This window comes from Mycobacterium paraffinicum, assembly GCF_025822865.1.
GTDB classification, from domain to species: Bacteria; Actinomycetota; Actinomycetes; order Mycobacteriales; family Mycobacteriaceae; genus Mycobacterium; species Mycobacterium paraffinicum.
Genome location: NZ_JACKUR010000023.1, coordinates 112223 through 227255, shown reverse-complemented (window position 1 = coordinate 227255; position 115033 = coordinate 112223). Strand labels below are relative to the sequence as shown.

The following is a 115033-nucleotide window of genomic DNA, read 5'->3' as shown; positions in this document are numbered from 1 at the left end:
GGTGTCCAACTCGCTGCAATCTGCCGTCGGGCAGTGGCTGCAGGTCGATTTCGACCATCCGGTGACTAACGCGGCGATCACCCTGACGCCCAGCGCGACGGCCGTCGGCGCGCAGGTGCGCCGCATCATGATCGAAACCGCGACCGGCAGCACCACCCTGCGGTTCGACGAGCCCGGCAAGCCGCTCGCCGCCGCGCTGCCCTACGGCGAGACGCCGTGGGTGCGGATCACCGCCGCGGGCACCGACGACGGGTCCCCCGGCGTGCAGTTCGGCATCACCGACCTGGCGATCACCCAGTACGACGCGTCCGGATTCGCGCACCCGCTCGACCTGCGGCACACCGTGCGGGTTCCCGGGCCACCACCCGGCGCGGCGGTCGCGGGCTGGGACCTGGGTTCCGAATTGCTCGCCAGGCCGGGCTGCGCGTCGACGCCGGACGGCGTGCGCTGCGCGCCGTCAATGGCCCTGGCTCCGGAGGAGCCGGTGAATCTGAGCCGGACGCTGACCGTTCCGGCACCGATGTCGGTGACCCCGCTGGTGTGGGTGCGGCCACGACAGGGACCCAAACTGGCCGACCTGATCGCCGAGCCGAACACCACCCGGGCGCGGGGTGACTCCGACCTGGTGGACGTCCTCGGCTCCGCGTATGCGGCGACCGACGGCGACCCGTCCACGGCATGGACGGCGCCGCAGCGGGTGGTGCAACACAAGACCCCGCCCACGCTGACGCTCACCCTGCCGCGGCCCACCGAAGTCGCCGCGCTGCGGCTGGCGCCGAGCCGATCGGCGTTGCCCGCGCACCCGACGATGGTGGCGGTCAACCTGGGCGACGGCCCGCAGGTGCGCGCGTTGAAACCCGGTGAACCACAGACACTCCCGCTGCATCCCCGGGTCACCGACAGCGTCACCGTCAGCCTGCTGGACTGGGAAGACGTCATCGACCGCAACGCGCTGGGTTTCGACCAGCTCAAGCCGCCGGGGCTGGCCGAGCTGGCGGTGCTCGGCGCCGACGGCAAGCCGATCGCGGCCGCCGAAGCCGCCCGTGATCGCACGCGCGAGATCGCCGTCGACTGCGACCACGGCCCGGTCATCGCGGTCGCGGGCCGGTTCGTGCACACGTCGATCCGCACCACCGTCGGCGCCCTGCTCGACGACGAACCGGTTGCGGCGCGGGCGTGCGACCGCGACCCGATCGCCCTGCCGGCGGGCCAGCAGGAGCTGCTGATCAGCCCGGGAGCCCAGTTCGTCGTCGACGGTGTCGACCTGTCCCCGCCGGCCGCGGCCGCCGCGACGCCCGGCCCCGTCGGGGTTCCGGTGTGGCGGGCGTGGGGTCCGGACCGTCGCGAGGTGCAGGCTCCGCCGTCGACCACGTCGCGGGTGCTGGTCATCCCGGAAAGCATCAACCCCGGTTGGGTGGCGCGCACCGGCACCGGGGCCCGGCTGACCCCGGTCGCCGTCAACGGGTGGCAGCAGGGCTGGGTGGTGCCGCCGGGAGACCCCGGCACCATCACGCTGACCTTCCCGTCCAACGCGCCGTACCGGCTGGGTCTGGGGCTGGGGCTGGCCTTGCTGCCGCTGCTGGCCATGCTCGCGCTGTGGCGCACCCGAAGCGGGCGCGCCGACGGCGCTCCCGCCCAGCCGTGGCAGCCGGGACCATGGGCGGCGGCCGCCGTGCTGGCCTGCGGGGCGGTGATCGCCGGTGTGGTCGGGGTCGTGGTGGTCGGCGGAGCCCTGGGCCTGCGCTACGCGTTGCGCCGGCGGCGCATGGACGACGCCACGATGGTCCTGAGCGCGGGTGGGCTCATCCTGGCGGGCGCGGTGTTGTCACGGCATCCCTGGCGGTCGGTCGACGGCTACGCGGGCCATTCCGCGAATGTTCAGCTGCTGGCGCTGATTTCGCTCGCGGTGGTCGCCGCTTCGGTGGTGACGATGGGCGATGCGGCGGGCCGGTCCCGGGACGAATAGCGGTCGAGGGTATTGGCTGGCGGTTTACCGGCTGCTTGACTGGATATGTGGGTCTGTGTGACCGCCACCGTCCAAGGAGTTACGGCCATGGGCTGGTTTTCAGCTCCCGAATATTGGCTCGGCAGACTGGTGCTCGAGCGGGGCGCCGCGGCGGTCTACCTGCTCGCGTTCGTCGCGGCCGCGGCGCAGTTCCGCGCGCTCATCGGGGAGCACGGGCTACAGCCCATTCCACGGTTCTTGGCCGGGCAGTCGTTTTGGCGGACGCCCAGCCTGTTTCATCTGCGCTATTCCGATCGGCTGTTCTCGATGGTCTCCTGGTTCGGCGCGGCACTGTCGGCGGCGATCGTCGCCGGCGCGGCCGACGCGGTGCCGGTCTGGGCGGCCATGCTGATGTGGCTAGCGCTGTGGGTGCTCTACCTCTCGATCGTCAACGTCGGGCAGACCTGGTATGCGTTCGGGTGGGAATCGCTGCTGCTCGAGACCGGATTCTTGATGATCTTCCTCGGCAACGACCAGGTGGCGCCGCCGGCGCTGACCTTGTGGATAGCCCGATTGCTGTTGTTCCGAGTGGAATTCGGCGCCGGGCTGATCAAGATGCGGGGCGATCCGTGCTGGCGCGACCTGACGTGTCTGTACTACCACCACGAAACGCAGCCCATGCCCGGGCCGTTGAGCTGGTTCTTCCACCACCTGCCCAAGCCGCTGCATCGAATCGAGGTGGCGGGCAACCACTTCTCGCAGCTGGTCGTGCCGTTCGGGTTGTTCGCGCCACAACCGGTGGCCAGCATCGCCGCCGCGATCATCGTCGTCACCCAGCTGTGGCTGGTGGCGTCGGGTAACTTCGCCTGGCTCAATTGGGTGACGATCCTGTTGGCGTGCAGCGCCATCGACGACTCGTCGGTCGCCCGGGTGCTCGGTTCGCACGCCCACCCCGCGCCGCCGGAGTCGCCGCTGTGGTTCGCCGCGCTGGTGATCGCGTTCGCGGCGGCGGTGTTGTTCATGAGTTACTGGCCGGTGCGCAACATGCTGTCCTCGAGTCAGCGAATGAACATGTCGTTCAACTCTTTTCACCTCGTCAACACCTACGGCGCGTTCGGCAGCATCGGGCGCATCCGCCGCGAGGTGGTGATCGAAGGCACCGAGGACACCCGGCTCAGCGACCAGACGGTGTGGAAAGAATACGAATTCAAGGGCAAACCCGGCGCCGTGGGCCGGCTTCCGCGGCAGTGGGCGCCCTACCATCTGCGCCTGGACTGGCTGATGTGGTTCGCCGCCATCTCACCCGGCTACGCCCAGCCGTGGCTGACACCGTTTCTGCAGCGGCTGCTGCGCAACGACCGGAACACGCTGCGCCTGTTGCGGCACAACCCATTTCCGGATGCGCCGCCGCGTTACGTGCGCGCGCAGCTCTACGAGTATCGCTTCACGACGCCCGCGGAGCTGCGCCGCGAGCGGGCCTGGTGGCATCGGACACTGATCGGTGGCTACGTCCGGCCGATGGCACTAAAGGCAGATTCCGGAACGGGCCGGGGCTAACCGGGCGCGGGCCGGTCAAGCAATTGAAGACGCGCGTCGAGTAGACGTGGGTAGTACCAGTAGTAGCCCGCGAGATAAGCGAAGGCCACCGCCAACAATAGACTGCGCAAGGTGAAATGTTTTGCGTCACCAATGAAGCCGAACACTTGCACCGCCACGAGGATCCAACAAGCGGTGATCATCAGTTTGGCGGAACCCACGATGGAGTCGCGTGCGCGCTCGATCAGTTGCCTCGCTGCCCGGCGCGTTGCCGGATCATCGGGAGGGAGCCCGAACGCATCGCCTTGGACATTTGACGACATTCAGCGAATGACAGTGTTCTGAGCGACGGGCGCAGCCCCGCCATGCGGCGCACCGAGCCGAGCGCCGTGGCCAGGCCGATCACCAGTGCGACGACCGCGTCGGTGATCCACCACGGTGCGCTGGTCCAGTGCGACGAGGGCGGCCCGCTGGGGTAGTCGCCGATCATCACCAGCGGTGTCAGGCCCAGCATCATCACCAGGGCGTACAGCGGCCACTGCAGCCACCAGGGTCTCAAAGACAACCACAACGACACAGACGAAACCTTATCGAAGCGCGGCCCAGCTATGCCGCGTCATCGTCGTCATCCTCACGGCGGAGCAGTTTTTCGGGGTGGTGGAAGGTGTTGGTACGGGGTTGGCCGCGGTCTAGGTGTGGGGGTGGGATCCATTCGGTGTGGCCTTTGGTGTTTTTGCGGGTAATCCAGCCGCCGGGTTTGAGCAGGCGGTGATGGGGTCCGCAGGCGAAGGTGAGGTCGTTGATGTCGGTGCGCCGGGTTTTGGCGTAGTCGGTGACGTGGTGGACCTCGGAGAGGTAGCCGGGCACGGTGCAGCCCGGGGCGCTGCAGCCGCGGTCGTGGGCGTAGAGGACGATGCGTTGTCCGGCGGTGGCCAGCCGTTTGGCGTGGTAGAGGGCCAGGGGTTTGGCGTTGTCGAAGACGGCCAGGTAGTGGTGGGCGTGGCGGGCCAGGCGGATCACATCGCTGATCGGCAATCGGGTGCCCCCGCCGGTGCGGCCGGCGCCGGCGGCGGCCTGCAGCTCGGCAAGGGTGGTGGTGATGACGATGGAGGCGGGTAACCCGTTGTGTTGGCCGAGTTTTCCCGAGGCCAACAACGCGCGTAGGGCGGCGTTGAGTGCGTCGTGGTTGCGTTGGGCGGTGCTGCGGGCGTCGCGGTCGATGGCGTCTTGGCTGGGGGCGCCGTCCACGCACGGGGTGTCATCGAAGGGGTTGCACATGCCGGGTGCGGCCAGTTTGGCCAGCACCGCCTCCACGGTGGCGCGCAGTTCGGGGGTGAGCAGGCCCCGTAACTCGGACATGCCGTCGGGGCCCTGCCGGCCCAGGGTCAAGCCGCGGCGGCGCGCGCGCTCAGCGTCCGTGTAGCTGCCATCGGGGTTCAGGCAGTCGGCCACGTGCTCGGCCAGTGCGGCCAATTGCTCGGGACGGTAGTGCGTCCCGTGGGTGGCCAGGTCAGCCTCCACGGCGGCACGGGTCGCTGCATCGACCCACCCGGGCAGGCGGTGAAAGAATTTGCGGATCACCGCCACCTGCCCGCCGCCCAGTGTGCCGGCGCGCTGAGCGGCCGCGGTGGCCGGCAGGATCGGCTCCAAGGGCTCACCGGTCAGCCCGTGCCGCGGGCCCAAATCCACCGCTTCTTTCACCCGCCGCGACGCCTCGGCGCGGCTGATCAAGGTGGCCTCGGCGATCGCGTGCGGCAGCGTGCCACCCAATTCTTCGGGGGTGGCCTGGTGGCCAAGGGAGTTGATCACCGGATGTTCGAGCGCCGGCAACTGGCGACGCACCTGCTCGCAGCGCTCCAACATCGCCAGCTGCTGCTGAACAGTCATCGCCTCCACCGGCAACGCGCGGGCACGGGCCAACACCGAATCCAGGTCGTCAAACATCGCCTCGGCGTCGGGATGACCACTTGGACCCATACCGCCAAACTAGCTACCCCCACCGACAAACAAGCCCCAGAAATCGCCACAGATGCACACTCGCGCAAAAACTTTGGAAAATTCATGCCGCCCGGCCGATGGCGCTGCCGGCGGCGACGTCACAGCACGGCTGAGCTAGGCCGCGTCGTCGTCGTGGAAGTTTGCCAAATGCCCAGCAAACCGAACGTCTTCGGTGTATAGCGGTCACTGTGAGCTACGTGCTTATTAGCTCAGCAGGAGGATGAGATCATGGCTATGACACGGGTGATCGCCGCAGCCGCCATCTTCGCCGGTTTAGCTGTCGGTACGGCTAGTGCAGCGTGGGCCGACACGACGTTGAGCGGCCACTACACCTGGACTTCGACAACCCCTCGGGGGTCGGCGATGTCCGGCGACTACTACTTCACACCCTGCGGCGACGGATGCGCTTCGGTAGCAACCACACCCGGTGGCCAGGCCGTGGCCCTGGCGCGGCTGATCAACGGGCAGTGGACGATGGAAGGCACCTGGGCCATCCGCTGTGCCGACGGTAGCCCCGGTCCCAATGAGCCCTACCACGACACGTGGGATCCGAACACCCTGGAAGGCACGAGCACCTTGATGTACAACGTGCCGGCCTGCGGCCACCCACCGGGATATCAACAGACGAATCACCTGCAACTCAGGCAAGCGCCCTGACGCGTAACTGCCTGTCGCGACTGCGACTCAGCCGCCAACCAAGGAGCCGAGCATGAGAACAGCACTCGTAGGGTTGGCCACGGTGCTGGCCCTCTCCGGCTTCATGTGGACGGTGGATCTGATGCTGGGGACGGGAACCGCCCTTGCCGCCTGCTCGACGAACAACGGCGGTAACCAGCCGCCGGAATGCGCACCGCCCGAGGGACCCCCGGGCTGCTACACCTCACACATCTGCAGCCAGATGTGGTGCCCGAACGTGGGCCAGATGCGGCGCATGCCGGACTGGGACATGAACGTCTGCCATACCTATTACTTCGCTCCGGACTCCGGTCTGCCCGCGCTGATCGTGCCAGGACAGCCGCCCGGCCTGCGGCTGCCGCCGAATACCGGTGTCTGCCCACCCTTTGCCTGGATGTGTCCGTGAATTACAGCGTCTCGTCCAGCTCGCCGAGCCGGTCGGTCAGCCGCAGATTCTCCGAGTAGTCGACCGGGCAGGAGATCACCGACACCCCGTCGTCATCGAGTGCGGCCCGCAGTGTCGGCAAGAGTTCCTCCGCGCTGTTGATCCGATACCCCTTGGCGCCGAAGCTTTCCGCGTAGGTCACCACATCGGGGTTGGAAAACTTCACGTAGTAGTGCGCGCCGAGTTCGAGGTCCATTTTCCACTCGATCAGGCCATAACCGCCGTCGTCCCAGATCAGCACGACCAGCGGTATCCGCTCACGGACCGCGGTCTCGATTTCCTGCGAGTTCATCAGGAACGCGCCGTCGCCGACGACCGCCAGCACCTTGGACTCGGGACGCGCCAGCTTGACACCCAGCGCACCGGGTAGCGCAAAACCCATGGTGGACAAGCCGTTTGACACCAGGCAGGTGTTGCACTCATACGTCGGGTAGAGCCGCGCCATCCACATCTTGGTGGCGCCGGTGTCCACCAGGACGACGTCGCTGCGGCCCAGCGCGGCGCGGGTATCGGCGACCACCCGCGCCGGAGCGAGCGGATAACGCGAATCCTCTTGCCCCCGAGCGAATTCCTCGGCCAGCAGGCCGTGGCCGGGTACCTCCGGATCGGCCTCGTAGGCGTGGCCGTCGAGCGCGTCCGTCAATGCGTTCAAAGAGGCGCTGATGTCGCCGATGATCCCGACTTCCACCGAATAGTGCGCGTCGACCTCGGCCGGGAAACGGTGGATGTGGATGATCTTCTTGTCGGCCTGCGGGTTGATCCGGACCGGGTCGAACTCCTGCAGCTCGTACCCGACGGCGATTACCACGTCGGCGTTGTCGAAGCCGAAGTTGACGTAGTCGTGGCGCATGAACCCGAGGGTCCCGATGCTGTTGGGATGGTCGTCGGGCATCACTCCCTTGCCGTGGAAGGTGTTGGCGACCGGGATACCGAATTCCTCGGAGAACCGGACCAAGGCGGCGGTGGCGTTGCCGCGGGCGGCGCCGTGACCGGCGAGCACCACCGGCCGCTTCGCCTTGCGCAGGATGTCGACCGCGCGCTCCACCTGACCGGGCGCGGGCGCATCGGGGCGGACGACGTTGCGCGGCAACGGCGTCAGGTCATAGTCGGTCTCGTCGGCATCGATGTGCTCCGGCACCGCGAGATAGACCGCCGCCGGGCGTTCGGTCTCGGCCACCTTGAACGCCTTGCGGAACATCTCGGGTATGGCGCGCGCGGTGGGGACTCCGGCCGCCCACCGGGTGATGGGCGCGAACATCGACACCAGGTCGACGTACTGGTGCGACTCCTTGAATTCCCGGTCGTGGCCGACCTGCGCGGAGATCGCGACCAACGGGGTGCTGTTGGTAGTGGCGTCGGCCACGCCGAGTTGCATGTTGATCGCGCCCGGTCCCAGGGTGCTCGAGACCACCGCGGCGCGGCCGGTCACCCGGCCGTACATCTCGGCCATGAAGGCCGCGCCCTGCTCGTGCCGGGTGAGCACATAGCGGATGCTCGACGACGCCAGCGCCTGCACAAAGCGGATGTTCTCCTCACCCGGCAGACCGAAGACCACGGAAACACCCTCGTTTTCCAGGCACTTGACCATCAGCTCGGCGGCTTTACTCATCCGGCACCTCCCTCGGGGGAACGATAGTGGCAGGCTGGGTGTTGGACCTTTTACCAACCCCGAAGCGAAGGATGTCAGCGTGCCCATCGCCACCATCAACCCGGCTACCGGCGAGACAGTAAAAACCTTCACCCCGGCAACCGACGAAGAAGTCGACGCGGCCATCGCCGCCGCCTACGCCCGGTTCCAGGACTACCGCCATAACACCACCTTTGCCCAGCGCGCCGGGTGGGCAAACGCCACCGCCGATCTGTTGGAAAAAGAGGCCGACGACGTCGCCGCGATGATGACCCTGGAAATGGGCAAGACCTTGAAGTCGGCCAAGGCCGAAGTACTCAAGTGCGCCAAGGGCTTTCGCTACTACGCTGAGAACGCCGAAAAGCTGCTGGCCGACGAGCCGGCCGACGCGGGCAAGGTCGGCGCGTCCAAGGCCTACATCCGCTACCAGCCGCTCGGCGTGGTCCTGGCCGTGATGCCGTGGAACTTCCCGCTCTGGCAGGCCGTGCGGTTCGCGGCGCCGGCGCTGATGGCCGGCAACGTGGGCATTCTCAAGCACGCCTCGAACGTCCCGCAGACCGCGCTCTACCTCGCCGACGTCATCGCGCGCGGCGGCTTCCCGGACGGTTGCTTCCAGACGCTGCTCGTCTCGTCCAGCGCCGTCGAGCGCATCCTGCGTGACCCCCGCGTCGCCGCGGCGACCCTGACCGGCAGCGAACCCGCCGGCCAGTCGGTCGCCGCCATCGCCGGGGACGAGATCAAACCCACCGTGCTCGAGCTCGGCGGCAGCGACCCGTTCATCGTGATGCCGTCGGCGGACCTCGACGAGGCGGTCAAGACCGCGGTCACCGCCCGGGTGCAGAACAACGGCCAATCCTGCATCGCCGCCAAGCGATTCATCATCCACACCGACATCTACGACGCGTTCGTCGACAAGTTCGTCGAGCGGATGGCTGCGCTCAAGGTCGGCGACCCGACCGACCCCGACACCGACGTCGGCCCGCTGGCCACCGAGTCGGGACGCGACGACATCGTCAAGCAGGTCGACGACGCGGTGGCGGCGGGCGCGAAGCTGCGCACCGGCGGCAAGCCGCTCGACGGGCCGGGCTGGTTCTACCCGCCGACCGTAATCACCGACATCACCAAGGACATGGCGCTCTACACCGAAGAGGTCTTCGGCCCCGTCGCGTCGATGTACCGCGCCGAGGGCATCGACGAGGCGATCGAGATCGCCAACGGCACCACCTTCGGGCTGGGCTCCAACGCCTGGACTCGCGACGAGGCCGAGCAGCAGCGCTTCATCGACGACATCGAGGCCGGCCAGGTCTTCATCAACGGGATGACGGTGTCCTACCCGGAGCTGGGCTTCGGCGGCGTCAAGCGGTCCGGATACGGCCGCGAACTCGCGGGCCACGGGATCCGCGAGTTCTGCAACGCCAAGACCGTCTGGGTCGGGTAGTGGCGATCGCAAGCGCGGCGTAGCCGCGCGCTGGGGCATCCCCGCTTGCGGCGGACGGGTCGCCACCATCAGGGCCGCCGAGGACGGGGCCGCCGCGGGCGACAAGAAGGTCGAGTAGCGGCTCAGGCCGACGCGGCGGCCAGGGCCTTCTCGTCCTCGTCGGCGAAGGTGTCCTCCAGGTGCAGCGGCGAGTAGTCGAGGTCGATCTCCTCGAGTGGCCGGCCGCGGGCGCTGGAGATCGTGCCGAAGCGCCGCATGCCCTTGTCGGACGCGTAGGCCATGAACTCGTCCACCGAAAGGCCGAAGGGCATCGGATCGTAAAGGGAGAAGCCCTCTTCGATGAGGCGCAGCCCCAGCGGCATGAGCTCGTTCATGCGGGTTTCGAAGACGCCCCAGTTGGCGTCGTCGGCGGCGACGTGGCGGCGGCAGGTGAAGGTGCCCCACGCCATGTGGCGGCGCTCGTCGTCGCCGATGCGCCGGACCAACTCCTGCATGCCGGGGAGGATGCCGCGCTCCACGCAGATCTTGTGCCAGCCGAAGTAGCCCGTGAGCGCCAGCATGCCTTCGACCATGTGGTTGTAGGTGACCGACGCCCGCACCTGGGCGGCCGGAGACGGGTCGACCGACAAGGCGTTGAGGCAGTCCGGCAATTCCTCGTAGAAGATCGTCCGGTAGGTGGGGATGTCGTCGAGGTACTCGTGCAGGTCATCCGTGACACCGACAGCGTCGAGCCACATGCGGAACACCTGAACGTGCTTGGCTTCCTCGAACGCGAACTGCGTCAGGTACATCTCGTCGCCCAGCCGGCCCTCGACCCGCATCGCGGACATGAACGGCTGAATGTCCTCGGTGACCGCCTCCTCGCCGGCGATGAATTCCGCGCACAGCCGGATGGCGTAGTGACGTTCGTCTTCCGAGAGCTGCTCCCAGTCGGCGCGGTCGCGGGAGAAGTCGATGTCGGCCGGGTCCCAGAACTTCGCGTTGCCGCCGGCGAACAGCCGCAACGGCAGGCTGTCCCAGTTGAGTCCCCCTCGAACCATCGAGTTCGTATGCGTGCGTGTCATGAGACCTCCTCGGATTGTTGTGGGGCTGACTGGACGGGCGGGCGCGGGGCCGCCGCGAAGGCGGCCGCCAGTACGCCGACGAGCCTTCGCACCGCCAGCGCCGGCTGCTCCGGGGTGGGTTCGTCGAGCCCGAGGATCGGATCCAAACCCCGCATGTAGGGCGCCAGGGCCAGGTGCGGAAATATCAAGAGCAGCAACGACAACAGCGCGTCGGTGTCCGAATCGGCACGCAGGTCGCCGCGCACCTTCGCCTCGCGGACGAGCGGCCGCATCACCTCCAGGTAGTGCCGGTGGATGACGTTCTGGACGCTGATGCGGGCTTCGGTGTCGACCTCGAGGGTCGCCGCGGCGTGCAGCGCGCGCTCGTGCGGGTGGTCGGCGAAGTAGGCCACCCACGCGTCGAGCCAGTCCGTCAGAAAGTCGAAGAACGGCCGGCTCGGGTCAAGCTCGCGGATGCGGTCTTCCATGTAGGCACGCACCCGCTGGCTGGCGATGTCGGCGATGAACGCGAACAGGTCGCGCTTGTCCGCGAAGTACTGGAACAGGCTGCCCTTCGCGACACCGGCCCGCCGCGCGATGACGTTGAGGCTGCCCCGGGAGAACCCGTGCGCCCCGAACTCCTGTTCCGCCGCCTCGATGATGGCGGCGCGACGGGCGGGGTCGACCCGCGCCCAAGTCACCGTTGGCAAATGCGGCCTCCTAGCGTCGATGACCACTGGTCATATTACGGTGAGCTGTGTCACAGTCAAGGGTAGGCGCGTCAATCCGGGGCGCCCAGCGTCACGCTGGCGCGACGATCGACATGGGGTGCCACGCTGGCGTGACGCTCGGCGAATGGCCTGCTCTACGGCCGCATCTGGTACGCGCCGTTGAGGGGAAGGATGTGTTCCTTCCAGATCTGCGCGTAGCGGGCGGGGTCGTGGACGGGGCGACGGATCATCCGCGTCGCGAAGCGGGCCTGGTCGTCGGTGGTCGCGGGCTTGTCGCTCAACTCCACGGCGTAGCCGTTGAAGTCGCGGACCAGCACGGCGAAGATCGCGTCGATCAACGTCTCGTCGACATCCGACAGCGCGGCCTCCTCGAGGATGAGCTGCGCATAGGGAACCGTCGCGAACAACTGACCAACGGCGAACGCGAAATCGACGTCCTTCTGTTGCGCGGCGTCGGGCGTCGCGCTGGCCAGCATGTCGGCGAGCACGTCGATCTGCTTGCGCAGTAACGCCACGTTGGGCAGGTGCCCGAAGCCCTCGAACGGCGCGCGCCAGTCGTGGAAGCGCACCTTGCCCAGGCCCCCGGTCGGGCCCTGCGCGAACAGGAACGCGTCGTCGGCCGCGTCGTCGCGCCGGCCGATGATCGGCAGCTCGGCGTTGGGGGCGAACAGGAAGTTGGGCATGAACTTGGCGAGCAGCCCGATGTTGATGTGCACAGTGCCCTCGAGCCTTGGCAACAAACCGATCTCGCGGGTGACGGCCTCGAAGAAGGTGTCCTTCTCCACCCCCTTCGCGGCGATCACATCCCACAGTGCGATGACGACCCGCTCCCCTTCGCTGGTGATCTTCGCCTTGGTGAGCGGGCTGTACAGCAGGTAGCGCCGGTCGTCCGCCGAGGCGCCGCGCATGTAGTCGCAGGCGCGGGTGGCGACCAGCCGCATCGCGACCAGCCGCAGGTAGGCGTCGGTGAGCAGCCGCCGCACGTGGCTGAAGTCGGTGACGACGGTCCCGTACAGGACGCGGTTGGAGGCGTGGGTGACCGCCTCGTACATCGCGTGCGTGCACATGCCGACCGCGCCCCAGCCCAGGTTGTACTTGCAGACGTTGACGGTGTTGAGTGCGGCGTGGAAGGCCCCGGGACCGCGGTGCAGGATGTCGGCCTCGGTGACGGGGTAGTCGCGCAGCGCGTAGTTGGCGACGTAGTTCTGCGAGTTCACCACGTTCTTGATCAGGTCATAACGGTCGTGCTGGGAGTCGGCGGCGAAGAACACGTATTCGTCGGAGCCGGCGATCTTGCCGAAGGTGGAGACCATCCGCGCCACGTTGGCGTTGCCGATGTAGTACTTCTCGCCATTGGCGACCCAGCCGTTCTCGGACGGCGTCAGGATCATGTCGGTCTGATAGACGTCGGCGCCGTGGGTCTGCTCCGACAGGCCGAAGGCGAACACCTCGCCGGCCTCGAGTTGGGCGGCGGCCTTGCGCTTGGCGTCGGTGTTGTCGCTCATCCAGATCGGGCCCAGGCCCAGCGCGGTGACCTGGAAGGGGTACCAGTAGCTCAGCCCGTAGAAGCCCACGATCTCGGCGAACTCGCTGATCCGGTAGGTATCCCAGCGACAATCGTCGGCGCCGTACTCCGACGGCGTCAGCAGGGACGCGAAGATGCGCTCGCGTCCGATGTGGTCCAAAAACTCTGAGTACCACACCCGTTCGTGATCGTCGGACTTCAGCCGCGCCTTGCCGCGCGATTCGAAGAAGTCCACCGTCGCGGCCATGATCTCCGCAGAACGCCGGTCTGGGTATTTGCGTTGCAGGTGGTTGGGATTGAGCAACATGACGCGACTCCCGCGGGTTCCGGTTGGGACGAGGGTGACGGTACTGCACGTTAGGGCGCGCCGGAATAAATCGGCACTGTTCTCCGACCACCGGGTCGACCTAGCATCAGTCACGTGTCAGAACTCAATACCGCCCGCGGCCCCATCGATACCGCCGACCTCGGCGTGACGCTCATGCACGAGCACGTGTTCATCATGACCACCGAGATCGCGCTGAACTATCCCGAGGCGTGGGGTGACGAGGAACGGCGGGTGGCCGATGCCATCGATCGGCTCAACGAGCTGAAGTCCCGCGGCGTCGACACCATCGTGGACCTCACCGTGATCGGGCTGGGCCGCTACATCCCGCGCATCGCCCGCGTCGCGGCGGCCACCGAGCTGAATATCGTTGTGGCAACCGGGCTTTACACCTACAACGACATCCCGTTCCGGTTCCACTACGAAGGCCCCGGAGGGATGCTGGACGGCCCCGAGATCATGACCGAGATGTTCGTCCGCGACATTGAGCAGGGCATCGCCGACACCGGCATCAAGGCGGGCATCCTCAAGTGCGCCACCGACGAACCCGGCCTCACCCCCGGCGTCGAACGGGTACTGCGCGCGGTGGCGCAGGCGCACAAGCGCACCGGCGTGCCGATCTCCACGCACACCCATGCCGGCCTGCGGCGCGGCCTGGAACAGCAGCGCATCTTCGAGGAGGAAGGTGTCGACCTGAGCCGGGTGGTCATCGGCCACTCCGGCGACAGCACCGATGTCGGCTACCTCGAAGAGCTCATCGCCGCCGGCTCCTACCTCGGCATGGACCGCTTCGGCCTCGACGTGATCTCTCCGTTCGAGGAGCGGGTCAAGATCGTGGCGCAGATGTGCGAGCGCGGGCACGCCGACAAGATGGTGCTCTCGCACGATGCCAACTGTTATTTCGACGCGCTCCCCGAAGACCTGGTGCCGCAGATGGCGCCGAATTGGCATTACCTGCACATCCACAACGACGTCATCCCCGCCCTCAAGGAGCGCGGCGTCACCGACGAGCAGCTGCACACCATGCTGGTCGACAACCCCCGCCGCATCTTCGAGCGGCAGGGCGCGTATGAGTGAGCCGATCCCGCCGATCGGCACCCAGATCTCGGCGCTGGCCGAACTCGCCCCCGACGAGCCGGCGGTCACCTGTGATGGAGTGACCATCACCCGCGCCGAACTCGACCGTTCGACGAACTGGCTGGCCCGCGCCTACGCCGAGCGCGGTGTGGGGGTCGGCGACTACGTGACGATGGTGCTGCCCAACTCGATCGAATGGATCCAGGCCGCGGTGGCGTGCTGGAAGCTGGGCGCGGTGCCGCAGCCGCTGTCGGCGCGGTTGCCGGACGCGGAACTGCAGGGCCTGCTGGAGTTGCGCCCACCCACCTTGTTGGTGGGCCGCGATCATCCCGGAATACCAAGCGTGCCAGCTGGTTTCACGCCGGGACCGCATTGCTCGGACGCGGAGCTGCCGGAGGCGGTGTCGCCGGTGTGGAAGGCGATGGGGTCCGGCGGCAGCACCGGCCGCCCCAAGCTGATCGAATCCGGCGGCGACAGCCGGATCCCGGCCGCCATCGGCTATCCGCTGGGCGCGCAGGAGGGCGATGTCACCCTGATGCCGGTGCCGCTGTCGCACAACACCGGCTTCACCGCAGCGACCATGGCACTGTTGATGCGCCATCACCTGGTGCTGATGAGCCGGTTCGAGCCGCAGCAATTCCTCCGGCTGATCACCGACCATAAAGTCACCTTTTTGACGACGGTGCCGACGATCATGCAGCGGACGCTGCCGGTCTATCACGCCGATCCGGGCGCCTACGACCTGTCGTCGATCCGCCGCTTCTGGCATCTGGCGGCGCCGTGCCCGCCCGCCGTCAAGCAGGCGTGGATCGATCTGCTGGGTCCGGAAAAAGTGTGGGAACTCTACGGCGGCACCGAATTACAGGCGCTGACCTTCATCTCCGGCGACCAGTGGCTGACCCACCCCGGCTCGGTCGGGGTGGTGGTCGCCGGCGAGATGAAGGTGCTCGACGACGACGGAAACCCCTGTCCGCCCGGCGTGGAGGGCGAGATTTACATGCGGCCCGCGCCGGGCAGCGCGCCCACCTACCGCTACGTCGGCGCGACGGCGAAGAGCCGCGACGGCTGGGACTCGTTGGGCGACCTCGGCTATTTCGACGCCGACGGATTTCTGTATCTGTCGGACCGCAGGGTGGACATGTTCACCGTCGGCGGCCGCAACGCGTACCCGGCCGAGATCGAGAATGCGCTGTCGGCACACCCGGACGTGTTGTCCTGCCTCGTGGTCGGCGTCCCCGACCCGAACTCCGGCGATCTCGGGCAGGTGCCCTACGCCCTGGTGCACACGGCCGACGACGCGACGCTGGACGCCGCCGGGGTGCGGGAGTTTCTACGCGAACACCTTGCGGCGTACAAGGTGCCGCCCACCCCGGACTTCGTAGAATTCGTCGACGCCCCCCTGCGTGACGACGCCGGGAAGGCGCGGCGGTCGGCGGTGCGCGCCGAGATCGTGGAGCGCTTGGCGGCCGTCGGGCCGGCCTGACGCGCACCAAGAATCCTCCAAGTCGGCGGGCCCATCATCGGGCAATGCAGATCGAACCGCTGAGCACGGAGTTGATCGACCGTTACCTGCGATCGCGTGAGTTGCGCTTCTTCCGCAGCGATGACGGCGAGGAGTTCATGATGCTGCCCAGCTACGAGCGCGGCGAGCTGCACGTGAACCTGCGGATCAACGGTTTGCGGCGCGACGTTTTCGAGATCTCCATCAGCCCCGCCGGGCACTACCCCGCTACCGAGCGGCCGCGGCTGATGGAACTGGTCAACGACTGGAATCGCGAAACCCATTGGCCCAAGGCGTTTGTGCGCGAGACCGCCCGGCCGAGCCACGTCAGCGTGGTCGGTGAGAACGCTTACCTGCTGACCGACGGCATCCACCTCGAGGCGCTGGGCAATCTCATCCGATCGACCGTCGAGTACGGCGCCGATCTGTTCCAGAAGATCGAGCGCGCCATCTGCCTGCCGTCCGCCGAGACGCTGGAAGAGTGGATGGACCGCACCGGCTAGGGCGCGATCGCGTCCGCCTCGGCGTCCACCACGTCTGCGGTTTCGGCCGGCCTTTCGCGTCTCTCCCAGTGCCGCAACGCTTCCCGGCAGGGCGCCTCCACCAGCCCGTAGCTGACCGCGGCGATCGCCCAGCCGAAGATCAGCGTCAGCGTCAGCACGGCGGGCATGCGGCCGGTGAACGCGAACGTCCCGAGCACCGGGAACACCATGGCCAGCGCGGCCAGGTGCCACACGAACAGGCCGTAGGACCACCGGCCCAGCGTCACCATGCCGGTGCTACCCAGCAGCCGGTGAGAGGTGTCGACCCGGTCCAGCACCAGCGGGGCGACGAGTGCGAACGCCACCAGTGAGCCCGCCGCCGTCTTGACCGCGAACTGGGTCGCCGTGCCGGGAATCAGCCCCTCCGGGCCCGCCAGCGGGGAGGCCGCAAGCAGGTAGGCCAGCACGGCGACGACGGCCATCGGCACCCGCCGGCGTGCCCACCGGTGCGGCAGGGCGACCGGGCTGTGGACCCATTCGGCCAGCAGCATGCCCGCGGCGAACCAGGAGAAGAACGCGGGCGGCAAGTTGAGCGGGTTGGTGCCGGCGCCGGAATGAATGGGCACCCAACCCCAGGCCCAGCTCAGCGCCGCCAGCGCGGCGATCGTCGGCACCCGCGCGCCGACCGGCAGCCGCCGGGCCAGCAACGCCAGAATCGGCAACGCCAGGTAGAAGCTGACCTCGACCGAGAGGCTCCACATCTGGGTCAGCCCGCCGGTCAGGGTGAGCGGCACATAGATCTGGGTGAGGGTGAGGTTGGCCAGCCACACGGTCGGGCTGGCGTGATCCGCGTCGGGCAGCAGCGACAGGATCACGACGACCGCCACCACATAGGCGGGCATGATGCGCACCACCCGCGACCGCAGGTAGTGGCCGGTGCGGGGACGCGGTCCCAGGCCGCGTGCCGCCGCGGCGTGGCCGCGCCACAACAGGAAGCCCGACAACGCGAAGAACACCGCGACGGCCAGATCGAAGCGGCCGAAGAGCCGGCCGGTGACACCGCTGGAGTGCCCGGTCTGGAAAGCGACGTGCGTGACGACCACTCCCATGGCCGCGCAGGCGCGCATCCCCTCTACGGCGGGCAGGAAGCTGCGCGTCCCGCCCACCTGCCGGCCATCGGTCACCCCCACAGTCTGCATCCGATGGGTAATGGGTACACCCGAAGCACCCGCGCGCGATAGCGACAGGTTCGTAAGCCGGGGCCTTACGTTCTGCTGTTAGGGTCAAACGGGTTTGCGGCTGACGGCGCAAGAGAGCACTAGGAGGGCACAGCAACGTGAACCGAGCAGTCATGTTGCGGTTCGCCGCATGCGGGATCATCGGTCTCGGGGCCGCCCTGCTGATCGCCGCGCTGCTGTTATCGACGTACACCACCAGCAGGATCACCAAGGTCCCGCTCAACATCGACAGCACGCTCATCAGCGACGGCACGGGAACCGCGCTGGACTCCGCATCCCTGTCGACCGATCACGTCGTCGTCAACCAGAACGTCCCCCTGGTCTCCCAGCAGCAGGTCAGCGTCGAGTCGCCCGCCAATGCCGACGTGGTCACGTTGCAGGTCGGAACGTCGGTGCGGCGCACCGACAAGCAGAAGGACAGCGGGCTGCTGCTGGCGATCGTCGACACCGTCACCCTCAACCGCAAGACCGCGATGGCGGTCTCCGACGACACCCACGCCGGCGGCTCGGTCCAGAAGCCGCGCGCCGTCAACGACGAGAACCCGCCCACGGCCATGCCCCTGCGGCACGACGGGTTGTCCTACCGGTTCCCCTTCCACACCGAGAAGAAGACTTACCCCTACTTCGATCCGATCGCGCAGAAGCCGTTCGACGTCAACTACGACAGCCAAGAAGACGTCAACGGCCTGACCACCTACAAGTTCACCCAGAACATCGGCTACAACGCCGACGGCAAGCTGGTGGCGCCCGTGGCGTACCCGTCGCTGTTGGCCGGCAACGAGGACGCCAAGCAGACCACCTCCGCGTCGATGTGGGGCGTGCAGGGCGGCGATCCGAACGAGCAGATCACCATGACGCGCTACTACGCGGCGCAGCGGACCTTCTGGGTGGACCCGGTGTCGGGCACCATCGTCAAAGAGACCGAGCACGCCAACCACTACTTCGCCCGCGACCCGCTCAAGCCGGAGCTGACGCTGGCCGACTATAAGGTCACCTCCAACCAGGACACCGTCGAATCGCAGGTCAACGCGGCCCGCGACGAGCGCGACCGGCTGTCGCTGTGGTCGCGGGTGCTGCCGATCACCTTCACGGCGGTCGGTTTGATCGCGCTGGTCGGTGGCGGCCTGCTCGCCTCGTTCAGCCTGCGGACCGAGAGCGCGTTGACCGATCCCGGCCTGGACCGGGGTGACCAGGACTTCTTCGGCCGCACCGGGCTCGAGGAGCCGGTGCCCGGCGCCGAGGCCGAGACCGAGAAGCTGCCCACGCAGCGCCCCGGCTCGCGCGACGATCCCGGCGCGGACGCGCCCACCCTCGGCTCCGATGAGCCGCCCGAGTCGGGGCCGCCCGAGCCCGCCAGTCCACCCGAACGGGAATAGCCCGCCACGTGCGCTGGACCCGACCCGGGTACGCGTTGGTCTTGGCGCTGCTGGTGGTCGGGCCGCTGCTCAAGCCCGGTTACCTGCTGCTGCGCGACGCGGTGTCCACGCCGCGCTCGTATGTGTCCGACACCGCGCTGGGCTTGACGTCGGCGCCGCGGGCGACGCCGCAAGACTTCGCGGTGGCCCTGGCCTCTCACGTGCTGGACGGCGGCGTCGTGGTGAAGGCGCTGCTCGTTCTGGGGCTCTGGCTCGCGGGATGGGGCGCGGCCCAACTGGTCGCGACGGCGCTGCCCGACGCGGGCGTGGCCAGCCAGCTCGTCGCCACCACGCTCGCGATCTGGAACCCGTATGTCGCCGAGCGGCTACTCCAGGGCCATTGGAGCCTGCTGGTCGGCTACGGCTGCCTGCCCTGGGTTGCGGCGGGCATGCTCAGGCTGCGGACGGCCTCCGGTTCGTTCTTCGGGTTGGCGTTCTGGATCGCGCTGGCCGGGCTGACGCCGACCGGTCTGCTGCTCGCCGCGACGGTCGGGCTGGTGTGCGTGGCCGTGCCCGGCGGGGGGCGGTCGCGCCGGGTGTGTGCCGCGGTGACGCTGGGCGCCGCGCTGGTGGCGGCGCTGCCCTGGCTGACCGCGTCCGCGCTGGGCTCGTCGTTAACCTCCCACACGGCGGCGAACACGTTGGGGGTGACCGCGTTCGCGCCGCGCGCCGAGCCGGGTCTCGGCACGCTCGCCAGCCTGGCCAGCCTGGGCGGGATCTGGAACGGCGAGGCGGTGCCGATCTCGCGGACCACCCTGTTCGCGGTGGCCTCGGCCATGGTGTTGCTGGGCGTGCTGGCGGTCGGGGTGCCGACGGTGGCGCGCCGCCCCGCGGGGCGAACGCTGCTCGTGTTGGCGGCGGTGGCGGTGCTGGTTCCGGCCGGGCTGGCGACCGGCCCGGGACTGCACCTCTTGGGTGCGCTGGTTGACGCCGCGCCCGGATTCGGCGTGCTGCGCGACGGGCAGAAGTGGGTGGCGCTGGCCGTGCCCGGCTACGCGCTGGCGGGCGCCGGCGCGGTGGTGGCGCTGAGCCGGTGGGTGTGGCCGGCCCTGACAGCACCGGTTTGCTGCCTCGCGCTGATCTTCGCGCTGCCCGACCTGGCCTGGGGGGTATGGGGCCAGGTGTCGCCGGTGCAGTACCCGCGTGGGTGGCCGGCGGTGGCCGCCGCGATCAACGGCCAGCCCGCGGCGGTGGCGGTGTTGCCGGCCGGCACCATGCGGCTGTACTCCTGGTCGGGTCGGGCTCCGGTGCTGGATCCGCTGCCCCGCTGGGTGCGCGCCGACGTCCTGAGCACGGGCGACCTGGTCATCTCGGGGACCGTCATCCCGGGCGAGGGCGCCCGGGCCCGCGCGGTGCAGCAATTGCTGCTCGCCGGGCCCGATCCGTCCGCCCTGGCCCCGGCCGGGGTGGGCTGGCTGGTCGTGGAGTCGGACACCGCCGGCGACATGGGGGCGTCCGCCCGCACCCTCGATGCGCTGACGCCGGTCTACCGCGACGACAACCTTGCGCTCTATCGCATCGGCGGCCACACCGCCGGGGTGTCAGCCACCGCCCGCACGACGACGCTGATCGCGCATCTGGCGTGGCTGGCGGCGCTGGTGGTCGGCGGCGCCGGCGCGGCTGTCGCCGCGTGGCGGCGCCGGCCGGCTACACCACGCCGCTGACCGGGTGGCCGGTCCGCACGGCCTCCAGGACCGCGCGCATGGCGTCGGCGCTTTGCCGCCAAGAGAATTCACCGCTTCGGGTGTGTGCCTTGGCGCCGAGTTGGTCGCGCAAGACGGGGTCGGAGAGCACCTCTTCGAGACGATCCACCAGTTCGGCGTGGGTGTCCACCAAGATCCCGGTCACCTCGTCGACGATCGAATCCGACAGGCCGCCCGAGGACCGGTAGCCGATGGTCGGCACCCGATGCTGGGCCGCCTCGACGACCGCCAGGCCCCAGCCCTCCTTGCGCGAGGGCAGCAGCTGCACCCAAGCGCCTTGCAGCACATGGTGTTTGGTCACATCGTCGACGTGGCCGTGGAACGTCACCGCGTCGGAGATGCCGAGCCGGTGGACGTGGTCGACGAGCCGGCGCCGCCACCAGCCATCGCCGACGATGTCGAGGTGCAGACCCGGCATGCGCGGCCGGAGCCGCGCGACGGCCTCGAGAGCGTCTTCGATCTGCTTGTGCGGCACCAGCCGCGACAACACCACCACCCGGGGCGCGGCGGCGCGCTGGCCGGACAGCGTGCGCGCCGGAGCTTCGTCGAGGCCGTTGCGCACCACCGCGATCTGCGCGTGGTCGACGCCGAGCGCCACCAGGTCGCGCGCCGACGGCAGCGACACCGTCACGTACTGGTTGCGCCGGTTCAGCCATGGCGACAACGTCGACTCGACGAACCAGCCGAGCCGCCCGAGCACCGGGCCGGCCACCGGCCACTGCTCGCGGTGGCAGTGGTGCACCAGGACGACGACCCGCCGCCCGTACACCAGCCGGGCGAGGAACGGCAGGCCGTTCTGGGTGTCGACGACCACGTCGGGCCGCACCCGCCGCAGCGGTCCGAGGCCCAGCCGCGCCGCCGCCATCGCGAGTAGGGCCCAGACGTAGACGGAATACCGGCCGCCGGCGCGGTCGATGCGCACGCCGTCGACCACTTCGCGGCGAGGGGCCCCGGGGTAGCGGGCGGTGCGCAGCGTGACCTCGATGCCGGACGCGGTAAGCTGCGCGCCGATGCGCTGCAAGTAGGCTTCGCTGCCGCCGCCCTGCGGGTGTCCGGTATCGCGCCAGCACAGCAGGAGCACCGAGCGCAGACCAGACATCACCGGTCAGCCTATCCCGGTGACGACGCCCAACAACGATGCGCGTCGTGGGCGGCCGCCATTCCGTCACTTGCACCACACTGGCCTCCGCCGCGGAAGGACCGCTCGAAATGCCCACCTCACAGCGACAACGCCCCATGATGGGAGCGGGCCACCGATTTGTCGCTGTGAGGCGGGCACATCCGGTGCCGCCCGATCCAGGGACGGGTGTGACGCGAGTGACTAGAAACCGCCCGGCGGCGACGTGCGTCCGCGCTGCGTAGGGTTGGCCGGTGGCCGTGACTGACGTCTTCGCGCGGCGGGCGACCCTGGCCCGGGCGCTGCGGCTGCTGTCCGAATTCCGCTTCGAGCAGTCGGAGCCGGCCCGGTTCTACGGCGCGCTGGCGGCGGATACCGCGGCGATGGTGGGTGACCTGTGGCTGGCCGCGACCGGCGACACCCCGGCCGGCCGTACCCTGCTCGACGTCGGCGGCGGTCCCGGCTACTTCTCGGCCGCGTTCGCCGACGCCGGGATCCGCTACGTCGGCGTCGAACCCGACCCGAGCGAGATGCACGCCGCGGGACCCACGCCCGCAAGCGGCGACGGGAACTTCGTCCGCGCCTCTGGCCTGGCGCTGCCGTTCGCCGACGACTCGGTGGACATCTGCCTGTCGTCCAACGTCGCCGAACACGTGCCGCGGCCGTGGCAGCTGGGCGCCGAGATGCTGCGGGTGACCAGGCCGGGCGGGCTGGCCGTGCTCTCCTACACCGTCTGGCTGGGCCCGTTCGGGGGGCACGAAATGGGCCTGAGCCATTACCTCGGGGGCGCCCGGGCCGCCGCCCGCTACGCCCGCAAACACGGGCATCCGGCGAAAAACAACTACGGGTCGTCGTTGTTCGCGGTGTCGGCGGCCGACGGCCTGGAATGGGCGGCCGGCACCGGGGCGGCGGTGGCGGCATTTCCCCGCTACCACCCCCGATGGGCGTGGTGGATGACCTCGGTGCCGCTGCTACGGGAGTTCGCAGTCAGCAATCTGGTGCTGGTGCTGCGGCCCCGATAATGAAACATGTTCTCGTTTTGCGTCGGCTTGGGTAGGGTGGCGCCATGCGCGCCGGCGACGATGCGGCGCGAAGCAATGAGGAGGAGCGGCGCAGATGCCCGAGAGCCAAACGACGGAATACGACAAGCTTTTCATCGGCGGCAAGTGGACTGAGCCGTCGACCGACGAGGTGATCGAGGTGCGCTGCCCGGCCACCGGCGAATATGTCGGCAAGGTGCCGATGGCGGCGCCCGCCGACGTCGACGCCGCGGTGGCCGCGGCCCGCGCCGCCTTCGACAACGGACCCTGGCCCACGACGCCGCCCAAGGAGCGCGCGGCCGTGATCGCCAACGCGCTCAAGTTGATGGAGGAACGCAAGGACCTGTTCACCCAGCTGCTGGCGGCCGAGACCGGCCAGCCGCCGATGGGCGTCGAAACGATGCACTGGATGAGCTCCATCGGGGCGCTGAACTTCTTCGCCGGCCCCGCTGCCGACCAGGTCAAGTGGAAAGAGGTCCGCACCGGCGGCTACGGGCAGAGCATCGTCTACCGCGAGCCCATCGGCGTGGTGGGCGCGATCGTCGCCTGGAACGTGCCGCTGTTCCTGGCGGTCAACAAGCTCGGCCCGGCGCTGCTGGCCGGATGCACCGTGGTGCTCAAGCCGGCCGCCGAAACCCCGCTGAGCGCAAACGCTTTGGCGGAGGCCTTCGCCGAGGCGGGGCTGCCCGAGGGAGTGCTGTCGGTGGTGCCCGGCGGGATCGAGACCGGCCAGGCGCTGACGTCCAACCCGGGAGTCGACCTGTTCTCCTTCACCGGCAGCTCGGCCGTCGGCAAGGAGATCGGCCGGCGCGCCGCGGACATGCTCAAGCCGTGCACCCTGGAACTCGGCGGCAAGTCCGCGGCCATCGTCCTCGAGGACGTCGACCTGGCGGCCGCGGTCCCGATGCTGGTGTTCTCCGGAATCATGAACACCGGACAGGCCTGCGTGGCCCAGACCCGGATCCTCGCCCCGCGCTCCCGCTACGACGAAATCGTCAACGCGGTAAGCGCTTTCGTGCAGGCGCTGCCGGTGGGCCTGCCGTCGGACCCGGCCGCCCAGATCGGTTCGCTGATCTCGGAGAAGCAACGCGCGCGGGTCGAGGGCTACATCGCCAAGGGCATCGAGGAGGGCGCGCGGCTGGTGTGCGGCGGCGGCCGCCCCGAGGGCCTGGACAGCGGCTTCTTCGTGCAGCCCACGGTCTTCGCCGACGTCGACAACAAGATGACGATCGCCCAGGAGGAGATCTTCGGGCCCGTGCTGAGCATTATCCCCTACGACACCGAGGAGGACGCGATCAAGATCGCCAACGACTCGGTGTACGGCCTGGCCGGCAGCGTGTGGACCAGCGACGTGGAACGCGGCATCGCGGTCTCGGAGAAGATCCGCACCGGCACCTACGCGATCAACTGGTATGCGTTCGACCCCTGTTGCCCGTTCGGGGGTTACAAGAACTCCGGCATCGGCCGCGAGAACGGCCCGGAGGGTGTGGAGCACTTCACCCAGCAGAAGAGCGTGCTCATGCCGATGGGCCACACGATCGAGGGCTGACCCCGGGACGCACCGAGCGTGCACTCGCCGCGATAAATCAGGACCAACCTCGCGGTGGGTGCACGTTCGGCGTTTCAGGCCGTCGGCGAAGGTGCCTGCGCGGCGCCACAGCCCCCAGATTATGCAAAAGAGCATAGAAACCTGGTTGTTACACCCCCGTCAGTCACGGTTCACAACGACGCGCAGCGCCGTTTCCCGTGGTTCAGCGCTTACATAGGGAATAGATTTGCTTACTGGACCGCTGTCTTATATGCTTCTAAGCATAATCATGGGCTGCACTTAGGCCGGGAGAGAATCATGTGGATCATCGAGGTGAACATCGGCGGCTATCAATTCACCCGCGAAATGCCCGACCTCAAGCGCCGGAATTTCCGCTTCAGCCCCCGCAGCATGCATTGGCCGGTACTGCGGCAATCGCACGCTGCATGACGTTAGCCACGGGAGACACGAGAGTGGCGACCACGAGCGAAACAGTGCAGGACCTCACCCCGACGAAGCGCGGCGGCACGCGCAGGAGAATGCTCGCCAGCGCCGCCGAGGTGATGCGTGAACGAGGCGCAGCGGGAGTGACCATCGATGCGGTGCTCGCCCGCAGCGGTGCGCCGCGCGGATCGGTTTACTACCACTTCCCCGACGGCCGCAATCAGATTCTGATCGAGGCGCTGCGGTATTCCGGTGATTCCATCACCGCGATGATCGACGACGCCGCCGAGCAGGGCGCCCGGGTGCTGCTGGGCAAGTTCGTCGAGTTCTGGGAGCGACTGCTGACCGAGGGCGGCTTCAACGCCGGCTGCCCGGTGGTGGCCGCGGCGATCGGCTCGGACGACGACGACGCCCAGCTTTCCGCCGAGGCCGGCGCCATCCTGGGCCGCTGGTGCGCGTCGCTGACCCGGGCGTTCACCCACGACGGCTTCGACGAGCCATGCGCCGCCTCGCTGGCGGTGATGTCGGTCGCCGCGCTGGAGGGCGCCATCGTGCTGTCCCGCTCGACCGGCAGCATCGACCCGCTGCGTCAGGTCGGCGACCAGCTCGAATTCCTGATCAAGGCAAGGGAATTCGTGCTCCGCAATAATATCGGGGAGTAACTCCTCAGTCGCTGGCCGGCAGCGGCTTGACCTCTTTGAGCTGCAGCGCGGTTGCGCCCACGCTCAGGCTGCCGGCCCCGGGCTTGGTCACCAGCACCTCGGCACCGGTCTCGTCGACGTAGCGCTTGCCCATCACGGTGCCGTCGGCAAAAGCCGGGTCCAATTCGCCCGAACGCTCGGCGCCAATCGGCACCATAGGCGCACCGCCACAACGCAAGTCGTCGAGGCTGTCGGCGCTCCTGACGACGATCACCTGCGTGTCACACACCTGGCTGGCCAAGCGGGTTCCGTTCTTGATCATGCCTTCAGCCCTTCTAACATCTCGATGATCTCCCGGCGAAGCACCTTGCCGGTGGGGGTCGTGGGCAGCTCGTCGCGAAACACTACCCGGTCCGGGGTTCGTGACCCGCGCAAGCTTTTCCGGACATGCTCGCGCAATTCCTCGGGGTCCGGATCCGCACCGGGGCGGGGCACCACCACCGCGACGATCGCCTGGCCCCACTGCGGATCCTCGACACCGACGACGGCGACGTCCCGCACGTGCGGGTGCTCCACCAACACCTCTTCGAGCTCGGCGGGCGCGATGTTCTCACCACCGCGGATGATGGTGTCGTCGCTGCGGCCGCCGATGAACAGGTAGCCGTCCTCGTCCAGCATGGCGATGTCTTTGGTTGGGAACCAGCCGTTTTCGTCGAGTACCGAACCGATCCCGGTGTAGCGGCCGGAGACCTGCTCGCCGCGGACGAACAGCTCGCCGGTTTCGCCCGGCCCGAGCACGTTGCCGTCCTCGTCGCGAATCTCGATCTCGATGCCGGGCACCGGCTGCCCGACCGACGCCAGCCGCCTGGCGACCTCGGGTGCCTCCGCGGCCTGCGCCGCCCGGTGGTCGTCCGGGGTGAGCACCGCGATGGTCGAGCTCGTCTCGGTGAGGCCGTAAGCGTTGACGAAGCCCACGCCCGGCAGAAGTTCGAGGGCCCGCCGGACGAGCGGGAGCCCCACCTTGGACCCGCCGTAGGCCAGGTTGCGCAGCGACGGCAGCGCGTGGCCCTCGGCCTCCAGCGCGGCAACGATGCGGTCCAGCATGGTGGGCACCACGGTCGCGGTGGTCACGTTCTCGGCGTTGATCAGCCGAACCCATTCCTGCGCATCGAAATTCGGCAGGTAGACCATCTTGCGCCCGGCATACAGGTTCGACAGCGCGGCGCCCACCCCGGCGATGTGATAGGGCGGCACGCAGATCAGCGCGGCGTCGCTCTCGGCGGCCGACTCGAATTCGACCGTGCCGGTCACGTAGCTGGTCAGGTTGTTGTGCGACAGTTCGACGGCCTTGGGCTGCGACGTGGTGCCCGAGGTGAACAGCACGATCGCGACCGAGTCCGGATCGGGAAACTCCGCGGCCGGCTCGTTGTCGCGGGCGGCCGCCAGGAATTCGTCGGTGGTCATCAGCCGCGCCGTGGTCTCGCCGACCATGTCCCGGTAGCGGCTGTCGACGATCACCAGGGGCTCGGGCAGGCGCTCGATGAGCGCCTGGATGCCGTCGGCGGAGAGCCGGTAATTGATCGGCGTGAACGGCAACCCCGCGCGCGCGGCGGCGAAGATCAGCACCGGCAGCATCGCGCCGCCGGTGCCCACGTAGGCGACGTGTCGGGCATTCGATCCAGCGATCACCCCGGCGCCACCGTCGGCGAGATCGCTGAGCTGCTGCGTCGTCAGGCGCGTGTCCCCGGAGACCACCGCAGTCCGATCGGGATTGCTCGACGCGGCCATCTCCAGAAGCAAAGAAATGCTCATCCTCGGTCTTCCTGGATCTCCACGCCTTTACAAAACTTGGTCACAGTGTAACCCGTCCGGCCGAACGTCAGCTGCCCGTCCAGCGCGGCGGGCGCTTTTCGGCGAAGGCGATGGCGCCCTCTTTGGCGTCGTTGGAAGCGAACACCGGCGCCAGCAGCTTGTTCTGCTCGGCGAACATGTTCTCGGGGCTCCACCCGCGCGACTCGACGATGATCCGCTTGGTGGCGGCCACCGCGAGCGGCCCGTTGGCGGCGATCTTCTCGGCCAGCGCGATGGCCTCGTCAAGCGCCTTGCCCGGCTCGGCCAACACGTTGACCAGCCCCAGCTTGTGGGCGCGCTCGGCCGGCAGGTTGTCGCCGGTGAGCGCGAGCTCCATGGCGATGGCGGACGGGATGCGCTGCGGCAGCCGGAGCAGACCGCCGCCACCGGCGACCAGCCCGCGCTTGACCTCGGGGATGCCGAAGGCCGAATCCTTGGACGCGACGATCAGGTCGGTGGCCAACGCCAACTCGGTTCCGCCGGCCAGGGCATAGCCCTCGACCGCCGCGATGAGCGGTTTGACGGGCGGGCGTTCGGTGAAGCCCATGCCGCGCCCCTGGACGATGGGGAGTTCGCCGCGCGCGAAGGCCTTGAGGTCCATGCCCGCGCAGAACGATCCGCCGGCGCCGGTGAGGATGCCCACCGAAAGACCCGGGTCGCCGTCGAGGCGGTCGACGGCCTCGGCCAGGCCGTTGGCCACCGCGGCGTTGACCGCGTTCTTGGCCTTAGGCCGGTTGATCGTGATGATCAGGATCCGATCCCGCTGTTCGACCAGGACTTCGGGTTCGCTGGCTTCTTCGCTCACGGTGCTCACGTGCCGCACAGCTCCTTAAGGGTAGGGATGGCTGCTTATCCGACCGATGGTAACGGTCGACGGAAATGGCATTGGCACCAGCCGAGAGTCCCGTTTCCGGGACAGCCCTCAGGCCGGCGCCATCGCGGCTTCGATGACGGTGAGCTCCTCGGAAAGTCCCGCGGCCCTTCGTATTTCGATGAAGTCGGCGACCATGGCCTCGGTCACCTCGTGCGGGTCCTTGAGCGTGGCGCCGTCGGACAGCACCGAGATGTTGAGCTGGTCGACGTAGCTCCACACGGTGATGTTGAGGCCGCTACCGGCGGTCAGCGGGCCCACCGAGTAAATCTCGGTGACCAGCGCCCCGCCGACCCGCCCGCGTTTGCGTGGGCCGGGCACGTTGGAGATGTTCAGGTTGAGGATCTTGTTGTGCCCGTCGCGGCCGGACGCCCAGCGGAAGAAGGCCTGGGTGGGCGCGGGCGGCATGTAGGCCGCCCAGCGGCTGACCAGCTCGGGGCCCATCAGCTGATTGCTTTCCTTGGCGGCGATGGCGTTCTCGTGGGTGCACCGCACCCGCTCCAGCGGATCGTCGGAGTCGGTCGGCAGGCCCACCAGCACGCCGGTGAAGCGATTGCCGGAGATCCGCTCGGGCGAGAAGTCGAAACTCATCGGCACCGACGCCAGCAGGGGCACGGCGGTGCCGTCGTAGCGCAGCAACAGGGTGCGCAGGGCACCGGTGGCCATGGCCAGGACCATGTCGTTGATCGTCGCCCCGAGCCGCTTGCCGGTCTCCTTGACGTCGGCCAGCGACAGGGTGGCGGTGGCGAACCGGCGCTCCGCGGTGATCTTGTGGTTCATGAAAGTCGGCGGCGGTTCGAACGGGCGGCTCAGCTCCGGCGACAACTTGCGCGAGCTGCGCCGGACCCGGCCCAGCCCCTGCGCGGTGTAGCGGACCGTCGCGGGGATTCGCCCGACGTGCCGCAGGTGATCCGCGAACGCCGAACCCATCAGCTGCCGGGCGGTGGGCGCCGGGTCGGACACGTACGGGCCGCCCTCCGGCCCGGGCTGCAGGTCCATGCCGCGGGCCATCAGGTTGGCCGAGGCGACGCCGTCGGCGAGCGCGTGGTGGATCTTGCCGACCACGGCGATCCGGTTGTTCGCCAGCCCTTCGATGAAGTACATCTCCCAGAGCGGGCGACTGCGGTCCAACGGCGTGCTGGCGATGCGCCCGATGGCCTCGTCCAGCTCGCGCCGGCCGCCGGGCGCGGGCAACCGCATCGGGCGAATGTGGTAGTCGAGGTCGAGCTCACAATGCTCCCGCCACATCGGGTGGTGAAGCTGGAAGGGAATCTCGACCAACTGGTAGCAGAATGGCTCGAGCTTGCCCAGCCGGCCGCGGATGACTTCGCGAAACGCCTCGACGCCGAAGTCAAACCGATCTGAATCGAGTTCGATCACAGCGGCTTTGATGGTGTGCATGTGCACGTTCGGCGTTTCACTGTAAAGCAGAACCGCGTCCCACCCGCTCAGCCGTTTCACCGCTGCCCCTTACCCATAAAGGGACCATACTCAGCAGCGGCAGTTCAGATAACCTCTTTGGCCGCGTTTGTCTTGGTGCGATAGACCTGGTTGAGGAACAGCGAAGTCGCGTGCGCCGCCGCTCCCGCGCGCTCCCCGTCGATGAGGTCGTACCCGTGGCCCGCGCCGGGCAACTCCAGGTAGCCCACCATCGAATGCGAGACCGCCCGCATCCGTTCGACGAAGCTGCGCGCCTGTTCGACGGGGATGACGCTGTCCTTGCTGCCGTGAATCACCAAGAACGGCGGGGCATTTCGGTGCACCCTCGCCATCGGCGACGCGTCGCGGAACACCTCGGGGTGGCGGTCGATCCTGCGCTTGACCACCACCCGCTCCAAGAAGTCGACGAACCGGTCCCGCTCGGGGGTCGAGCGGTCCTCCCAGTCATAGCGGCCGTAGATGCCGACCACCGCGTCCACCGAGCTGTTGGCGCCTTCGGGCAGCTTTGCATGGTACTTCGGATCGTCGGGGGTGAGGCCGGCCAGTGCGGACAGGTGCCCGCCGGCCGAACAACCCGCCACCGCGACGAAATCGCGGTCGCCGCCGAACTTGTCGACGTTGGCGCGCGCCCACGCGATGGCCGTCTTGACGTCGATGATGTGCCGCGGCCACCGGTGATGCGGGGCGACGCGGTAGTTGATCGCCAGGCAGACCCAGCCCTGCTCGGCCAGCCGGGACATCAGCGCGGAGCCCTGCCCCATGCACCTGCCGTGCACCCAGGCGCCGCCCGGGACGAAGATCAGCACCGGCGCGGGCTGGCCGGTCAGGTCCTTGCGGCGCCAGACGTCGAGCACCTGCGCTGGGTGGTCCCCGTAGTGGACCGCGCGACGGTGGAGGTAGCGGCGCTGGCGCATCGCGTCCCAAATCGGCGGGGTTCGTAGCGCCGCGGGCCATTCCAGCTCGAGGTCGGCCGCGGACACGATTCCCCGGAGGGCCGCCAGTGACACGTCCCGAGTGCTCTCCCGATCCCGGCGGCGAATCTCGTCACTGTCCGAAGGCTGCCGGGGCTTGGTCATGCCGGAAAAGAAGTCCGGGGCGTGCCGTGCGCCCCAAATGCCCATCGCGGTGAGGCCACCCAGCGGTTCGAGGTGCTTGCCGACCACCGGCAGCGAAGCACCCGCGACGCTCAAGGCCAGCGCGTAGTCGCCCGGACGAGCCCGCAGCAACTTTTTCGCGCACGATGTCATAGTCGGCCTCCTTGCCGTCGTGTTAGGGCAGCGTACCCCCGGCCCCCGGTCCGAAACTGACGTTTGCGTCGACGCAACATCCGACATCTGAAAGACACCTGGCGGGCGATTGCCCTGCGCAAATACGGGCTGCTATCGGTCGCCGTGGCGTTTGCTATAGGCGTGGGCGGGGGCCCGTCGCGACACGCTCACACCGCCGCCAGGCAGGCGATCACCCGCCCGCCGATCAGGCGGACACCGGTCAGCGTCAGACCGACCTGCGCGGCGAGCGCGGCGGCGCTGTCCACGCCGACCGACGCCCACCGAAACCAGGGCCCGATCTCGCATGCGGACTCCAGCCGCACCCAGCGCGCACGGATGCCGATGTTGTCGGCGTCGAACTCGGCAACGCAGTGCCCACCGCGGGCCAGCAGCTCGGCGGCCCGCCCCAGAATGCGGCGCGGGTCGCCGCCGAGGCCGACGTTGCCGTCGACCAGCAATACCGTCTGCCACAGACCCATCGCGGGCAGCGGGTCGAACACGTCGCCCAGCAGGACGGGCGCCCCGCCGCGGCCCGCCAACCGGATCGCGGCCACCGAGCGATCGATGCCCAGGGCCGGTATCCCCCGCTGAATCAGCCGGGCCACCAACCGGCCGGGCCCGCATCCCAATTCGATGGTCGGCCCGGTGCACATCTGCGTGACGGCTTCGTCGAAGACTTCGTCGAAGGCGTCACCAGATCCATCACCGGGACACACGTCATCGGGACATCGCACACCCAGCCAGCGGTGGGCCGGGAGCGGTCGCAGCTCCCCGTCGTCATGGCGAATCCAACATCGCTCGCCGCCGAGTGCCCGATCGTAGAGATGCCCCAGCATTCACGTCCCTCGCGTCCTGCCCGGCCGGGCGGTCCACGCTCGGTCCCGGTGAGGGACGTTGCGACGACGAAACGCTGGCGCGTTCCGCCCTCGCCAGCATTCCACCGATACCCCGATATTTGTTCGGCTAATCCACCGCCCTCTGAGTACGCGCCCGGCCGCGGAATGGTTCATTCCCGGTCGCTTCGCAGAAGCCCGGTCTCCCACGGTTTCTCACGGCTCACCGGGCAGTACCGAACAAGAAGGCGTCCAGTACGCCGTTCACCCTGGCGGGGTCTTCCAGCGCCGCGAGATGCGCGATCCCGTCGAGCACGGTGAAGGACGCGTCGGGGATGGACTCCGCCATGGCCCGGGTCTCCGCCGCCGGGAAGGTGGCGTCTTCCGCGCCGGCGACCACCAGAACCGGGGCCGCGATGGTTCCCAGCAGGGCGTGCTGGTCCGGCCGGGCGGGCACCACGCTGCGGACCGCCCAGCGTGCCGAATCGATGTTGACCGCCCGCAGGCTCGCGCGCACGGTCTGCACCACGTCCGGACGGGTGCGCAGCGTCGTCGGCCCAAGGAAGGCGCGCAGCGCCGACCGGGTCAGCGGCGGCCGGATGCCGCCCAGCACCGCCGCAACCCGCAACATGGCCGCGTACTTGGCCTTCTGAGCTGACCCGGCCTTCGAGGCCGTGCAGTTCATCAGCACGGCGCGGTCGACGCGGTCGGGATAGCGGGCCGCGAACGTGGCGCCGATCATGCCGCCCCAGGAATTGCCGACGAAGTGGGCTTTGGCGATGCCGAGCCCGTTCAACAGGTCGACGACGCAGCGGGCGCAGTCGGCGAACGTGAAAGCCGACCGGAGCCGCTCGCTTCCGCCATGGCCGGGCGGATCGATCAGCACCAGGCGGTGGCTCGCACCGAATCGGGCTGCCTGGCCGGCCCAGAGGTCCCCGGTCATCAACAGGCTGGGCCACAGCAGCACGGCGGGCCCGGTGCCGGGGCTGACCTGGACGCGGATCTTGCCGAGCACGGTATCGATGTACCGCGCAGCGTTTGCGGTCACGCTGCCTCCCGAAGTCTGAATCACCGCATCTCACTGATACCAGGCCCCTCGAGCGTTCCGCGTCGGTGATACTGATGCGGTGCCGAACACCGATGTTCACCCTGACCTGCAGCGGATCGCCCGTTTCACCCCGCGCCGCCTCGTCGGCCCCCGGACCCTGCGGCTCATGCGGGCGGCGACGACCTTGCGCGGGCGCCTTGGTAAGCCAGCCCGCGACGTCGAGGTGATCACGCTCGGTTCTGGGGCCGGCGTCCGGCTGTTCCGGCCGGTCGGCGTCGCCGAGCCGACCCCCGCGCTGCTGTGGATCCATGGCGGCGGTTACGTGATCGGCACCGCCCAGCAGGACGACCGGCTCTGCAGAGCATTCAGCCGGCGGCTCGGCGCCACCGTCGCGTCGGTGGAATACCGCCTGGCGCCCGAACATCCGTATCCCGCCCCGCTGGAAGACTGCTATTCGGCGTTGACGTGGCTGGCCGGCTTGCCGTCCGTGGACCGGTACCGGGTGGCCATCGGCGGCGCGAGCGCCGGTGGCGGCCTGGCCGCGTCCCTGGCGCTGCTGGCCCGCGACCGCGCCGAGGTGAGCCCGGCGTTTCAGCTGCTGAGCTATCCCATGCTCGACGACCGCAGCTCGGCCACCGCCCGCAAGTCCCACTATCGGCTCTGGGACAACCGCAGCAACGAGTTCGGTTGGGCGGCGTACCTCGGCGACGCCGACCCGCAGGTGGCCGTGCCGGGGCGCCGCGATGACATGGGCGGGCTGCCGCCGGCCTGGATCGGGGTCGGCACGCACGACCTGTTCCACGACGAGGACCTGGCCTACGCCGAGCGCCTCACGGCCGCCGGGGTGCCGTGCCACGTCGAGACCGTTCCAGGCGCCTTCCACGGCTTCGACCTGGCCGTACCGAAAGCGCAAGTATCGCAGCGGTTTTTCGACAGCCAGTGCGGCATTCTGCGTTCCGCGCTCGCCGCGGCGCCGTGATCGCCGGTCACATCGCGAAGTAAACGAGTTCGCCGCCGATGACGGTGGCCGCCACCATGCCGGCGTCCAGCTCGGCCAACGCCGTCGCCGGCGGCTCGCTCAGCACACAGAGGTCGGCCAACTGTCCGACCGCGACGGTCCGCGCCCGCCCCGGTCGCTCCGGCTCCCCCAGGAACATCGTCAAAGCCTCTCGGGCAGAGACACATTCGTTGGAGTTCAGGACGGTGCCGCTCAGGGTCGTGCGGTAGACCGCGGCGCGCATCGCCGTCCAGGGGTCGCCGTGACCGAAGGGCATGTCGGTGGAGAGTGCCACCGGCACCGTCGCCTCCACCAGGGAGGCGACCCGCCAGAGCTGAGGATGCTCGGCGGCGGGGACGTCGGCGAGGTAGTGATCACCGCGCTCGGCGACGAAGTTGGGCTGGGTGACCACCGTGACCCCCAGCTCGGCCAGGTCGGCCAGGTTGTCGTCGGGCACGACGGCCGCGTGCTCGATGCGATCCCTCGGATGGCTGCCGGCCGCCCGCAGGGCCGCGACGGTGACGACGAGTTGGGCCGCGGTCACGCAGTGCACGGCGACCGGCCGGCCCGCGTCGTGCTGACCGGCGATCCAGTCCGTCAGCGCGTCCAGATCGAGGCGGTCGTCGTGCAGGATCTTCTTGCCCGGGCACAGGAAGCTCGGCCGTGGCCGGAACTCGCCGCGCCGGTGCGCCACCATCAGCGACACCATGTCATCGGCGTCGAGGTCCGGGGTGGCGTCGGTGACGCCGGTGACGCCGGTCGCGGTGATTCGCCGGCTCAGTTCCGCGAGGTCGCTTTCGCGCCGCTGCAGCAGGTCCGACCAGCCGTGGTCCGCGCTGCGCAGGCGCCCGTCGGGATGTTCGGCCAGCCCGACCCGGCCCAGCGCCTCGGAGTTGAGGATCCATAGCGCCCCACTGCGGTGCTGGATGCGCACCGGGACGCTGCGAACCATCGCGTCGAGGGCGGTCCGGTCCAGGTCGCCCGCCACCGACTCGTGGTAGCCGACGGCGCGAATCCAGCCGTCGGGACCCGGCGTCGCATTCGACAGCAGTTGTGTCAGTTCGGCTTTGGTGCTGACCCCGGACGGCCCGACGAAGAACGAATCCAGCGCGGAGGCCGCCGATCGCAGGTGCACGTGATGGTCGTGCAGGCCGGGCAGCACGGTTCCGCCGCCGGCGTAGAGCACGCCCTCGCCGCGCTCGGCAACCAGGCCATCGCCCATTTCGTCGATCCGCTCGCCAACCCGGATGTCGGTCGTCGTCCCGTCCAGGAGCGTGGCCCTCCGAATCAGCATGGCGTGCCGCGTCTTTCGGTCACAATTCTGCGCACCGCCCGGTTGTCCGCGCCCAGCCTTACCGCCGGCCGGCCGGGCGGCGGAGCCGGTGGGGGCGGCGCGGGCAGGTCCGAGAGCGATGCTCGGGTCGGCAGCGCCGCGTAGCTGGCGGCGACGGCGGCCATCGAGACCTCGACGAGCTCGCCGCCACCGCGGCCCAGCGATTCGGCGACCGCCCGCGCAGCCTCCAGCCCCGTCAGCGGATCGGCGATGGCGTCACCGCAGAACACCGGTCCGTCGGGGGCGACGCCGACGAGGCCGCCGCCCACCGCCGCGTCATCGCCGAACGCCGGCCTGCCGTCGTCATATCCGTTGATACGCAACCAGATTCGACCTCTTAGCGGCTCGACATCGTCCGGCCCGAGTCCGCGCCGCGTCAGCGCCGCGGGGCGCGAGCCCTCGATCACCACGTCGGCGGCGGTGAGCAGCTCGCGCAACTCGTCGGCTTGGCTGCCGAAATCGACACAGTACGAGAGCTTTTGGCCGTTCATCCAGTCGAAGAACGCGCGGTTGCCGCCGCGGGTGCCGTCCGGACGGTCCGGGCTCTCGACCTTCACGACGGTCGCCCCGGCGCGTGCCAGTAGCTGTCCACACAGCGGGCCCGCCCACATCGAGGACAGGTCGGCGACCAGCAGCCCCGCGAGGTCGCGCGCCGGTCCGCGGCCACCCCGTGGCCGCGTCCGCGGCGCCGCGGCCGCGGCTTCGCCCAGGCCCGCCGCGGGGATATCGAGCAGCGTCGCGCGCTCGACGATCGCGCAGCGGGGTTGAGTTGCGGCCCAGCGCCGCAACGTCGGCCAGGGGTCGCAGGCCGCCTCATCGGTCTGCACCAGCGCGGGAACGGCGGCGACGTCGTCCGGGCGCGACAGCGTGATCGCACACCAGCCGTCGGCGGCGCACAGCAACCGGGAGCCGCCCCCGGCGGACACCCGGCCGCCGCGGGTCAGGCCCAGCAGGGCGGCCCGCCCGGCCAGCAGACCGGCGGCATCGACGGTGATGCCCAAGCGCTCGGCCACGGCCGCGGCCACCCGCCCGGCGTGGGCCAGCACGTTCGCGCGGGAGAAGTCGGGCGGCCCGTCCGGCAGGCCGGTCAGATAGGCCAGCCCGCTGCTCCCCCACTTCGACGTAGCCGAGCTCACGTTCCCCATTGTGCTCGTGGTGCGCGCCTAAAACTGCAGGGCGCTGAATCGCCAGTCCAGCACCGCGCGGTCGGGTTCGCCCGCGACGTCACTCACGGCGTAGACCAGCGACCGCAGCCCCAGCACGCCCCCGTGGCCGGTCGGCTCGGCGGACTCGACGTGCAACTCGCTATAGAGGGTGTCGCCCTCGTGGACGGGCCCGGTGTGATCGCACGACTCCCAGCCCAGCACCGTCGCGAGGTTGGGCAGCAGCCTGTTCGCCTGCGCGAGGGCCAGCCCGATGGTATGGCCGCCGTAGACCAGCCGGTGCCCGCTGGTCCGCGAATCATGGTGGGTGGCAGCGATGTTCAGGGTCAGCCGGGCCAGTTCGGGCGCGCTGGTCACCACGTCGGCCGTGCTGCGCAGCACCGCGCCGGCCAGGCCGGGGTGAAAGTGCGGCCCAGGCACCTTGTTCCGGAACAACTCGCCGTCCCAGTGCGCGGCGGGGTCGGTGGCCGGGCCGGGCGCGCCGGCGCCGATTCCGGACAGGTCGTCGCTGGGCGCACCCTGGGGATTCCAGTCCGGGCCGGCGGGCAGCATGGCGCACCGGTAGAAGTCGAGGACCAATCGATCGGCCTGGTCGATCGTGATCATCCGAAGCGCCGCCAGCCCCGTCGGTGCCCGGCCCGGCTTCGGCGAATTGGCCCGTAGCCCAACGACTTCGGTGCGGGTGTAGATGGTGTCGCCGATGACGGGGAATCGGTGAAACGTAAGGCCACGGTAGAACAGGTTGGCCTTGACCCGCTGGGTGGCCAGTGTCGACTGGCCGATTGCGACGTCGCACACCAGCGCCGGGTGCGCCAGCGGTCCCGGCACGCCGGTCACGGCGGTGCACAACACGGCATCGCATGCCAGGCGCAGCCGGTCGCCCACGATCGCCTGGTGGGCCGCCGCCAGCCCCGAGGACAGCGTGACCGCGGGCGCCCAGTCGAAAACCTGGCCGACCGCGAGGTCGTCGAAGTACGGCCCGCCGGGGCGGATCCCCGCATACCCGTCACTAGTCACAACGCCACATGCTGGCAGGGTGTGGAATCGAGGGTCAACTGCGTGGCGATCGCGAGCGCGGCGAAGCCGGGCGAAGCGGGTCGCCACCATCAACGCTGGTGGCGATCGCGAGCGCGGCGAAGCCGGGCGAAGCGGGTCGCCACCATCAACGCTGGTGGCGATCGCGAGCGCGGCGAAGCCGGGCGAAGCGGGTCGCCACCATCAACGCTGGAGGGCGATCGCAGGTGAGTGACGAAGAGGACATGCTGGTGGCCACGGTGCGGGCGTTCATCGACCGCGACGTCAAGCCGACCGTCCGCGAGGTCGAGCACGCCAATACCTATCCCGAGGCGTGGATCGAGCAGATGAAGCGGATCGGCATCTACGGCCTGGCCATTCCCGAAGAATACGGCGGGTCGCCGGTGTCCATGCCGTGCTACGTGAGGGTCACCGAGGAGCTGGCCCGCGGCTGGATGAGCCTGGCCGGCGCGATGGGCGGGCACACCGTGGTGGCCAAGCTGCTGGTCCTGTTCGGGACCGAGGAGCAGAAGCGGGCCTACCTGCCGGCGATGGCGTCCGGCGAGCTGCGGGCCACGATGGCGTTGACGGAACCGGGCGGCGGGTCGGACCTGCAGAACATGACGACGACGGCCTTGCCTGTTGAGGGCGCGGACGGCGCCCCTGGCGGCCTGCGGATCAACGGCTCCAAGACCTGGATCAGCAATGCGCGGCGGTCCGGGCTGATCGCGCTGCTGTGCAAGACCGATCCGAATGCCACGCCCCGCCACCGGGGCATCTCGATCTTGCTCGTCCGGCACGGGCCCGGCCTCACGGTGTCGCGGGACCTGCCCAAGCTGGGCTACAAGGGCGTCGAGTCCTGCGAGCTGTCCTTCGACAACTTCGCGGTACCCGAGTCGGCGGTGCTGGGCGGCCGGATGGGCGAAGGCTTTTCGCAGATGATGAAGGGGCTCGAGACGGGCCGCATCCAGGTGGCCGCCCGGGCGCTGGGTGTCGGCACGGCGGCGCTCGAGGACGCGCTGGCCTATGCGCAGCAACGGGAGAGCTTCGGACGGCCCATCTGGAAGCACCAGTCGGTGGGCAATTACCTGGCCGACATGGCGACCAAACTGACCGCCGCCCGCCAGCTCACCCGCTACGCCGCCGAGCGCTACGACAGCGGCGAGCGCTGCGACATGGAAGCCGGAATGGCCAAACTGTTCGCCTCCGAAGTGGCGATGGAGATCGCCCTGAACGCCGTGCGGATTCACGGCGGCTACGGCTACTCATGCGAATACGACGTGGAACGCTACTTCCGCGACGCTCCCCTGATGATCGTCGGCGAGGGCACCAACGAGATTCAGCGCAATGTGATCGCCGCACAGTTGGTGGCGCGGGGCGGTATCTGAGCGCGAGTCCGAATGTGCGGGCTTGACGTCGGGGCGTGCTGTATCCTTGCCTGACTTCTCAGCAAAGCTGCGCGGAATTAAAGTTACTGCAACGAAAGAAAGTCGGCTGCCATGAGTTATCCCCCAGGGCCCTACGAAGGCTCCCCGGAATGGCAGGGCCAGCAACCGGAATGGCAGGGACAGCCGCCGCCTTGGCAGGGCCAGCAACCGGGTTGGCCGGGCCAGCAACCGGGTTGGCAGCCGTCGCAGCCGGGCTGGCAGGGTCAGCCGGAGCCGGAGAACTACCTCGTCTGGGCGATCCTGTGCACCGTGCTGTGCTGCCTGCCGATCGGGATCGTGTCGATCGTGTACTCCACCAAGGTGTCCGGGCTATGGGCCCAGGGGCGTTACGCCGAGGCGCAGGAGGCGGCCAACAACGCCAAGAAGTGGGCCATCATCGGCGCGGTCGTCGGCGCGGTGTTCGCGGTGATCATGGTGATCCTGTACGTCGCCATCGGCGTGATCGCCGTCTCGAACCTGCCGTCGACCACGACCACCACGTATTCAGGCTTCTGACAACGTTTTAGGCCTCAACAGCGTCGACCAGGCCCCAGGCCAGCGCGGTGCCGGCGTCGATGGTGCGGCCGGACAGCACGAGATAGGCGGTGCGCCACCGGCCGATCCGGCGGGTGACGCTCAGCGTCCCGCCGGCGCCGGGGATCAGCCCCAGCTGAAGTTCGGGTAGCCCGAACACCGAATCGTCGCGCGCGGTCACCCATCCGCAGAACGCCGCCATCTCCAGCCCGCTGCCCAGCACCCGGCCGTGCACCTCCGCCCTGCAGGCGCGGCCGAGCCGGGCGGTCAGCGCATCGAGCGCCAGGGCGGGGCTGTGCCGGGTGCGGGCCAGGTGCGCGCTCGCCGGGTCGGCGAAGGTGCCGAATTCGGCGAGGTCGCCACCGCTGCAGAACGATGGTCCGTTGCCGCTCAACACGATCCCGGTCACCGACGGGTCAAGTTGCGCGACGGTCAGCGCCTCCAGCAACGCGGCCCGGGCGTCGGTGGAGAAAGCGTTGTGGCGTTGCGGGCGGTTGAACGCGATGCGCAGCGTGTCGCCGTCGCGGTGGGTCCGTACCGGCTCGGCGATGTCGGGCAGCCGGGCCGGACCGCGTGCTTGCAGCCAACGCGCAAACTCGGGACCCGCCTGCAAGGTCGAATAGGCCAGCGACTCGGTCACCACCGCCGACAGGGCGGGCCCACCCGGGTCGACTCCGCGCAACACGTCGTCACAGACACCGCTGGCCTGCGGCCAGTTGTGGCAGCGCGCGGTCAACTCGGCCAGCGCGCCGGGCACCGAATCGACGGTGACCACCCGGCGATCGTCGCAAGGGTCTTCGGTCAACGTGAAAGTCGCCGCCTCCAAACATGATTCGTGGCGGGCGAGGTCGGCGCCCGCGCCGTAGGCCAGGATCACCCCCGGCGGCGCCGCGGTGCCGGGTTCGGGGCCGGCAGCCGGCGGGCTCGACAGGTCCAGCACCCGGAGCATGGGTCACACCGAATATTTCTCGATCAGCCCGTTCTTGTAGAGCTTGCCGGTGTCGGTGCGTGGCAGCTGCGCCTCGAATGCGATCGAGCGCGGACACTTGTAGTGCGCCAGGCGATCTCGCAACCACGTCAGCAGCTCGTCGGCGAACTCGTCGGTGGCGTCCGCCGGGTCGACGGTTTGCACGGCCGCCAGCACGCGTTGCCCCATCTCGTCGTCGGGAACGCCGAACACGGCCGCGTCCAACACCTTCGGATGGGTAACCAGCAGGTTCTCGGTTTCCTGCGGGTAGATGTTCACCCCACCCGAGATGATCATGTGGTGGCGCCGGTCGGTGAGGTAGAGGTAGCCTTCGTCGTCGACGTAACCGATGTCGCCGACCGTCGTCCACCCGCGGTTGTCCCGGGACGCAGCGGTTTTCGCGTCGTCGTTGAGGTACTCGAAGCTGTAGCCGCCCGCGAAGTAGATCTCGCCGGGCTGGCCCGGCGGCAGTTCGTTCCCGTTCTCGTCCAGAATGTGGATCTCGCACGCCATCGGCTTGCCGACCGAGCCCGGATGCGCCAGCCACTCCTCGGCGCTGATCAGGGTCGACCCGATCGCCTCGGAGGAGGCGTAGTACTCGTCGATGATCGGCCCCCACCAGTCCATCATCTGCTTCTTGATCTCCACCGGGCACGGCGCCGCCGCGTGCATCACCCGCTGCAGGCTGGACAGGTCGTACGAATTACGCACCGCCTCAGGAAGTTTCAGCATCCGGGTGAACATTGCCGGGACGAACTGGCCGTGCGTGACACGGTGACGCTGGATGGCGTCGAGGCAGCCTTCGGGATCGAATTTCTCCAGCACCACCGTGGTGACCCCGCCGGCCTGCGCGCTCATCGACCACACCGACGGCGCGGTGTGATAGAGCGGCGCCGGGCTCAGATAGATCGAATCCGGGTTCATCCAGAAGCTGACCAGGGCCGACATCATGCCGGGCGCCTCGGACGGTGGCACGTGCGGCAGTTCGCGTTTGATGCCCTTGGGCCGGCCGGTGGTGCCCGACGAATACTGCAGCAGGTCGCCTTCGCGTTCGTCGTCGATGGGGGTGTCCGGCTCGCCCGCAACGCATTCGGGGTAGCGCCGCCAGCCCTCGAGATCGTCGTCCGCGATCAGCAGCAACCCGGGCAGGCCGCCGGGCAAATGCTCGGCCAGGTTCTCGCACGTCTTGCGCAGCGCCGCCGACCCGATGATCGCCTTGGCGGCGCTGTTGTCAACGATGTAGGCGGCCTCGGCGGCGGTCAGGTGGGTGTTGATCGGGACGTAGTAAAGACCGCTGCGGCGCGCCGCCCACATGACCGCGTGCATGTGTTCGTTGTTCTCCATCAGGATCGCGACGGCGTCGCCCTCGACGAGGCCTGCGCGCCGGAAATAGTGCGCCAGCCGGTTGGCCCGCGCCTCCAGCTCATCGAAGGTGATGACCGTCCCGGACGGGTGAAGAATGACGGCGGGCTTACCGGCGCCGAGGTACTCGCGAATCTGCATGCGCAGACTGTACCGCCGAAAAACTTGACGGGTGTCAAGTGGTCGCGCTACTCCCCGGCAAGCGGGCGGTGCTTCCCCGGGAGCAGGAGGGCGCTGTCGCCGAATTCATGCCAGAGATAGCCGTGTATGAGGGCTTCCCGGTAGGCGGCACCGACAAGTTCCGAGCCCGCGACCGCCTCGAGCAGCAGCAGGTGCGAGGCGCCGGCATCATGCCACCCGGTGATCAGGCCGTCGACCACCCGGCAGGGCCGGCCGGGGCCGAGCACCAGATCGGTCCAGCCGGCCGCCTGCCGTACCACTCCGCCGGCGGTGGCCGCCGACTCCAGGGCGCGGGTCGCGGTGGTGCCGACGGCGATCACCCGGCTGCCGGCCTCGTGCGTCGAGTTGACCAGCCGCGCGGTGGCCGACGGCACGTCGAACCATTCGGGGGTCGGGGGTTCGCCCGCCTCCGCCGACGACACACCCGCGTGCAGCGTGATCGGCGCGATCCCGATTCCAGCCGAGACTAGACCGGTCACCAGCTCCACACTAAATGGCCTTGCCGCGCTTGGCATTTCGGCGCTACCGGGGTGCCGGGCGAAGACGGTCTGATAGTAGCGCAGCGGCCACTGTCGCGGCACATACGAATACCTGATCGGCCGCCCGCGCCGGGCGAGGTACGACCCGACCCCGCTCGCGGGGCCTTCGATGACCACCCGCGCGGTCCACAACCTGGCGCCCTCGACCCCGGCTTCCGGATAGGACGAGCCGATGACGAGCGCTGCGCCACCGGGCATCTCGATGCGTTCACCGGGCCGGATGTCGGTGAGATGTCCGGTCGCCTGCGCCGCGGGCCGCAGCTCCACCACCCAGCTATGCGTTGCGCGCGCCATCGAGAAGTGCACGGCGATGGCCCGCCCGGCACGGTGGGCATCGACGGCAGCGGGCATGGTGGCGGAGTTGTTCACCACCAGGAGATCCCCGGGCCGCAGGTGATCGCCGAGGTCGGCAAAGCGGGCGTGGCTGACCCCGCCCGGCCGGGCGACCAGCAGTTTGACCGCGTCGCGGGCGACGCCGTGCGCCTCCGGCGGCTCGACGGCGTCGGTGCCGGGGGGACGGCGGAACCGGGTGGTGGGCGTCGCGAGAGTCATCGCAGAACCCCGGACGGTGCCAGGTCCGCGGATCGGTAACGGCCCGAGGGGGGCCGCGTGTCCAGCAGGCGCAGTAAGGCCGGCACGACGGACTCCGGTTCGGCCCGGTCGGAGATGTCCTCACCGGGGAATGCGGCCTGGTGCATCTCGGTGCGCATGTCGCCCGGATCGAAGGCGTAAACCGGGACCTCCGGGGTCGCCGACACCTCCGTGGCCAGGACCGCCGACAGCTGATCCAGCGCGGCCTTCGACGAGCCGTACCCGCCCCACCCCGGGTAAGCCTCGACGGCGGCGTCGGACGTCAGATTGACGATCGCCCCCGCATTGTCGCGAAGGACCGGCAGCACCGCCTGAATCAGCGCGAGCGGGGCGAACACGTTGGCCGCATAGACCGCCCATAGCTCGCGGAGCGGGTAGTCGGCGAGTGCCGGTTGCGGGCTGGGCCCGAGACGGCTGGCGTTGTTCACCAGAAGCCGAAGAGGTCCAGCCCCGATTGCGGCGGCGACCAGTGCGCCACGGTGCGAGGCGTCGGTGACGTCACCGGGCAGCGCGATCAATCCGGCTGAATTCAGTTCTGTAACGGTGCGTTTCAGGTCAGTGCTGCGGCGGGCATCGGCGACGACGGTCCACCCCCGGTCGAGCAGGGCGGCGGTCACCGCCCTACCGAACCCGCGCGAGGCGCCCGTGACGATGGCTACGGGACGGGATTGAGATTGAGTCATACGGCAATACTGATAGTTGAAGTAAACTTTAAGTCAAGTCTTCGGATCGAGGGAGCCACATGGACAAGCGGGATCTGTTCACCGTCAGCGAGATCGCCCGCCGCAGCGGCTTCGCCCCCTCGGCGATCCGCTTCTACGAGGGCCAGGGCCTCATCGCGGCGACTCGGACGGCCGGCGGCCAGCGCCGGTTCGAGCGACAGATGTTGCGCCGCTTGGCTTTTATCCGCGCCGCTCGAAACGTCGGCTTGACCCTGGACGAGATCGCCGACGCCCTGGCGACGCTTCCCGACGGCCGCACCCCCACCAGGACCGACTGGACGCGGCTATCCAAGACTTGGCGCACCCGCCTCGATGACCAGATCGCCGGGCTGATCGCGCTGCGCGACAATCTCGACTCGTGCATCGGCTGCGGATGCCTGTCGCTGAAGCGCTGCGCCATCTCCAATCCGGGCGACTCGGCAGCGGTCGCCGGCGCGGGTGCGGTGTATCTGCCGAAGTCGCTGCGACGGCAGGCGATCAGCGGCTAGCGCCGAGGCCTAGTCGGCGTCGGCCAGACGCTGCTTGAGCGCCTCGAACTCGTCCTTGACGCCCGTGGGCAGCTTGTCGCCGACGAACTCGAACCACTCTTCGATCAGCGGAAGCTCCTGGCGCCACTCGTCGGCGTTGACCGCGAGCGCCTTCTCGACGTCCCCGGCCTCGACGTCGAGGCCGTCCAGGTCCAGGTCCGCCGCGGCCGGCACGACGCCGATCGGGGTGTCCTGGCCGCCGGCCTGGTGCTCGATGCGGTCGACGATCCACTTCAGGACGCGGCTGTTCTCGCCGAAGCCCGGCCACAGGAACTCGCCCTGGTCGCCGCGGCGGAACCAGTTGACGAAGAACACCTTCGGCATCTTGGACTCGTCGGAGTTCTTGCCGAGGTCGAGCCAGTGCTGGAAGTAGTCACCGACGTGGTAGCCCAGGAACGGCAGCATGGCCATCGGGTCGCGGCGCACCGTGCCGACCTTGCCTTCGGCCGCGGCGGTCTGCTCACTGCCCATGGTGGCGCCCATGAACACGCCGTGCTGCCAGTCGCGGGCCTGCGTCACCAACGGCACCGTGGTCTTGCGGCGGGCGCCGAACAGGATGCCCGAGATCGGCACGCCCTGCGGGTCGTCCCACTCCGGCGCCAGGATGGGGCACTGCGACATCGGCGTGCAGTAACGCGAGTTCGGGTGCGCCGCTTTGGTTTCCGTCTCGCGGATGTACCAGTCGTTGCCCTTCCAGTCGATCAGGTGATCCGGCTCGCCCTCCAGGCCTTCCCACCACACCTCGTCGTCGTCGGTGAGCGCGACGTTGGTGAAGACGGTGTTCCCCGCGGCGATGGTGCGCATGGCGTTGGGGTTGGACTTCCAGTTGGTGCCCGGCGCGACCCCGAAGAAACCGAACTCGGGGTTGACCGCGTAGAGCCGGCCGTCCTTGCCGAACCGCATCCAGGCGATGTCGTCGCCCAGGGTCTCGGCGCGCCAGCCCGGGATGGTGGGCTGCAGCATCGCGAGGTTGGTCTTGCCGCAGGCCGACGGGAAGGCCGCGGCGAAGTAGTACGCCTTGTTCTCGGGGGAGATCAGCTTGAGGATCAGCATGTGCTCGGCCAGCCAGCCCTCGTCGTGGGCCATCGCCGACGCGATGCGCAGCGAGTAGCACTTCTTACCCAGTAGCGCGTTGCCGCCGTAGCCGGAGCCGTAGCTCCAGATCTCGCGGGTCTCCGGGAAGTGGGTGATGTACTTGGTGTCGTTGCAGGGCCACGGCACGTCCTGCTGGCCGGGCTCCAGCGGGGCGCCCACCGAGTGCAGCGCCTTGACGAAGAACCCGTCGTCGCCCATCTTTTCCAGGGCTGCCTTGCCCATCCGGGTCATCGTGCGCATGGACACGACGACGTACTCGGAGTCGGTGATCTCCACGCCCAGCTTGGGGTCGTCCGCGCCGAGCGGGCCCATGCAGAACGGCACCACGTACATGGTGCGGCCGCGCATGCAGCCGCGGTACAGGTCGGTCATCAGGCCCCGCATCTCGGCCGGTTCCATCCAGTTGTTGGTGGGGCCGGCGTCGATCTCGCGCTCGGAGCAGATGAAGGTCCGCGACTCCACCCGCGCCACGTCGGACGGGTCGGACAACGCCAGGTAGGAGTTGGGGTGCTTCTTCTCGTTCAGCTTCGTGAACGTGCCCGCCTCGACCAGCTGACCGGCGAGCCGATCGAACTCTTCGGCGGAGCCGTCGGTGAACACCACGCGCTCGGGCTGCGTGAGCTCGGCGACCTCCCGTACCCACGACAGCAGCCCCTGATGCTTCGTGGGCGCGGTGTCCAATCCGGGGATGGTCGCTGAGGTCATCGAAGTCTCCTGAATTCTTCTGCGTACTCGGGCTTCTTTTGGGTGCCTAACGCATATGCGGTCGCCCACACAACGGTTGACATGGTGGCGTTAACTACAGGTTATCGTGAGCACCTTGTCGGGGAAGTCTCGGGCAGGTATAAGCCTTCTCACAACAACGATTCAGAAGATCCGCCAGAATCTCCATCGCCGCTCCTAGAAGCCGGTTTTTCGGTTGCCTCGATTTCTCCGTCCAATTTGCCGTCGGACGCTTCATCGGTGGCCGAAGATATACCCGCTTCACCCAGTTCCGCACGAACGGCGTCCAGGGCCGCCAGCACCGTCGGCAGCTCCCGCTCCCGCGCGGCGGCGGCCCGCGACGCGGCCATGGCATGGGCGCGCAGCTCGCGGTCGATGGCGCTGACCTGGTCGCTCACCTCGGCGTTCTCCACCTCGTCCTGGGCCAGCACCGCTTTGCTGAGCACCGACTCGGCCACCAGGACGCGGGTGGCCACCAGCTCCTCCGCCACCGATCGCAGCGAGGAGGTCACATCGCCCGCCCAGCGGTCCAGGAGCGCCCGGTCGCGCAGCAGGCTACGGATATTGACCACCAGGAGGGTGACCGCCAGCCCGATCGCCACGCACGTCACCGCCGCGACGACGGACAGCGCGGGACTGAGCCGAGCGGCCGGCCCGCTCATCAGCCGGCTCAGGGTCAGCGCCACGCCCAGGCCGAACCCGGCGCCCAGCAGCATCATCAGCCAGGTCTCGTGCCGCCGCGATTTCAGCGGGGGCGGAGGGACGTCGACCGTCGGCAGCTCCTCGACTGCCGGCAGCGTCGTCGCGACCCCCACCACCTGCGCGACATCCGCAAGGTGGCTGGCGGTGCCCTCGTTCACTTCGGCGACCAACTCGTCGAGCCGGCCACGCGTGTGCGCCTCGAAGCCGGGCATGTGGCGCCGGGACAATCCCGCGGCGTCTTCCTGCAGCTCGCTACGCACCGACGAGCAACGATTGCGGGCGAAGTGGGACAGCTGGACCCGCGCCTGCTGAATCTGACCGCGCAACGTGATGGTGCGTTCGGTCTTCGCCTCGCGCCTCTGCCGCAGCGCCGTGCTGCGCTCGTCGCGCAGCGCGTCGACCCGAGCCCGCCGCCCGGCGCCGTCGGCGTCGCGGTCGAACCGCTGCGCCACGGTCCTGAGCCGGAACTCCCACGCCCGCAGCCGGTTTCGGCGCGCGGCCTCGGAGTCGGCCAACCGCGTCGACAGCGTCTGCACCAAATCGTCGACGTCCTGCTCGCCGAGGTCGGGCATGGCGGCCGCCCCCACCCAGGGCACGCCGCGGTAACGCGGCGCGTGCGCGGCCAGCGTCTCGCGGTTGGCGGCCAGCACGTCGCGCCAGGCGCGATGCACGTCGATCTTGGACACCACTGGAACCACCACATCGGTGTGCGCGGCGGCGGAGTCCAGCAGCGCGCAGTCCGACTGCGTGAGGTGGGCCGCCGCCGAGACGACGAACACCACCGCCGTCGGCGCCTCGCCCGGGCCCAGGTCCGCCGACTCGACGAACTTGTGCTCCGGCAGCCGCTCGCGCAGCGCCGCGGCCACCGCGGTCACCCCGGCCATCCACGGCCCGGTCACCAGCACCACGTCACGGCGGTGGATGGCGGGCGCATCCAGCTCCGGACCGATGCTTGTCACCAGCGCGTCGACGCGGGCGACCGGATCGTCGTGCTGGTCGGCGCTCATCGCCAGTCCCCCAGCGGGTCGCCGGGCAGCGACCCGCAGGCCCGCGACCACAGCCGCATCGAGCCCCTGGCGATGTCGGCCCCGCAGGCGCGGTGCAGCTCGCTCGCCGACACCCGGCTGTAACGCTGCCACCGCACCGCGCGCGGCAGGTGCGCGGACGGGTCGCGGTCCCGATCAGCCGGTTCCCCGTGGTCCGGGTCCAGCCCGGCCGCCTCCGCCAGGTCGACGGCGGCCGCCATCCGGGCGACCACCGTGTCGTCGTGGGACAGGAATCCGCTGATCGTCGCCGCCGATTCCCCCAAGCCGACCGCCAGGGCCTCCAACTCCGCGACGGCGTCCAGCACCCGCTGGTAGCGCACTTCGGCGCCGGCGATCGCAATGTGGGACAGCACGGCGTCGAGACCGCTCGTCCGGCGCAGCAGCGCCCGCACCTGCGCGGCCGTCCTGCCCTGCCGGACGGCGGCGACCCCGATCGCGATGCCGAACAGGTCCAGGGTGTTCAGCAGGCGCAGCCGCACGTCGGCCGGCACCGGATTGTCCGCCGACATGAACCCGGCGAACGAGCCGTCGAGGGAGGCGGCCACCCCGGGGTGTGCGGCCAGCGTCCGCAGCGCCGCCCACAGCGGGGCGTCCAGGTCGTCGACCGCGGCGACGGCGAGCAGGCCGGCCATCGGCACCGTGGGCACGCCCGCCAGTTCGGCAAGCTCCGCGCAACGCGTTCGCGCCACCGCGATCGGCCCGTCCCCGCCGGCGAGGGAACCGGCCAGGTCGGCCTTGTTCAGCACCGCCACCACCGGACGTGCGGCGGCGGCGATCGCGTCGATGTCTTCGGGCTTGACCACCTCGGTGGTCACGTGCACGACGACGTCGACTTCGCGGCCGCCGGCGGTCGTCACCGAGATCCCCGCGGGGGCTCCGGCGCGGTCAAGCGCCCGCGCCACCGTGGCGCACCCCACGCCGCGGCGTCCCCGGACCAGCACGCGCAAGGGCGCGGCCGTTCGCTCGGCGATGGCCGTCACGCGCGGGTCGGCGTGGCCGGCGGCGAACCGCGCCAGCTCGTCGACGAAATCCTGGTGTCCTTGTCCGCTCATCGTCCCCTCATGATCTGCGTTCGGTTCGTTGGATCCGACCCGGGGGCCGGTCGGGTCCCCCCGAATGGTGGCACTTGCGTCACTTTGATGCGAGCCACCGATTGACTGTTACCAGCTGAAGGCAACTGTTGGGTATCAATCTGGACCAGGGGCGGCTACATCACTCGGTTATGGGCCACCATGGACAAATGCATGCGCAACCCCGGGCGGGAGCGTTCCCCGACGCGCCTGAGGAGGAGTCGGACGACCGTCGCGGCCAGCGCTACCTTCCGGCATCGAGCTTTCGCTCCCGACGATCCGCCCTTTCCGACGCCCAGCGGCAGACCTGGGAGCGGCGGTGGCCGGAGCTGGGCCTGTCCCTGGACGCCGCGGCCGGCGAAGGCGACGGCGCCGGACAGGCGCCGCTGGACACCCGCGCATGGTTTGGCCGCCAGGCGCCGCTGGTGCTCGAAATCGGTTGCGGCAGCGGCATATCCACGCTGGCGATGGCTAAGGATGAGCCCGATGTCGATGTGATCGCGGTGGAAATCTACAAGCGCGGGCTGGCGCAGCTGCTGTGCGCGATCGACCGCGAGGGGGTCGGCAACATCCGCTTGATCCGCGGCAACGGGGTCGAGGTGCTGCAGCGGCTGATCCCGTCCGGTTCGCTGACCGGGGTGCGGGTGTTCTTTCCCGATCCCTGGCCCAAGGCCCGTCATCACAAGCGCCGGTTTCTGCAACCGGGCACGATTGGCCTCATCGCCGACCGGTTACTCCCTGGTGGTGTCCTGCACGCCGCGACGGACCACCCCGGGTACGCCGAACACATCGGCGAGGTCGGCGACGCCGAGCCGCGGCTGCGTCGCGTCGATGCCGCCAGCCGGCTGCCGATCTCGGTGGTGCGGCCCACCACCAAATACGAGACGAAGGCCCACGAGGCGGGCAGCGCCGTGACCGAATTCATCTGGCTACGACATGAGTAGGCGATGACTATGAGCCTGGCGGAAGAACAGACCACGGCAGCTGAACCTTTGCCGGCGTTGCCCGACGACGCGCTCGGCAGCTTCTCGCCGCCGGGCGGGCGCGTATTGCTGGTGTGGGACGCGCCCAACCTCGACATGGGGCTCGGGTCGATCCTGGGGCGACGCCCCACCGCCCTGGAGCGTCCGCGGTTCGACGCCCTGGGGCGCTGGTTGCTGGCGCGCACGGCCGAGATCAGTGCCGGCCGGCCGGGCGTCATCGTCGAACCCGAGGCCACCGTCTTCACCAACATCGCGCCCGGCAGCGCCGACGTGGTCCGCCCCTGGGTGGACGCCCTTCGTAACGTGGGATTCGCGGTCTTCGCCAAACCGAAGATCGACGAGGACAGTGACGTCGACCGCGACATGCTCGCCCACATCGAACTGCGACGCAGCGAAGGGCTGGCGGCGCTGGTGGTGGCGTCGGCCGACGGCCAGGCGTTTCGCCAACCGCTCGAGGAGATAGCACGCTCCGGGGTCACCGTTCAAGTCATCGGATTTCGCGAACATGCGAGTTGGGCGCTAGCGTCGGATACCTTGGACTTTGTCGACCTGGAAGACATCAGCGGTGTGTTCCGGGAGCCCTTGCCGCGGATCGGCCTAGATTCGCTGCCTGACCAGGGAGCATGGCTGCAGCCGTTCCGGCCGCTGTCCGCTCTGTTGACCGCGCGTGTGTGACACTGGAAAACCGATGCGCGGGTCGTTGACGATCCAGTAAGGAGCTTGCGTGTTCGCCTGGTGGGGTCGAACTGTGTACTGCTACCGGTACATCGTTATCGGGGTCACGGTAGCTCTGTGCCTTCTCGGCGGCGTCTTCGGGGTCAGCCTCGGCAAGCATGTCACCCAGAGCGGTTTCTACGACGACGGCAGTCAGTCCGTCAAGGCCTCGGTGCTGGGCGACCAGACCTACGGCCGCGACCGCACCAGCCACGTCGTGGCCACGTTCACGGCTCCCAGCGGACAGACCGTCGATGACGCCGCGTGGCGGGACAAGATCGTCGGCGAGCTCAACAAGTTCAAGACCGACCATCCCGACCAGGTCGTCGGCTGGGCCGGGTGGCTGGCGGCACCGGAGAGCACGAATCCCCTGATCAAGGGGATGGTCAGCGAGGACAAGAAACACACGTTCGTGTCCATCCCGCTGAAGGGCGACGACGACGACAGCATCCTCAACAACTACAAGGCCATCGCGCCGGCGCTGCAGAAGCTCGACGGCGGCACGGTGCAGCTCGCCGGCCTCGAGCCGATCGCCAACGCCCTGACCGGCACCATCGCCACGGACCAGCGCCGCATGGAGGTGCTGGCGCTACCACTGGTCACGGTGGTGCTGTTCCTGGTGTTCGGCGGCGCGATCGCCGCCGGCCTGCCGGCCATCGTGGGCGGCCTCAGCATCGCCGGAGCCCTGGGCATCCTGCGGCTCGTCGCGGTATTCGGGCCGGTGCACTTCTTCGCCCAGCCGGTGGTCTCGCTGATCGGGCTCGGCATCGCCATCGACTACGGGCTATTCGTGGTCAGCCGGTTCCGGGAGGAGATCGCCGAGGGCTACGACACCGAGGCCGCCGTGCGACGCACCGTCATGACGGCCGGTCGCACGGTGACGTTCTCGGCGGTGCTGATCATCGCCTCGAGCGCCAGCCTGCTGGTGTTGCCGCAGGGCTTCGTGCATTCGCTGACCTACGCGATCTTCGCGGCGGTGGGGCTGGCGGCGCTGCTGTCGATCACATTCCTGCCGGCGTGCCTGGGCATCCTGGGCCGCCACGTCGACGCGCTGGGCGTGCGGACGGCGTTCCGGGTGCCGTTCCTGCGGAACTGGAAGTACTCGCGGGCCTACCTCAACTGGCTGGCGGACCGGCTGCAGAAGACCAAGACGCGCGAGGAGGTCGAGGCCGGTTTCTGGGGCAAGCTCGTCAACTGGGTGATGAAGCGCCCGCTGGCCTTCGCCATCCCGATCGCCGTCGGCATGATCCTGCTGGTCATCCCGCTGGGCAACCTGTCGTTCGGCGGCATGAGCGAGAAGTACCTGCCGCCCAACAACCCCGTGCGCCTGGCGCAGGAACACTTCGACAAGCAATTCCCCGGATACCGCACCGAACAGCTGACGGTCGTGATCGAGAGCACCAACCACAGCAAGGTGACCGACCAGCAGGTGGCCGACATCCGCAGCCGGATCAGTTCCATCTCCGGGTTCACCGACAAGACCTGGGAGGAGCGGCCCTGCCCGACCATCGCCGGGAACCCCTGCGTCGCCGGACCGAACGGGACGACGGTGCCCAAGGACGGCTCGGTGCGGGTGATCCAGAACGGCCTGCTCAATAAGAGCGACGCCGCCAAGAAGATCAGCGAACTGCGGGCGGTGAGCCCGCCGAAGGGCCTCGCCCTGCTGGTCGGTGGCACACCGGCGCTGGAGCAGGACAGCATCCACAGCCTGGCCGCGAAGGGCCCACTGATGCTGGTGCTGCTGCTCAGCGCCACGCTTCTGTTGATGTTCCTGGCGTTCGGCTCGGTGGTGTTGCCGATCAAGGCGGTGCTGATGAGCGCGCTGACGCTGGGATCCACCCTGGGCATCCTGACCTGGATCTTCGTCGACGGGCACCTATCGCATTTGCTGAATTTCACGCCGACTTCACTGATGGTGGTGCTCATCGCGCTGGTCGTGGCGGTCGGTTTCGGCCTGGCCACCGACTACGAGGTGTTCCTGGTCTCCCGCATGGTCGAGGCACGCGAACGCGGCATGTCGACCGCCGAGGCCATCCGGATCGGCACCGCGACCACCGGGCGCTTGATCACGGCCGCCGCGCTCGTACTCGCCGTGGTCGCCGGTTCGTTCGTGTTCTCCGACCTGGTGTTGATGAAATACCTGGCGTTCGGCCTGATGGCGGCCCTGCTGCTGGACGCCACCGTGGTCCGCATGTTCCTGGTGCCTTCGGTGATGAAGCTGCTCGGCGACGACTGCTGGTGGGCCCCGCGCTGGGCGAGGCGCCTGCAGAACAAGATCGGGCTGGGCGAGATCGACCTGCCCGACGAGCGCAAGCGGCCGACCCTCAACGGGCGGCCCGCGCGGCCCCCGGTGGCGGCCAGCCTGGTCGCCGCCGGGCCGCGCCCGCCGCACGACCCCACGCACCCCGCGGCCCTCGAGCCGTCGCGGGCGACCCGTCCGGGGCCGGCCGAACCCAAGCCCGGCACGGAAGTGCCAGCGGGCGCGGCGATGCGCTCCGCGCCGCCCGCGGCCGACGCCGCCGACACCACGCGTCTGCAGACCCGGCCGGGTCAGCCGACCGAGGCCAAGACGACGCGCCTCTCGGTGCCCAACGCCGCCCCCGCCGGCCCGGCGCACCACCCCGCCCACGAGCGGCCGGCCAATGCCGCCCCGCCCGCACCGGCGCGACCTTCCGCGCCTGGGCCCGCCGCGCCGCCGGCACCACCGTCCGGCGGCGAAACCCGGGCGATCCCGGTGCCCCCCAACCGTTCTGACGACAAGGGCGACGCCGTGGAACCCACCACCGCCATCCCGTCCGTGCGGCCGGAGGGCAACGACCCCGACGCCGCCACGGAGAAGCTGAACCCGCGCGGACAGGCCGATAACGGCGACGCGCGCCAGCGCCGGCGTTCGGGCGGTGGTTTGTCCGCCCAGGATTTGCTGCGCCGCGAAGGTCGGCTGTAGGGCCTCAGTCGGCCTTCGCTTTGGGTTCGTCCGGTTCGGCCTGCATGATGCTGCCCTCGTCGGCCTCTTCGGTCTGCTTCTCGGCTTCGGCCTCCGGATCCGGGGCTAGCAGCACCTGCATCGCGTTGTTGAGGAACGCGACCGTCGGCACGGCCAGCAGCGCGCCGACGATCCCGGCGAGTACGCCGCCGGTGGAGATGGCGAGCACCACCGCGAGCGGGTGAATCGAGACCGCGCGACCCATCACCAGCGGCTGCAGCACGTGGGCCTCCAGCTGGTTCACCGCGATCAGCAAACCGAGCGTGATCAGTGCGTACACAATGCCTTTGGCCAACAGGGCGACCACCACGGCCACCAGCCCCGAGATCAGGGCACCGACGAGCGGGATGAAGGCGCCCAGGAACACCAGGGAGGCCAGCGGCAGCGCCAGCGGGATGCCCATGATCGCCAGGCCCGTGCCCACCCCGGCGGCGTCGGTCAGGGCCACCAGGAAGGTGGCGCGCACGTATCCGGTCAACGACCCGTAGCCGGCCCGGCCCGCCTCGCTCACCCGGTCGCGGACGTCGGCCGGGAAGACCTTGGACACGTAAGCCCAGATGTTGCGGCCGCCGTAGAGGAAGAAGATGAGCGTGAACAGCACCAGCACCGCGGCCGTGACCAGCTCGGTGATGGTGGCCGCGGTGGACAGGGCGCCGCTTTCCAGCTTCGCCTGATTGTTGCGCAGCGCCTCGATGGCGGCGTTGCCCGCGTTGTCGATCTGTTCGCGGCGCAAATGCGCCGGCCCGTGGATCAGCCAGCGCCGGGTGGACTCGATGCTGCGGGTCACCTGCTCGGTGAGGCCCGGCAGACCGTCGATGAACTGGATGACGACGAACGCGAGGATGCCGCCCAGGATCGCGAACCCACCCAGCAGCACCATCGCCACCGCCCCGCCGCGGGGCAGGCCGCGCCGGTCGAGCCAGTCGACCACCGGCAACAGCAGGGCGCTGAGCAGCAGCGCCACCAGCACCGGGACGATGATGATCTCGAGCCTCTTCACCACCCACAGCAGGGCGAGCAGCGCGGCGAGGATGACCAGCAAACGCCAGGCCCAGGCTGCGGTCTTGCGGACGAGGGGTTCGACCGAAGCGTCGTCGGTGTTTGCCGGCATTGGGTGAGCCTATCCGGCGCGGGGCACCGCCAAACGTGCGCGGATGCGTCCGCACGCCGGCCGGCCACGGCCAGCCCGGCACGATCCGGTTACGACCCCGGAACTTCCGAGACACGGTCGGCGACGCGCGACGATCCCCGCGCCACCTGCACCGTTACCCTAAATCACGTGTCGCACGACGCACCCGCCCGCAATCTCGAATTCCCGCGCGAAGAGGCCCCGCGCGGGAAGTACTGGTGGCTGCGGTGGGTGATCCTCGGGATCGTCGCCATCGTGCTTGCCGTGGAGGTCGCCCTGGGCTGGCATCAGCTGGCCAAGGCCTGGATGAGCGTGTACGAGGCGAACTGGTGGTGGCTGCTGGCGTCGGTGGTGGCATCGGCCGCGTCGATGCACAGCTTCGCGCAAATCCAGCGCACGCTGCTGCGGTCGGCCGGCGTACACGTCAAACAATTGCGATCCGAAGCCGCCATCTATGCCGCCAACTCGCTGAGCACCACGCTGCCCGGGGGACCGGTGCTTTCCGCCACGTTTTTGCTTCGGCAGCAACGGCTTTGGGGCGCCTCGACGGTGGTCGCGTCGTGGCAGCTGGTGATGGGGGGCGTCCTGCAGGCCGTCGGCCTGGCGCTGCTGGGGCTGGGCGGCGCGTTCTTCCTCGGTGCGAAGAACAACCCCTTTTCGTTGCTGTTCACCCTCGGCGGCTTCGTCGCGTTGCTCATTCTCGCCCAGGCCGTCGCTTCACGGCCCGAGCTGATCGACGGCATCGGCGGCCGGGTGTTGTCCTGGGTCAACTCCGTCCGCGGGCGGCCCGCCGACACCGGCCTGGACAGGTGGCGCCAAACCCTGATGCAGCTGGAATCGGTGAGCCTGGGCCGGCGCGACATGGGGGTGGCGTTCGGTTGGTCGATGTTCAACTGGGTCGCCGACGTGGCGTGCCTCGGCTTCGCGGCGTACGCCGCCGGGGACCACGCGTCGGTCGCCGGGCTGACGGTGGCCTACGCGGCCGCCCGCGCCGTCGGCACCATACCGCTGATGCCGGGCGGGTTGTTGGTGGTGGAGGCGGTGCTGGTGCCCGGGCTGGTGTCCAGCGGCATGTCGCTGCCCAACGCGATCTCGGCGATGCTGATCTACCGGCTGATCAGCTGGTTGCTGATGTCCGCCATCGGCTGGGTGGTGTTCTTCTTCGTGTTCCGCACGGAGAACGTCGCCGTCCCGGACGAGGAGGAGCCCCTGCCCGACACCGAACCGACCGCGCAGCAGAACCAGCCCGCCAACGATCCGACCGAGACCGCCCTACAGGGCCCGTTACCGCCCGACCGCAGCGCGGAAACCGAGAACTAGCCGGCGGTGTTGCCGCGCGACGGGCCCGACAGCGGGTTGGCCGGCGCCGGTGCGACGGGGCCGGTGGCGGCCGGCGTGCCGGCCAGCGGTGACGCCCCTGCCGCATTACCCGGCAGGGCGGGTAGCCCACCGGCGGCGCCCTGCGCCTGCTGCATCATGCCCATCGCCTGGGCGGGCGAGATCGGCAACTTGCACTGCAGCGACAGGTTGGTCAGGGGCTGGGCAATCGACGTCATGTCGCCGGCCACCTTGGGGTTGGCCTCGAAGTAGGACTTCAGCCCGGTCATCGACTGCGGGCCCGCCTGCTGCTGCAGCATCGACGTCATCGTCTGGTTGGTCTCGGGATGCGAGTCCAGGTAGTCCCCCATCGACTTGGATACCGAACCGATCGTCCGGGCGACTTCGCTGGCCGAGCACGGGTCGGTAGCGCCCGTGGCCGGCGGCCCCGCCAGGACGGCGAGGGCGGCGCACGGCAGGGTGGCGGCGATCAAGCCGGCGAAGATTCTGCGGCGCCCGGTCGCGGTGCCTCTCGTCATGGAAACTCCTTCGTGTTTGCGACGTCGCACCCAGCACCGACGCCTCGCAAACGGCTGCAATAGACGGCCTCTTCGATAGCGGAGCTCCCCAGGGCTCAGCGGGCCATCCGACATCCTGCCATCGCCGCCGGCACCCCTGCCAGCCCGAGCGAGGCCCTGTGAGGAAAGTCCCGCCGGTCACCGGCTCACAACGGCTTGGCAGCGTCTTGGCAACAACGCCGTCGTTGCAGCTCAGGAACTAGAAAGCTCACATCATCCACAGGTCGCTGCGGTATTCTCGCCAACACGCGTTACGCGATACACGGGGAGTGACGAAATCCAGCAGTTAATGATGCGCCTCAGCCGCAGCCTGCGTAAGTACCGCTGGTTGGTCTTCACCGGCTGGTTGCTGGCTTTGGTTCCGGCGGTCTATCTCGCCCTGACGCAGTCGGGGAACCTGACCGGCGGCGGTTTCGACGTGGCCGGTTCGCAGTCGCTGCTCGTCCACGACCAGCTCGAGGAGCTCTACCACGACCAGGGGTCGTCCTCGCTGGCCCTGGTGGCCGCGCCCCGCCCCGATGCCAGTTACGCCGACATCAACGACGCGGTCGCGCAACTGAGGCGGACCGCCGCCGAGGTCCCCGGCGTCTCGGAGGTGCCGAACCCCACCCAGCGTCCGCCCCAACCCGACCGGCCGTACGTGCTGTCGCTGCGCCTGGACTCCCGCAACACCAGCGACGTCGCCAAGCAGCTGCGCACCAAGGTCGGCATCAAGGGCGACCAGCCCGGCCAGACCGCCAACGGCCGGGTGCGGCTGTACGTGATCGGCCAGGGCGCGCTGTCCGCCGCCGCGGCGCAGAACACCAAGCACGACATCGCCGCCGCCGAGCGCTGGAACCTGCCGGTGATCCTCATCGTCCTGCTCGCCGTGTTCGGCTCGCTGGCGGCCGCGGCGATCCCGCTTGCCCTCGGCGTCTGCACGGTCGTGGTCACCATGGGCCTGGTCTACCTGCTGTCCGCCTACACGACCATGTCGGTGTTCGTGACCTCGACGGTCTCCATGTTCGGGATCGCCCTCGCCGTCGACTATTCGCTGTTTATCTTGATGCGCTTCCGCGAGGAGCTGCGCTCTGGCCGCGAGCCGCGGGAGGCCGTCGACGCCGCGATGGCCACCTCGGGGCTGGCGGTGGTGCTGTCCGGGATGACCGTCGTCGCCTCGCTCACCGGGATCTACGTGATCAACACCCCGGCGCTGAAATCGATGGCCACCGGGGCGATCCTGGCCGTCGCGGTCGCGATGCTGACCTCGACCACACTGACCCCCGCGGCGCTGGCGACGTTCGGCCGCTCGGCAGCCAAGCGATCGGCATTCCTGCATTGGTCGCGCGGGCCGGAGGGTGGCCAATCGCGGTTCTGGAACCGCTGGATCGGCTGGGTGATGCGCCGGCCGTGGATCTCGGCGCTGGCCGCCTCGCTGGTCCTGCTCGTCATGGCCGCGCCGGCCTCCTCGATGGTGCTCGGCAACAGCCTGTTGCGCCAGTTCGACTCGTCGCACGAAATCCGCGCCGGCGTCGGCGCCGCGGCCCAGGCCCTCGGCCCCGGCGCGCTCGGCCCGATTCGGGTGCTGGTCACCTTCCCGGACGGCGGCGCCGCCTCGCCCGAACACAGCCAGACCATCAGCGCGATCCGGCAGCGGATGACGCAGGCCCCGAACATCGTCTCGGTGGCGCCGCCGCAATTCGCCGAGGACAACGGCAGCACCCTGCTGTCCGCGGTGTTGTCGGTCGACCCCGAGGACATGCGCGCCCGCGAGACGGTCGGCTGGATGCGCGCACAGCTGCCCAAGGTGCCCGACCGGGGAACCGCACGAGTGGACGTCGGCGGCCCGACCGCGCTGATCAAGGACTTCGACGACCAGGTGTCCAAGACCGAGCCGCTGGTGCTGGCCATCGTGGCGCTGATCGCGTTCGTGATGCTGCTGCTCTCGGTCCACTCGGTGTTCCTGGCGCTCAAGGGCGTGCTGATGACCCTGCTGTCGGTCGCGGCCGCCTACGGCAGCCTGGTGATGGTGTTCCAGTGGGGCTGGCTGAAGGACCTCGGGTTCGCCCAGATCAGCTCGATCGACAGCACGGTCCCCCCGCTGGTGCTCGCGATGACCTTCGGGTTGTCGATGGACTACGAGATCTTCCTGCTGACCCGCATCAGGGAACGCTTCCTGCATTCCGGCAACACCCGCGACGCCGTCGCGTACGGCGTGAGCACCAGCGCCCGCACCATCACCAGCGCGGCGCTGATCATGATCGCCGTCTTCATCGGCTTCGCGTTCGCCGGCATGCCGCTGGTGGCCGAGATCGGTGTGGCGTGCGCGGTGGCGATCGCCGTGGACGCGACCGTGGTGCGGCTGGTCTTGGTACCGGCGCTGATGGCGATGTTTGCGCAGTGGAACTGGTGGATCCCGCCATGGCTGTCGCGCGTGCTGCCGTCGGTCGACTTCGACCGGCCGCTGCCGGAGGTCGACCTCGGCGACGTCGTGGTCATTCCCGACGACATATCGGCGCTGACGGCGCCCAACGCCGACCTGCGGATGGTGCTCAAGTCGGCGGCCAAGCTCAAGCACCTGGCGCCCGACGCCATCTGCGTGACCGATCCGCTGGCGTTCACCGGCTGCGGGCGCAGCGGCAAGGAGAGGCAGGGCGCGCAGCTGCGGGGGCCGGACCAGGATCGCGGCCGTGACCCCGGTCAGATTCCCCATCAGGTCAACATCGACGACGAGAAGGCGGGCGTCGCGGTGGGCACCGCCGACCGCAGGACCGGCAGCAACGGTCACACCAACGGCACGGCCAAGAAGTTGGTCGGTGGCCTGACGTCACGCAACGGCATCGCCAAGGCGATCGTGGGGTCGGACCGGCCCGTCCACCCGGTCACGTTGTGGCGGGGGCGGCTCTCGGTCGCCATCGACGCGCTGGAGAGCGAGACCGACACCGCGGACCGGCCGGTCTACGAACGCCGCAGCCCCGTCGAAACCACCCACGTTCAGCTGCCCACCGGCGACCGGCTGCTGGTCCCGACCGGCGCCGAGACGCTGCGGCTGAAGGGCTACCTCATCATGTGCCGTAACAGTCGCCGCGATTACGCCGACTTTGCCGATATGGTTGAAACGTTGGAGCCCGAGACCGCCGCTGTGGTGCTGGCCGGCATGGACAGGTACTACTGTTGTCAGTCGCCCAGGCGGGAATGGATCGCCACCCAGTTGGTCCGTCGACTCGCTGATCCGGATCCCTGTGATTTGAACGACGAGCAGGGGTCGTCCGAGGCCGACGCCCACCCCGACTGGGAAGAGATCAGGCAGCGCTGCCTGTCGGTGGCCGTAGCGATGCTGGAGGAGGCGAGGTGACGTTGGCACCTGACCGACGCTCCACACTGCCGTCCCACCGGCCGGCCACCGACCCGCACATGCGCGAGGGCGCCCCCGGCGGTGAATCGCGCAGTGGACCTGTTCAAGACCCCGACCAGCCGGTGGAGTTCTGGCCGACGTCCGCCATTCGCGCCGCGCTGCAGGGCGGCGACATCGCCACCTGGAAGCGCATCGCGGCGGCCTTGAAGCGCGATCCGTACGGGCGGACCGCCCGCCAGGTCGAAGAGGTGCTCGAAGGCACCCGCCCCTACGGCATCTCCAAGGCGCTGTGGGAGGTGCTGGAACGCGCCCGCACCCACCTGGAGGCCAACGAACGGGCCGAGGTGGCCCGCCACGTGCGGCTGCTCATCGACCGATCGGGCCTGGCCGAAGGGGAATTCGCCTCCCGCATCGGGGTGACCGCCGAGGAGCTCATCGCCTACCTGGACGGCAGCACCAGCCCGTCGGCCGCGCTGATGATCCGGATGCGCCGACTGTCGGATCGGTTCGTCAAGGTGAAGTCGACGCGCTCGGCCGACTCCAACTGATCACCTGATCGGCAGCACGTCCGATACCAGCCACGCGTCGCCGTGCTTGGTCAGCGCCACCCGCAGCGCTGGCGCCGACCGGCTGGTGGGCTGGCCCGGTGCGTTCTGGGTGACCCGCAGGATCACCGCCACACTGGCCGCCGACGGACCGAGGGCCTCGACCCCGGCAGCCAGCGTCGCGGCCTGAGCGGTGACGTTGTGCTGGGCCAGCTCGGCGCTGGTCTTCGTGTACTGCTCTTTGAACGCGGCGGCGTGGTCGGGGACGATCAGCGCCGTGGCGCGGTCGATGGAGCTGTCCGGGGCGCCCGGGGTGAACGACGCCATCGCCTCCGCCATGCCCGTGGCGACCCGAACCACGTCGCGGGAGTCGTCCTTGAACTCGCGGTCCGAGCGCGTCCAGTGCGTGTATCCGGTGACCACCGCGGCCACCAGCGCGGCCGTGCAAAGCAAGACCACGGCCAATCGCAGGCCCGGCGCGTCGTCATCGGTACCGACGCTGACCGAGTCACGGCGCAGCAGCCAGAAATTGACCCCGACGCCCTCGACGATCAACAGCACCAGCACCGAGCACGCCGAAACCCACCACAGCGGCCAGCCCAGAATCAGGCCGATCGCCAACAGCCCCGCGATCGCGGCCACCGGGGCCAGGATGTCGAACGCGAGCAGGCGCCACAAATTTCTCATCGGATGGATTCCAGTCCCGAGATCATCAGCTTGCCGTCCACGCTGACGACGTCGAGCCGCAGGTTCCAGTGCACCGTCTGCGGTTTGGCGCCGGCGTTCTCGCTGACCGACGTCGCGACCAGCATGACCGAATCCAGGCGGCTCGCGAAGGGCGGCAACTTCGTGGTGACCACGGGTCGGGAAACGCCGGGCTGGGTGTCCAGGTCGTGGCGCACGGTCTCGACCGCAACCGCGTCGATGCGCCCGGCGCTCTTGGACTGCAGCTTCTCCACCACCTGCCGGTAGGGCTGCATGGCGGCGTCGAAGTCGGTGTTGAGTTCGCCGACCGTCCCGTCGTGCAGCCGTTGCAGGCTGGAGTCGACGTTGCCGCTGTTCATGTTGATCAGCACGCCCGTCCAGTCTGCGGCGGTTTGCATGACGCGGGTGAGGTAGCGGCGTTCGGCCGTGTCGTCGCGATGCCCGGACCAGAGGAAGAACCCGAACACGATCGCGGCCACCGACAGCACGCCGAGGACGGCCGACGCGATGCCGTACGGGGAGAACATCGGGCCGTCGGCGACCTCGGATTCGTCGTCAAGGGCTTCGCCGGGTTCGGCGAGTTCTGCCTCTTCCGTTTCCTGGGTTGCTGGCTCGGTGCGCTCGCCGTCGGACATGGCCCGATCGTCGCACCCGACAAAGATGGAAGGATGGCGGGGTGACTGTAGAGGCCATTCGCTCGGGGATCGACCTGAGCCATGTCGACGCCAACACCCGCCCCCAAGACGACCTGTTCGGTCACGTCAACGGCCGCTGGCTGGCCGAATACGAGATCCCGGCGGACCGGGCGACCGACGGTGCGTTCCGCCACCTTTACGACCGCGCCGAAGAACAGGTGCGCGACCTGATCATCGAGGCCAGCGAGACCGGCGCGCCCCCGGGCACCGATCAGCAACGCATCGGCGACCTCTACGCCAGCTTCCTCGACGAGGAGACCGTCGGGCGCCGCGGCCTGCAACCACTGCTCGACGAGCTGGCCACCATCGACGACGCCGCGGACCCGGACGCGTTGGCCGCGGCGGTGGGTGCGCTGCAGCGCACGGGAGTGGGCGGCGGCGTCGCGCTGTATATCGATACCGACGCCAAGAACTCGGCCCGGTACCTGGTGCACGTCACCCAGTCCGGCATCGGATTGCCCGACGAGTCCTACTTCCGCGAGGAGCGGCACGCCGAGGTGCTGGCGGCTTACCCCGGTCACATCGCGCGGATGTTCGGCCTGGTGTACGGCGGGACCCCGGACGCGCACGCCGACACCGCGGCCCGCATCGTGGCGCTGGAGGGCAAGCTGGCCGCCGCGCACTGGGATGTGGTCAAGCGGCGGGACGCCGAGCTCAGCTACAACCTGCGCACCTTCGCCGATCTGCAGACCGAAGGGAAGGGCTTCGACTGGACCGGCTGGGTGAGCGCGCTGGGCGCGACACCGCAGTATTTCGCGGAAACCATTGTGCGGCAACCCGATTACCTCACCGCCTTCGCCGCCCTGTGGTCCGGGGCCGACCTGGCGGACTGGAAGGATTGGGCCCGTTGGCGGGTGATCCGCGCCCGCGCGTCCTGGCTGACCGACGAGCTGGTCGCCGCGGATTTCGACTTCTACGGCCGCCTGCTCACCGGGGCCGAGCAGATCCGGGAACGCTGGAAGCGGGCGGTGTCGCTGGTGGAGAGCCTGATGGGCGATGCCGTCGGAAAGCTCTACGTGCAACGGTATTTCCCGCCCGACGCCAAGGTCCGCATCGACGCGCTGGTGGAGAACTTGAAGGCGGCCTATCGGCTGTCCATCAACGAGCTGGACTGGATGACGCCGCAAACCCGGGAGCGTGCGCTGGCCAAGCTGGACAAGTTCGTCGCCAAGGTCGGCTACCCGGCGAAGTGGCGGGACTACTCCAAGGTCGTGATCGACCGCACCGACCTCTACGGCAACTTCCAGCGCGGATACGCGGTCAACCACGACCGCGAACTGGCCAAGCTGGGCGGCCCGGTCGACAAAGACGAGTGGTTCATGACGCCTCAGACGGTCAACGCCTATTACAACCCGGGGATGAACGAAATCGTCTTCCCGGCAGCCATTTTGCAGCCACCGTTCTTCGACGCCGAGGCCGACGACGCCGCCAATTACGGCGGGATCGGCTCGGTGATCGGGCACGAGATCGGACACGGCTTCGACGACCAGGGCGCCAAGTACGACGGCGACGGCAACCTGGTGGACTGGTGGACCGACGCCGACCGCGCCGAATTCGGCGCCCGCACCAAAGCGCTGATCGAGCAGTACGAGGCGTACACGCCGCGCGGGCTGGACGCCGGCCACCACGTGAACGGCGCGTTCACCGTCGGCGAGAACATCGGCGACCTGGGCGGGTTGTCGATCGCTCTGCTGGCCTACCAGCTGTCGCTGAACGGCCGGCCCGCCCCGGTCATCGACGGTCTCACCGGCGTGCAACGGGTGTTTTACGGCTGGGCCCAGGTCTGGCGCACCAAATCCCGTCAGGCGGAAGCGATCCGGCGGTTGGCAACCGATCCGCACTCGCCACCGGAGTTCCGCTGCAACGGCGTCATCCGCAACATGGACGCGTTCTACGACGCCTTCGAGGTCTCCGAGGACGACGCCTTGTTCCTCGACCCGCAGCGCCGGGTCAGGATCTGGAACTGACGGGCACTCCCGCCGGTTCGATCCGGGCGGGCACGTGCTTGTGCCATGGAGTGCCGGCGTAGGGGTCGCGCCATTGGGTCGAGGTGAGCGCGTTCGGGGCGACCCCCGGGATCAAGGTATGCCCGTCGCCGTCGACGTAGTCGAGCCCAAACCCGTTGGGCAGGGCCGCATGTCCGGCCAGCATGGTCTCGGTGATCTCGACGGTGGCCTCGGCGCTGCCGGCCGCGGTGCTGACGCGGGCACGGCATCCGTCCACGAGCCCGAGTGCCAGGGCGTCCTCGACGCTGACGCGCAACGCCCCGTCCGCATCGCGTTTGCGCCAGGAGGGGTCGCGAAAGATGTCGTTGGCGGTGTAGGCGCGGCGCTCGCCCACCGACAGCACGATCGGGAAATCCGGTGAGGTCAGCCGCGGCGGTGCTGCGGTCAGCGCCCGCAAATCGTCAAGCATCGCAGGGACTTCCAGCGCGATCTTGTGGTCGGCGTGACTGATCAGGGCGAAGTCGTCCTCGTAGTTGTGGACGGTGAACGTCACCCCGGACGGGGTGTCGAGGATCGCGTCGAACAACGCGTTGCCGTCGGCGTGACCCGCGCGGCGCACCGCCTCGGGATAGGTCAGCGCGGCCTTCTGGGCGAGCCCCCACAGCGCGGCCGCGCCGCGCAGACCGTCCGGCAGCGTCGGCCCGAGCGTCTCGTAGAGGACGTAGGGAAGCAGCTTGGCGACGGTCGGGTTGGTTGCGGTCGCGGTGAGGAAGGCTTCGGTGTAGGCCTGTCGCCCGCGCCGGGCGGCTTCGGACAGTGGCCGCAGATCCGCGTCGTCGACCACACCCAGGGCGCGCACCAGCCGCGCCCAGATCTCCGGCTCTGGCAGCGTCCCCGGCAACGGTTCGAGCAACGGACGGCGCAGCTGAAAAGCGTTGTGCGGGAACTCCAGATTGAAGAACGTGGCTTCCGGCTTCTCGAACTGGGATGCCGCGGGCAGCACGTAGTGCGCGAGCCGGGCGGTCTCGGTCATCGCGACGTCGATGACGACCATCAGTTCCAGCGCCTGAAAGGCCTCCCGGCACGCGGCCGAGTTGGCCAGCGAATGCGCGGGATTGCTGCTCTCCACGATCATGGCCCGGAACCGGTCCGGGTGATCGGTCAGGATCTCTTCGGGAACGACGTTGCTGGGCACCAACCCGGAGATGATGGGGGCACCGGTCACCGGCGTGCGCCCGGAGAACTGACCGAACAGCGGACCGAACGCCGAATGTAAATGCTGGCCACCCTTTTTCGCGAAATTGCCGGTGAATATCCACAGCAGCTTGTTCAGGTACGAGCAGAGCGTGCTGTTGGGCGCCTGCTGCACACCGAGATCCTCGAACACCGAGACGCTGGCCGCCGCGCCGATGCGCCGCGCCGCCGCGCGCAACAACTCCTCGTCCACGCCGCACCGTTGTGCGTACTCGGCCACCGGAACCTTGCGCAGCTCGGCGCGGACGGCGTCGTCGCCGCGCACGTGTTCGGCCAGAAACTTTTCGTCACAGAGGTTTTCCTGGACGAGGACGGCCGCCAGCGCGGCCAGGCACCACGCATCGGTGCCGGGTTGCACCCGGAGATGGAAGTCGGCCATCTTGGCGGTGTCGGTGACGACCGGATCGATGACGATCATCGACCGCTTCGGGTCCTTGGCGATCTCGTTGAGCACCACCCGGGCGCGGGGAAAGCTCTGTGACATCCACGGGTTCTTCCCGATGAATACCGACACTTCGGCGTGCTCGAATTCGCCTCGCGTGTGACCGCCGTACAGCTGACCGTCGATCCAGGCTTCACCGGTCTTCTCCTGCGCCAAGGCATTCGACCGGTAGCGCGAACCGAGGGCTTTGAGGAACGCGCCGCTGTAGGCCCCGCCCAGGTGATTGCCCTGCCCGCCGCCGCCGTAGTAGAAGATCTTGTCCCCGCCGTAGGCGTCGCGGATGCGCTTGAAACCCTCGGCGATCTCGACAATCGCGGTGTCCCAGTCGATCTCCTCGAAGGAGCCGTCGGCGCGCCGGCGCAGCGGAGAGGTCAATCGGGCGCCGCTGTTCTGATAGTGGTCCAGCCGCAAGGCCTTGTTGCAGGTGTAACCCTGCGACGCCGGGTGAGCCTTGTCGCCCCTGATGCGGGCCAGCCGGCGATCTTCGACCTGGACGACGATGCCGCAGTTGCACTCGCACAGGATGCACGCCGTGGACTTCCATTCACCGGTCATCGCGGGACGTCCTTTCTGTTCGCCTCGGCCGACAGCAGTTCGCGTAGCTGGCGGTGCACGACGTCGAGGGGGGTGAGGTCGCGGCGCACCCGGGCCAACACGATCGCGCCCTCCAGCGCGGTGGTGGCCAGGATGGCCAGGTCGCCGGCCCGTGCGCGCGGTATCCCGTCGGCGATGAAGCGCTGCGCGATCAGGTCGGTCCAGCGGCCGAACGCCGACGCCGCTCGATCGACGACGGGCGCCATGCGCTCTTCCTCGCCGGCCTCCACGGAAACCGCGACCACGGGGCAGCCTGCGCGGAAGTCGCTGTCGAGCAGTTGGCGGCGATACTTCTCGATCAGGGTGTCCATCAGCTCAGGCCCGTTCTCGGCGCCGGCGATGATCGCGGCGACGTGCTCACCGGCGTAATCCACGGCCTCGCAGAGCAGTTGGGTCCGCCCGCCCGGGAAGTAGTGATATGCCGATCCGCGCGGTGCGCCGCTGTGCTCGAGGACGTCCGAGATCGCGGTGGCGTGCGCCCCCCGCTCCCTGATCAACAGCGCGGCGGAGATCACCATCCGCTCGCGTGGACTGCGCATCGCCGCTCCTTCGGGCCTGCTTATGTATGATGCTATACATAATCGCCAGCCCGGCGAAAGCCCCAGACGGTCGCATTGCCGAACAGACGCAAAATCGCCCAATTCCGCGTCGGAATGGGCGATTTTGCGTCTGCTGGGCTGAAGGCTAGTTGATCCAGTCGGCCGAGCCGTCGTTCTTCTTGTAGTTTCCGCCGCTGGAGTTCTTCACGATGATGGGATCGCCCGGGCCGAAGTTGTCGAAGAACCACTTGGCGTTGGTGGGGCTGATGTTGATGCAGCCGTGGCTGACGTCGCGCTTGCCCTGATCGTCCACCGACCACGGCGCGCTGTGCACGTAGTCGCCGACGTTGTCGAAGCGGACCGCGTCCTCCACCGTCACCTTGTAGCCGTAGGTCGAGTTGACCGGAACCCCGTAGGTCGAGGAGTCCATCACCACCGACGCCTTCTTGTCCTGCACGTAGTAGGTGCCGTTGGGGGTCTGGTGATTGCCGGACGTCATGCCCATCGACATCGGGAAGGTCTTCTCCACGGTGCCGTTGCGCGTGATGGTCAGCTGGTGGGTGGCGTCGTCGGCCGTGGCGATCAGCGTGTCGCCGGTCTGGAAGTTGGTCACGGTGCCGCCGGCGTCGACGGTCACCGCGGTGTGCGTTGGCCAGAAGCTCAGCGGGCGCCAGCGCAGCTGGGTCGGGGTCATCCAGTAGAACTTGCCCGACACCGGCGGCACGGACGAGACGTGCACGGCGTTGATGGCCGCGCCCGCGTCCTCAACCGGTCCGGGGAAGTTGATGATGATCGGCTGGGCCACACCCACCGTCGAGCCGGTTTTCGGGACGAACGAGGGCGGCCCGAACGGCGGCGTGCCGGTGAACGGGGTGGGATTCTGCCCGTCGGCCGAGGCCGCGGCCGGTTGCGCCGCCGGGGGCATCCACGGCGGTGGCGGCGCGGCCGGTGGCGGCGGTGGCGCCGGCGCGTCGGGGGGAGGCGGCGGCGCGAACGGGTCGGGCGGCGGCGCGGGCGGGCCGGGCGGGGCCGCCACAACGCCCGGATCGCCGGGGGCCGGGTCCGGATCCGCCAGCGCCGGAGCGGCGCTCAAGACCAGTGCCAAACCCATGACTGAAGCCAATCCGGCTGCGTTCAGGGTGGCCCAAAGCCTCCCTCGCGTCCAGCCCGACATATGCATTCCTCCACGCTCGAGTTCCTGACACAGTGTGGCATAGGGCGCACTCCAGCTAACGTATTCCGGGGTGCCGGGCGCCCCGTTCTTGCCGCATTTGCGCCGTTGAGCTGGCCAGCTATGAATCGCGTGAGCTTGTCGGCGCAACGTCGAGCGCCTGGCGGTTGGCCGCCGCACCGACCAGCGCGGCAGCCATCAAACCGGCCGAGGCGGCCAGCATCAGGACAACGCTGCGCTCGTACAGCAAGCCGCCCGCCAGCGCGCCCGCCATGATGCCCACCTGGAACGCCGTCACGTACAGCCCCGACGCCCCGTCTGGATCGTCGGCCCCACTGCGCATCGCCGCGGACTGCATCATCGGCGATACGGCGGTCGCCATCGCCCCCCAGAGCACGATCGCCGCCGTTCCGATCAGCGCTGCCGCCGCGGCGGGCCGGCCGCCCAGCGCCAGCGCGGTCAGCACGACGAGCGCGGCCGTCAGGCCGGCCATGCAACCGATGATCGCCCCTTTGGGCCGGCGGTCGAGCGGCCGCGCCACCATGCCCACGGCGACCACCCCGGCGGCGCCATAGGCGGCCAGCACCCACGCGAGGTTCGGCCCGCGCACACCGACGACTTCGCGGATGATCTCCACGATGTAGGTGTACGCGACGAAATGCCCGGTCACGCCGATCATGGTGATGACGCTGACGATGATCAGCCGACGGTTGCGGTGGTGGCGGGCCCGGGGGCCCACGCACTTGAGCTGGTCCGCGGTGAGCACCATCTCTGGCAACATCACCCGGGCGGCCACCGTGACGATGGCGGCGGCCACGGTCACGCACACCACCGCCAGGCGCCAGCCCCACATCAGACTCATCGCCGCGGTCAGCGGACTGCCGACGACGAGCGCGAGGCTGGTCCCGATGTAGATCGACATCGTCGCGCGGCCGGCGTGACTGGGCGGCACCAGCCGGGTCGCGATCGGCGCAATGACCGACCAGAGCAGGCCATGGGTGAGCGCGCAGAGCACGCGACCGGCGGCCAGCACCGCGAAGGTGGGTGCCAGCGCGGAGATCACCTGGGAGACGGTGAGGCAGGTCAGGCTGAGCAGCAACACCCGGCGGCGCGGCATGTGCGCGGTCCAGCGCACCAGCGGGATCGTCGTCAGGGCCGCCACCAGGGCGTACCACGACAGCAGGGTGCCCACCAGCACCAGGCTGACGTGCAGGTTGCGGGCGATGGCCGGCAGCGCGCCGACGGGCAGGATCTCGGCGGTGACATAGATGAAGGCCGCCGCGGCCAGCACAACGAGCTGGGCGGCGATCCGTGGGGTCCACGTTCGCGCGGCAGCATTGGGTTCGGCAGTCATGGCGTCGGTATCGGCCGGGCTACCCAGGTCCTGGGTTGTCGCGCCTAATGCGATCACACTGCCTTACCGTACGGACCGCAACTACGGCTCCCCCCTTGTCAGGGCCGGAGCTCGGGTCTCAACTCGATCACCAATCAGGAACGAACCAGACGCGCGATGGCGGCGGAGGCCTCGGCGAGCTTTTGATCGGCATCGTCGCCGCCTTCGGCCACGGCCCGGGTGACGCAGTGGTTGAGGTGCTCGTCAAGCAGGTTCAGCGCGACGGAGCGCAGCGCGCTGTTCACGGCGCTGATCTGGGTGAGGACGTCGATGCAGTACTTGTCTTCCTCGATCATCCGGGCGATGCCTCGCACCTGACCCTCGATGCGCCGCAGCCGCTTGGCGTAGTTGTCCTTCTGCTGCGAATATCCGTGCGCGTTCGTCATCGCCTGCCTCACCTCTGTCACTACGCGCCCGTCCGGCGCCACGAAACCACTTTATACCCCGCCCGGGTATGACCCGCGGATTTGCCGTCCGGCCAGTTCACGCATACTTGCAGGATGGCCACAACACGCGATGCGACTGGAGTCACCGACATCAAACCGCGCAGTCGTGACGTAACCGACGGCCTGGAGAAGGCCGCCGCCCGCGGCATGCTGCGGGCGGTCGGCATGGGTGACGAGGACTTCGCCAAGCCGCAGATCGGGGTGGCGTCGTCGTGGAACGAGATCACACCGTGCAACCTCTCGCTGGACCGCCTCGCCAAGGCGGTCAAGGAGGGCGTGTTCGCGGCCGGCGGCTACCCGCTCGAGTTCGGGACGATCTCGGTTTCCGACGGGATCTCGATGGGCCACGAGGGGATGCACTTCTCGCTGGTGTCGCGCGAGGTGATCGCCGACAGCGTCGAGACCGTGATGCAGGCCGAGCGCCTCGACGGGTCGGTGCTCCTGGCCGGCTGCGACAAGTCGCTGCCCGGGATGCTGATGGCCGCCGCGCGCCTGGATCTGGCGGCGGTCTTCCTGTACGCGGGCTCCATCCTGCCCGGACGGGCCAAGCTGTCCGACGGCACCGAACGCGAGGTCACCATCATCGACGCGTTCGAGGCCGTGGGCGCGTGCGCCCGCGGCTTGATGTCCCGGGAGGACGTCGACGCCATCGAGCGCGCGATCTGTCCCAGCGAGGGCGCGTGCGGCGGCATGTACACCGCCAACACGATGGCCAGCGCCGCGGAGGCCCTCGGCATGTCGTTGCCCGGCAGCGCGGCGCCGCCGGCCACCGATTACCGCCGCGACGGGTTCGCCCGCCGCACCGGCCAGGCCGTCGTGGAGTTGCTGCGCCGCGGCATCACCGCCCGCGACATCCTGACCAAAGAGGCGTTCGAAAACGCCATCGCGGTGGTGATGGCGTTCGGCGGGTCGACCAACGCCGTGCTGCACCTGCTGGCGATCGCGCACGAGGCCGACGTCGAGCTGTCGCTCGACGACTTCAGCCGCATCGGTTCGAAGGTGCCGCACCTGGCCGACGTCAAACCGTTCGGCCGCCACGTCATGTCGCACGTCGACCAGATCGGCGGCGTGCCGGTGGCGATGAAAGCGCTGCTGGATGCTGGTCTGCTGCACGGTGATTGCCTGACGGTGACGGGTGGGACCGTCGCCGAGAACCTGGCCGCGATCGACCCGCCCGACCCGGACGGCAAGGTGCTGCGGGCCCTGGACAATCCCATCCACCCGACCGGCGGCATCACGATCCTGCGCGGATCGCTGGCGCCCGAGGGCGCGGTGGTCAAGTCGGCCGGTTTCGACTCACAGGTGTTCGAGGGCACGGCAAGGGTTTTCGACGGCGAGCGCGCCGCGCTGGACGCCCTCGAGGACGGGACGATCACCAAGGGCGACGCCGTGGTGATCCGCTACGAGGGCCCCAAGGGCGGGCCCGGGATGCGGGAAATGCTCGCGATCACCGGCGCGATCAAGGGTGCCGGACTGGGTAAGGACGTATTGCTGCTGACCGACGGCCGCTTCTCCGGCGGCACGACCGGCCTGTGCGTGGGCCATATCGCACCCGAGGCGGTCGACGCCGGGCCGATCGCCTTTTTGCGCGATGGCGACCCGATCCGCCTGGACGTCGCCAACCGGGTCCTCGACGTCCTGGTCGATCCGGCCGAATTCGATTCCCGGCGAGAGGGTTTCGCTCCCCCCCCGCCGCGCTACCAGACCGGCGTACTGGCCAAGTACGTCAAGCTGGTGAGCTCGGCGGCGATCGGCGCGGTCTGCGGCTAGATCCGATCGTCGCTTCGCTCAACGGGTTTGGAAACTATGCGTGGGTGGCCGCCTCGCGCGTACGCCTGCCGAAGTACGTGGCGTTGAGGCCCAACAGCGTCAGCAGCGCACCGGCGATGATGTTCGACCACATCATGCCGGCCGTCAGCACGACGCCCGGCAGAATCCACAGCGAGACGATGGCCCACGCACCGAGCACCGGCATCGTCCAGGTCATGCCGTGGGCGCGGTCGAGCGCCGTCGCGAACCCGTACGCCAAGAACGCCGCCGCGATTCCGGCAACCAGGTTCGACGTGGCGAGCGACCCCGTCGCGCTGAAACCCACCATCCACGGTGACGCGGCCACATACAGGCCGGTCAGCAACGCCAGCCCGAAGGTGACGTGCGCACTCATCGACTCGGCGACGCGGTCATAGCTCGCGCGCAGAGCCAACAAATCCGGGTGGTAATCGATTGATGAATGGACTGTACTCATTTTGTGACCTTTCTGTTATGCAGCAAGCCTTTTGGGCCGACTGCACCCATCCATCTGCCGTCAAGATTACGCTCGATCGCGGCGCGCCAGCAACGAAATCAAGCCCGCCAGAATCCGGGTTGACCTGGCGCGTAGCGTCGTAACACATGGACATCGCGGACCGGCTGCGCCTGGACGTTCCGGTCGCGCAGGCGGGCATGGGCGGTGGCCTGGCGGGCGGGGCGCTGGCGGCCGCGGTCGCCCAAGCGGGCGGCCTCGGCACCCTGGGCCTGGCCACCCCGCGCCAGCTCCGGGCGGCCATCGATGAGGTGCGCGAGCGGGCGCCGGGCCGCGCTGTCGCGGTGAACTTGTTGATGCCCTTTGCGCATCGCTCGCACGTCGCGGCCTGCGTCGACGCCGGGGTTGACGTCGTCGTGCTGGCGTTCGGCGAAAAGCGGGGACTCGTGCAGCACCTTCGCGATGCCGGCATCTTCGTCTTCGTGATGGTCGGTACCGCGGCACAGGCCGGCGCCGCTATCGGTTGGGGCGCCGACGGTTTGATCGCGCAGGGCCGCGAGGCCGGTGGCCACCTCGTCGGCACCATGCCGGCACTGCAGTTCCTGCCGCAGGCGCTGGCCGCGGCCGGCGCTCGCCCGGTGTTTCTCGCCGGCGGTATCGCCACCGGCGAGGACACCCGGGCCGCCCTGTCGGCGGGAGCCAGCGGCGTCGTCGCCGGAACGCGATTCCTGATGACGCACGAGGCCAACGCCAACCGGGAGTATCAGCGGCGAGTAGCCCAGGCGGACAAGACGATCGAAACCAACTTGTTCGGCCTGAGCTGGCCGCTGCGGCATCGCGTCGTACCCAACGCCGCAACGCGGCGCTGGTGCCGCGACGACGGCTGGGCAAAAGCTTTGCCGGCGTCCATCAACGCGGCGAGCCGCTCGATGGCCGCGTTGGGCTACTTCGACGCCGGCGCACTGATGCGCCTGCAGTCGGCGGGCCGCCCGCTGTTCACGCCGCTCGCGCCGCTCGCCACGATGCCCGATGTCTGGGTGGACCGTGCGGCGCTGTATGCCGGTGAAACCGCGCTGCGCATCGGCGAACTCACCTCCGCCGCCCAGGCCGTTGCCGAGCTCAGCCCGCGCTGATCGCCGCTACCGCACCAACGCGAGCGCAAAGCCATCCCAGCACTTGGCTCCCACTGTTTGGATCACCGCCGTGTCGAGTCGCGGGTGCCTACCCATCAGCTCCAACGTCTCGCGCACGGCCCGCGCCTGGGCGTTGTCCTGCGGGTCCAGGACCTGTCCTTCTCGAATGACGTTGTCCGCCAAGATGAGTGCGCCGGGACGGGCCAGCCGGATCGCCCACTGAAGGTACGCGACGTAGTTCTCTTTGTCGGCGTCGATGAACACCAGGTCGAATGGGCCGCCGTTCAATGTCGGCAGCGTGTCCAGCGCGGCGCCCACGATCACCTCCACCCGGTCGGCGAGACCCGCCCGCTCCAGGTTGGCCCGCGCGACCTCGGCGCGTCTGGGCTCGTATTCCAGCGTCATCACCCGGCCCTGCGGGCCGGCGCCACGGGCCAGCCAGATGGTGCTGAAGCCGCCCAGCGTGCCGATCTCGAGGATGCGGTGCGCCTGGATGGCCCCGGCCAACAGGCTCAGAAACTTGCCCTGCTGGGCCGACACGGCGATCTGCGGTAACCCGGCGGCGTCGCTGGCCTGCAGCGCCGCGCTCAGCGCCGGATCGTCACCGATCACGGTGTCGTTCAGAAAAGCGTCGACGTCTTGGGGGGTCGGTTTCTGCGTCATGCGATCAACGCTAGCCGCGCTAGGCCGCCCCAGCGGCGACGGTCCGATCGGTATCGGACGGGTCACGGCCATTTACGGCATACCCGTAGGGGGTATATAGTGACGATGTGGTCGATCACAGCCGTAAGAGTCCACGACAAAGGAATGGATGAGTGAAATGGCAAATTACGAAGCAGGCACCGAACTGACCTGTGGTCACGAGGGCTGCGGGTGTCGCGTTCGCATCGAGGTTCCCTGCCACTGCTCAGGTTCGGGTGAGCCGTACCGATGCACCTGCGGCGACGAGCTGACACCGGTCAAGTAGTCCGCTGAGGCCCGCGTCGAGTGGGCGTCCAGGGCGGCGACACGCCGGGGAAACCAACCCCGAGTGCACAGTCAACGCCGTGAACGCACACTCGATGCGGCCGGGGATCAGCGCCCGAACGTACGACCGGCGAGCTCTAACGTCGCAGTCAGCCGCGGCGCGACCGCCGACGCGCTGACCGCGACCCGATAACGGCCCGCCCTGATGCGCCAGCTTCCCACGCTGCCGTCGTAGCGGGCGAGCAGGCGCGGGTCCGCCTCGATGGTGACGCGGCGGGTGGCGCCCGGCTCGAGCTCGACCCGTTCGAATCCCAGCAACCGCAGGCATTCTCGGTCCGGGGCGGCGGTCAGGTACAGCTGCGGGACGTCGGCCCCGGCGCGGTCGCCGACGTTGACGACGCTGAAACTGGCGGTCACCGTGTCCCCTCCGGTGACCGCCAGATCGCGGTAGGCAAAGTCGGTGTACGACAACCCATGACCGAAGGCGAACATCGGGGCCTCGCCGGTGGTGGCGAACCAGCGGTAGCCGACATCGGATCCCTCGGCGTACTCGATCGTGCTCGGCGCCCCCCATGGCAGGCCGAGGCCGGGCAACTCCGGGCGCGGCGTCTGACGCAGGTCGACCGGAAAGGTGATCGGCAGCCGACCCGATGGATTAACCTGGCCGGCAAGGACTTCCGCGATGGCCCGCCCGCCTGACTGCCCCGGATACCAGGCCTGCACGATGGCCTGGACCGAGCCTCGCCAGGGCATGCTCGCCGGGTTGCCGGTTTCGAGCACCACGACGGTGTTGGGGTTGGCGGCCGCCACGGCGGAGATCAACTCGTCCTGCCCCCAGGGCAGCGACAGGTCGGCGATGTCGAAGCCCTCCCCTTCGGCGCGGATCGCGAACACGATGACGATGTCGGCGCGGCGTGCCGCCAACACCGCCTCGCCGGGACTGACGCCGGGGTCGAATTCGATTTGGGCGCCGGGGAATTGCTTTCGCAGCTCGTCGAGCGGGCTGGACGGCAGCAGGTGCAGCTTGCGCAGCCCGGCCTCCAGCCCCGAGCCGCCGATCGGGATGGCGGCCGCGTAGCCGCCCGGCGGCACGACGGCGCTCGACCCGTAGCCGGCCGGCACCCCGGCATGCGCATATCCGCCGATGACGGCGATCCGGTCGGTCGACTCCGGCGCCAGGGGCAGCAGCCCGCGGTTGGTCAACAGCACGATTCCCTGCCGGGCGATCCGCAATGCGATCTCGTTGTGCGCGGCCATGTCCGGCGCGGGCGCGGCTTCGGCCCGGTCGACGCCGACCGCGAACATCGACCGCAGGATCCGCCGGACCATGTCCGTGAGGCGTTCGCGGCTCAGCCGGCCGTCGGCATGGGCGGCCCGCAGCGGCTCACCGAATGTCTCCGACCGCCACAGCAGCGCGTCGATCTGCGCCCCGCACTCTTGGTCCAGCCCGGCCAGCGCGCACTCCCAGGACGGCGTGGCCCCCCAGTCGGACATGACCCAGCCCCGGTATCCCCAGGCGCCTTTCAGCACCCCGTTGATCAGGACGTCGTTGGCGGCGGCGTAGGTCCCGTTGACCTTGTTGTAGGCGGCCATCACGGCACCGGGCCGCGCGCGCTCGATGGCGATCTCGAAGGCCAGCAGGTCGGATTCGCGATGCGCGTCGGGGTCGATAACCGCGTCCAAGAAGTGCCGATTGGTCTCGTTGCAGTTCAACGAGAAGTGCTTGACCGTCGAGATCACACGTTGCTGCTGGATGCCGTCGATCGACTCCGCGGCGATAGTCGCGGTCAAAAGCGGGTCCTCGGAGAGGTATTCGAAGTTGCGTCCGTTGCGCGGGTCGCGCGCGAGGTTCATGGCGCCGGCGAGCTGCACGTTGAACCCGCGGCTGCGGGCCTCCCGGCCGATCACCTCGCCCGCGGCCCGGGCGAGTGCCGGGTCGAAGCCGGCGGCCAGCGCGAGCCCGGCGGGCAGCGCGGTGGCCGTGTCGCCCGGGCGATAGCCGGGGTTGGTCACGCCCAGCCCGGCATCGCTCATCAGCAACGCCGGCACGCCCAGCCGCGGAACGCCGGGGACGTAGGCGGCGCTCATCGGGACGCCCGGTGGGATGCGCTCGTCGCGCACCGGCCACATTTCACCGGCGCCCATACACCCCGACCAGCAGCGCGAATCGCTCGTCGTCGGTCATCCGGGCTTCGACCTCGCGTGCCCGGGCGTCGGCGTCGCCGCCGAACGAGCTCACCGCACACCCTCTTTCGCGTACACGACGCGCAGCACGTGCCCGAGTTCGGGGCCCATCACCAGCTCCGCGAGCTCGCAGAACGTCGCGACGAACTCCGGGCCATGTGGGGGTTCGGCCTGGCACAGGTGGTGCACGACTTCGTGGAGCACCACCAGCTCGCGCAACGCCCAGTCGGCGGTGTCGCGGTCGGGGACCGCGATAATGCCTGCGCCATCACGAAATTCGTAGTGGGCCGCGGTGGCGGCCCGTCGCGGCCGCACCCGCAACGGCGGGACGGAGGGCCACCGCCGGCGCACCGCCGGTAACGCAAGCACCTGGTCAACATAGCGCTGGGCGGCGGAGACCGAGCCGAATCGTCCCTCCGGCGGCAGCGTGAGCTGCGCGCCGAAGAAGTCCACGGCGCGCGACCCGTGTTCGGCGGCACGATCGAACAGCGTCCGGACGAACTCCTCGGCCGCGTACACCTTGGCTCGCTGGGAGTCCCGCTTCGCGGACCGCCCCGGGCTCACCGGCCCAGCGGGGTACGGGCACCGGGCAGTTCGGGGCTGTTGCCCAGCCGCGCCCGCCGACCGGCGCGGTCGCCGGCGCGCCGCGCCGCCGAGGAATAGCCGGCCGTAGCCCGACTCACCTGATAGGTGCCGCGCGCCTTCGAGGCGCTCCGGTAGTAGTCATGCAGCTCGACATCCTTGTCCCGCAACGCAATAGCGGTTCCCGGCGGGCGCCTGCGGTCCTTGGTGGCCTCGCGCCGGGCCTCGTCGCGCGCCTCCGCCAGGCGCTGGCCCACCCGCGCACCGAAGGCCAGCTGGAAGTTCAGCCGCGCGGTGATGGTCGGCGTGGGCCGGTGCGCACCCGACGCGAGGTAGGCGTCCGACGCCCGCACCATCTGGACGACCAGGCTGGCGTACAACGCATGCGTAGCGTCGATGTCCTCGGCGAACCCGTAGGCGTAAACGAACGTCGAATTCGACGCCACATCGCAGCGCACGTCGTTGGCCAAGGCGATCAACACGAACAGCTGCACATACGTCCGCAGCCCCTTGGTGCCCGCGTTTCCGATGGTGATGGTGCGCTGGATCGGTGCCTGCGCCGGCGAGCGGTTGGCGGCGTGCGAGCGCGCCACCGCCAAGTCGATCGAGGCCGCCGTCGCCAACCGCTGCGCGGCGCTCATGAAGGCGTCCGCCTCGTGCGTGTTGTCGGTGCCTTCGGCCTGACGCAACAGTGCGGCGATGCGGGCCAGCATTTTGTCGTCGGTCATATGCGCCAAACTACGGGAGCGATCCGACACTTTCGGCTCAGAGCCGGGCGGTAATCCACGAGACGACGTCGCCAAGCACCTGGTCGCGCTCCGGCTCGTTGAAGACCTCGTGGTAAAGACCCGGGTAGACCTTCAATTGGACGTCGGTGGAGCCCACGCACTCGACCAGGCGCCGGCTGCCGGCGACGGGGATCAGACGGTCGTCGGAGCCGTGCACCACCAGCAGCGGCGCCGTCAGCGCCGGTGCGCGCTCCGGCATCGTCTCGCCGACCTGCAGCAGGGCCCGACCGATGCCGGCCGGGACCTTGCCGTGGTACACCAGCGGATCGTTCTTGTAGGCCTCCACCACCGCGGGGTCCCGGGAGATGGCGTCGACGTCGAGCTCCTGCACCGGCAGGCCGGGCATCAGGGCGCCTAGCACGCGGGCGGCCAGCACCATCAGCGGCGACACCTGATCCTGCGCCGCAACGGCCGGCCCCGACAGCACCATCAGGTCGTAGTTGTCGGGGCGTTCCACGCCGTAGGCGAACACGATGGCGCCACCCATGCTGTGCCCGAGCACGATGCACTTGAGGCCGGGATGCTCGCGGGTGGCGATCCGGACCAGGCTGTCGAAGTCCGCGGTGTACTCGGAGATGTCGCGCACCAGCACCCGCTTGCCGCCCGAGCGACCGTGCCCGCGGTGGTCCAGCGCGTACGTGACCAGGCCCGCCGCACCGAAACGCTGCGCGACATGGTCGTACCGGCGGGCATATTCGCCGAGACCATGCGACAGGACGACCACCGCGCGTGCCGGGGTGTCGGGTGTCCAGACGTCGTAAACGATGCGCACGCCACCGAATCCGTCGAAGTTCCGTTCGGCTCGGTTCACTGCACGGTCCTAGTCATTACGGGCAGCGTAATGGCTCCCGGTGCAGGTCGCCCCGCCAGACACTGTCGTAGGCTCATGCACGTGGGGCTGCTTGCGCAAAACACCGCGAACTCCGACCTCGACCCGGCGGTCGGCGGCGATTTCTCGGCGCATGCCGAGCCGTACCGCCGTGAGCTGCTCGCCCACTGCTACCGAATGACAGGGTCGTTGCACGACGCAGAGGATCTTGTTCAGGAAACGTTGCTGCGGGCGTGGAAGGCCTACGACCGCTTCGAGGGCAAGTCCTCCCTGCGGACGTGGCTGCATCGCATCGCCACCAACACCTGCCTGAGCGCCCTGGAAGGTCGGCAACGCCGACCGCTGCCGACCGGCCTGGGCGGACCCAGCTCCGACCCGACCGCCGAGCTGCAGGAGCGCCGCGAGGTGCCCTGGCTCGAGCCACTCCCGGACCTGACGAACGACCCGGCCGACCCGTCGGTCATTGTCGGGTCACGCGAGTCGGTCCGGCTGGCGTTTGTCGCCGCGCTGCAACATCTTTCACCACGGCAGCGGGCGGTGCTGCTGCTGCGTGACGTGCTGCAGTGGAAGTCCGCCGAGGTCGCCGCGGCGATCGGCACGACCACGACCGCCGTCAACAGCCTGCTGCAGCGGGCCCGATCCCAGCTGGACGCCGTCGGGCCCAGCGCCGGTGACCGGTTGGCGACACCGGATTCGGCCGAGACCCAGGACCTGCTCGACCGCTACATCGCCGCCTTCGAGACCTACGACATCGACCGCCTGGTGGAGCTGTTCACCGCCGAGGCGATCTGGGAGATGCCGCCCTACACCGGCTGGTATCAGGGTGCGCGGGACATCGTCACCCTCATCCATCAGCAATGCCCCGCCGAGGCCCCCGGCGACATGCGCCTCGTGCCGCTGCTCGCCAACGGTCAACCCGGCGCCGCGATGTACATGCGCGCCGGGGAGCGGCACGTCCCCTTCCAGTTGCACGTGCTAGACGTGCGCGGCGGCCGGGTGTCACATGTGGTCGCGTTCCTCGACGAGAAGTTGTTTGCGAAGTTCGGGCTGCCCGATTCGCTATGACCGACCCGCCCGGCATCACACCCGCACCCGGGCGTCCCCTGCTGCTGTTGGGCGCTTTCGACCTCGCCGACGTGGGCTACCGCGCCGAGGAGTTCTTCGTCTCGGGGACGGCCACGTCCTACGCCCCGGCGGCGGCGCTGGAGCCCGACGGGCGGTGGAGCGTAACACCCTCCGCGACAGCGGATTACACCACCCGCATGGTGGTGCTGACACCCGCGGATCCGGCGCTGTTCAACGGGACGGTGCTGGTCGAATGGCTCAACGTCAGCGGAGGCCTCGACGCCCCTGCGGTGTGGATGATGGCGCACCGGGAGATCGTTCGCGCGGGTTACGCATACGTCGCCGTCTCGGCCCAGCGGGTCGGGATCGACGGTGGCGCGAGTCTGCTCGGGGTCGACATGTCGCTGAAAAGCCAGGACCCGACGCGCTATGCGTCGCTGCACCATCCGGGCGACGCCTTCTCCTACGACATCTTTTCTCAAGTCGGCGGGCTCATCAAAAGCCCCCGCGCCACAGCGGTTTTGGGTGACCTGCGGGCCCGATACGTCATTGCGTTGGGCGAGTCACAGTCGGCGATGTTCCTCACCACCTACGTCAACGCGGTCGACCCGCTGGCCGCGACATACGACGGCTTCTTCGTCCATTCGAGGTTCGGCCCCGCCGCGCCGCTCGACGGAAGCTCCATCTTCGACGAAACCGGCGCACCCCAGGCCGTCGCGTTCCGCCCGGACCTGCGGGTGCCGTTGCTGACGATCATCACCGAGACCGATCTCTTCGGTGGCGCACGGGAGGGCTACTACTTCGCCAGGCAACCCGACAACCAGCGGCTGCGGGTCTGGGAGATTCCCGGCGCCGCGCACGCCGACAACTACACCATCCAGGTGGCACCGATCGACAGCGGCTCGGCACCGCTCGCGCACCTCGTCGCCGCCTACGCTCCGACCAACGTGCTCTTGGGACAACGTTTTTCGCATAACATCAACTTCGCCCCGCAGCACCACTACGTGGTACAGGCGGCGCTCGCCGCGCTGAACACCTGGGTGGGCACCAGTGCGCCGGCGCCCAGCGCCCCGCCCATGCAGGTGCGCGATGCCTATGGACCGCAACCCGTTCCGGACGCCAACGGATTGGCGCAGGGCGGCGTCAGAACGCCGTGGGTGGACGTGCCGGTCGCGCGAACCTGCGGACTCGGCGGCGACGAGGGCGTCATGGCCGGGCTCTTCGGCTCCGGCGAACTCTTCGACGCCGAAACGTTGCGCCGGCTCTACCCCGGGGGAATGACGCAGTACCTGGAACGCTTCACCGCCGCCCTCGATGCGTCGATCGGCAGCGGGTTCATCCTCGCGGCGGACCGGGCCGAGATCCTCGAGCTCGCCGCCGCCACCTATCCCGGCGACCGGCCCTAGAACAGGCGGCTGTCCGGCGACGGTCCCGCCACCTGGCGGACCAGGCCGGCCCCGGTGATCAGCGGTAGGTCCAGCGCCGAAAGCAGCCCGGGTGGGGCCGCGCACACCGCGGGGATGGCGTTGACCATCCGCGAGGCGCCGGCGATGCGCGCTCCCAGGTCATGGTCGTGGTCTTCGGCCATCTCGAATTCGCACCGCATGCTTGGGGATCCCTCGATCTCCACCCGATACAGCCCGCGCCCGGAGGCGCCCCCATAGCCGAGGTCCTTCGGCGGGATCGAGATGTTCGGCTGCGGCCAGCCCGGCGCGACGTCGTCGCGCATCCGGGTCACGTGGTCGAGGATGAAAGTTGGCTTGCCCCCGACGTACCCGGTCAAGGTGGAGCGCATGGCCGCGATGGTCCCCGCGGCGATGCGGCCGGTGAGCGTGTCGAAGGACTCCGTGGCGGGAATGCGTTCGTTGCTTTCCTCGATGTTGTCGATCTTGACTCCCAGGCCGGCGGCGAGCTGGTGCAGGACGGGCCCCCAGCCGAAGGCGAACATCCCGGGCTGGGCCGCGAACGCCTGGTACTCCGGCGGCTTGCCGAACCCGAGGATCTCGTATACCGCCGCCCGGTCCGGATACGTGGCGTAGTTGAACATCTCCGTCACGCGCACCGAATCGATCGATCGCGAGACCCCGGTAAGCACCAGCGGCAGAACGTCATTGGCGAACCCGGAGTCGATGCCGGTGGTGAAGAACGACGCACCGCCGTCGCGCGCGGCCTGCCGCAGCGGGTCGGTGAAAGCGGCGTCAACCCCGTCGGGAAAAACCAGCGGCACCACCGAACAGAACACCACGTCCTTGCCGGCCCGCAGGATCGAGACCATGTCCCCGACGGCCTCCAGCGGTCGCAGGTTGGCGCCGGCGGCGTACACCACCGCGTCGGCCTCGCCGGCGAGCAGCTGCGCCGGGTCCTGGGTGGCCACCACCCCAACCGGCGCGGTCCCGCACAGCTCGCCCGCGTCGCGGCCCGCCTTGGCATCGCTGTGCACGACGAGATCGACCAGCTGCAATTCCGGGTGGTCGATCACGCCGCGTAGCGCGATCACCCCCATGGAACCCGGCCCCCACACTCCCACCTTGATCACGGCGGATTGTCTCCTAATATTAGGATGGTTATTGTTGTATTTTGGACGGATCGTAGGGAGGTGCGCATCGGTACGTCAACCGCCAAATCGCCGCCCACCGGCCGTGTGATGGATGTGCTTGCCGCGCTTGCGGATTCCCAGCGGGGGCTGACGTCGGCTGAACTGGCGAAGCGTTGCGCGATCAGCACCTCCACCTGCGCCCTGGTGCTGGCCGAGCTGGAGGGGCGAGCCTGGGTGGCCCGTCGCGAAGATCGCCGGTACGTGCTCGGCAGCGGCCTGTTCGGGCTGGTGCACGGGCTGCGTGCGCAGTTCCCATTGCTGGACCGCGGCCGCGAGGCGCTGCAATTCCTGCATGAGACGCTCCGCGCCGGCTGCTCGATGTCGAGAATCGGCGGCCGCCACCTGACCACCGTCGACGCGGTCGGCCATGGTACCGACGGCGGGCAGGCCGTCGGCCAGCGCTTCCCCATCGACCCGCCGTTCGGCCTGGTCGCTATGGCCTGGCGCGAAGAACACCTGGTCAACGCCTGGCTGCAAAGAGTGCTGCCGCGGCTGACCCGCGCGGAAATCGCGGAGCACCAGCGGGTGCTCGCCGCCATCCGCGCCCGTGGCTACGGCGCATGGCGCTTCGACGACACCCATCAGTCGCTGCACAACCGGCTGGCGGACGTGCTCGCGTCCCTGGAGCCGACGGCCCAGGTCACCCGCCAGCTCACCACCCTGATGACCATGGTGACGCTGCAATCCATCACCGATACCCTCGAAATCGATTTGGCGGCAGCCGAATTCGTGGTCCTGCCGATCTTCGGGCCGGACGCCCAGCCCGAGTACCAGATCGAGATCCACCTCGGCCGCTCCGCCACGCTGACCCTGCCCGAGCTCGACGCCGCCCTCCGGCATGCCCAGGGGCTGCTCACCGCGACGGTGGCCTGACCGGCCCGCCGAATAGGCTGACGACATGGCAGCCCACCCGGAAGTTCGTCGCGCGGACGCGCGGGCCGTCACCACCACGCCCTGGCTGACCTCCCGGCACTCGTTCTCGTTCGGCGACCACTACGACCCGAACAACACCCACCACGGACTACTCCTGGTGAACAACGACGACATCGTCGCGCCCGGAACCGGATTCGACACGCATCCGCACCGAGACATGGAGATCGTGACCTGGGTATTGCAGGGTCAACTGGCACATCAGGACTCCATCGGCAACCGCGGCGTCATCTATCCGGGCCTGGCCCAGCGCATGTCGGCGGGCAGCGGAATCCTGCATTCGGAGAAGAACGATTCGTCCACGGAGCCAGTGCATTTCGTGCAGATGTGGGTGGTGCCCGACGCGGCCGGCATCGCCCCGGGCTATCAACAGCACGAGATCGACGCGAAGCTGTTGGACGGCGCCCTCGTGACGATCGCGTCCGGCATCCCCGGGCAAGACGGTGCGATCGCCCTGCACAACCGCAATGCCGCGCTGCACGCCGCGCGGTTGCGGACCGGCGACCGGGTAAGCCTCCCCACGGCGCCCTACCTGCACCTGTTCACGGCCCGGGGCGCGGTCAACTGCGAAGGCGTGGGTGACCTGCAGGAGGGTGACGCCGTTCGGTTCACCGACGGCGCCGGCCGGCGAGTGACGGCGAACGAGCCGTCGGAACTACTGGTCTGGGAGATGCACGCGAAGCTCGGCGACTGAGCCCATAGAGTGGGCGTGACAGACAGGAGCCGGCATGTCTCAATCGCGACCGCAACACGCGGCGCCGAACCCGAACCGGAACATCAAGGCGGTCCGAACCGTACGGTTCTGGGCGGCGCCGCTCGTCATCACGCTGGCCCTGATGTCGGCGTTGTGCGCGCTGTACCTGGGCGGCATCTTGAACCCGATGACCAACCTGCGGCACTTCCCCATCGCCGTGGTGAACGAGGATGCCGGGCCGGGGGGCGCGGAGTTGACCGGCCGCTTGGTAAACGGGCTGGACAAGAACAAGTTCGACGTCCGCGTTCTCACCCGTGACGCGGCCAGGCATCAACTGGAGACGGGTCACGTCTACGGTTCGGTGCTGATACCGCCGAGCTTCTCGTCGAAGCTTCGGGACCTGGGGACGAGCGCGTTGCTGCCCGGTCCTGCGGAACGGCCCGTGATCACGATCTCGACCAATCCGCGGGCCGGCACGCTCGGCGCCGGCATCGCCGGCCAGACCCTGAACATGGCGATGGGCGTGGCGAATGGTGAAGTGGGCGAAAGACTTCTGGCTCAGGTCAAGGCGCAGACGGGCGGCGCCCCGCTCGCCGGGGCCGCCGTAGAGGGCCTTTCGGCTCCGATCGAGATCGAGTCGACTGTGTACAACCCGCTGCCCAACGGCACCGGCAACGGGCTGTCGGCCTTCTATTACGCGCTCTTGCTGCTGCTCGCGGGGTTCACCGGCAGCATCGTGGTCAGCACGCTGGTCGATGCGTTACTCGGTTACGTACCGGCCGAATTCGGCCCGGTGTATCGCTTCGCCGAGCAGGTCAGAATTTCGCGCTTCCAGACCCTGCTGCTCAAGTGGGCCATCATGGTGCTGCTGGGCCTGCTCACCTCGGCCGTTTACGTGGCCATCGCCCACGGGCTTGGCATGCCCATCGACCTCGGCTGGCAACTCTGGGCGTACGGGGTGTTCGCGATCGCCGCGGTGGGCATCACCTCCAGCTCGCTGCTCTCGGTGCTGGGCACGGGTGGCCTGCTGGTCAGCATGCTCATCTTCGTGATCCTCGGGTTACCGTCGGCCGGCGCCACGGTCCCGCTGGAGGCGACGCCGCCCTTCTTCCGCTGGCTGGCCGAATTCGAGCCCATGCATCAGGTTTTCCTGGGCGCTCGGTCGCTGCTGTACTTCAAGGGCCATGCGGATACCGGGATATCGCAGGCGCTGATCATGACCTCGATCGGCCTGGTGATCGGCCTGTTGCTCGGCGGCGTCATCACCCACCTGTATGACCGCAAGGGGTACCACCGGATCCCCGGGGCGGTCGAGACGGCCATCGCCATGGAGCACCAGGCCCAACACCAGGCGCGCCAGGGCAAGAAGGAGCGGACGATCGCCACTGAGCCCGAAAGCTCAAGCGAGGAAACGTAATTCGAACGCCGCCCAAGCGTCATCCGCCCGTTATTTAGATTGACAGTGTTACGGATGTGGCTGATGATGTTGATGTTGCATCCAGATCAGGGCGGAAAGGGCGATCGTGCTGACCCGACGCGCCAGCTTGCGCCGGCTGGTTTCCGGCTGCACCGCCGCGGTTGCGTTGGTCGCCCTGGCGTGCACGACGGGACAGCCGCTCGCGCACGCCGCCGACGGCCGCGATCTGCTGGCGAACGCCATCAACACCACCAAGGGTTCCTACCTGGTCTATAACTTCGGCCCCGGTCACCCCGCGCCGATGCTCAACGCCGGCGGCAGCTGGTACGAGATGAACAACGGCGGCCACCTGATGATCATCAAGAACGCGGCGGGACGGCTCACGCCCCACCTGCTGGTCGACACCCATCAAGGCGATCAGGCCCGCTGCGAGAACAATCCCGGCGCCCGCACCGGCGAGGGGCTCTGGCAGGCATCGGAACTCTACGCGCCACTGCAGGCGTGGCAGCGGATGGGCCAACCGACGATCGCGATCAACGCGAACTTCTTCGACGTGCGCGGGCAGAAGGCCGGCTCGTGGCGCCAGACCGGCTGCAGCTCACCGCTGGGCGCCTTCGTGGACAACACCCGCGGTCAGGGCCGAGCCAACCAGGTCGTCACCGGCACCGTCGCCTACCCCGGCAAGCAGGGCCTGTCCGGCGGTGGCGAAAACTGGAGCGCCCTGACGACGATGATCCTGCCGTCCGGCGGTGCGCCGTATGTGGTGTGGCCCAGAACGAAGAGCGACTACGATTCCGCGACTCCGGTGGTCCAGGATCTGCTGAACAAGAACGAGCGATTCGTGGCGGTATCCGGCATCGGGCTGTTGGCGCCCGGCCAGACCGGGCAGCTGCACGACGGCGGACCGAGCGCCGCGCGAACGGCTTTGGCGTACTCGCGGCAGAAGGACGAGATGTACGTCTTCGAGGGCGGCAGCTACACGCCGGACAACATGCAAGACCTGTTCCGCGGACTGGGCAGCGACAACGCCGTGCTGCTCGACGGGGGCGGGTCGTCGGCCATCGTGTTGCGCCGCGACACGGGCGGCATGTGGGCCGGCGCGGGCTCGCCGCGGGGAAACTGCGACACCCGGCAGGTGCTCTGCGATACGCACGAGCGGGCGCTGCCCAGCTGGCTGGCCTTCAACTAGCCCGGCCCAAGCGGAATATCAAGAGGCTGGCCGCCACCACCCCCGCCGTGACGGCGAACACGGGTGCGACGACGAATCGTGACATCGTCGCACCCAGGAACGCGCCGGCACACATCGTCAACACGACGCCCAGACGCAACGTCTGTCGGTCGCCCGTGCCGCCGGCCAGGCGGCTGTCCAGACCGAGGCTGACGATCGTCGACGTCAGCACCGTGGTGGACAGCTCCAGGATGCCGAACTGGCGGGCGCTCGAGTGCTGCAGACCGAACGTGACCGCGAGGACGCCGATCATGATCAGCTTGGTGTTGTCGTGATACCGCAGGGTCCCGGTACCGGCCAGCACCGCCAACGCCACCAAAAGAATGATCTCCGTGGACAATACGGTGGTGATCCACCGTAACGTCCGGTCGGCGAAGTGCCGGGATATCCGGCCGCTGAGGATCGTGGTGCACACGAAGGTGGGCAGCGCCACCACGACCGCCGTCAGGTCGATGCTCGTCCTGGGCGCCAGCCAAAAGCCCAGGAAGATAACGTTTCCCGTCATGTTGGCGACGAACACGTGGCCGAGCACCAGGATGCTGATCGAGTCCGCCAGGCCGGTGGCGAAGGTCAACAGCAACAACGCCGCGACGGTCGATCGCTCCGACACCGGCGAGGTAACGGCCATGGGTCGCAGCAGACCGTCTTAAACGTGCGGCGTCAAATCCAGCGACGTGATCGTCGTCATCCTGGTCACCAGCCAGCGGCTCTTCGCGCGCTTCAGGAACAGCCGGTACGACAGGTACTTCAGCGACGGCACGTTCTTGGTCAGCGGGCTGGTGGACGTGGTGTTGGTGTACACGATGACAACGGCATTGGCATCGTCGATCGTCTCGACCGCCGCGCCGGTGACATCGGTGTGGTTGGTGATCTTGGCCTGCTTGTTGGGGGCCACGATGGCGTCGACGAACTTGCGGTATTGCGCCTCGAAGTCCCCACTGAGATAGCGAGACGCGCGGTCCGCGAGGGTGTCCATGTTCTCCGGCGTGTACGTCCACAAGGTGGTGATCGCGTCGGCCGCGGTCCGCGCCACTTTGAGTTTCGTCGCCGCGGCTGCCCGATCGCTCAGGTACGGCTGCACCGCCGCGCCGGCGAACGCCGCCGACCCGACGAACAGCAAAGCGGCCACGACGACGGTGATGGCCAGCCGCTTGCCGGCGAGCCATTTGCGTCGTTTGCGACCGCCGGGTTGCGGCGCGGCCGGCTGGGCGGCACCGCTTTCGGTCGTGGATTCCGCTGCGGCAGAAGAGTCTCCGTCGGCGTCCGCCGACTCGGCGCGCTCCTCGGGCGCCGCATCCGCTGCGGTGGCGCTCCCGTCGGCGGTTAGATCACCTGCTGCAGGTTGCTGATCTTCCACTGGCTTCCTTCCTGCGTGGTGGTCGCCGTCCACCGATTGGCGTTTTCCCAAACTTGTTTACCGTCCGGCGATTTCGAGCTGACCGAGGTGGCCACTATGACGGTGGCGCTGCCGTCGTCGTTCCAGCGCTCCACTCCCGCGTCCAGGACGGTGCCGGTGGCCGGTTCGGCCCGGGCCACCTGCAGCAAGATCTCGTTCGCCTTATCGCGGTACTCCTTGGCGAAGTCGCCGGTCGCCTGGGCGAGTACCCGCATCACGTAATCGTTGGCATGGAATGGATCGATGGAGGTGAACTGCGTCATGAAGCCGGTCACGTAGCTGAGCACCTCGCGATTCTTCGACGCGGCGCGCTCGCGGCTTTGATGGTTGATGAGCATCAGCGTGCACACCGTGATCGCGGCCGTCATGACGAGCGCGGCGAGGGCGGTGGCCAACGGCAGGCCCCACGGGCGCCCAGGCGGCACCGGCTGTGCGACCAGCAACGGCTCCTCACCCGGCTGAAACTTGCGGCGCGGGCTCATTTTCCGTTCCCGGGCGGTTTGGGTTTGGTGAGCACCGTGAGATCGTCGACGAGCCAACGGCCGCCACCGGCTTTGACGAAAGTCACCCGAACGGTGGCGGAGATGTAGCGTTCGTCGGGCGCCGCGCCGCGCCGCCCCTGCATGAACATCAGCATCGTCGCCCGGTCGGGCGACGCGGACTGGATCGCGTGATCGGTCACCCAGTACTCGTTGATGACCGGGTTGCCCTTCTGCACCATGTCCTGCTGGTCGGCCAGCTGCTTACGGTATTTGTCGGTCGCCAACGACAGGGCGCGATTGAAATCGTCGTGCAACGATTTCGGGTCGTAGGTCAGCATCTGCGCGACGATCTTCGGGCCCTGCGTGTCAAGCTGCGCGCGCGTTTGGTCGGTGGCCCGGTCCCGTGCGAACACCGTCGCATAGCTCATCACCGCACCCGCGAGGCAAAGTCCCGCCGCGCCCAGCACCACCACCGTCGTCCACCGCCGCACGTCGAACGCCGGCTCGGCCGATTCCCGCCGCCGCACTTCGCTGCGCAGCAGCATGTCGGCGAAGGTGCGACGTCCCGAATCCCACAGCGGCCAAAGCCATCCCACCACGGATACGGTGTCGAGCAGGTGCGCCAGGTCCCGCAGCAACAGCCCCCACGGCCCGATGGGTTCGCCGTTGCGCCGCACCACAGCGATACCGAACAGAGCCCGTCCCACGCTCCAGCCGGTGACTGTCGGCAGCAGCAGCCGGTTCACCAACACGAGCAGGACGACGACCCCGATGACCACGATGCACAGCCACCACCACACGCCGCCGGCCGGAACGGTGAAACCGGCCAGCGCCATCACCGCCACCACCGCAGTACCGGGCAGGACGTCGACGGCGAGCGCGCCGGCGCGAACATGCCACGGCGCCAACACCTTCCGCGGGGACTCCTGGACGGCCGTGGCCGGTGGTTTCTCGACCACCACCGTCACTTCGTCACCTGGTCGAGCTTGGCTATCTTGTATTGCCCTTCGGCCTGGGCCATCTTCACGCGCAGGCGATACCCGGTTTCGTTCTGTGTTTGGTCGTTGGCGACCTTGACGCGGACCGCGACGAGCACCTCGACCGAACCATCGGGGTTGTTGCGCTCGACCGCCGCCCGCATGTCGGACACCTGGACATGAACGTTGGCGGCCTGATACGCCTGAACGAGCATGCTGGTGTAGAGCAGGGCTTGCGAGCGGAAGGCGTCGGTGCCGCAGTCGATGATCTTCTGCTCACTCGCCGCCATCGCGTTGGTATCGGGCGCCTGGGTCGCCGAAACGCAGTCGACGGCCGCCTTGAGCGCCGCGGCGTCGTTGCGGGCTATCACCTGGCTTTCGTGGTGGTAGTGCAACGCGAAATATCCACCGGCGCCGACGCCCGCCGCGCAGAGCACGAGCACCGCCGCGATGCCGGCCAACCAGCCGCGGCCCAGCCGCGACGGACGACGGTCGACCGCCTCGCCCGGTCCGCCATCGGGTTCCGCCGGCTCGTCGGCGGCGGTCTCGGGGGCGGCCTGCTCGGTCGCGTCCCCGGGTTCCGCCGGCTTGTCGGCGGCTGGCTCGTCGGCGGCCACCTTGGCCGCGGGCGCCTCCTCGGCGGTCACGTCGGGAGTCGTCGACTCGATGCCCCCATCGGGCGCTGCGGAATCCTCGGGCGTCGCGTCGGAATCGATCGGGTCGACGGCGGGCGTCGGGTCCTGGTCCTTCAGACGCCGTCCGCGCAGACGATGAAACTTCGGCATCGGTGGGGGGTTCAGCCGGCTGGTGCCAGCATCTCCTTCCATCCGTCGTCTCCTGTTCTGGCCGAGTTCTCGACGGAGTATTTAACTCCATCTGGCCCTACCAGCTCACCGCTCTGGGGACTGTAGACCGCCGCGGGAGGCCCGCTGGGGGTATAGACACACGGGTTGGGCTGCTGGCCGTTGCACTGCACGGTACCCGACCCCGGCCGCGACAAGGGATCGCTGGTCGGCGGGGGCGTCCCGGACACCCGGTCCGAGGGAGCCGGGTTCAGGCCGGTGTCGATCGACGGCGCCGGGATCACCTGTCCGGGCTTCACGGGCTGGTCGCAGCGCGCCGCCGGTGCGGGGCAGGTCACGATCTGGTTGGGATCGCCATACCAGGGGTTGGTACCTGCGGGCACGTACGGCTTCGGGTCGCGGCACTCCCGGGGGGTGGCCGCCCGCTTGCCCGGGACGTCGACGCAAGGCATGTTTCGGGATCCGCGGACGCCGTTGGCCGGGGTGTCCATCGGAATCTTGCAGTACGTGCCCGACGGCAGCGGCTGCATGCTGGTGTCAGCCGGGGACCGCCACTCCGAGGCCGGAATGAAGCCGGTCAGGCAGGGCGGCGGCTGGTTGATCGGCAATGCCAGGTCCAGGTCTGCCATGTTCGGGTTTGCCAGGCCCACCGTCTGGACGATCGACGCGCCCTGCGGCAAGAAGACCAAGAGCTGCTCGACGCCGGCGTGATACCGCTTTAGCAGGTCGAACACCACCTCGAGATTCGCCAGCGTCTGCGGCAGCGACTCCCGCACGTCGTTGAAGACGTCGTTGATCTGGTCGGCCGTCGGCGCCGCCTGGCGCAGCACACTTTTCACGTGCGCGTCTTCCTGCGCGGACTGCGCGCCCAGTCGGTTCAGGTTGCGCGCCCAGCGTTCGATGGCGTCACTCGACTTGACCTGGCTGTCCAGCACCGGGCCCGAGTTCTGGATGATGTCGTTGACGTCGGTGATGTCGGTCTTGAAATCACCGACGATCGCCTGCGTGGAGTCCACCAGCCGCTGCAGGGCTGGACCTAGGCCGCCCACCGATTGCGCTGTCTCATCGAGCAATTGGGCGATCTTGTCCTTGGGCAGCACGGCCAAGCCGCGGTTGGCCGTGTCCAGCGCCGGCCCGATCTCGGCGGGCACCGTGCCCTTGGTGATCGTCTGCCCCTCCGATAGGAACTTGCCGGGATTGCCGGTCGATTCCAGATCCAGGTACTGCTCACCGACCGCCGACACCGAGTGCACGTTGGCCGTCGCGTCGATCGGAATCTTGTACCGGCTATCGATGCTCATCGTCGCCTCCGCGCCGCGCTCGGTCGGCTCGACGTCGGTGACCTTCCCGATGGTGATGCCGCGGTACGTCACGTTCGCCGTCGGGTACAAACCACCCGACGCGGGCAGCTCGGCCTTGAGCGTGTAGCGACCGATCCCAGCCAGGCTCGGGAGCTGCAGGTAGTACACCCCGAGGACGAGCAGCGAGATGACAGTCAGGATTCCGAACGCGATCAGCTGGCGTCTGATGAAAGGAGTCAGCAATTCCTGTCGCCCCTTTCCACCAGTGGCCCACCGGGCGCGTCGTTCGGGTTCGGCGTGTAGCGCACGTCGGGAATCATCGTCTCGGGATCACGCCCGTACGACTGCTCGAGCGCGCGCAGAGAGCCCGACAATCCGGTGCCGGTGAGGAACGCGTTGTCGACGGCACTGTAGGTCACGTCGAGCGTCAGCGAGAGGTTGAGGTAGTCACCCCGGAAGATCTTCGGCACGGTGTCGATGTCGAAGGGCTGGGTGAGGATGAGCTTCAATGCGCCAAGCAAATATGGTGAGGCGCGGCCCAACTCCTTCAGCGGGCATTGCAGCGCCTGCAGGTCGGTGTGCAGCGGCCCACGCGCTTCCGACAGGTACTGGTCGGCGGCCTGGCTGAGCCGTCCCACCGCGTCGACGGCGTTGATCAGCAGGTTCTTGTTGTCGGCGAAATGCTTGATCAGCGGCGGGATGTCGGTGAGCACCCGGTCCAGGACGTCGGCCCGCGCACCCACGTACGTGAGCAGCCGGTTGGTCGAGTCGATCGCGTGGGTGATGTCGTCACGCTGCTGGTTGAGCTGGTTGGTAAAGGTGTCCAGCTTGCCGAGGAAGGACCGGATCGCCTCGCCCCGCCCGTTGAAGATGTTGTAGACCTCGTTCTGCAGCACTTCGAGGTTGGGGATGCCGCCCCCGCGCAGGATCAGCGACAGGCTGGCCAGCGTCTGCTCGGTGGTCGGATAGGACGAGGAGTCCTTCAGCGGAATGGTGTCGCCGCTCTTGAGCAATTCCCGCGAGGGGTTCGGCGGCGAGGCCAGCTCGACGTGCTGGGAACCCAGCAGCGAGGTCTGGCCGATCTTGGCGATGGCGTTCTTCGGCAGCTTGGTGTTCTTGTCGACACCCAGCGTCAGGGTGGCGATCCAGTTCTTCAACTCGATTTTCTTGATCGACCCGACGAAGACGTCGGCGACCATCACCTTGCTGTTGCCGTTGATCGCCAGGGTGTCGGGCACCTGGACGTAGATCGTCATCGCGCCCGAGCCGCTGCCCGGCCCGCCGGGGATCGCGACGTTGGAGATCCCGCGCCAGCCGCACGAACTCAACACCAGCGCCGCCGCCAGGACCACCAGCCCCTCCCAGGTACCGCGGCGAATCAAACCCATAGCGTGCCTCGTCGGCCCATGGTTCGGCTTGCTCCTCGCGCGTCCCGCGCTCGTCCCATGCCTCGTCGGCCCATGATGCGGCTTGCTCGTCACTGGCCACCCCCCATGTCAGCCGGGACGGCCGGCCCGCCCGCGTTGGGCGCAGGCGCCGCCACCGGCGCCGGCGTTGGGGCGACCGGCCCCGGGGCCACGTTCGGCCCGGGCGGCGGCGGCTGGATCGGCACCGGCGCGTTCAGCCCGATCGGCGGCACGATCGGGTTCTCGTCGTAGGCGTTCGGCGGGCCCGGCGGCGTCTGCAGGTCCGATTGGACCGGGGCGATGTTGGGGCCTCCCATGAGCTCGGCCAGCGAGTCGGGGGTCATCAAGCCCGCCGTGATCGGCCCGACCTGCTGCCCCTGCATCCCGGGCGCGACGATCCAGCCGGGCTGGGTGTTGCGGTGCGACGTCGGGGTGTCCGGGACCCAGATGCCGGGCACGGTGGTGTCCTTATAGCCGTTCGGCGGCTGCAGTCGCGGCTCGGAGTAGGCGATCTCCTTCGGCAGGACCTCCGCCGTGCTGAACAGGTTCGCTCCGAACGGCAGGTAATTGAACTTGATGCTGTCGAGGATCGGTGCCAGATATTGGGCGCACAGTTCGGCCGACTCTTGGTACCCGAGCCGGCTGCCCGCCTGGATCGAGCTACAGATGAACTGCATCGGGTTGGCGAAACTCGTGATCGCGGGAATGGCGACCACCGAACCGTGCGACGGGTGATAGACCTGGTTGATGTTCGAAGCGGCCGTCGGGAGGATGTGCAGCGCCGTCTCCAACCCGTTCAGCGGGTCCGGCTGCAGGATCGTGTTGGTCACCGTGGCCAGGTTGTTGATGTCGTAGGTCAGGACCCCGCGGTTCTTGTCCAAGAACGGGCGCACGGTGGACAGCAGGCCGTCGAACTGCTCGATCGCGTTCGCCAGGTCCGTGTCGTTGTGCGCGAGCCGGGTGGTGAAGTCGGCCAGGTTCTGGTTCAGCGCGACGAACTGCTGGTCGTCCTTGTGCAGCGCGTTGACGAACAACGCCAGGCTCTTCACCACTGCGAAGAAGTCGCCGCGGCCGTCGTTCAACGCTGTCAACGCCTGCGACAGGTTGGTTAGCGTCGAATTGATCTCCTTGCCCTTGCCGGCAAGGCCGTTGGCGTAGGACTCGATCACCTCACCGAACGGCCCCGTCGGCTGCTCCGGCGTCGGCCCCAGCTTGGAGATGATGTTGGTGATGCTGTTGCGCAGCTGGTCCCACTCGACGGGGACCTGCGTGCGCTCCTCGGGGATCACGGCGTTGTCGGCCAGCACCGGTCCGCCCTTGTACGGCGGCTCCAGCTGAATGGCTCGTGATGCTACCAACGTCGGGTTGAGGATGACGGCGTTGGCGTTGGCGGGGACCCGGTACTTGTTCTCGTAGTGGAAGGTGACCTTCATCTTGTCGCCGGCCGGCTCGATCTTGTCGATCGCGCCCACCCGCAACCCCATGATCTGGACCTTGTCGCCCGGGTAGAGGGCGTTGGCCGCCGGGAAGTAGGCCACCACGGTGTTGTTGGTCAGCTTCTGGTACAGCTTCCAGCCGACGAACCCGGCGACCAGGGCCAGCACGATCACCAGCGATCCGATGATCACGGTCGCCCGGGTCAGCTTCGGTAGGCGGATGTTGCGGATGTCAAAGGCGGTGCTCAATTCTGGCTACCTCCCCCCGCAGCGCCGCTGCCGCCGGTTCCGCCCGGATTGATGAACGGCGCCGGTAGCTGGTTCCCCGGCCCGGGTGGGGCCGCCGGTCCCGGCGGGAAGCCCGGTGCGAACGTCGACGGAGGCGGCGTCGGCCCCGCCGGCGCCAGGTTCTCGGTGCGCGCCCCCGGCGGCGCCTGCGCAGGCAGCGGCACGGGCGTGCCCGGGACGTCCGGTGGCGGGTCGCCCGGCCGTCCGGCGATCGGGATGCCCGGTGTGGGTGGCAGACCGCCCGGGTTCGCCGGCGAGGTCAGCACATCGACCGGTGCCGGGAAGCCCGGGCCGCCGAACGGTCCGATGCCACCACCGGCGCAGGGCAGCGGGTTCCATGGCCGCGGCAGACCCTCGTCGCCGACGGTCACGTTGCCGCCCGGGTTAGCCGGGGTATAGGAGCAGGGCGACCCGGGAGGAACGGCCGGCCCCGGGTGCTCCGGCGTGCCCTCCAGCACCGGGGGCGCCGGCGGCGGCGCGCCGTTCGGGAGCCGGGTGCCGTTCGGGTCGGGCCACCGGAATTCGGGCAGCCCGGCGCTGCGCCAGAAGTTCTCCGGGTCGATGCCGCGCTTCTTAAATGCTGCGTCGACCCAGGGCTGCAGAATCTGATAAGGGGCAAGATTGTGCAGGACCACCTTGAAAAACGGTCCCGACGAGATCGCCTCGTTCAACGACGGCAAAAATTTGCCCACCTCGGTCAGCCCCACTGCGACGTCGTCTTTGCGCTCCTTCAAGATGTCGCTGACGGTGCGCAGCTGTTCAAGCACATGGTTGAGGTTGGGGTTGTCGTTGATCAAACCCTTGACCTGTTCGGAGAAGGCGGCGACATTGGACAGCAGCGCGTTGATGGCCTGGCCGCGCTCGTTGAAGGCAACCAGCAGGTTCTTCGCGTTGACCAGCAGGCGGTCCACCTGGTCGCTGCGGTCGCCGAGGACGCTCGCCACCTGGTTGGCCTGGGCCAGCAGATGTTTCACCTGCTCGTCGCGCTTGCCGATGGTGTCGGAGAACTTGGCGACGCCGTCCAGGGCCGCGCTCAGGTGCGGGTAGGTCTGGTCGATGGTCTGCGACAGCACGTGCAGCGATTCCTTGACCGTGTCGATATTCCAGCCCTGGGCGGCCTTGGTGACGTCGAAGAACGCGTCGTAGATCTGGTAGGGCGTGGTGCTCTGACCGATCGGCAACGAGTCTCCGGGCCTCAGTTTCTGGTTGCCCCGCGCCTCGACGTCGACGATCTTCTTGCCGAGGATGGTGTCGGTCTTGATGGCGAGCCGGCTCTCGGTGCCGATGGTCGCGGTGCCGAGGTTGAATTTGACCAGGATGTGATCGCCTTCGATGTTGAGGGCCTCGACCTTTCCAACGTCCACACCGGCGATGCGCACCTTGTCGCCGACGCCGATACCGCCGGTGTCAGTGAACTGGCCGTAGTAGTGCGGTTTGGCCATCAGCATCGGGACGCTCGTGAAGCTTTGGCCGACGCCGATGACGAGCAGCGTCACGATGATGCCCATCAGGCCGATGCGAACCCGGTTGGGTGGTTCCAGCGTCCTCATTGCGGGGTGCACCTACCCGTCGGCTGCTGGAAGAGCCGGACCGTGCGGACCGGGCCGCCGGGCTGCAGCCCGTTGATCTTGATGCTGATGTCGCAGGCGTAGTAGTTGACAAAGTCCCCGTAGGAACCGATGGCGCGTCCGATCATGTTCAACGCGGTTGGCACCTTCTTGAAATAATCGTTGAGCCCTTCGCGCTGGTCGATGAGCGGCTGCTGGATAGCGTCCAAGTAGTTGAGGGTTTTGTGCAGCAGCCCGCGGTCCTCGGCGAGCAGATCGGCGACCGTCCCGGCCGCGTTGCTGAAGTGCGCGGTCCCGCCCGCCAGCTGGTCACCGTGATCCTTCAGCCCGGTTATCAGGACCTCGAGGTTGTTGACCGTCTGGTCGAATTGCTGCCGGTGCCGGACGGTGGTGTCCAGGACGATGTTCAGGTTCTTGATGACCTCGCCGATCGCCTGGTCGCGCTCACCGAGTTGGTTGGTTAGCTGCGCGGTCTGGTCGAGGATGTCGTTGATGGTGCCGCCCTGGCCCTGGAATACCGTGATCAACGCGGTTGCGATGGTGTTCACCTTCTGCGGGTCCAGCGCCCGGAACAGCGGCTTGAAACCGCCGATCAGGGCGTCGAGGTCCAACGCCGGCGATGTCCGCGACATCGGAATGAAGCCGCCCGGGGGCAATACCTTCTGGGCCCCCTCGCCATCGCCGCGTTTGAGCTCCAGGTAGCGGTTGCCGATCAGGTCGAGGTAGCGAATCTGCGCCGTCGTCGACTGGTACAGCGGCACCGAGCGGTCGACGTTGAACTTCACCCGCGCCCGCTTGCCGCCGTCGGCCAGCTCGACCGTGTCGACCTTACCGATCTCCACGCCCGAGGCGCGGACGAACTGGCCCGCCCGCAGCCCGCTGACGTTGGTGAATTCGGCCGCGTAGGAGTTCGTGCTGTCGAATCGCATCTGCCCGAAGACGACGATGATCATCACAGTGAAGACCAGCAGCACCAAGGAGAAGATGCTGAGCCTGACGATGGTTCCGGTGATTTTCATGGGTTGATCGTGTTATCCCCTACTTGGCGGCCCCAGACGTACTCGATGGCGTATGGGGAACCGGTTTCGAGGTGGTTGTACGGCGCGATGCTGTTACCGGTGTCCATAATTAATTCGGGCGTGGGCCAAAGACTGTGGGTGATTTGCTGCCAGCAGCCTGGCGCGCCACCCGGCCCGCCGCGGGAGTTCACGCGCGGCAAGTTTTCCGGGTAGATATAAGGGTTCGGACCGCCGGCCACCACTCCTGCTAGACCACCGACGAGGGTGGCGAGGGTGGCGACCGCCGACACGGGGTTGGCCAGTAGCCCGAGCCCGGACAGCAACTGCGTGTGGCTGTTTTGCGAATATCCGTTGCCGCCGAGGAATGCGGCTGCCTTGGGCTCAACATCGTGGTAATTACGCAGGGTGCAAAAGATTTCAGGGCTGTAGGTGTCCAGCAGCTGGGCGGAGGGCACCAAATCCGCCGCCCCGCGCGCCAGGTATGGGCCGCCCCGGTTGAAGATGTCGGCGCCGGTATTACCGAACCCGGCCGCCGATAGCAGGGCCTGGTCCAAATCCTTCTGCTGGGCGTTGATGGTGCGCGAGGTGATCACCGCGTTGTTGAGGAAATCGATCAGGTCCGGCGCGGCGTCCGCATAGGTGTCGCCGAGTCCGGCCAGCTGCTGAATGTCGTGGCGGACCTGCGGCATCTGCGGGTTGACGTCGTCGAGGATCGCGTTGGCGTTGACCACCGACTGTCCGAACCGATCGCCCAGCCCGGTCAGCGCCTGGGCCGCCGCGCTCAGCGTCAGGTTCAGCTTGACCGGGTCGACCTTCTCCGCGATCGAGGTAACGGTCTGGAACAGGGTGTTGATCTCGGTGGTCACCGACCGCGCGTCGATCACGGTGTGCGGGTTGAGCTTTTGCGGCGACGGGTTCTTCGGCGTCGTCAGCGACACGTACTTGCCGCCGAACACCGTGGTCGCCTTGATGTCGGCGTTGACGTTGGACGGGATCAGCGACAGATACCGCGGATACACGTCCAGGGTGAACTTGGCGGCGGGCTTGCCGTCGCGCACCGTCTCGGAGATGTCGGCCACCCGGCCGATCTCCACGCCGTTGTAGGTGACCTTCGAGCCCGGGTCCATCACCAGGCCCGCCCGCGACGCCAGCATCGTCAGCTTGGTCTTGGGAGTGAAGTTGCCGCGGAACTGCCCGTAGACCAGGACCAACGCCACCAGGGCGATGATCAAAGCGGCGGCGCCGGCCAGCTTGTACGGCGGGTTGCGGGGCTTGTTGACCTTAACTGGGGATGTCATGGGGCTACACCGTGAGGGCGAAGTTGGGGTTGACGCCGTAGAGCGCCAACGCGGCTGCCAGGACGACGACCTGCACCGACACGAGCGAGAAACGCATCGATCGGCCGACAGCCTCTCCGACGCCGACGGGCCCCCCGCCGGCGTTGTATCCGTAGAAGCAATGGGTGATCATCACGACCGCCGTGATGATGATCGCCTCGAGGAACGACCAGAACACGTCGTCGGGACGCAGGAACGTCCGGAAATAGTGCTCGTAGGTTCCGTTCGATTGGCCGTAGAGCACCGTGGTGGTGATCTGCGGCGAGAGGAACGACATGATCATCGCCAGCGAGTAGAGCGGAATGATGACGACCAGGCCGGCCATGATCCGGGTGGTCGCCAGGAAGGAGATCGACTTGATGCCCATGACTTCCAAGGCGTCGATCTCTTCGCTGATCCGCATGGCGCCCAGCTCGGCGGTGGCGCCGGCGCCGACAGTGGCGGCCATCGCGATGCCCGTGACGACGGGGGCGGCGATGCGCACGTTGATCAGGGCGGCGAAGAAGCCGGTGAACGCCTCGACGCCGATATTGCCCAGCGAGGCAAAGCCCTGGATTGCGACCAGGGAGCTACCCGACAGGGTCACGAAGCCGACGATCGCGACGGTGCCGCCGATGACGGCCATGGCACCGGTGCCCATGCCGATCTGGGCGATCAAGCGCAGGGTCTCCTTGCGGTAGTTGCGCAGCGCGTGCGGGACGTGACCGAGGGCCACCACCCCGAACCAGGCCATTTGGCCGACGTCGTCAAGGCCGCGGGCGGCGGCACCGCCGTAGCGGTTGAGGTTTTCTGCCGCCCGCGGGAAGCGGGCGCGCAACACGGCAGTGCTGGACATGTCAGTGGCCCGTTCCGAATCGAACGCCGATGGTGGTCAGCACGACGTTGACGGCGTACAACGCGACGACGCAGAGCACGACGGTCTCGTTGACCGCGGTGCCGAGCCCCTTCGACCCGCCGCGCACGGTAAGCCCGCGGTAGCAGCCCACCAGCCCGGCGATCAGGCCGAAGGTCGCGGCCTTGACGGTCGCAATGACCACCTCGGGCAAACCCGTGATCGTCGTTAGGGTCGCCAGGTAGGCGCCGCCCGAGACGTTTTGCAGGTAGACGCCGAACAGGTAGCCGCCGACCAGGCCGACGGTTATCACCAGGCCGTTGAGCAGCGTGGCCACCAGGGTCGCGGCGATCACCCGGGGAACCACCAGCCGGTGGATCGGATCGATGCCGAGGACCTCCATGGCGTCGATTTCCTCGCGGATGGTGCGCGCACCAAGGTCAGCACAGATCGCCGTCGAACCGGCGCCGGCCACCACCAGCACCGTGGTCAGCGGGCCGAGCTGGGTGACGGCGCCGATCGCCGCGCCCGCGCCGGACAAGTCGGCGGCGCCGAACTGGGCCAGTAGCACGTTGAGCGTAAAGATCAGCAGGACGGTCAGCGGGATCGACACCATGATGGTCGGCAGGAACGCCACCCGCATGATGAACCAGCACTGCAACACGAATTCGCGCCATTGGAATGGCCAGCGGAACAGGGCCCTGCCGGTGAGGACGCACATCCGGAAAAATCCCCCAATGAGAGTCAGCGGGGTCTGCAGTTGGTCGCGTACGTAACCGACCAAGTAGGGGCCGCGTCGACTCGCCGACGTCGAAGTCACCGGTCCCCCCTCCAGCAGATACCGCGCGCCTCTCGGCGCGGACGCGGATCGTGTCGCACGCCTCGCCCCCTTGCCGTCCCCTGCAAGAGGGCGGTTCCCCCGACGCGGCCGGGGATGCCCCTGCTCCGCGCCAACCCAACGTGTGTGACCATCGGCTCCCTACTGACAAGTAGTAACGGAGACCACAGGAATGTACCCGATGGCCATGCACGTGTGAACTGCATCCGCACAATTAACCCTTCGTCAACAGCGGGCGAACGTTACAGGTTCCGTCAGCTTTCCTCTCTGGCTGTAAATTCTCTTGCAGTGGGGCGGTTTTCGTCGATATTTGCGCTTCCGTAACGGATTCGTAGCTCCGTCTTGAGCACCTTGCCGGCCGGGTTACGCGGCAGGGCGTCGACGATTTCGAGCGCTTTCGGATGCTTGTAGCGGGCCAGCCGCTCGGTGAGGAATTCGCCGAGTTCGTCGAGCAGCAGCTGGTCGCCGGCGATGGCCGCGACCGCGACCGGCACCTCGCCCCACTTCTCGTGGGCGCGTCCGATGACCGCGACTTCGACGATCTTGGGATGACTGGCCAGAACGTTTTCCACCTCTGCGCAATAAATGTTCTCGCCGCCCGAGATGATCATGTCCTTCTTGCGATCCACCACCCAGACGTAGCCCTCCTCGTCCATCCGGACGAGGTCCCCGGAGTGAAACCAACCACCCGCGAACGCCTCCGCCGTGGCTTCCGGATTGTCCCAGTAGCCACTCATCAAAGTCGGTGCGCGGTAGACGATCTCGCCCACCTCACCGATCGGCACGTCGTTCATGTTCTCGTCGACCACGCGCGCGGCAACGGTTGGGATCACCTTGCCGACCGAGCCACGTTTGCGAATCGCGTCTTCGCCCAGCAGCATGCAGGTGACCGGCGACATCTCGGTCTGGCCGAAGGCCGCGAGGATCTGCGTGCCCGGGAAGATCGCCGACATCTCGCGCAGCAGCGAATCGGGCGCCGGCGCGGCTCCCCACGACATCACCCGCAGCCTCAGGTCGCGGGGGCGGGCTCGTTGTTCGGCGCACACCGCCTGCCACTGCGCGGGGACCAGGAAGATGCCGGTGACCTTCTCTTCGGCCAGCACGTCGAGCAACTGCCCCGGCTCGAACGCGCCCAGCGGGTAGATCACCGTGGGGATGCCGAGCAGCATCCCGACCAGCATGTTGCCGATGCCGGCGATGTGAAAGAACGGGACCCCGACGAAACCGACGTCGGTGTTGATGTCGGCGCCGTTGGTGTACAGGCCCGTCATGGTCTGTCCGGTCAGGTTGGTGTGGGTCAGTACGGCGCCCTTCGGGCGGCCGGTGGTGCCGGAGGTGTACATGATCAACGCCGGCGAATCGTTGGGGATGTCGACGGGCTCGTGCGACGGCCCGCTCTCGTTGATCAGGTCCTCGTAACCGAGCACGCTGTCGTCGCCCGCCCCGCCGGCGACGATAATCGTCTCCAGTAATGGCTCGACGTCACGAACACCGGTGGCCACCGGGGCGAGCACCGATTCGGTGATCAGCACGCGGGCCGCGCAATCCTGAACGAGGAAGCCGATCTCGGCGGCGGTGAGCCGGAAGTTCAGCGGGACCGCGATGCCGCCGAGCATGTTGATTGCCAGCACCGACTCGACGAATTCGGGGCGGTTGAGCATCAGCACCATGACCCGATCGCCGAAGCCGACTCCCCGACGACTCAACGCATCGGCCAGCGCCGAAACCCGGCCCTGCAATTCACCCCACGTCGTGGTTTTCCCCAGGAAACGCAGTGCTGCCGCGCCCGGCTGCATGAGGGCATGCCGTTCGAGCTGGTTCACCCAGTTCTGGCGCCGGGCCAGATACGGCTGCTCGGTCGCCTGCGCCAGATGGCTCGCTAATTGCGCGGTCAACTCAAGCCTTTCCCTTCACTCGCGCACCGCTTGCGCCAGGTTGATATTTGATAAAACATGGTGTTGTCTGGGTCACATTATGGCCTTAACGCCCAGCTGACAAGCCCCGACCGAAGTTTCAAACCAACCTCCGCGACGCCCCGAAAGCCCTGGCAGCCCCCGTGAACGCACCGATATCCACGCGACCGAGGAGCCGACGGCCACTGCGCCGGGCGCAGCTGTCCGATGAGGTCGCGGGCCACCTTCGGGCGGCGATCATGTCCGGGGCGTTGCGGCCGGGAAGGTTCATCCGCCTCGACGAGACCGCGGCCGAGCTCGGCGTGAGCGTCACGCCGGTGCGCGAAGCGCTGCTGAAGCTGCGCGGCGAGGGGATGGTGCAACTCGAACCGCACCGGGGTCACGTGGTGCTGCCACTGACGCGCCAGGACATCGAGGACATCTTCTGGCTGCAGGCCACCATCGCCAAGGAGCTGGCGGCCGCGGCCACCGATCACATCACCGACGCCGAGATCGCCGAGCTCGAGCGCATCAACGAGGCGCTCGCCGCGGCGGTTGGGTCCGGCGACGCCGAGACGATCGCAGGCATCGAGTTCGCGTTCCATCGGGTCTTCAACCAGGCGAGCGGGCGGATCAAGCTGGCCTGGTTCCTGCTCAACGCCGCGCGCTACATGCCGGTGCTGGTGTACGCGGCCGATCAGCAATGGGGCACCGCCGCCGTCGACAACCACCGGCAGCTGATCGCGGCGTTGCGCCGGCGCGACGCCGCCGCCGTGATCGAGCACACCGTGTGGCAGTTCACCGACGCGGCGGCGAGGCTGACGGAAATGCGGGACCGCACCGGCATCTTCGACTAGCGGCGATCACGAGCGCGGCCGCAAGGCCGGGCGAAGTGGGTCGCCGCCATCTTCGACTAGCGGCGATCGCGAGCGTCTAGCCCGCGGCCAGCTCCTCGGCGCGCCGCTTGAGGCTTTCGGCCAGGTGGTCCAGCACGTTGTTGAGGAGCTGCTTCACCATCGGCGCCGGAACCGGCATCGAGGTTTCGACGTCGAGGTCCACGGTCAACAAGCTCGACGCTCCCATCGCCACGACGCTGAACAGCTGCTCCTGCTTGGTGAAGAGATCGCCCTGCTGCAGCACGGTCTGGATCTGGTTTTCCCCGGGGTAGTACACGGCCTGGATGAACATGCTCTGCATGCCCTGGTAGTCGGTGTCGAGCCGCAGCTGGCTGGGGCGCCCGTCGTCGTATCTGGCGAGCACCCAGAGGCCCTTGATCTCCTCGTTCCACTGCGGGTAGGCCTCGAAGTCCGCGACGATCGCCATGATCAAGGCCGCGTCGGCGCTGACCTCGACGGTCTTGCTCATAACGGGCATTGGCGAAGCATAGCCGGGTGGGCGACGCACTCCCGCAGTGCGGCCGGGCCCGCGGTTTCGCACGAAAGCCCCGGTCCCGCGGGCGATCTCAGGCTTATCGGTCCACGCGTGCCGACGACAGCAACGAGCGGACGGGGTCGGGGATCTCGACCGGCTTGCGACTGGACCGGTCGACGTAGACGTGCACCCAATGGCCCAGCGCGGTGGTGGGCTGCGCCTGCTCTGCATGCGCCGCCCGGAACACGCCGAGCCGGTACGTGACGCTGCTGCGGCCCAGCCGGGTCACCGCCAGGCCCACCGCGAGGTCTTCGGGGAAGTGCAGTTCCGAGTAGTACCGGCAGCCCGACTCGGCGACGATGCCCAGCGTGGGGGTGGTGAGCGGGTCGAGCCCGGTGCTGGTGTTGATCCAGGCGTTGATGGCGGTGTCGAACAACTGGTAGTACACCGCGTTGTTGAGGTGGCCGAACATGTCGTTGTCGGCCCACCGGGTTCCGACCGGCCACAGCACGGGGAAGTCGTCACTGGTGAGCCCGTCCGGCGCCGGCGGTACCACCGGAGCCGGCGAGGCCGGGGGTTCCGAAGCCATGGTTGTATTCCAACATGGTTCAGATTCGGGGGGCCGTGCTGGACCGGGTCGGTCTCGCTCGGCCGTACGCCGATTCCCGGCCGATCCGAGTTGTCGATCTCGACCTGGACCCGCCGGGCAGCGACGAGGTGATGATCCGCATCGAGGCGGCCGGGGTGTGCCACTCCGATCTGTCGGTGGTGGACGGCAACCGGGTGCGGCCGGTGCCGATGCTGCTCGGTCACGAGGCGGCCGGAATCGTCGAGCAGGTTGGTGACGGCGTGTCCGACCTCGCCGTGGGTCAGCGGGTGGTGCTGGTGTTCCTGCCGCGGTGCGGTCACTGCGCGGCCTGCGCGACCCAGGGCCTGACCCCGTGCGAGCCGGGCAGCGCGGCCAACGCCGCGGGGACCCTGCTGGGCGGCGACATCCGACTCCACCACGCCGGCCACCGGGTGTATCACCACCTCGGGGTGTCGGGATTCGCGACGCACGCGGTGGTCAACCGGGCAAGTGCGGTTCCGGTGCCGCCGGACGTGCCGCCCGACGTCGCCGCGCTGCTGGGGTGCGCCGTGCTGACGGGTGGGGGCGCCGTGCTCAACGTCGGCAATCCGCAGCCGGCGCAGACAGTCGCCGTTGTCGGCCTGGGCGGTGTCGGCATGGCGGCGGTGCTCACCGCCCTCACCTATGACGGCGTGCGCGTGGTCGCCGTCGACCAATTGCCGGACAAGCTGACCGCCGCCCGCGCCCTGGGCGCGCACGAGGCGTACACGCCGCAGCAGGCCGCCGACGCCCGGGTGAAGGCCGCCGTGGTCGTCGAAGCCGTCGGCCATCCCGCCGCACTCGAGACGGCCATCGCGCTTACCGCGCCGGGCGGCCGCACCATCACCGTCGGCCTGCCACCGCCGGATGCGCGAATCACCGTGTCGCCGTTGGGTTTTGTGGCCGAGGGGCGCTCGCTGATCGGCAGTTACCTGGGTTCGGCGGTGCCCGGCCGCGACATCCCGCGGTTCGTCGCTCTCTGGCAAGCGGGCCGGCTGCCGGTGGAATCGCTGGTGTCGTCGTCGATCCGGTTGGATGAGATCAACGAGGCGATGGACAAGCTGGCCGACGGTACCGCCGTGCGGCAGCTCATCAGGTTCGACTAGCCGCTATCTCGGGTGCAGGGGCGCGACGGGTTCCACCGCCGAGTCCGGCATGCGGTGTTCTTCGATGTATTCCCAACGGATTTCGTAGCCCAGCCCGGGGGCCGACGGTATCTCGACGAACCCGTCCGGGGTGAGCGGATCGCAGGGTGAGTTCAGATACGGCGGCGCGGCGTCGTATCTAGCCCCGGGCCCCAGCAGGCCGCGCTCGTAGTACTCGCAGACGTCTTCGCTGGTGGCGCCGAGCACCTGCAGGTTGCCGAAGCCGCTCATGTGCAGCTCGCACCGCATGCCGACCGCCTCGCACATCCCCGCCAGCTTCATCACGCCGGTAATGCCTCCGCGCAGCGCGTCGATGCGGCTGATGTCGGAGGCATGGCGCAGTATCCAATCCGCCCGGGTGTAGATCCCGCCCTCGGCGATCTCGGGAGAGCAGATCGGGATGTCGAGTTCGTCGCCGAGCCGCCGGTAGGCCTCAACCCGGTACTCCGGCATCGGGTGCTCGTACCAGTAGAAACCCAGCCGCTGAAGCTCGCGGCCGACCCGCAGCGCGTCCTCGTGGGTGTGGTAGGTGCCCCAGGGGTCGAACATCAGCACCATCTCGTCGCCCACCGCCGCCCGAACCTCGCGGCACACCCGGATGTCCCAGTCCACGTAGGACGGCCGCGGCAGGGCGAACTGGCCTGTCGCGGGATTCCAGTAGTGGTAGGGGTGAATCTTGTAGGCGCGGTAGCCCTGACGCTTGCATTCGACGGCGTGGGCGGCGTAGTCGTCGGGCGATCCGAGGTTGTTGAAACTGCTGGCATAAGCCTTCACCCGGTCGCGCGCCCCGCCGAGCAGTTTGTGCGCCGGCAACCCGGTAACCCGTCCGGCCAGATCCCACAGGACCAGATCGATTACGCTGCAGACGTTTTCGGGGAGCTTCGCCGCCCACAGTTGCCGCCAGATCTCCGCCCTGTCAAACGGGTCCTGGCCGACCAGCAGCGGGCTCAGGAATTGGGTGATCAGCGCCTGATCCCCGGGGAGCAGGCCGTCCTGGTCGCCGTGGAAGTGGCCGCCGAAGTAGTAGCCCTCGATCCCCTCGTCGGTGACCACCTTGGTCACGGTCTGCACCACGCGATAGTCGGTCATCAGCTGGCCGAACGAGATTCGGTCGACGAACGTCTCGAACGGCACCACCTCGAGGCCCGTGATCTTCATGGCAACACATTCTGCCGACGGCCCGGGCGCTCAGAGTAGAGCCGAAGGTCCCGCGCCGGTCTCGCACAGGGCGCTACCAAGGGCGTGCGCCTGCAACGCGAACAGCCGCTCGGACGTCGACCAATCTGGCAACAGCGAGTCGAATCCGTGGCAGGTGCGGGCGAACACGTGCAGTTCGGCCGACACTCCGGCGCGCAGCAGGCGCAGCGCATAGTCGACCGCCTCGTCCCGGAAGGGATCGATCTCCGCGCATGTGATCAGCGCCGGGGGCAGATCATCGAGCCGGGGCCGCCGCGCGGGTACGGCCGATTCCGGCGCGGTCGTCGCGCCCAGGTAGTGGCCCCACATCAAGTCGGCGGCCTCACCGTCGAACGCCGGGCTGGTACGGAACTCCTGCTTGGACGGCGTATTTCGATCGTCAAGCACGGGCTGGTGCAGCAACTGGAAGACGACCGGCGGCACTGCCCCGTCGGCCGCCGCCTGCGCCAGGCACGCGGCCAGGGTGGCGCCGGCGCTGCTGCCGGCCACCGCGAGCCGGGCCGGATCGACGCCGAGCCGGCCGGCATTGGCCACCACCCACCTCAGCACGGCGCTCGCGTCGGCGAACGCGGCCGGATAGGGGTGCTCCGGCGCCAGCCGGTAGTCCACCGACACCACCGTGCAGCGGCCGCGACGGGCCAGTTCGACGCACTGGCGATGGTCGGTGTCCAGGTTTCCCAGCGCGAACCCGCCGGCATGGCAGTAAACCACCACGGGCGCCGGGGTGGACCCGCAGCGATAGATCCGCACCGGCACCGGTGACTCGGCCGGCACCGTCTCGTCGCCGATCTGGACACCGCGCGCGCCGGTCTGTTCGGCGGCTGCCCGGCGACGCTCGTTGAACGGATCGCGGGTGAGTTCGATTGAACTGAAAGAAAAGTCGGTGCGGGTGGTCGCGATCGCCCGCAGTGCGGGGTCGAGCCGCTCGGCGCCGTCCAGCTCGGTCATCGCGATCCGTTCTCCGCCGCCGTCAATGCGCCGGAGAAGGAATCCGTGGCTGGCTCGAATTGAAAGTCGCCCGGCCTGAACCTCCTCGTCATGCCCCAGAAGCTTCGCGCGCTTCGGGGCCACTGCGTCACCACGCGGCCATTCGGAGCGCGGAAGTAGTTGCTGCACTGAGTGGTCCACACGGTGCCCACCATCCAGCGGTCGATCTTGGCGAGGAAGTCGGCAAGGGCGGCGGGCCGCACCGCGATGTAGGTCTTGCCCCTGCGCCGCAGGTGTTTCAGCGCCCGCACGATGTAGCGTGCCTGCGCCTCGAGCATAAAGATCACGCTGTTAGAGCCGACGTTGGTGTTCGGGCCGTACAGCATGAAGAAGTTGGGAAAACCCGGCACGGCCATCCCCAGGTAGGCGTGCGCCCCGTCGCGCCACGCCTCGCGCAGGGTGGTGCCGCCCTCCCCGGACACGTCCAGCTCGCCCAGATAGTCGGCGGCGGCGTAGCCGGTGGCGCACACGACCACGTCGACCTCGCGCTCGGTGCCGTCCTCGGTGACCAGGGACCGAGCGCGCAGGTACCGCGCCGGGCTGGTCAACACCTCGACATTGGGCCGGCTCAGCGCGGTCAGGTAGTCGGAAGAGAACACCAACCTCTTGCAGCCCAGGGGGTGGGTCGGGGTGAGCTTGCGGCGCAATTCCTCATCGGCGACGGCCTTTTCGAGCAGACTGAGCGCGAGCGCCCTGAACTCCCGGGTCTTGGCGCTGCCATTCTCGATCACCGATATGTTCGCTTCGCTGCGTAGCCACAGCCGGGTGCGGTACAGCTTCTTGACGCCCGGCACGTGGGCGAACGCCCAGCGCTCGCGCCGCGTGTAGTGCCGATCGGGCTTGGGCAGGATCCAGGTCGGCGATCGTTGCACCGAATAGACCTGGCCGGCCACCTTGGCCAGTTCGGGCAACAGTTGCGACGCCGTGGACCCGGTGCCGAGCACGGCGATCCGCTTGCCCGCCAGCGGGATGGAGTGGTCCCAGCGCGCCGAGTGCAGCACCGTTCCGGTGAAAGGTTCCTGCTCCACGAGATCCGGCAGGAGCGGACGGGTGAACAGGCCGACGGCGGAAACCACGATGTCGAAGTGGTGTAGTTGACCTTCGGCCGTGGTCAGGCACCACCGCCGGGTGTCGCCCTCCCACCGCGCGGACCGGATATCCGTGCGCAGCTTCAGGTGTGGGCCCAGGCCGTACTTGTCGGCGCATCGCTGGAAGTACGCCAGTATCTCGGGCTGCGCCGACCACAGCCGTGACCAGTCCGGGTTCAGGTCGAACGAGTAGGAGTACAGGTGCGATTTGACGTCACACGCCAGACCTGGATACGTGTTGATCCGCCAGGTGCCGCCGACGCCGTCTTCCCGGTCGAAGATGGTGAAATCCCGAAAGCCCGCCCGCGAGAGCAAGATTCCGAGCGCCAATCCGCCTGGCCCGGCGCCGATGATGCCGATCGTGGGCCCGGTCATCGGATCTGCACGCACTGGCCGCCGTCGACGACCAGTTCAGCGCCGGTGATGAACGACGCCCCCTCGGAGACCAAAAACGCTACCGCGTCGGCAACCTCGCGCGGTTGGCCGATCCGACCGAAGGCCGATGACGCGGCCAGCCGCAGTTGGGTGGCGTCATCGAGCATCGGGGTCGCGATCGGTCCGGGGAACACGGCGTTGACCCGGATCCCCAGCGGGGCCAGTTCGGCGGCGGCGTTCTGCGTCAGGCCGCGCAGCGCCCACTTCGCCGAGCCGTAGGCCGCGTGGTGTGGAAAGGGGCGGATCGCGCCGGTGCTGCAGATGTTGACGACGGCGGCGTGCTGCGCGGCGCGCAGGTGCTCCAGCGTCGCATGGATGCCCAGGAAAGCGCCGAAACAATTGACCCGCCAGGAATTCTCGAACCCACCGGCGCTCTCGTCGGCCAACGACGCCCGGTGCAGCATGCCGGCGTTGTTGACCAGCGTGGTCAGCGCCCCGAACCGCGCGATCACGGTGTGCACGGCCGACTCCCACAGCGATTCGGAGGTGACGTCGAGCTCGATCGCGATCACCCCGTCGTCGCCCAATCCGTCGACCAAGGCGGTCAGCTCGTGCGCACGCCGATCACAGGCGGCCACCGAATAGCCCTCCGCGCGCAGCCGTTTGGCGATGGCCCAGCCCTGACCGCCGGCGGCGCCGGTCACCAGTGCGACGCGTTCATTCATGATGACGTGACCTCGGGGGTGTCGGACAGGCCGCGGCTGGTGACGAACTGGCACCTCCGTCGCCGGAAACGCCACCGCCCGTCGCTGCGGATCAGATCGTCGTCGTAGAGGGCGGGGCGCAGGTGCAGGTCGCCCGCCCGCACGAACAAGACCTGCGACCGGGCGGTCGCGGTGTCGGCGTCGATGTGGATCCGGGAGACCCCGGTCAGGTGCAGCCCCCGCGGGGCATCCCGGAACATCCGTCCGATGCCGTCGTGTCCGGCGAAGACCCTTCCGTAGACCAGGAATTCAGCGTCGGGGGCGAACAGGCCCAGGCACTCGTCGAGCTCACCCGCGTCGAGCGACAGGGCGTAGCCGGCGAGCAGCTCGCGGATCGCGGCGAGGTCATCCGTCATGCGTCGCCTCCCGCAGGTGCTCGGCGGCGCCCCGGCGCAGCGCGTGCGATTCGGCCGTCAGGGTGATCATCGAAGGCCCCAGCTTCGCCATAGCGCGGCCCGTCGTGCCGTCCCCGGCGTGAATGCCGGTCACCAGCCCGGCCGCCGTGGCCGCACGGTGGGTTTTCACGATGGCGTCCAGGACGGCCGGATGCCTGGTCGCGCCAGCCACATCCGCGCCCAGCGAGAGCGCCAGATCGGCGGGCCCGACATAGAGCCCGGCGAGCCCGTCGACGGCGCAGATCTGCTCGAGGCCGGACAGCGCCGCGGCGGTTTCGATCATCGCGAAGACGCTGACCCGGGATTCCAGCGCCGCGGTGTCGCGACCCAGGCTGGCGCGCAGCGGACCGAAGCTGCGGACGCCCGCGGGCTGGTAGCGGGTGGCCGCCACGGCCGCGGCGGCCTGGTCTGCCGACTCGACCATCGCAATGACGACGGCGTCCGCGCCGGCGTCCAGCACACGTCCGATCGGTGCGGCGTCGGGGTTGGGCAGCCGCACCACGGTGCCGATAGGCAGATGTTCGATCCGGCGCAGCATGCCGGCGATGTCGGCGTCGTCGAGGTAGCCGTGCTGTGCGTCGAAACCCACGTAGTCGTAACCGGCCCCGGCGAATTCCTCCGGCCCGATCATTGTGGGGCCGGTGATCCAGCCACCCCATATCGGACCGCCCCGGTTCAGCGCCCGCTGCAAGGCGCTCTGCGAATTGTCGGTCACGCGCACTGTCCGATCGCGATCTTCACGCGCTCGGGGACGGGGCGGCAGGCCAACTCGAAGGCGCTCTGCACGTCGTCGATGCCGAACGTGTGAGTCAGGTAGGTTCCGAGCAGTTCGGGGTGTTCGGCGGCGAACTTGCCGGCGAGCTCCAGCACTCGCCGCCGGTCCAGTGTCACACCGGATTTCAACGTCAGGTTTTTGCGCAGCATGGCGCGCATGTTGATGGGGTAGGCGTCGTCGTCGGCGACGCCGAAGTAGAACACCGTGCCGCCTGGCGCGGTGGCGTCGATGGCGTGGCCGAGCGTCGCGACCTGGTGACCGACGGCCTCGATGACGACGTCGGCCCGGTCGCCGGCGGCGAGTTGGCTCACCCACCGATCGCTGGTGGCGCGCACCGGGTCGTCGACGCCGAATGCGGTTGCCACGCTTGACCGGTCGACGGGGTCGACTCCGGTGACGCGCCGGGCACCGGCCGCCTTGGCGACGTAGGAGAACAGCAGGCCGATCGACCCCTGCCCGATGATCGCCACATGCCTGCCTGCGAGATCCGGGAGCTGCTCGCAGGCATAGAGAACGCACGCCAGCGGTTGCAGGCCGAGGGCCTGCGCCGGGGTCAGCGCCGGGTCGTATGGCGCCAGGCCCTCGCCGTTGCTGACCACGCGCTCCATCATTCCGTCGAAGCCGGAGGCCCAGCCGACGACCCGGTCGCCGGGGCAATGAGCGGGGTGCCGGCTGGCGATCACCTCGCCGGCGACTTCGTGAATGGGGAAGCCGTCCTTCTCGGCCGCACTGGCACCGTCGTCACCCGGAAGGCGGCCGCGGGCACCGCGAAAAGCCGGCAGATCGCTGCCGCAGACACCGGCGGCCAGGAACCGCAACAACACCTGACCCTCGGCGAGGCATTCGGGTGTCTTCTCTGCGATCGTCGTCCGCTCGAACTGGTAGGGGGCGACGATCCGGTAGGACCACACGTCAGACCTCCACCGGGATGTTGTTCCAACCCCACTGGAAGCTGGAGGGCAGCCGCCTGGCGGCCTCGGCTTGGATCGCGTAGTCGGGCACCCGGCGCAGCCATTCCTGCAGCAGCACAGCGACTTCCAGCCGGGCGAGGTGGTAGCCGATGCAGAAGTGTTGGCCGCGGCCGAAGGCGAGCGACCGGCGGATGGGCCGATCCCAGACGAATTCGTCGGGCTCGGGGTACTCCCGCTCGTCGCGGTTGGCCGAGGCGAGCAGGGTGATGACCCGCTGCCCGGGCCGGATGGTCTCGGCGTGAATGGTGAAGGGCTTCCGCGCTGTTCGGGCAAACCATTGCGCCGGCGCGCAGAACCGGATCATCTCCTCGCGTGCGACGGGCACGTTGTTCTCGGGATCGGCGCGCACCGCGGCCAGCTGGTCCGGCCGCTGGAGGAGCTCCCACAGACCGTGGGCGACGATCTTGGGCACCGTCTCGGTACCACCTATGAAGATGCAGAGCATTTGGGTGGCGACCTCGACGTCGTCGAGCGGGCTGCCGTCGGGCAGGCGATAGCCGAGCAGGCCGTCGACGACTGCGAGCGGACCCCCGGACTGGTCGGCTCGGCGGCGTTGAACCACGGGCAGCAGGTACTCGAAATAGTTGGGCCGCGCCTCGGCGGTGTCCACCCCGACACCGGGCTCGGCCAGGCTGCCGGCGTTGACGGCTCCCAGCACCTCGGACGCGAGATCGGTTGAAATGCCCAGTAATTCGCATACGACGGATGCCACGACGATGCCGCCGTAGTCCTGGGTCAGGTCGAACGAACCGCGCGGCAACAGCTCGTCGAGGCGCTCGTTTGCCAGCTCGCGGATTCTGGCCTCCCAGCCGGTGACCGCCCTGGGGCGGAGCGGCTGGGAGTGCGCGCGCCGGATCTCCGCGTACAGGTCCGTGTCGAACACCGCGTGGAACGGCAGTGGGTGCAGCGGCGGGTCGTCGACCGGGCCGTTGTTGTGCTTGGCCAGAACCGACGCCGCCGGCAGGGTCCCTTCCGACGCGACGAACGTCCCGTCGTTGACTTCCAGCACCTGCCAGATGTCCTCGAAGCGGGACAGCGCGAAAGTGTCCCACTGCGGCATGTAGTACAGCGGATGATGGTCACGCAGGATTCGGTAGTACGGCAGCGGATTCGCCATCACCTGCGCGTCGAAGGGGTCGTAGGCGAAGTGCACGGCCTCTCGCTGCCGCATCACTGCAGCGGCGAGGGCGGTAGGGCCTGCAGGATCGAGTCCTCCCAGCCGTCGCGCAGCGCGGGCGCCACGCTCATCCAGGTGACGATCTCGGCGGGTGGGCTCTCCTTCCACGAGGGGTAGTGGTTGGCGAAGCATTCCCAGCCGCCGTCCAGCGCCCAGTAGTGGATGACCTCGTTGTAGCGGAAGGTCGTGGTGAACGAGCCCAGCCAGCGCTTGCCGGTGCGTTCCGACCATGGGACGTAGAGGCGCTCGAGTTCGCGGATGTAGTCGTCTTGACGCCCCGGCTTGGTTTGCATGATCTCCTGTATCACCAGCGGTGCAGCGAAATTGGCTTCCCGCAGCTGGGCCAGAGTCCTGTTGCTGGGGCCGGGGTACATGATTCGGCCCTCCCCGGCGGCGCCGATGTCGGCCAGAAAGGCGGACCATTTTCCGGCCGCGGCCTCATGACTGCCGCCGCGGGCCTGGGCAGCCCCGATCCGCGCATAGTCGGAGAACCCGTCGATCTCCCAGATGACCGTCACCTGCGGCCAGTGCCCGTTGTAGGGCGTGGTCTCCCAGATCGCGAACAGCCGGGCGCCGATCTCTTCCATCATCGGCCGGTAGGTGTCGGAGAACACCTCGGTGAAGCGGTCGCTTCGCCCGGAGCCGAGCGAAATGGTCTCGTGCAAATAGAGCAGCGTGTCGCGGTAGTACTTCTTCATCGGTCGAGCCGGACCAGCCCCGAGCCGCCGCGCCCACAGGTCACCAAATCGCAGAGCAATGTCTCCGTGGAATACACCGCGGGACAGGCACTCCCGGCCGCCGCCAGCGCGTGGCCCTTGAACCTTCGCGCGGCCGCACTGAGCGCGTACTGCGCCCTGGTCACCCCGCGGTCCACGCGCAGGGGCCACCCGGAAGGCGCCTGGCCCCACAACGTGACTTCGGTCAACCGGTCGTCGAGCGACGTGAGCACCTTGTCGCGCACGCGCGCATCCGCGGTGAACGCCTCGGCGCTCACCGCGAGGCTCTCGCTCGTCGATCCGGCGCCCATCGCGGCGAGCCACTCTTCGAGATTCCGCGCCTGCACGCCGAGGATCCGCAGGGGGCGGGCGTCGCCATCATCCGGCAGCAGCACCGTCACCTGCCAGCCGGCCATCGCCCGGTCGTAGAGCCAACCTCCGGCCGATTCGACGACGTCCAGGGCGCTCACCGCAATGACGTCGAGCCGATAGCGCAGACATTCGCGGTCGGCACGGCTCGGCCGGGCGGAGTGCACCCGGCTGCCTTCCCTGATGTCGAACGTTGACGTGACCATTCAATCCGTTCCTCACCGCCGCACGGAATCCGTGCATTGGCGTTTACCGCAACGCTTGTCCTGGGCTGGGGCCGCCTGAGGCGACTCATCGGACAGCGTGACACTTCGGAGCAAATTTGTAAAGGCGCGACCGGTGGTCACGAACCGCGGCGCGCCTTCAGTTCGGCGATCACTTCCTCGGTGTGCTGCCCGAGTTCCGGTGCCGCAGAACGCGGTGCCCAGGGTGTGCCGTGGAAATCGGCCGGTGTGGCCACCATCGGAACGCTGGATTGGCCGTCGGGCACGTCGACGATTCCGCCCGCGGCGTGAAACTGCTCGTCGGCGACGACGTCTTCGAGGCTGTTCACCGGTGACCAGAAGAAATCGGGTTCGGCCGCGAAGGCCTGCGCCCACTCGTCGAGGGTACGGGTGGCAAAGATGGCGTCCAGCTCGCCGATCAGCTCGGCCGAGTTGACGAAGCGGGCGTATGCGTCGCCGAACCGCGGATCGGTCAGCCACTCCGGGTGGCCGACGGCACGACACAGCGGGGGCCAGTGCCGATCGCCTTCGAGTCCGACGATCCAGAATCGCCGCCCGTCGGCGGTGGCGTAGTTGTTCATGCAGGGATTGCCCATCGATTCGCGTTGCCCGATTGCGATCGGCTGGCCGGTGAGCAGGTAGGTGTTGAGGTCGAAGCTCACGGTGTAGGCGCCCTGCCGATACAGCGATGTGCTCACCAGTTGACCGGTCCCGGTGCGGGCGCGGGCAACCAGCGCCGCGCAGATGGCCGCCGCCAGCGTCATGCCGGCCGAATGATCGCCCATGCCACCGCGCTGAAACGGTGGCGTATCGCCGGGCCGGGTGAGCAGATGCGCCACTCCGGCGCGCGACCAGAAGGCGGCCACGTCGTAGGCGGCCCGGTCCGCGTCGGGTCCGGTCTCGCCGTATCCGGTGATCAGCCCGTACACCAGGCTCGGGTAGCGGCGGACACCGATTCGAAGTCGAGCCCCAGGCGTTGCAGCGCGCCGGGCCGGACATTGGTCACGAAAACGTCGGCGCCGGCGAGCAATTCGAGCGCGGTGTCGAGGTCTGCGTCCTCGGCGAGGTTCAACACGACGCTGCGCTTGGAGCGGTTGT

At 68.6% G+C, this 115033-nt stretch carries 101 protein-coding genes and 4 pseudogenes (2 of these 105 cut by a window edge); 36 read left to right on the top strand and 69 right to left on the bottom strand.

Features of this window, described 5'->3' with window-relative positions; translation table 11 throughout:
- Together H7J89_RS13280 and H7J89_RS13275 are read left to right on the top strand one after the other, a co-directional pair.
- Positions 1 to 1966, top strand: the 3' end of a protein-coding gene (locus tag H7J89_RS13280; RefSeq protein WP_264044153.1) for an alpha-(1->3)-arabinofuranosyltransferase. The gene continues 2240 nt to the left of window position 1, outside the view; the window shows 1966 of its 4206 coding nt (coding positions 2241-4206); its start codon lies off the left edge, out of view; its stop codon occupies positions 1964 to 1966.
- 87 nt (positions 1967 to 2053) lie between these two features.
- Complete coding sequence (locus H7J89_RS13275; protein WP_264044152.1) at positions 2054 to 3502, top strand: lipase maturation factor family protein; 1449 nt, start codon at positions 2054 to 2056, stop codon at positions 3500 to 3502.
- On the opposite strand, the gene H7J89_RS13270 is transcribed toward H7J89_RS13275, so the two are convergent.
- From H7J89_RS13270 to H7J89_RS13260, 3 genes are read right to left on the bottom strand one after another with little or no spacing between them, the layout of a single operon-like run.
- On the bottom strand, positions 3499 to 3702 hold the full coding sequence (locus H7J89_RS13270; RefSeq protein WP_264044151.1) for a hypothetical protein: 204 nt from the start codon (positions 3700 to 3702) through the stop codon (positions 3499 to 3501). The genes H7J89_RS13275 and H7J89_RS13270 overlap by 4 nt on opposite strands.
- Positions 3703 to 3725: 23 nt before the next feature.
- Entirely contained in the window at positions 3726 to 4058 is a 333-nt protein-coding gene (locus H7J89_RS13265; protein ID WP_264044150.1) for a hypothetical protein, read from the bottom strand.
- Positions 4059 to 4087: 29 nt separating this feature from the next.
- Positions 4088 to 5458: an HNH endonuclease signature motif containing protein gene (locus tag H7J89_RS13260; RefSeq protein WP_264044149.1), complete on the bottom strand. Its 1371-nt coding sequence runs from the start codon at positions 5456 to 5458 to the stop codon at positions 4088 to 4090.
- A 249-nt stretch (positions 5459 to 5707) separates the two neighbouring features.
- On the opposite strand from H7J89_RS13260, the gene H7J89_RS13255 reads away from it, so the two are divergent.
- The gene (locus tag H7J89_RS13255; RefSeq protein WP_264044148.1) at positions 5708 to 6136 is read left to right on the top strand and encodes a hypothetical protein; all 429 of its coding nucleotides are present in this window, start codon (positions 5708 to 5710) and stop codon (positions 6134 to 6136) included.
- 52 nt (positions 6137 to 6188) lie between these two features.
- A complete protein-coding gene (locus tag H7J89_RS13250; protein WP_264044147.1) occupies positions 6189 to 6560 on the top strand; it encodes a hypothetical protein in 372 nt (123 codons plus the stop codon).
- A 1-nt stretch (position 6561) separates the two neighbouring features.
- On the opposite strand, the gene H7J89_RS13245 is transcribed toward H7J89_RS13250, so the two are convergent.
- Positions 6562 to 8208: an acetolactate synthase large subunit gene (locus H7J89_RS13245; protein WP_264044146.1), complete on the bottom strand. Its 1647-nt coding sequence runs from the start codon at positions 8206 to 8208 to the stop codon at positions 6562 to 6564.
- A 79-nt stretch (positions 8209 to 8287) separates the two neighbouring features.
- On the opposite strand from H7J89_RS13245, the gene H7J89_RS13240 reads away from it, so the two are divergent.
- Entirely contained in the window at positions 8288 to 9664 is a 1377-nt protein-coding gene (locus H7J89_RS13240) for an NADP-dependent succinic semialdehyde dehydrogenase (RefSeq protein WP_264044145.1), read from the top strand.
- Positions 9665 to 9786: 122 nt separating this feature from the next.
- Here the strand turns inward: H7J89_RS13240 and H7J89_RS13235 are convergent, their stop codons facing one another.
- The 3 genes from H7J89_RS13235 to H7J89_RS13225 form a co-directional block, all read right to left on the bottom strand.
- Positions 9787 to 10728: a R2-like ligand-binding oxidase gene (locus H7J89_RS13235; RefSeq protein WP_264044144.1), complete on the bottom strand. Its 942-nt coding sequence runs from the start codon at positions 10726 to 10728 to the stop codon at positions 9787 to 9789.
- A complete protein-coding gene (locus H7J89_RS13230; protein WP_264044143.1) occupies positions 10725 to 11417 on the bottom strand; it encodes a TetR/AcrR family transcriptional regulator in 693 nt (230 codons plus the stop codon). Before H7J89_RS13230 ends, H7J89_RS13235 begins: the two co-directional genes overlap by 4 nt.
- A 155-nt stretch (positions 11418 to 11572) precedes the next feature.
- Positions 11573 to 13270 carry an acyl-CoA dehydrogenase family protein gene (locus H7J89_RS13225; protein WP_264044142.1) on the bottom strand — a complete coding sequence of 566 codons (1698 nt, stop codon included), beginning with the start codon at positions 13268 to 13270 and terminating at the stop codon, positions 11573 to 11575.
- Between the two features lie 114 nt (positions 13271 to 13384).
- Between H7J89_RS13225 and H7J89_RS13220 the strand changes: the two genes are divergently transcribed.
- The 3 genes from H7J89_RS13220 to H7J89_RS13210 are packed head-to-tail and all read left to right on the top strand — an operon-like array spanning position 13385 to position 16369.
- Positions 13385 to 14365: a phosphotriesterase family protein gene (locus H7J89_RS13220; protein ID WP_264044141.1), complete on the top strand. Its 981-nt coding sequence runs from the start codon at positions 13385 to 13387 to the stop codon at positions 14363 to 14365.
- A complete protein-coding gene (locus tag H7J89_RS13215) occupies positions 14358 to 15848 on the top strand; it encodes an AMP-binding protein (RefSeq protein ID WP_264044140.1) in 1491 nt (496 codons plus the stop codon). The genes H7J89_RS13220 and H7J89_RS13215 overlap by 8 nt, the downstream gene beginning before the upstream one ends.
- Positions 15849 to 15892: 44 nt before the next feature.
- Positions 15893 to 16369 (top strand): type III secretion system chaperone family protein, encoded by a 477-nt coding sequence (locus tag H7J89_RS13210; RefSeq protein WP_264044139.1) that lies wholly within the window; start codon positions 15893 to 15895, stop codon positions 16367 to 16369.
- Here the strand turns inward: H7J89_RS13210 and H7J89_RS13205 are convergent.
- On the bottom strand, positions 16366 to 17547 hold the full coding sequence (locus H7J89_RS13205) for an acyltransferase family protein (protein ID WP_264044138.1): 1182 nt from the start codon (positions 17545 to 17547) through the stop codon (positions 16366 to 16368). The two genes, H7J89_RS13210 and H7J89_RS13205, sit on opposite strands and share 4 nt — an antisense overlap.
- A gap of 137 nt (positions 17548 to 17684) precedes the next feature.
- Here H7J89_RS13205 and pgfA point away from each other — a divergent pair, with 137 nt between their 5' ends.
- Together pgfA and H7J89_RS13195 are read left to right on the top strand one after the other, a co-directional pair.
- On the top strand, positions 17685 to 18962 hold the full coding sequence (gene pgfA / locus H7J89_RS13200; protein ID WP_264044137.1) for a cell envelope lipid trafficking protein PgfA: 1278 nt from the start codon (positions 17685 to 17687) through the stop codon (positions 18960 to 18962).
- An 8-nt stretch (positions 18963 to 18970) separates the two neighbouring features.
- Positions 18971 to 20675 (top strand): annotated as a pseudogene (locus H7J89_RS13195) (MmpA family trehalose lipid delivery protein); the annotation flags it as partial.
- Here H7J89_RS13195 and H7J89_RS13190 read toward each other — a convergent pair.
- On the bottom strand, positions 20649 to 21803 hold the full coding sequence (locus H7J89_RS13190) for a glycosyltransferase family 4 protein (protein ID WP_264044273.1): 1155 nt from the start codon (positions 21801 to 21803) through the stop codon (positions 20649 to 20651). The pseudogene H7J89_RS13195 and the gene H7J89_RS13190 sit on opposite strands and share 27 nt — an antisense overlap.
- Before the next feature lie 272 nt (positions 21804 to 22075).
- Between H7J89_RS13190 and H7J89_RS13185 the strand changes: the two genes are divergently transcribed.
- The 4 genes from H7J89_RS13185 (at position 22076) to H7J89_RS13170 (ending at position 25495) form a co-directional block, all read left to right on the top strand.
- The gene (locus tag H7J89_RS13185; RefSeq protein ID WP_264044136.1) at positions 22076 to 22843 is read left to right on the top strand and encodes a class I SAM-dependent methyltransferase; all 768 of its coding nucleotides are present in this window, start codon (positions 22076 to 22078) and stop codon (positions 22841 to 22843) included.
- Positions 22844 to 22937: 94 nt separating this feature from the next.
- Positions 22938 to 24410 carry an aldehyde dehydrogenase gene (locus tag H7J89_RS13180; protein ID WP_264044135.1) on the top strand — a complete coding sequence of 491 codons (1473 nt, stop codon included), beginning with the start codon at positions 22938 to 22940 and terminating at the stop codon, positions 24408 to 24410.
- 297 nt (positions 24411 to 24707) lie between these two features.
- Positions 24708 to 24839 (top strand): hypothetical protein, encoded by a 132-nt coding sequence (locus H7J89_RS13175; RefSeq protein ID WP_264044134.1) that lies wholly within the window; start codon positions 24708 to 24710, stop codon positions 24837 to 24839.
- 89 nt (positions 24840 to 24928) lie between these two features.
- Positions 24929 to 25495: a TetR/AcrR family transcriptional regulator gene (locus H7J89_RS13170; RefSeq protein WP_264044272.1), complete on the top strand. Its 567-nt coding sequence runs from the start codon at positions 24929 to 24931 to the stop codon at positions 25493 to 25495.
- 4 nt (positions 25496 to 25499) lie between these two features.
- Here the strand turns inward: H7J89_RS13170 and H7J89_RS13165 are convergent, their stop codons facing one another.
- From H7J89_RS13165 to H7J89_RS13135, 7 genes are all read right to left on the bottom strand, one after another.
- The gene (locus tag H7J89_RS13165; RefSeq protein WP_067740363.1) at positions 25500 to 25796 is read right to left on the bottom strand and encodes a hypothetical protein; all 297 of its coding nucleotides are present in this window, start codon (positions 25794 to 25796) and stop codon (positions 25500 to 25502) included.
- Positions 25793 to 27286 carry a class I adenylate-forming enzyme family protein gene (locus H7J89_RS13160; protein ID WP_264044133.1) on the bottom strand — a complete coding sequence of 498 codons (1494 nt, stop codon included), beginning with the start codon at positions 27284 to 27286 and terminating at the stop codon, positions 25793 to 25795. The genes H7J89_RS13165 and H7J89_RS13160 overlap by 4 nt, the downstream gene beginning before the upstream one ends.
- A 67-nt stretch (positions 27287 to 27353) precedes the next feature.
- A complete protein-coding gene (locus tag H7J89_RS13155) occupies positions 27354 to 28130 on the bottom strand; it encodes a crotonase/enoyl-CoA hydratase family protein (protein WP_372513776.1) in 777 nt (258 codons plus the stop codon).
- Positions 28131 to 28247: 117 nt separating this feature from the next.
- Positions 28248 to 29657, bottom strand: a complete 1410-nt coding sequence (locus H7J89_RS13150) for a WS/DGAT/MGAT family O-acyltransferase (protein WP_264044131.1) — start codon at positions 29655 to 29657, stop codon at positions 28248 to 28250.
- Positions 29658 to 29701: 44 nt separating this feature from the next.
- Entirely contained in the window at positions 29702 to 30883 is a 1182-nt protein-coding gene (locus tag H7J89_RS13145; protein WP_264044130.1) for an alpha/beta hydrolase, read from the bottom strand.
- Between the two features lie 188 nt (positions 30884 to 31071).
- Positions 31072 to 31740, bottom strand: coding sequence for a class I SAM-dependent methyltransferase (locus H7J89_RS13140; protein WP_264044129.1), 669 nt, complete (start codon positions 31738 to 31740; stop codon positions 31072 to 31074).
- A 220-nt stretch (positions 31741 to 31960) separates the two neighbouring features.
- Positions 31961 to 32752 (bottom strand): alpha/beta fold hydrolase, encoded by a 792-nt coding sequence (locus H7J89_RS13135; RefSeq protein ID WP_264044271.1) that lies wholly within the window; start codon positions 32750 to 32752, stop codon positions 31961 to 31963.
- Between the two features lie 112 nt (positions 32753 to 32864).
- On the opposite strand from H7J89_RS13135, the gene H7J89_RS13130 reads away from it, so the two are divergent.
- Entirely contained in the window at positions 32865 to 33764 is a 900-nt protein-coding gene (locus tag H7J89_RS13130) for an alpha/beta hydrolase (RefSeq protein WP_264044128.1), read from the top strand.
- A gap of 7 nt (positions 33765 to 33771) precedes the next feature.
- Here H7J89_RS13130 and H7J89_RS13125 read toward each other — a convergent pair whose 3' ends face one another.
- From H7J89_RS13125 to H7J89_RS13115, 3 genes are read right to left on the bottom strand one after another with little or no spacing between them, the layout of a single operon-like run.
- Complete coding sequence (locus H7J89_RS13125; protein ID WP_264044127.1) at positions 33772 to 35076, bottom strand: amidohydrolase family protein; 1305 nt, start codon at positions 35074 to 35076, stop codon at positions 33772 to 33774.
- Positions 35070 to 36260, bottom strand: a complete 1191-nt coding sequence (locus H7J89_RS13120; protein WP_264044126.1) for a CoA transferase — start codon at positions 36258 to 36260, stop codon at positions 35070 to 35072. The genes H7J89_RS13125 and H7J89_RS13120 overlap by 7 nt, the downstream gene beginning before the upstream one ends.
- 18 nt (positions 36261 to 36278) lie before the next feature.
- Positions 36279 to 37295, bottom strand: a complete 1017-nt coding sequence (locus H7J89_RS13115) for a MaoC family dehydratase (protein ID WP_264044125.1) — start codon at positions 37293 to 37295, stop codon at positions 36279 to 36281.
- 224 nt (positions 37296 to 37519) lie between these two features.
- Between H7J89_RS13115 and H7J89_RS13110 the strand changes: the two genes are divergently transcribed.
- Both H7J89_RS13110 and H7J89_RS13105 read left to right on the top strand, forming a co-directional pair.
- Positions 37520 to 38680: an acyl-CoA dehydrogenase family protein gene (locus tag H7J89_RS13110; RefSeq protein WP_264044124.1), complete on the top strand. Its 1161-nt coding sequence runs from the start codon at positions 37520 to 37522 to the stop codon at positions 38678 to 38680.
- Between the two features lie 111 nt (positions 38681 to 38791).
- Positions 38792 to 39235 (top strand): CD225/dispanin family protein, encoded by a 444-nt coding sequence (locus H7J89_RS13105; protein WP_264044123.1) that lies wholly within the window; start codon positions 38792 to 38794, stop codon positions 39233 to 39235.
- Between the two features lie 7 nt (positions 39236 to 39242).
- On the opposite strand, the gene H7J89_RS13100 is transcribed toward H7J89_RS13105, so the two are convergent.
- From H7J89_RS13100 to H7J89_RS13085, 4 genes are read right to left on the bottom strand one after another with little or no spacing between them, the layout of a single operon-like run.
- The gene (locus H7J89_RS13100) at positions 39243 to 40202 is read right to left on the bottom strand and encodes an enoyl-CoA hydratase/isomerase family protein (protein WP_264044122.1); all 960 of its coding nucleotides are present in this window, start codon (positions 40200 to 40202) and stop codon (positions 39243 to 39245) included.
- 3 nt (positions 40203 to 40205) lie between these two features.
- Complete coding sequence (gene fadD4, locus H7J89_RS13095; protein WP_264044121.1) at positions 40206 to 41723, bottom strand: fatty-acid--CoA ligase FadD4; 1518 nt, start codon at positions 41721 to 41723, stop codon at positions 40206 to 40208.
- Between the two features lie 47 nt (positions 41724 to 41770).
- Positions 41771 to 42853: an S-adenosylmethionine:tRNA ribosyltransferase-isomerase gene (locus H7J89_RS13090; RefSeq protein ID WP_264044120.1), complete on the bottom strand. Its 1083-nt coding sequence runs from the start codon at positions 42851 to 42853 to the stop codon at positions 41771 to 41773.
- Positions 42850 to 43575, bottom strand: coding sequence for an SDR family NAD(P)-dependent oxidoreductase (locus H7J89_RS13085; RefSeq protein WP_264044119.1), 726 nt, complete (start codon positions 43573 to 43575; stop codon positions 42850 to 42852). Before H7J89_RS13085 ends, H7J89_RS13090 begins: the two co-directional genes overlap by 4 nt.
- Positions 43576 to 43634: 59 nt before the next feature.
- Here H7J89_RS13085 and soxR point away from each other — a divergent pair, with 59 nt between their 5' ends.
- A complete protein-coding gene (gene soxR, locus H7J89_RS13080; RefSeq protein ID WP_264044118.1) occupies positions 43635 to 44102 on the top strand; it encodes a redox-sensitive transcriptional activator SoxR in 468 nt (155 codons plus the stop codon).
- A 9-nt stretch (positions 44103 to 44111) separates the two neighbouring features.
- Here soxR and H7J89_RS13075 read toward each other — a convergent pair whose 3' ends face one another.
- The 3 genes from H7J89_RS13075 to H7J89_RS13065 form a co-directional block, all read right to left on the bottom strand.
- Positions 44112 to 45941 carry a phosphoenolpyruvate carboxykinase (GTP) gene (locus tag H7J89_RS13075; protein WP_264044117.1) on the bottom strand — a complete coding sequence of 610 codons (1830 nt, stop codon included), beginning with the start codon at positions 45939 to 45941 and terminating at the stop codon, positions 44112 to 44114.
- A 149-nt stretch (positions 45942 to 46090) separates the two neighbouring features.
- Positions 46091 to 47668, bottom strand: coding sequence for a hypothetical protein (locus tag H7J89_RS13070; protein WP_264044116.1), 1578 nt, complete (start codon positions 47666 to 47668; stop codon positions 46091 to 46093).
- Positions 47665 to 48759 (bottom strand): hypothetical protein, encoded by a 1095-nt coding sequence (locus tag H7J89_RS13065; RefSeq protein WP_264044115.1) that lies wholly within the window; start codon positions 48757 to 48759, stop codon positions 47665 to 47667. Before H7J89_RS13065 ends, H7J89_RS13070 begins: the two co-directional genes overlap by 4 nt.
- 170 nt (positions 48760 to 48929) lie before the next feature.
- Between H7J89_RS13065 and trmB the strand changes: the two genes are divergently transcribed.
- The 3 genes from trmB to mmpL3 are packed head-to-tail and all read left to right on the top strand — an operon-like array spanning position 48930 to position 53418.
- Positions 48930 to 49721: a tRNA (guanosine(46)-N7)-methyltransferase TrmB gene (gene trmB / locus H7J89_RS13060; RefSeq protein WP_264044270.1), complete on the top strand. Its 792-nt coding sequence runs from the start codon at positions 48930 to 48932 to the stop codon at positions 49719 to 49721.
- A 9-nt stretch (positions 49722 to 49730) separates the two neighbouring features.
- Positions 49731 to 50435 (top strand): NYN domain-containing protein, encoded by a 705-nt coding sequence (locus H7J89_RS13055; RefSeq protein WP_264044114.1) that lies wholly within the window; start codon positions 49731 to 49733, stop codon positions 50433 to 50435.
- 49 nt (positions 50436 to 50484) lie between these two features.
- Complete coding sequence (gene mmpL3 / locus H7J89_RS13050; RefSeq protein ID WP_264044113.1) at positions 50485 to 53418, top strand: trehalose monomycolate exporter MmpL3; 2934 nt, start codon at positions 50485 to 50487, stop codon at positions 53416 to 53418.
- Between the two features lie 4 nt (positions 53419 to 53422).
- Here mmpL3 and H7J89_RS13045 read toward each other — a convergent pair whose 3' ends face one another.
- Positions 53423 to 54568 (bottom strand): AI-2E family transporter, encoded by a 1146-nt coding sequence (locus H7J89_RS13045; protein ID WP_264044112.1) that lies wholly within the window; start codon positions 54566 to 54568, stop codon positions 53423 to 53425.
- A gap of 168 nt (positions 54569 to 54736) precedes the next feature.
- Here H7J89_RS13045 and H7J89_RS13040 point away from each other — a divergent pair, with 168 nt between their 5' ends.
- Positions 54737 to 55906, top strand: coding sequence for a lysylphosphatidylglycerol synthase transmembrane domain-containing protein (locus tag H7J89_RS13040; RefSeq protein WP_264044111.1), 1170 nt, complete (start codon positions 54737 to 54739; stop codon positions 55904 to 55906).
- Here the strand turns inward: H7J89_RS13040 and H7J89_RS13035 are convergent.
- On the bottom strand, positions 55903 to 56442 hold the full coding sequence (locus H7J89_RS13035; protein WP_264044110.1) for a hemophore: 540 nt from the start codon (positions 56440 to 56442) through the stop codon (positions 55903 to 55905). The two genes, H7J89_RS13040 and H7J89_RS13035, sit on opposite strands and share 4 nt — an antisense overlap.
- A 328-nt stretch (positions 56443 to 56770) precedes the next feature.
- On the opposite strand from H7J89_RS13035, the gene H7J89_RS13030 reads away from it, so the two are divergent.
- Positions 56771 to 59815, top strand: a complete 3045-nt coding sequence (locus tag H7J89_RS13030) for an MMPL family transporter (protein WP_264044109.1) — start codon at positions 56771 to 56773, stop codon at positions 59813 to 59815.
- Positions 59816 to 59874: 59 nt separating this feature from the next.
- A complete protein-coding gene (locus H7J89_RS13025; RefSeq protein WP_264044269.1) occupies positions 59875 to 60363 on the top strand; it encodes an XRE family transcriptional regulator in 489 nt (162 codons plus the stop codon).
- Here H7J89_RS13025 and H7J89_RS13020 read toward each other — a convergent pair whose 3' ends face one another.
- A complete protein-coding gene (locus tag H7J89_RS13020) occupies positions 60364 to 61047 on the bottom strand; it encodes a hypothetical protein (protein WP_264044108.1) in 684 nt (227 codons plus the stop codon).
- Positions 61044 to 61700, bottom strand: a complete 657-nt coding sequence (locus H7J89_RS13015) for an Rv1363c family protein (RefSeq protein WP_264044107.1) — start codon at positions 61698 to 61700, stop codon at positions 61044 to 61046. Before H7J89_RS13015 ends, H7J89_RS13020 begins: the two co-directional genes overlap by 4 nt.
- 41 nt (positions 61701 to 61741) lie before the next feature.
- Here H7J89_RS13015 and H7J89_RS13010 point away from each other — a divergent pair, with 41 nt between their 5' ends.
- Positions 61742 to 63727: a M13 family metallopeptidase gene (locus H7J89_RS13010; RefSeq protein WP_264044106.1), complete on the top strand. Its 1986-nt coding sequence runs from the start codon at positions 61742 to 61744 to the stop codon at positions 63725 to 63727.
- On the opposite strand, the gene H7J89_RS13005 is transcribed toward H7J89_RS13010, so the two are convergent.
- The 5 genes from H7J89_RS13005 to ricR form a co-directional block, all read right to left on the bottom strand.
- On the bottom strand, positions 63711 to 65957 hold the full coding sequence (locus tag H7J89_RS13005) for a molybdopterin-dependent oxidoreductase (RefSeq protein ID WP_264044105.1): 2247 nt from the start codon (positions 65955 to 65957) through the stop codon (positions 63711 to 63713). The genes H7J89_RS13010 and H7J89_RS13005 overlap by 17 nt on opposite strands.
- The gene (locus H7J89_RS13000; RefSeq protein WP_264044104.1) at positions 65954 to 66535 is read right to left on the bottom strand and encodes a TetR/AcrR family transcriptional regulator; all 582 of its coding nucleotides are present in this window, start codon (positions 66533 to 66535) and stop codon (positions 65954 to 65956) included. The genes H7J89_RS13005 and H7J89_RS13000 overlap by 4 nt, the downstream gene beginning before the upstream one ends.
- A gap of 145 nt (positions 66536 to 66680) precedes the next feature.
- On the bottom strand, positions 66681 to 67709 hold the full coding sequence (locus H7J89_RS12995) for a L,D-transpeptidase (protein ID WP_264044103.1): 1029 nt from the start codon (positions 67707 to 67709) through the stop codon (positions 66681 to 66683).
- A 118-nt stretch (positions 67710 to 67827) separates the two neighbouring features.
- Positions 67828 to 69060 carry an MFS transporter gene (locus tag H7J89_RS12990; RefSeq protein WP_264044268.1) on the bottom strand — a complete coding sequence of 411 codons (1233 nt, stop codon included), beginning with the start codon at positions 69058 to 69060 and terminating at the stop codon, positions 67828 to 67830.
- A gap of 134 nt (positions 69061 to 69194) precedes the next feature.
- On the bottom strand, positions 69195 to 69485 hold the full coding sequence (gene ricR, locus H7J89_RS12985; RefSeq protein ID WP_007167284.1) for a copper-sensing transcriptional repressor RicR: 291 nt from the start codon (positions 69483 to 69485) through the stop codon (positions 69195 to 69197).
- Positions 69486 to 69599: 114 nt separating this feature from the next.
- Between ricR and ilvD the strand changes: the two genes are divergently transcribed.
- Entirely contained in the window at positions 69600 to 71315 is a 1716-nt protein-coding gene (gene ilvD, locus H7J89_RS12980; RefSeq protein ID WP_264044102.1) for a dihydroxy-acid dehydratase, read from the top strand.
- 34 nt (positions 71316 to 71349) lie between these two features.
- On the opposite strand, the gene H7J89_RS12975 is transcribed toward ilvD, so the two are convergent.
- Complete coding sequence (locus H7J89_RS12975; protein WP_264044101.1) at positions 71350 to 71790, bottom strand: SPW repeat protein; 441 nt, start codon at positions 71788 to 71790, stop codon at positions 71350 to 71352.
- Positions 71791 to 71936: 146 nt separating this feature from the next.
- Between H7J89_RS12975 and H7J89_RS12970 the strand changes: the two genes are divergently transcribed.
- Positions 71937 to 72920, top strand: coding sequence for an NAD(P)H-dependent flavin oxidoreductase (locus tag H7J89_RS12970; protein WP_264044100.1), 984 nt, complete (start codon positions 71937 to 71939; stop codon positions 72918 to 72920).
- A gap of 6 nt (positions 72921 to 72926) precedes the next feature.
- Here H7J89_RS12970 and H7J89_RS12965 read toward each other — a convergent pair whose 3' ends face one another.
- On the bottom strand, positions 72927 to 73583 hold the full coding sequence (locus H7J89_RS12965; protein ID WP_264044099.1) for an O-methyltransferase: 657 nt from the start codon (positions 73581 to 73583) through the stop codon (positions 72927 to 72929).
- 148 nt (positions 73584 to 73731) lie between these two features.
- On the opposite strand from H7J89_RS12965, the gene mymT reads away from it, so the two are divergent.
- Positions 73732 to 73887: a copper-binding metallothionein MymT gene (gene mymT / locus H7J89_RS12960; RefSeq protein ID WP_082939337.1), complete on the top strand. Its 156-nt coding sequence runs from the start codon at positions 73732 to 73734 to the stop codon at positions 73885 to 73887.
- Positions 73888 to 73994: 107 nt separating this feature from the next.
- Here mymT and H7J89_RS12955 read toward each other — a convergent pair.
- From H7J89_RS12955 to H7J89_RS12940, 4 genes and pseudogenes are all read right to left on the bottom strand, one after another.
- A pseudogene (locus tag H7J89_RS12955) lies at positions 73995 to 76071 on the bottom strand (glycoside hydrolase family 3 protein).
- 50 nt (positions 76072 to 76121) lie between these two features.
- On the bottom strand, positions 76122 to 76634 hold the full coding sequence (locus H7J89_RS12950; protein ID WP_264044098.1) for a TIGR04338 family metallohydrolase: 513 nt from the start codon (positions 76632 to 76634) through the stop codon (positions 76122 to 76124).
- Entirely contained in the window at positions 76631 to 77380 is a 750-nt protein-coding gene (locus tag H7J89_RS12945; RefSeq protein WP_264044097.1) for a DUF2786 domain-containing protein, read from the bottom strand. The genes H7J89_RS12950 and H7J89_RS12945 overlap by 4 nt, the downstream gene beginning before the upstream one ends.
- Before the next feature lie 37 nt (positions 77381 to 77417).
- Positions 77418 to 78212 (bottom strand): alpha/beta hydrolase, encoded by a 795-nt coding sequence (locus tag H7J89_RS12940; protein WP_264044096.1) that lies wholly within the window; start codon positions 78210 to 78212, stop codon positions 77418 to 77420.
- Between H7J89_RS12940 and H7J89_RS12935 the strand changes: the two are divergent.
- Both H7J89_RS12935 and H7J89_RS12930 read left to right on the top strand, forming a co-directional pair.
- Positions 78205 to 79334, top strand: a pseudogene (locus H7J89_RS12935) (sigma-70 family RNA polymerase sigma factor). The gene H7J89_RS12940 and the pseudogene H7J89_RS12935 sit on opposite strands and share 8 nt — an antisense overlap.
- The gene (locus H7J89_RS12930) at positions 79331 to 80740 is read left to right on the top strand and encodes an alpha/beta hydrolase domain-containing protein (protein ID WP_264044095.1); all 1410 of its coding nucleotides are present in this window, start codon (positions 79331 to 79333) and stop codon (positions 80738 to 80740) included. Before H7J89_RS12935 ends, H7J89_RS12930 begins: the two are co-directional and overlap by 4 nt.
- On the opposite strand, the gene H7J89_RS12925 is transcribed toward H7J89_RS12930, so the two are convergent.
- The gene (locus tag H7J89_RS12925) at positions 80737 to 81870 is read right to left on the bottom strand and encodes an NAD(P)H-dependent amine dehydrogenase family protein (RefSeq protein WP_264044094.1); all 1134 of its coding nucleotides are present in this window, start codon (positions 81868 to 81870) and stop codon (positions 80737 to 80739) included. The genes H7J89_RS12930 and H7J89_RS12925 overlap by 4 nt on opposite strands.
- Before the next feature lie 108 nt (positions 81871 to 81978).
- Between H7J89_RS12925 and H7J89_RS12920 the strand changes: the two genes are divergently transcribed.
- From H7J89_RS12920 to H7J89_RS12905, 4 genes are all read left to right on the top strand, one after another.
- A complete protein-coding gene (locus H7J89_RS12920) occupies positions 81979 to 82803 on the top strand; it encodes an IclR family transcriptional regulator (RefSeq protein ID WP_264044093.1) in 825 nt (274 codons plus the stop codon).
- A 25-nt stretch (positions 82804 to 82828) separates the two neighbouring features.
- The gene (locus tag H7J89_RS12915; protein ID WP_264044092.1) at positions 82829 to 83554 is read left to right on the top strand and encodes a pirin family protein; all 726 of its coding nucleotides are present in this window, start codon (positions 82829 to 82831) and stop codon (positions 83552 to 83554) included.
- Between the two features lie 34 nt (positions 83555 to 83588).
- The gene (locus H7J89_RS12910) at positions 83589 to 84971 is read left to right on the top strand and encodes a YhgE/Pip domain-containing protein (protein WP_264044091.1); all 1383 of its coding nucleotides are present in this window, start codon (positions 83589 to 83591) and stop codon (positions 84969 to 84971) included.
- Positions 84972 to 85050: 79 nt separating this feature from the next.
- A complete protein-coding gene (locus H7J89_RS12905) occupies positions 85051 to 86160 on the top strand; it encodes a phosphodiester glycosidase family protein (RefSeq protein ID WP_264044267.1) in 1110 nt (369 codons plus the stop codon).
- Here H7J89_RS12905 and H7J89_RS12900 read toward each other — a convergent pair.
- The 14 genes from H7J89_RS12900 to fadD5 form a co-directional block, all read right to left on the bottom strand.
- Entirely contained in the window at positions 86153 to 86827 is a 675-nt protein-coding gene (locus tag H7J89_RS12900) for a YoaK family protein (RefSeq protein ID WP_264044090.1), read from the bottom strand. The two genes, H7J89_RS12905 and H7J89_RS12900, sit on opposite strands and share 8 nt — an antisense overlap.
- Positions 86828 to 86845: 18 nt before the next feature.
- Positions 86846 to 87556, bottom strand: a complete 711-nt coding sequence (locus H7J89_RS12895) for an Mce protein (RefSeq protein WP_264044089.1) — start codon at positions 87554 to 87556, stop codon at positions 86846 to 86848.
- Positions 87523 to 88077 carry an Rv1363c family protein gene (locus tag H7J89_RS12890; RefSeq protein ID WP_264044088.1) on the bottom strand — a complete coding sequence of 185 codons (555 nt, stop codon included), beginning with the start codon at positions 88075 to 88077 and terminating at the stop codon, positions 87523 to 87525. The genes H7J89_RS12895 and H7J89_RS12890 overlap by 34 nt, the downstream gene beginning before the upstream one ends.
- Positions 88074 to 89045 (bottom strand): RDD family protein, encoded by a 972-nt coding sequence (locus H7J89_RS12885; protein WP_264044087.1) that lies wholly within the window; start codon positions 89043 to 89045, stop codon positions 88074 to 88076. The genes H7J89_RS12890 and H7J89_RS12885 overlap by 4 nt, the downstream gene beginning before the upstream one ends.
- Positions 89042 to 89881 (bottom strand): Rv1363c family protein, encoded by an 840-nt coding sequence (locus tag H7J89_RS12880; RefSeq protein ID WP_372513771.1) that lies wholly within the window; start codon positions 89879 to 89881, stop codon positions 89042 to 89044. Before H7J89_RS12880 ends, H7J89_RS12885 begins: the two co-directional genes overlap by 4 nt.
- Positions 89851 to 91401 carry a virulence factor Mce family protein gene (locus H7J89_RS12875; protein ID WP_264044086.1) on the bottom strand — a complete coding sequence of 517 codons (1551 nt, stop codon included), beginning with the start codon at positions 91399 to 91401 and terminating at the stop codon, positions 89851 to 89853. The genes H7J89_RS12880 and H7J89_RS12875 overlap by 31 nt, the downstream gene beginning before the upstream one ends.
- The gene (locus H7J89_RS12870; RefSeq protein ID WP_264044085.1) at positions 91395 to 92546 is read right to left on the bottom strand and encodes a virulence factor Mce family protein; all 1152 of its coding nucleotides are present in this window, start codon (positions 92544 to 92546) and stop codon (positions 91395 to 91397) included. Before H7J89_RS12870 ends, H7J89_RS12875 begins: the two co-directional genes overlap by 7 nt.
- Positions 92547 to 92635: 89 nt before the next feature.
- A complete protein-coding gene (locus H7J89_RS12865; protein ID WP_264044084.1) occupies positions 92636 to 94249 on the bottom strand; it encodes a virulence factor Mce family protein in 1614 nt (537 codons plus the stop codon).
- Complete coding sequence (locus tag H7J89_RS12860; protein WP_264044083.1) at positions 94246 to 95838, bottom strand: virulence factor Mce family protein; 1593 nt, start codon at positions 95836 to 95838, stop codon at positions 94246 to 94248. Before H7J89_RS12860 ends, H7J89_RS12865 begins: the two co-directional genes overlap by 4 nt.
- Complete coding sequence (locus H7J89_RS12855; protein WP_264044082.1) at positions 95835 to 96875, bottom strand: virulence factor Mce family protein; 1041 nt, start codon at positions 96873 to 96875, stop codon at positions 95835 to 95837. The genes H7J89_RS12860 and H7J89_RS12855 overlap by 4 nt, the downstream gene beginning before the upstream one ends.
- A complete protein-coding gene (locus H7J89_RS12850; protein ID WP_264044081.1) occupies positions 96872 to 98173 on the bottom strand; it encodes an MCE family protein in 1302 nt (433 codons plus the stop codon). The genes H7J89_RS12855 and H7J89_RS12850 overlap by 4 nt, the downstream gene beginning before the upstream one ends.
- A gap of 4 nt (positions 98174 to 98177) precedes the next feature.
- Positions 98178 to 99047, bottom strand: a complete 870-nt coding sequence (locus H7J89_RS12845; RefSeq protein WP_264044080.1) for an MlaE family ABC transporter permease — start codon at positions 99045 to 99047, stop codon at positions 98178 to 98180.
- A 1-nt stretch (position 99048) separates the two neighbouring features.
- Positions 99049 to 99864 (bottom strand): MlaE family ABC transporter permease, encoded by an 816-nt coding sequence (locus H7J89_RS12840; protein ID WP_067270001.1) that lies wholly within the window; start codon positions 99862 to 99864, stop codon positions 99049 to 99051.
- Between the two features lie 272 nt (positions 99865 to 100136).
- The gene (fadD5, locus tag H7J89_RS12835; RefSeq protein ID WP_264044079.1) at positions 100137 to 101777 is read right to left on the bottom strand and encodes a fatty-acid--CoA ligase FadD5; all 1641 of its coding nucleotides are present in this window, start codon (positions 101775 to 101777) and stop codon (positions 100137 to 100139) included.
- A 161-nt stretch (positions 101778 to 101938) separates the two neighbouring features.
- Here fadD5 and H7J89_RS12830 point away from each other — a divergent pair, with 161 nt between their 5' ends.
- Complete coding sequence (locus H7J89_RS12830) at positions 101939 to 102631, top strand: GntR family transcriptional regulator (RefSeq protein WP_264044078.1); 693 nt, start codon at positions 101939 to 101941, stop codon at positions 102629 to 102631.
- 76 nt (positions 102632 to 102707) lie between these two features.
- On the opposite strand, the gene H7J89_RS12825 is transcribed toward H7J89_RS12830, so the two are convergent.
- Both H7J89_RS12825 and H7J89_RS12820 read right to left on the bottom strand, forming a co-directional pair.
- A complete protein-coding gene (locus H7J89_RS12825) occupies positions 102708 to 103148 on the bottom strand; it encodes an SRPBCC family protein (RefSeq protein WP_264044077.1) in 441 nt (146 codons plus the stop codon).
- Between the two features lie 94 nt (positions 103149 to 103242).
- Positions 103243 to 103734 (bottom strand): acyl-CoA thioesterase, encoded by a 492-nt coding sequence (locus H7J89_RS12820; protein ID WP_372513770.1) that lies wholly within the window; start codon positions 103732 to 103734, stop codon positions 103243 to 103245.
- Positions 103735 to 103748: 14 nt separating this feature from the next.
- Between H7J89_RS12820 and H7J89_RS12815 the strand changes: the two genes are divergently transcribed.
- Positions 103749 to 104858, top strand: a complete 1110-nt coding sequence (locus H7J89_RS12815) for an alcohol dehydrogenase catalytic domain-containing protein (protein WP_264044076.1) — start codon at positions 103749 to 103751, stop codon at positions 104856 to 104858.
- 3 nt (positions 104859 to 104861) lie between these two features.
- On the opposite strand, the gene H7J89_RS12810 is transcribed toward H7J89_RS12815, so the two are convergent.
- From H7J89_RS12810 to H7J89_RS12760, 11 genes and pseudogenes are all read right to left on the bottom strand, one after another.
- Entirely contained in the window at positions 104862 to 106055 is a 1194-nt protein-coding gene (locus tag H7J89_RS12810) for an enolase C-terminal domain-like protein (RefSeq protein ID WP_264044075.1), read from the bottom strand.
- A 30-nt stretch (positions 106056 to 106085) separates the two neighbouring features.
- Complete coding sequence (locus H7J89_RS12805; protein ID WP_264044074.1) at positions 106086 to 107042, bottom strand: alpha/beta hydrolase; 957 nt, start codon at positions 107040 to 107042, stop codon at positions 106086 to 106088.
- On the bottom strand, positions 107039 to 108544 hold the full coding sequence (locus tag H7J89_RS12800) for a flavin-containing monooxygenase (RefSeq protein ID WP_264044072.1): 1506 nt from the start codon (positions 108542 to 108544) through the stop codon (positions 107039 to 107041). Before H7J89_RS12800 ends, H7J89_RS12805 begins: the two co-directional genes overlap by 4 nt.
- Positions 108541 to 109269, bottom strand: coding sequence for an SDR family NAD(P)-dependent oxidoreductase (locus tag H7J89_RS12795; RefSeq protein ID WP_264044070.1), 729 nt, complete (start codon positions 109267 to 109269; stop codon positions 108541 to 108543). Before H7J89_RS12795 ends, H7J89_RS12800 begins: the two co-directional genes overlap by 4 nt.
- Positions 109266 to 109664, bottom strand: a complete 399-nt coding sequence (locus tag H7J89_RS12790) for a nuclear transport factor 2 family protein (RefSeq protein WP_264044068.1) — start codon at positions 109662 to 109664, stop codon at positions 109266 to 109268. The genes H7J89_RS12795 and H7J89_RS12790 overlap by 4 nt, the downstream gene beginning before the upstream one ends.
- Entirely contained in the window at positions 109654 to 110418 is a 765-nt protein-coding gene (locus tag H7J89_RS12785) for an HpcH/HpaI aldolase family protein (protein WP_264044065.1), read from the bottom strand. The genes H7J89_RS12790 and H7J89_RS12785 overlap by 11 nt, the downstream gene beginning before the upstream one ends.
- Positions 110415 to 111389 (bottom strand): zinc-binding dehydrogenase, encoded by a 975-nt coding sequence (locus H7J89_RS12780; RefSeq protein WP_264044063.1) that lies wholly within the window; start codon positions 111387 to 111389, stop codon positions 110415 to 110417. The genes H7J89_RS12785 and H7J89_RS12780 overlap by 4 nt, the downstream gene beginning before the upstream one ends.
- A gap of 1 nt (position 111390) precedes the next feature.
- Entirely contained in the window at positions 111391 to 112602 is a 1212-nt protein-coding gene (locus H7J89_RS12775) for a cytochrome P450 (RefSeq protein ID WP_264044264.1), read from the bottom strand.
- Between the two features lie 17 nt (positions 112603 to 112619).
- Positions 112620 to 113324: an NIPSNAP family protein gene (locus H7J89_RS12770; protein ID WP_264044060.1), complete on the bottom strand. Its 705-nt coding sequence runs from the start codon at positions 113322 to 113324 to the stop codon at positions 112620 to 112622.
- Positions 113321 to 113917 (bottom strand): hypothetical protein, encoded by a 597-nt coding sequence (locus H7J89_RS12765; RefSeq protein WP_264044059.1) that lies wholly within the window; start codon positions 113915 to 113917, stop codon positions 113321 to 113323. The genes H7J89_RS12770 and H7J89_RS12765 overlap by 4 nt, the downstream gene beginning before the upstream one ends.
- A gap of 137 nt (positions 113918 to 114054) precedes the next feature.
- Positions 114055 to 115033 (bottom strand): annotated as a pseudogene (locus H7J89_RS12760) (CaiB/BaiF CoA transferase family protein); it runs 190 nt beyond the window's last position.

Coding starts and splice junctions, on each gene's coding strand:
- H7J89_RS13275 (WP_264044152.1), top strand. CDS start 2,054: ATGGGCTGGTTTTCAGCTCCCGAATATTGGCTCGGCAGACTGGTGCTC.
- H7J89_RS13260 (WP_264044149.1), bottom strand. CDS start 5,458: ATGGGTCCAAGTGGTCATCCCGACGCCGAGGCGATGTTTGACGACCTG.
- H7J89_RS13255 (WP_264044148.1), top strand. CDS start 5,708: ATGGCTATGACACGGGTGATCGCCGCAGCCGCCATCTTCGCCGGTTTA.
- H7J89_RS13250 (WP_264044147.1), top strand. CDS start 6,189: ATGAGAACAGCACTCGTAGGGTTGGCCACGGTGCTGGCCCTCTCCGGC.
- H7J89_RS13245 (WP_264044146.1), bottom strand. CDS start 8,208: ATGAGTAAAGCCGCCGAGCTGATGGTCAAGTGCCTGGAAAACGAGGGT.
- H7J89_RS13235 (WP_264044144.1), bottom strand. CDS start 10,728: ATGACACGCACGCATACGAACTCGATGGTTCGAGGGGGACTCAACTGG.
- H7J89_RS13225 (WP_264044142.1), bottom strand. CDS start 13,270: ATGTTGCTCAATCCCAACCACCTGCAACGCAAATACCCAGACCGGCGT.
- H7J89_RS13215 (WP_264044140.1), top strand. CDS start 14,358: ATGAGTGAGCCGATCCCGCCGATCGGCACCCAGATCTCGGCGCTGGCC.
- H7J89_RS13210 (WP_264044139.1), top strand. CDS start 15,893: ATGCAGATCGAACCGCTGAGCACGGAGTTGATCGACCGTTACCTGCGA.
- H7J89_RS13205 (WP_264044138.1), bottom strand. CDS start 17,547: ATGCAGACTGTGGGGGTGACCGATGGCCGGCAGGTGGGCGGGACGCGC.
- H7J89_RS13190 (WP_264044273.1), bottom strand. CDS start 21,803: ATGTCTGGTCTGCGCTCGGTGCTCCTGCTGTGCTGGCGCGATACCGGA.
- H7J89_RS13180 (WP_264044135.1), top strand. CDS start 22,938: ATGCCCGAGAGCCAAACGACGGAATACGACAAGCTTTTCATCGGCGGC.
- H7J89_RS13175 (WP_264044134.1), top strand. CDS start 24,708: ATGTGGATCATCGAGGTGAACATCGGCGGCTATCAATTCACCCGCGAA.
- H7J89_RS13170 (WP_264044272.1), top strand. CDS start 24,929: ATGCTCGCCAGCGCCGCCGAGGTGATGCGTGAACGAGGCGCAGCGGGA.
- H7J89_RS13165 (WP_067740363.1), bottom strand. CDS start 25,796: ATGATCAAGAACGGAACCCGCTTGGCCAGCCAGGTGTGTGACACGCAG.
- H7J89_RS13160 (WP_264044133.1), bottom strand. CDS start 27,286: ATGAGCATTTCTTTGCTTCTGGAGATGGCCGCGTCGAGCAATCCCGAT.
- H7J89_RS13145 (WP_264044130.1), bottom strand. CDS start 30,883: ATGACATCGTGCGCGAAAAAGTTGCTGCGGGCTCGTCCGGGCGACTAC.
- H7J89_RS13140 (WP_264044129.1), bottom strand. CDS start 31,740: ATGCTGGGGCATCTCTACGATCGGGCACTCGGCGGCGAGCGATGTTGG.
- H7J89_RS13125 (WP_264044127.1), bottom strand. CDS start 35,076: ATGCTGATTCGGAGGGCCACGCTCCTGGACGGGACGACGACCGACATC.
- H7J89_RS13120 (WP_264044126.1), bottom strand. CDS start 36,260: ATGGGGAACGTGAGCTCGGCTACGTCGAAGTGGGGGAGCAGCGGGCTG.
- H7J89_RS13105 (WP_264044123.1), top strand. CDS start 38,792: ATGAGTTATCCCCCAGGGCCCTACGAAGGCTCCCCGGAATGGCAGGGC.
- H7J89_RS13100 (WP_264044122.1), bottom strand. CDS start 40,202: ATGCTCCGGGTGCTGGACCTGTCGAGCCCGCCGGCTGCCGGCCCCGAA.
- fadD4 (WP_264044121.1), bottom strand. CDS start 41,723: ATGCAGATTCGCGAGTACCTCGGCGCCGGTAAGCCCGCCGTCATTCTT.
- H7J89_RS13090 (WP_264044120.1), bottom strand. CDS start 42,853: ATGACTCTCGCGACGCCCACCACCCGGTTCCGCCGTCCCCCCGGCACC.
- H7J89_RS13085 (WP_264044119.1), bottom strand. CDS start 43,575: ATGACTCAATCTCAATCCCGTCCCGTAGCCATCGTCACGGGCGCCTCG.
- soxR (WP_264044118.1), top strand. CDS start 43,635: ATGGACAAGCGGGATCTGTTCACCGTCAGCGAGATCGCCCGCCGCAGC.
- H7J89_RS13075 (WP_264044117.1), bottom strand. CDS start 45,941: ATGACCTCAGCGACCATCCCCGGATTGGACACCGCGCCCACGAAGCAT.
- H7J89_RS13070 (WP_264044116.1), bottom strand. CDS start 47,668: ATGAGCGCCGACCAGCACGACGATCCGGTCGCCCGCGTCGACGCGCTG.
- H7J89_RS13065 (WP_264044115.1), bottom strand. CDS start 48,759: ATGAGCGGACAAGGACACCAGGATTTCGTCGACGAGCTGGCGCGGTTC.
- trmB (WP_264044270.1), top strand. CDS start 48,930: ATGGGCCACCATGGACAAATGCATGCGCAACCCCGGGCGGGAGCGTTC.
- H7J89_RS13055 (WP_264044114.1), top strand. CDS start 49,731: ATGAGCCTGGCGGAAGAACAGACCACGGCAGCTGAACCTTTGCCGGCG.
- H7J89_RS13045 (WP_264044112.1), bottom strand. CDS start 54,568: ATGCCGGCAAACACCGACGACGCTTCGGTCGAACCCCTCGTCCGCAAG.
- H7J89_RS13035 (WP_264044110.1), bottom strand. CDS start 56,442: ATGACGAGAGGCACCGCGACCGGGCGCCGCAGAATCTTCGCCGGCTTG.
- H7J89_RS13030 (WP_264044109.1), top strand. CDS start 56,771: ATGATGCGCCTCAGCCGCAGCCTGCGTAAGTACCGCTGGTTGGTCTTC.
- H7J89_RS13025 (WP_264044269.1), top strand. CDS start 59,875: ATGCGCGAGGGCGCCCCCGGCGGTGAATCGCGCAGTGGACCTGTTCAA.
- H7J89_RS13020 (WP_264044108.1), bottom strand. CDS start 61,047: ATGAGAAATTTGTGGCGCCTGCTCGCGTTCGACATCCTGGCCCCGGTG.
- H7J89_RS13015 (WP_264044107.1), bottom strand. CDS start 61,700: ATGTCCGACGGCGAGCGCACCGAGCCAGCAACCCAGGAAACGGAAGAG.
- H7J89_RS13005 (WP_264044105.1), bottom strand. CDS start 65,957: ATGACCGGTGAATGGAAGTCCACGGCGTGCATCCTGTGCGAGTGCAAC.
- H7J89_RS13000 (WP_264044104.1), bottom strand. CDS start 66,535: ATGCGCAGTCCACGCGAGCGGATGGTGATCTCCGCCGCGCTGTTGATC.
- H7J89_RS12995 (WP_264044103.1), bottom strand. CDS start 67,709: ATGTCGGGCTGGACGCGAGGGAGGCTTTGGGCCACCCTGAACGCAGCC.
- H7J89_RS12990 (WP_264044268.1), bottom strand. CDS start 69,060: ATGACTGCCGAACCCAATGCTGCCGCGCGAACGTGGACCCCACGGATC.
- ricR (WP_007167284.1), bottom strand. CDS start 69,485: ATGACGAACGCGCACGGATATTCGCAGCAGAAGGACAACTACGCCAAG.
- ilvD (WP_264044102.1), top strand. CDS start 69,600: ATGGCCACAACACGCGATGCGACTGGAGTCACCGACATCAAACCGCGC.
- H7J89_RS12975 (WP_264044101.1), bottom strand. CDS start 71,790: ATGAGTACAGTCCATTCATCAATCGATTACCACCCGGATTTGTTGGCT.
- H7J89_RS12970 (WP_264044100.1), top strand. CDS start 71,937: ATGGACATCGCGGACCGGCTGCGCCTGGACGTTCCGGTCGCGCAGGCG.
- H7J89_RS12965 (WP_264044099.1), bottom strand. CDS start 73,583: ATGACGCAGAAACCGACCCCCCAAGACGTCGACGCTTTTCTGAACGAC.
- mymT (WP_082939337.1), top strand. CDS start 73,732: ATGAGTGAAATGGCAAATTACGAAGCAGGCACCGAACTGACCTGTGGT.
- H7J89_RS12945 (WP_264044097.1), bottom strand. CDS start 77,380: ATGACCGACGACAAAATGCTGGCCCGCATCGCCGCACTGTTGCGTCAG.
- H7J89_RS12930 (WP_264044095.1), top strand. CDS start 79,331: ATGACCGACCCGCCCGGCATCACACCCGCACCCGGGCGTCCCCTGCTG.
- H7J89_RS12920 (WP_264044093.1), top strand. CDS start 81,979: ATGGATGTGCTTGCCGCGCTTGCGGATTCCCAGCGGGGGCTGACGTCG.
- H7J89_RS12915 (WP_264044092.1), top strand. CDS start 82,829: ATGGCAGCCCACCCGGAAGTTCGTCGCGCGGACGCGCGGGCCGTCACC.
- H7J89_RS12910 (WP_264044091.1), top strand. CDS start 83,589: ATGTCTCAATCGCGACCGCAACACGCGGCGCCGAACCCGAACCGGAAC.
- H7J89_RS12900 (WP_264044090.1), bottom strand. CDS start 86,827: ATGGCCGTTACCTCGCCGGTGTCGGAGCGATCGACCGTCGCGGCGTTG.
- H7J89_RS12890 (WP_264044088.1), bottom strand. CDS start 88,077: ATGAGCCCGCGCCGCAAGTTTCAGCCGGGTGAGGAGCCGTTGCTGGTC.
- H7J89_RS12880 (WP_372513771.1), bottom strand. CDS start 89,881: ATGGAAGGAGATGCTGGCACCAGCCGGCTGAACCCCCCACCGATGCCG.
- H7J89_RS12870 (WP_264044085.1), bottom strand. CDS start 92,546: ATGGGTTTGATTCGCCGCGGTACCTGGGAGGGGCTGGTGGTCCTGGCG.
- H7J89_RS12860 (WP_264044083.1), bottom strand. CDS start 95,838: ATGAGGACGCTGGAACCACCCAACCGGGTTCGCATCGGCCTGATGGGC.
- H7J89_RS12855 (WP_264044082.1), bottom strand. CDS start 96,875: ATGAAAATCACCGGAACCATCGTCAGGCTCAGCATCTTCTCCTTGGTG.
- H7J89_RS12850 (WP_264044081.1), bottom strand. CDS start 98,173: ATGACATCCCCAGTTAAGGTCAACAAGCCCCGCAACCCGCCGTACAAG.
- H7J89_RS12845 (WP_264044080.1), bottom strand. CDS start 99,047: ATGTCCAGCACTGCCGTGTTGCGCGCCCGCTTCCCGCGGGCGGCAGAA.
- H7J89_RS12825 (WP_264044077.1), bottom strand. CDS start 103,148: ATGCCCGTTATGAGCAAGACCGTCGAGGTCAGCGCCGACGCGGCCTTG.
- H7J89_RS12820 (WP_372513770.1), bottom strand. CDS start 103,734: ATGGCTTCGGAACCCCCGGCCTCGCCGGCTCCGGTGGTACCGCCGGCG.
- H7J89_RS12815 (WP_264044076.1), top strand. CDS start 103,749: ATGGTTCAGATTCGGGGGGCCGTGCTGGACCGGGTCGGTCTCGCTCGG.
- H7J89_RS12810 (WP_264044075.1), bottom strand. CDS start 106,055: ATGAAGATCACGGGCCTCGAGGTGGTGCCGTTCGAGACGTTCGTCGAC.
- H7J89_RS12805 (WP_264044074.1), bottom strand. CDS start 107,042: ATGACCGAGCTGGACGGCGCCGAGCGGCTCGACCCCGCACTGCGGGCG.
- H7J89_RS12800 (WP_264044072.1), bottom strand. CDS start 108,544: ATGACCGGGCCCACGATCGGCATCATCGGCGCCGGGCCAGGCGGATTG.
- H7J89_RS12795 (WP_264044070.1), bottom strand. CDS start 109,269: ATGAATGAACGCGTCGCACTGGTGACCGGCGCCGCCGGCGGTCAGGGC.
- H7J89_RS12790 (WP_264044068.1), bottom strand. CDS start 109,664: ATGACGGATGACCTCGCCGCGATCCGCGAGCTGCTCGCCGGCTACGCC.
- H7J89_RS12770 (WP_264044060.1), bottom strand. CDS start 113,324: ATGAAGAAGTACTACCGCGACACGCTGCTCTATTTGCACGAGACCATT.
- H7J89_RS12765 (WP_264044059.1), bottom strand. CDS start 113,917: ATGGTCACGTCAACGTTCGACATCAGGGAAGGCAGCCGGGTGCACTCC.